The sequence below is a fragment of the Streptomyces sp. NBC_00414 genome (assembly GCF_036038375.1).
Taxonomy (GTDB): Bacteria; Actinomycetota; Actinomycetes; order Streptomycetales; family Streptomycetaceae; genus Streptomyces.
In genome coordinates, this window is record NZ_CP107935.1 from 1,661,144 (window position 1) to 1,776,486 (window position 115,343).

Consider the following 115,343-nt stretch of genomic DNA (forward strand, 5'->3'; position numbering starts at 1 on the left):
CGAGGCCTACCAGCTGCTGCGTGACGTGGCCGGTTACTCACCCGCGCAGATCGCCGACATCTTCCGCAGCTGGAACACCGGCCGGCTCGACTCGTACCTGATCGAGATCACCGCCGAGGTCCTGTCGCACGTGGACGCGGCGACGGGCAAGCCCTTCGTGGACGTGGTCCAGGACCAGGCCGAGCAGAAGGGCACGGGCCGCTGGACCGTGCAGATCGCGCTGGACCTGGGCGTGCCGGTGTCGGGCATCGCCGAGGCGGTCTTCGCCCGGTCGCTGTCGGGCCACAGCGCGCTGCGCGAGGCCTCGCGCGGGCTCGCCGGGCCTTCGGCGACGGCGCTGAGCGAGTCCGAGGCGGCGGCCTTCGCCGACCAGGTGGAGCAGGCGCTGTACGCGTCGAAGATCGTGTCCTACACGCAGGGCTTCCACGAGGTCGCGGCGGGCAGCGCGGAGTACGACTGGAACATCGACCTGGGCGCGGTCGCCTCGATCTGGCGCGGGGGCTGCATCATCCGGGCGGCGTTCCTGGACCGGATCCGGGAGGCCTACGACGCGCAGGCGGAGCTGCCGAGCCTGCTCTCCGACGACACGTTCGCGCAGGAGATCGCGGCGGCGCAGGACGACTGGCGCGCGGTGCTCGTCTCCGCCGTGCAGCAGGGGGTGCCGACGCCCGGGTTCGCGGCGGCGCTGGCGTACTACGACGCGCTGCGTGCGGAGCGGTTGCCCGCGGCGCTCACTCAGGGGCAGCGGGACTTCTTCGGTGCGCACACGTACCGGCGGACCGACCGTGAGGGGTCGTTCCACACGCTGTGGGGCGGGGACCGCTCCGAGGTCTCCGGCTGACGTCGGGGCGCGTCGCGGGGAGCGAGTGCGGGTCCGGGTGCGGGTGCGTGGGGGCCGGCCGCGCCCCGCGTCGGAGCCGGACGATGTCACGGCCCCGCGCCCGTGAGAAAGGCCGGCGGCGAGGCTGAACGCCTCGCCGCCGGCCTTTCTCACGGCTGTCCTAGCCGAGTGGGCCCGGCTGTGGCTCCGGGGGTGGGGTCGGCTCCGGGCCGGGAGCCGGGCGCGGAGGCGGGCCGGGGACCGGACGGGGCTTCGGGGTCGGTACCGGGTCCGGGTCCGGGAAGGGCTGCGGTCGATCCGGGCCCGGTGCCGGCACGGGGTCCGGATGCACGGGATCGGGGAACGGTTGCGTCATCATGTCCTCCAGCCAGAGGGAACGTCGGCTCTGGACTTCTCCCACGCCTACCCGTGCTCCGCGCACCCACTCACTCCCGCGCGGGGCGAATGGGGCCCATGTGGCCCCGTCAGGGGCGCGGGCCTGTGACATCGCGCGGCTCCCGCCGCGGGGCGCGACCGGCCACCACCGGCCCGCACCACGGGAACCGCCCCCGGCGAGCGGGTCGCTCAGAACCGGCCGGGGTGCGCCTCAAGCCACGCCTTCGCCGCGTCCAGCAAGGCGGGGTCCGCGACCGGCGCCTCCGCGGGGTGCCGCTCGGCCCACTTCACGACGTACGGGCACAGCGGCGCGACCGGCACGCCCTCGCGGGCGGAGATCGCGTACAGCTCACGGGCGAGGGAGCCCGCGATGCCCTTGCCCTCATGGGCGGGCTCCACGACGGTGTGGACCGGGACGAGGGCGCGGCCGGGGCTTTCGAGGACGAAGTACTGGATGCGACCCGCCACTTCGTCACCGGAGTACGCCTCCAGGAGGCCGCGCGCCCGGTCGTCACGGATCGTGATCTCACTCATGAACTCTCCTCGTGGGACATATGGGGCTTACAGGCCTCGTGGGGTGCAGGTCAGGCGGAGGCGGACTGCGGGCTGCGCTCCTGGTCCGAGCCCGGCACCGGCTCGGACGGGTCCGTACCGAGTGTCACGATCCGGTTGTCGCCGTCCACGTGGACGACCCTCGGCTCCAGCGCACGGGCCTCGGCGTCGGAGACCTGCGCGTAACTGATGAGGATCACCAGATCCCCGGGGTGCACGAGGTGGGCCGCCGCGCCGTTGATGCCGATGACACCCGACCCGCGCTCCCCCTCGATGACGTACGTCTCCAGGCGGGCGCCGTTCGTGATGTCGACGATGTGGACCAGCTCACCGGGCAGCAGGTCGGCGGCGTCCAGAAGGTCGGCATCGATGGTCACGGAGCCGACGTAGTGCAGGTCGGCCTGGGTGACGGTGGCTCGGTGGATCTTGGACTTGAACATGGTACGGAACACGAAAAGACTCCCGTTCTAGCGGCTCCCTGCCTGCTCATCGCAGGTCAAGGGCGGTCCTCGGAGCGTACAACGCTTCGCGCGTCCGGGCAGCTGTCCCCAGGTGTTTCAGGACTCACAGCGACCGGGTCCGGCGGTGTCCCCCGTTTTCCGCAGGTGCGCGGCGCCCGCAGGCCGTACGCACTGCTGATCGCCGGACAACGGCGTCTGAAAAGGCATAGATTCGGCGGACGCCGATCCCGCGGCCGGGGGCCCGTGGACGAGGACCTGACACCCGTGGCCCGAGACGCACGCACCTGACACGTGGACGGACCGGTCCTGTGCATCCGGACCGACAGAAGCCGCTAGGGAAAAGGACGCACATGCGCGCCCAGGAGATCACCTTCCTCAAGCTCGTCCAAGGGGACAAGCAGTTCCAAGTGCCGCTCTACCAGCGCACGTACAGCTGGGGCGGGGAACAGCTGCGACAGCTCTGGGAGGACATCGGTGAACTCGTCGACCAGCACCTGGCGGGCGATCCGACGGCGCCGCACTTCCTCGGCTCGGTGGTGCTCGCACCGGGCCAGATCCAGGCCGGCGGAGTGCAGAGATGGCTGGTGGTGGACGGACAACAGCGCCTGACCACGCTGATGCTGGCCTTCATCGCGCTGCGCGACCACCTGAAGGAGACAGGCGACGCGCGAGGCGCGGACCGGGTTCATCGCCAGACCTTGGTCAACGAGTTCCACGAGGGTCCGGACCACTACCGGCTGCTGCCCACGCAGGCCGACCGGGAGGCGTACATCTCCTGTGTCCGGTCCCGGGCCGAGGCGGGCGGGAGCGACAACGTAGGGGCTGCCTACCGCTTCTTCCTCGGCGCGCTGGCCGAGGGCCACGAGTCGGGCGACGAGCGGTGGGCCGCCACGGTCGAGACCGTGCTCAAGGACCTGCTCTCCATCGTGGAGATCACCGCGGAGCCGGGTGACAACGTGTACCGGATCTTCGAGTCGATCAACAACACGGGTGTCGGTCTCAGCCAGAGCGACCTGTTGCGCAACCACGTGTTCATGTTGCTGCCCAAGCGCGGCGAGCGGATCTACGAGGAACTGTGGCTGCCCATGCAGCAGAGCCTCGGCCCGAAGAACCTCGAACTGCTCGTCTGGCTCGACCTGGTCGTGCGCGGCCACTACAAGACCAAGCAGAGCGAGATCTACCGCGAGCAGCAGAAACGGCTCCAGCCGCTGGCAGGCGACGAGGCCGCGCTGCAACGCGAGATCGAGCAACTCGCCGAGCGCGCCCGACGATTCCGGCGGATCATCGACCCGGCACGCGAGCGGTCGTCCGCTCTCCGCGCGGCCCTGGAACGTCTGGCGGCCTGGGGCGGTCAGACGCACTACCCGCTCACACTGCATCTGCTGGACCTGCTCGACGCCGGCAGGACGACACCGGAGGACGCCGCCCAGGCGCTGGGCTACGTCGAGTCCTACCTCGTACGGCGCCTGATCTGTCAGACGCCGACCACCAATCTCAACCGCATCTTCATGGAGGCGCCGAAGGAACTGGAGACGGACCGGCCGGCCGCCGAGGCGGTGCGACGGTTCCTGTCCGGCCGGCGCCGGCGCTGGCCGAGCGACGAGGACCTGCGCGGGGCGGTCCGTGCCAAACCCTTCTACTGGTCCGGCCGCCCACCCCAGCGCAGCTACGTCCTGCGCCGTCTGGAGGAGAGCTACCGTTCCTCCGAGCCCGTGGACTTCGCCAAGGCGTCCCTCACCGTGGAGCACGTCCTGCCGCAGCGTCCCGCTCCCGCGTGGTTCGACCTGCTCGCCCAGGAGACGGAGTCGAACCAGACGCCGCAGGAACTGCACGACCTGCTGGTGCACACCCTCGGCAACCTCACGCTGACCGGTGACAACGCCAAGCTCTCCAATCACCCCTTCGAGCGCAAGCAGCAGATCCTCGACGCCAGTGCCCTTCGGATGAATCTGGAGATCGCCTCGGCGGAGCGCTGGGGCAAGGCCGAGATCCTGGAGCGTGCCGACCGGCTGGCAGACCGTGCCGTCGAGCTGTGGCCCGGCCCGATCGGCGGGGTCAAGACGGCCGGTGAGGAGTCTCCCGGCTGGGCCGAACTGCGTGCCGCGCTGGTGGCCATGCCGACCGGCACCTGGACGACGTACGGAGATGTCGCCGAGTTGATCGGCAGCCACCCGGTGCCCGTCGGGATGTATTTGGCCGCCAATCCGACGGTCATCGGCGCCTATCGCGTGCTCACCGTGGAGGGCCGGATCTCCCCGTCCTTCCGCTGGGCGGAGGGCGTCGACCGGCCACCACCGCAGGAGATGCTGCAGAGCGAGGGCGTGCGCTTCGACTCCCTGCAACGGGCTCAGCCCTCCCAGCGTCTGTCAGCGGCCGAACTGGCCACCTTGCTGGGCAGGGACATGTCGCAGCCCACCGCCCACGACCCGCTCCCCGAGGGGGAGGACGAGGCGAAGGCCGAGCGGTTCCGTGGGCAGCTGCGGGAGAACTGGCCGGACGCGTACGCCGGGGTCGTGGCGGCCCTCGACTTCTGGCGCCGCCGGGGAGGCCATGTGACCTACGGCCGGTACGAGGAGACGAGTTGCTTCCCGACACTCGATCTGGGGGCCGACCGTCGGCCGCGCCTGATGTGGCCCGTCGGGATCTACCCCGTCAGCGGGACGGTCGAGGTGGTCTTCCAGTATCTGAAGACCCGCAGTCCCTTCGACGACACGGAGCGGCGCCGGGAGCTCCTGAACCGCCTGAACAAGATCGACGGCATCGAACTCCCCGAGGCGAAGCTGGCGTTGCGTCCGTCCTTCTCTCTGAGCGTCTTCGCCCGGCACGGCGACGAGATCCGCGAGGTCCTGGACTGGTTCGTAGGGGTGGGGCTGGATCGCGCACAGCGGGATTGAAGCCCTGCCGGGCATCGCGGCCCAGCCGCCGACAACTGTGACGAGCCACTTCAGGAGCGGACGACGATGGACAACGAGATACAGCTCATCAGTGACGGTGACGGACTGGCGGTGATCGGGAACGCGGCCGATGTCGAACACTTCCTCACCTCGGAGGGACTCGCGTCGAAGGACCTCGGACCACGGCTCAGGTCCGTCCTCGGTACCGGCGCCGCGGCCGTGCAGGCCGGTTCGGACATCGCCGCCGAATCCGGTCGATGGGTGAAGCTGACACGGGAGTCGGCACAGCGCGTCAAGAAGTACGGGCTGAGGGAGAACGCGAAGACGGGCCTGAGCACAGGTGTGGTGAAGGGGCAGAAGGGCCAGATCAGGAATTTCGTCGAGTTCGTGAAGCGGCCCAGGTCGTTCCTGACCAACCCGGCTGTTCTCGCCAATGCCGCGAAGCTCATGTCGCAGGTTGCCATGCAGCAGACCATGGACGAGATCACCGACTACCTCGCCACGATCGACGCGAAGGTCGACGACGTGCTGCGCGCCCAGAAGGACGGTGTGCTGGCCCGCATGATCGGAGTGGGCTACGTCCTCGAAGAGTCCATGACCGTCCGGGAGAAGCGGGGCAGGGTCGACGAGGTCACGTGGTCCAAGGTGCAGACCGCGCCGACGACGATCGCGGAGACCCAGGCGTACGCGTTGCGGCAACTCGACGCCCTCGCGGAGGAGATGGAGCGCAAGAGCAGAATAGGGGATCTCGCCACGACAGCCAGGAAGGCCGAGTCCGCGGTTCAGGAGTGGCTCGCTGTTCTGGCTCGCTGCTTCCAACTGCAGGACGCGATCGCCGTACTCGAACTCGACCGGGTACTGGACACGTCTCCGGAAGAGCTGGACGGGCATCGGCTCGGGTTGAAGGCCGCCCGGGAGAACCGGCTGGAGCACATCTCGCGGAGCACCGAGCGTCTGGTGGCCAGGATGAACGCGGTGGCCGGCACGGCCAACACGAAGGTGCTGCTGCATCCGACCAGGTCCCCGGCTGTGGTCCGGTCGAGCAACCAGGTCGCGGCCGGCGTGCATGACTTCCACGAGCGGCTCGGGATCGAGTCCGGTCGCCGGTCGTCGGAGGCGAGGCGGTGGGTGGACGCGGCCGCGGAGGCGAGGGACAAGGCACTGGAGACGGGAGCGAGGGGCGTCGGTGCCGCGAGAAGCCTCGGCAACGAGACCCTCGACCGGGCCGGCTCGGTCAGGGACAAGCTCTCCAGCGGGATCGCCGAGCGAGCGCGTCGGCTGCGCACGGACGAGAAGGGAGCCGATGAGGAAGGCTGAGTGACCGCCGACCGTAAGTCCCGCTCGCAGCCGACTTGTTCTTCGTCGCCATTCGGAGAGGACCATGGCCGAGGTTGACCCTCGACCATGTCGAGGGACCAGGGTCCCGGGTGTGGAGAACGAGATGCGCAGTATCGGGGAGATGGCCCGGGAGGGTGGGCTGGGCGTGAGTGCGTTGCGGTTCTACGACCGTGCCGGTGTGTTGGTCCCGGCCTGGGTGGACCCCGTCAGTGGGTATCGCTGGTACGAGCCGGGGCAGTTGGAGGAGGCCCGTTTGCTGGCGCGGCTGCGGCGGGCGGGCATGCCTTTGGCGGACATCCGGCTCGTCCTGGCGGGCTGGGCCGGCGCCGACACGGGCCTGGTGCGAGGTCTCCTTGAGGCTCACCTGCGCCGCCTCGAACTGGGGTTGTCCGATGCCCGCGGTGAGTTCTCCACGCTCCGAGCTCTACTCGACCGCAGGGAGAAACCCATGACTTCGCTCCGCACCGCCACCGCTGCCACCCGGGTGTCCGTCGCCGCGCCCGACTTTGCCACGGCGCTGGACGCGGTCCGTTTCGCGGCCGGCACCGACCCGGAGCTGCCGATGCTCGGCGGCGTCCTGTTCGACATCGAAGGAGAAGAACTTCGCGTGGTGGCCACCGATCGCTATCGGATGGCTGTCGCGCGAGCCCGTGTCACCGGGCACGGCGGGCCTCGGGCCCAGGTGCTCGTGCCTCTTCCGCTCGTCGACGCGATGCGGGCGCTGTCGACCGGCGACGAACCCGTCCGGCTCACGGTGGACGGTGACCGCGTCACGCTTGAGGCCGGGGACCGGCAGACGGCCGGCCGGAGCCTCGACCATGAGTTCCCCGACTACCGTCGCCTCATGCACCTCCCGGCCGGTCGCCGGGCCCACATCGATTCGGCGGCCTTCCGCGCGGCGCTGGAGAACGGCCCTGTCCGTACGAGCGAGACCACTGAGCCGGGCAGCGAGCCCCACGATCTCAGTGTGCTCCGGGTGACGGACGGCGGCACCGTGGTCGTGTGCGACGAAGGTGACGACGATCCGGACAACGTCGGCGTCAACCGCGAGTTCCTGCTGCACGCGCTCACCGCCGGGGCCCGGGACGAGCTGGTCGTGGAGCTGGGGGCGCCCACCGCGCCGCTCGCGGTCCGTCGGCCCGATGACGAGGGCGCATTCTCGCTCCTGATGCCGGTCCGACTGGAGAACTAGCCCTCGGATCGGGCGAGTACGGATCGGGCGCGCGGCACGGGCTGTCCGCCGGCCCGCTGGGCGGGTCGGCGGACAGGTCGTGGTCGGCTCAGCCGGTGTGCGGGCAGTTGCCGCGGTACTCCTCGATGGTGGTGCTCGCCGCGGGCAGCGGGCACAGGAACTGTTCGTAGCGGGTGTCGTTGTCGATGAACCGCTTCAGCCAGGAAATGCTGTACTTCGCGACCGTGGTGTTCGACGAGGTCGGGGCGGAGTGTGAGGCGTTGTTCAGCTCCAGGTAGGCGCGGTCGAGGGCGGACGGCAGGCTGGTGTAGAAGGGTTCGGCGTGCGAGGAGACCGGGGCGACCGTGTCACCGTCCGCTCCGACGATCAGGGTGGGCGTCTGGACCTCCGGCCAGGTCTTGTCCGTGTTCCAGGGGGTGAGCGGGATCGCGGCCTGCAATGACGGCCGGTCCTTGGACGCTTCGAGCGAACCACCGCCGCCCATGGAGTGCCCCATGACACCGAGCCGGGTGCTGTCGATCCGGGTGCGGACGGTACTGGTCCGCGTCAAGTAGTCCAGCGCCGCCAGCAGTTGGTCACCGCGGGCGGCCGGCTGGTCGAGGGTGCTGAGGGTGTCGATGGTGATCACGACGAAGCCCTGGGAGGCCAGTCGGGGGCCCAGCCACGAGACCGACGACTGGGAGGCGGTGAATCCTGGCGAGATGGCCACCGCTCCGAACGTGCCGTCGCTGGTGCTGGTCGGGTAGTAGACGGTGCCGCCGCCGAAGCCGGTCGCACCGGCCCGCGACACGGTCGTCTGCGAGACGGCGTACGAGCCTCGCGCGGCCTCGATGCTGGCGATGGTCGGCGCCGGGCCGCGCTCGTAGGGGTTGTCCGCGGCGTCCGCGACACCGGTCAAGGACGTGGTCAGACCGGCGAGTACGGCGGCCGTGGTCAGCAGCGAGACGAGTCGGCCGCGCGGTCGGCGCAGGCGCGGCGAACTCTCCGGGGAGGGAGCGGGTGTGGGTCTGGAGGTGGGTGTGGGGGATGCTTGCACGATCGGTCCTTTCACCAGGTTCCGTGGGTGACACGGGAGCGGTGACTCCGGTGGTGCGTGCCCTGCTCATGGCTGGTCGGGCGTGCGCGGGGCTGGTCGAGCCCCGGCCCGCCCGTCCGTCCGTCCGTGCCCGACGTGAGTCGGAGGATGTGGTGTCACGTCACGGAAGCAACGAGGTTGTCTCGGCTGTCGCATTGGTGGTGCACGGTCCTGCGTGCGCGTTGGACCGGGTGGGACGACATGCGACCGGGCCGCGGGAGCCCGTGCCGCTTGAAGCAGCCACACCATAGGACCGCTCAGCCTCTACGGCATCGGTGACATCACCGGTGTCTTCGACGGATCCGCCGGAACTCGGCCGGTACATCACGGCAGCGGCCCAGGCTGCGTGCCCGTGCCCGTGTCTGTGTCCGGGGGCGGGGGCACGGGCAGATCCGCTGCCTGTCCCTGTCGCGGGGATCAGCAGGTCAACTCGGCGGTTTGCCGCGACCGCCTGTTGGCTAGGGTGGCAAGGGTGGCCTCAGAGACCGATACCCGCCCGGCGCCCGATGTGCTGCCCCCGTCGCTGCGCGTCCCGCTCGGGGTGATCGCGGCCCTCGCCGCCCTCGTCGTGGTCGCGCTCGGGGTGCTGTACGCCGGTCACAGCCAACCCGGCACGGTGGACCGGTGGTTCGTCGAGCCGACGGCGGACAGCGTGCGGCCTCCGTGGCGGCCCGTCGCCCTGGCCGTGGACTTCCTCGGGGAGCCCACGGGCGCGGCGGCGCTGGTCCTGGCCGCCGTGACGGTCTGCCTGCTGCTCCGACGGCCTCGCGCGGCCGTGCTTCTCGTCGCCGGGGTCGGCATCACCGTCGTGACGGCCACGCTGCTCAAGTCCCTGGTGGGGCGCACCATCCACGGCCCCGACAACCTGTCCTACCCGAGCGGGCACACCGCCTTCCTCACCGCGCTCGCCCTCATGGCGGCGATGTTCGCGGCCGACCGGCTCGGCCTCGGCAGGGCGGCCGGCACGTTGCTCGTGCTCGCCGCGGCGCTGGTCGCCGGCGCCGCCATGGGCTGGGCGCAGGTCGCTCTGGGCGCGCACTACCCGACCGACGTCCTCGGCGGCTGGTGCACCGCGCTGGTGGTGGTCCCGGCGACCGCGTGGCTGGTCGACGGGGCCGCTGACCGGCGTCGGCCGTCCGGCCGGACGGCCGACGCCGGTCAGTCCCGAGACCGCTGACCTCGCGTCACGCCGTGCGGCGGAACACCGGCTTCACCGGGCGCCCACCCAGCCACGGCGTGGGGTCACCGGCGTCCAGCGCCTTCCGGTACACCGCGCATGCCTGGGCCACCACGTCGACGGTGTGCTCGATGTCGGCGTCGTCGAGCGCGCTGCTCACCACGAACGACGGGGCGAGCACCCCGCCCGCGAGGAGCCGGGACAGGAACAGCGTGCGGTACGCCTGCGACGGCTGACCCTTCTCGTCGAGGGTGGCGAAGACCAGGTTGCTGGCCCGGCCCCGGACGACGACGTGGTCGCCGACGCCCATGCCGGCCGCGGCCTCGCGGACACCGGCGGCCAGCCGCTCGCCGAGTGCGTGCAGCCGCGCGGTGATGCCCTCCTCGGCGTAGGTGGTGAGCACGGCCATCGCGGCGGCCAGGGAGTGCGTCTCCGCACCGTGCGTGGTGGACAGCAGGAACACCCGCTCGCCGGAGTGGCGCAGCCCGCCCCGCTCCATCAGGTCGCGGCGCCCGGCCAGCGCGGAGACGGCGAACCCGTTGCCGAGCGCCTTGCCGAACGTGGAGAGGTCAGGGGTGACTCCGTACAGGCCCTGGGCGCCCGCCTCGGACCAGCGCAGGCCGGTGATCATCTCGTCGAAGATCAGTACACAGCCGTGCCGGTCGGCCAGTTCGCGCAGGCCGGCGAGGTATCCGGGCGGGGGCTCGGTGTGGCCGGCGGGTTCGAGGATCAGGCAGGCGACCTCGTCCTCGTACCGGGTCAGCAGCGCCTCCGTGGCGGCCAGGTCGCCGTAGGGGAACGACACCGTGAGCTCGGTGGTCGCCGCCGGAATGCCGGCGGACATCGGCGTCGTACCGATGAACCAGTCGTCGACGGAGAAGAACGGATGGTCGCCGCAGATGGCCACCCGCGGTCGGCCGGTGACGGCTCGGGCGAGGCGTACCGCGGCGGTGGTGGCGTCGGAGCCGTTCTTCGCGAACTTCACCATCTCGGCGGTCGGCACGGTGGCCAGGAAACGTTCCGCGGCCTCGACCTCCACGACGGAGGGCCGGACGAAGTTGCTGCCGCGGTCGAGTTCGCGCCGTACCGCCTCGATCACGCGGGGGTGGGCGTGGCCGAGGCTGACCGACCGCAGACCGGAGCCGTACTCGATGTAGCGGTTGCCGTCGAGGTCCCACACATGGGCACCGCGGCCGTGGCTGATGACCGGGGCCAGGTTCTCGGGGTACTGGTCGTCGCCCTTGGCGTAGGTGTGCGTGCCGCCGGGGATCAGGGCGTGCAGCCGCTCGTTGGCCAGCCGGGACCGGGGCAGGGTGAATTCCTCAATGGATTCGGTGGCTTCGGTGGCTTCGGTGGCTTCGGGGTCCACGGTGGCTTCAGCTCTCTCTCTGCGCCAGTGCCTCGGCGAGGCTCGGCGCCTTCCGGTCCCGGTCGGACATCGAGGTGGCCGGCAGCGGCCAGGGAATGGCGAGTTCCGGGTCGTCGAAGGCGATCGTCACGTCCTCGGCCGGATCGTGCGGGCGGTCGATCCGGTACGAGGTGTCGGCCGGCCCGGTCAGCGCCTGGAAGCCGTGCGCGCACCCCGCCGGGATGTAGAGGGTCGTCTGCGTCTCGTCGGACAGCTCGAAGAAGGCCCGGTTGCGGTAGGTCGGCGAGTCCGTCCGCAGGTCCACGACGACGTCGAAGATCTTCCCGTACGAGCACCGCACGAGCTTGGCCTCACCGGCGCCGGAGCGCAGGTGCAGGCCGCGCAGCACGCCCCGCGCCGAGCGGGACACGCTGTCCTGGATGAAGGCGTGCGGGTCGAGGCCCACCGAGCGGACCACGTCGGCGTCGAAGGTGCGGCTGAAGAAGCCGCGTTCGTCGGCGTGGGGCGTCGGCTCGAACAGGTACGCGCCCGCGATCTCCGGGACTTCGGTCGCTTTCATGGAATCTCCCGCAAGGCGTGGGCGTTGGCGTTGGCATCGGTGTGGGCTTGGACTTGGGCTCGGGTGCGGTCGGTCGCCGGGAACACGGCCGCGGTCAAGGCCGTGAACTGGTGTTCCAGGCGCCGAGTGGCGGCCAGGTTCCGCTCCGTAAGGGTGCGTCGCAGCTCCGCCGACCTCTGCTCCAGCTCCCGGAACTGCTCAAGCAGTCGGTCGGCGTCGACCTCGCGCGCCGGGTGGCAGTACGCGTCCAGTCCCATCTGGGCCATGAGCGCGTCGCTCTTCGCCGCGTAGCTGAGTGCGAGCGTCGGTGTGCCGACCTTCAGCGCGCAGATCAGGTTGTGGTAGCGGGTAGCCACCACGGTGTCGGCGGCGGCCGTCTCCTTCATCAGGTCGGCCAGGGAGGCCGTCTCGGCGGCGGTGACCAGCGGCGAGTCCACCGCGTCGAGGATCGCGGCGACCACCGTCGCGTCGCACTCGTCGCCGGTGAGCAGCCGTACGGGCCTGCCTTCCTCGGCCAGCGCGCGGACGAAACGGGTCGTCCCTTCGAGGTAGCGGCGGTGGATCTCCTCCGCGCGGGCGCGGTCGTCGTTGCCTCCGTGGAAGTCCATGACGCCGACGCATACCGGCCCCGGTGAGCCGAGAGCCGACTCCGCGGGCGCGCTCTCCCCCGGCGTCGGCAGGGCGAACGCGAGGTCCGGGTGGACCTCGTCGCGTGCGGTGTCGACGCCCATCCCCTGGAGTGCGTCGCGGGACTGGGCGTCCCGGTACGACCGGTAGGCGGCCAGCCGGGCCGACCAGCACACCAGGGCCCGGGTCGGCCGGTCACCGATCGGGGCGGCGCCGACGCCGACCAGCGCGACCCGGGTGCCGAACAGCCGGCCGCTCGCGCAGAGCAGGAACAGCGAGTACGGGAAGCCCCAGGGGCGCAGCGGCAGCGTGGCCTCCAGGACTCCCATGCCCGGCACGATCACCACGTCGTGCCGGCGCACCCAGGCGGCGGTGCGGAAGACGTCGACGAATTTGCCGAGCCCTTTCCCCACGATCGCGCCCAGGCGTGACGCGGTCCGGTACTCCCCCCGGTACCAGTGCAGTCGTGTCGCGGGGATCCGGTATCTGGTGGCGACGACCTCGGGGCCGCCGCACAGCGCGTCGACGGCCGCGTCCGGGTGGTCGGCGCGGAGGTATCCGAGCACGGCCTCCAGCGATCCGTCGTTGCCGAGGTTGCCGGAGCCGAGCAGGCCGAACACCCCTACGCGCACCGGGGTTTCGCCCCCACGCACCCTGGTTCCGCCCCCGGGCTTCATGCCTGCCTGCCCTCGCGTCCGGCGACGAGTGCGTCGACGGAGACGGTCAGCCGGGCCGGGTCGACCGGGGCGCGGTCCTCGACCCGCTCGCCGGCACCCGGCCGGACCCGGCTGGTCATCCACGAGGCGAGGTGGCGGTAGCAGGCGCGCCGGTCGGCCGGGGACAGCGGCGCCCGCCGGATCGCCGAGGCGAAGCCCCAGACGTACTCGGCGAGCAGCCGGGGCGTCGGGTGCAGGAGGCCCGCCCGGCGCGGGTCGAGGTTGACGCAGCGGGAGCGCTTGGAGGGGTTCGCCCGCTCGGCCCGGGTGGGGTGGTCGCGGCGGAAGTACAGCAGCTCCGGCACTTGGTGGAAGGGCCCGTGCAGGGTGATCTCGGCGACGAACGTGCGGTCCGCGTGGTGGTAGCTGTCGTGCGGCTTCACCCGGCGCAGCATGTCGGCGCGCATCACCCCGTAGAAGTCGTCGCCACCGGGCTCGAACAGCAGGCTGCGGAAGCGCTCGGGCGCGTGCGGCGAGTCGGTGGCGAGCCCGTACTCGTAGGGGACCTTCACCTGCCCGTCGCCGTCGATGACCGCCTGGCCGCTGTGCGCGAGGACCACGTCGGGCCGCTCGTCCAGGGTCTCGACGCAGGCCCGCAGCAGGTCGCGGGCGTACAGGTCGTCGTGTGAGGCCCACTTGAACAGTTCGCCGCGGCACTCGGTGAACACGTAGTTGTGGTTCGGCGCGGCGCCGATGTTCCGGGGCAGCCGGATGTACCGGATGCGTGAGTCCTTCGCGGCGTACCGGCGGCAGATGTCCTGGGTCCCGTCGGCCGAGGCGTTGTCGGAGATGACCAGCTCGAAGTCCTCGTACGTCTGGCCGAGCAGGGCGTCGAGCGACTCGGCGAGGTATTCCTCGCCGTTGTAGACGGGCAGGCCGATGCTCAGCCTGGGTTGGGCGGTCATGAAGTCCTCACTTCGGGAACGGAGTTGTGGTGGTGCTCGCGCAGGGCGGACCGCAGTTGCAGCCACCACACGGCCGAGGCGCAGACGGTCGCGGCGGCGACACCCCAGGCCGAGCCGACCGTGCCGGCCACGGCGGCACCGCCGAGGCCGCCGCCGACGTAGCAGGCGGAGGCGAACAGTTGGCAGCGCAGGCTGCGCCTGGCGGCGGCGAGCGCGCGCAGTCCGGCCGCCGCGCCGCTGCCGAGTCCGGCGCCCGCGACGCCGAGCGTGGCGGGCACGATGAGCTGCGAGGCGGAGTTCCAGACGTCGCCGAGTACGAACTCGCCCGCCCGGTCCGGCATCAGCAGGAGTGCCGCGCCCCAGAGCAGCGCGGCGGCGGCCTGGCCGCCGCCGAGGTAGAGGCAGAACTTGCCCAGTCGGTGCGGTGCCTGCCGCAGTACGCGGGCCGCCTCCGCGACGGTGACGAGCGAGAGGCCCATCAGCAGGGCGAGGAACGGGCCGAGGAGGAGTTCCGCGCCCCGGACCGCGCCCACCGCGCCGACGCCGACGATCACACCGAGTCCGTACGCCCGCAGTTGGCTCGCGCCGCTGAGGCTGACGTTCTCGACCAGGTAGCGGTAGCCGAGGTCGCGCTGTTCGCGCAGCCAGCCGCGCGCCTGGGTCAGCCGGGGTCGGATGCCGGACTGGAAGCAGCCGTAGACCGCGGCCACCGCGGCGGACACGCCCCAGGCGAGGACGAAGGCGGCCACGGTGTCCACACGGGCCGCCACCAGCATCGCCGGGACGAGCGCCACGCCCCACACGAGGTCGTTGAGGAACGCCTTACGTCCATCGCCCGCGGCGAAGAAGGCGAACCGCCAGGCGTCCTGGAGGAGCAGCGCCGGCAGGACGGCGCCGAGGCAGACGAACGCGGGTCCCACCCGGCCGCCGAGGCCCAGTCCGACCAGCAGGCACACCGCTCCGAGCGCGGCACCGACGCCGAGTGCGGCACCCGACGACCGGGCCGACGCCGCTCGCCAGGACGCGGTCGGTACGCCGCTGAAGCGCACCACGAGGGGGTCGGTGGCCAGCCCGCGGGAGACGTTGAGCACCACGCCGTAGGTCAGCCAGGCCAGGCTGAACACGCCGAACGCCGACAGGCCCAGCGAGCGAGCCACGTAGATGCCCACCGCGAAGTTGGTCATGCTGGAGGCCGCCTGGTCGGCCAGTCCCCAGGACAGCCGGCCGACCAGGGCCCGCTTGGCGGTCCGCCGGGCGGGGCCCGCCCCGTCCGCCGGTGTCGGCGTCCTGTCCCCCTCGGTGGTCATCGGCGTCATGCCTTGATCAGCCCGGCGCCGTGCAGGGCGTCGGCCGCGACGGCGACGGTGTCGAACGGCAGCCCCGACCGCTCGGCGACGTCCAGCAGACTGTGCTCGCCGTCGGACAGGTTGAGCACCCAGAGCATGGCCATCTGGGCCTGCTTGGCGTCGCTGCGGCCGCCGAGCGACTCGTACAACCCGCGCCGCCCCAGCTGTGGTTCGCCGTACGGGCTGAGGTTGTTGTACCGCCGGTTGCGGTCCAGCACGGCGAACGTCTCGCGGCAGACGGCGAGGGTGTCCGCCATCGCCTCCGGGGAGACGAAGTCCGGGTTGTCCGCCGAGGTGTGGTACTCGGGGTAGCCGGCGTACGGGGTCCGGGTGAGCGAGCCCACGCCGAGGTTGAACCCGGGTGAGCAGTACTGCCGCTCGTCGTAGCCGTACGGGGTGAACTCCGTCACCCGGTGCGGGCGTTCGGAGGCGGTCAGCACGTGCTGGATGACGCGGTCGATCTCCGCGTCGCCGCGCCTGCTCCGCTTGTAGTTCAGTTGGCCCCGGTCGCCCGCGCAGGCCAGCACGAGGCCGTGCTTGACCCGCTCCACCCGCTCGGCGTTGCGGGCCAGCCAGGTGATCGCCCCGATGGTGCCGGGCGCGAAGACGAACCGGTAGGTGTAGTACGGCGTTTCCTCGGCCAGCCGTTGCGCCAGGAACGTCGCCACCGCGATGCCGGCCAGGTTGTCGTTGGCCAGCGACGGGTGGCAGACGTGGCAGGAGACGATCACCTCGTCGGAGACCTGTCCGGGGACCACGTGCTCGGCGTAGGTGAGGTGCCCGTCGGCGAGCGTGGAGTCGACGCGTACCTCGTAGTCGCCGTCGGGCAGCGCGTCCAGGGTCTCCTGGGCCAGGCAGAAGCCCCACTTCGGCTCGTAGTAGCTCGTGCGGTACGGGACCCAGGTCGGCTGGTCCGGCAGCGTGTACAGGTGCTCGCGCAGCTCGGACAGCGGCATGGTCCTCGCCACCGGCACGCTGTAGCCGAGCACGTGCAGGCTGGACGCGGCGAAGTCGACGACCCGGTTGCCCTCGGCGTCGGCTATGTAGGCGTCCCGGATGTTCCACTCCTGAGGAATCGTCCAGTCGAGCACCTGCGTCCCGGTCGGTACCTCGTGCACCCGCAGCGGGAGGTACTCGCCGACGATGTCCAGGGTGGCGCGCACCCCGTCGCCGGTGATGCTCCGGCACAGCGGGTACAGCCGCTCCACCAGCGCGTGCATCCGCTCACCGGGCGTGGTCGTCGGCCGCTCGCCGGGCGTGGTCATCGGCGCCACCGCAGGGTGTCGTCCACGGCGCCGTTCTCGGACGCCGCGCGCAGCACGGCGAGGCGGGTGAAGCGCTGCTCGAAGTCCTCCCGTGTGAGCCCGTGCTCGCGGTAGGCGTCGGCGAGTTCGAGGGCGCCCCGCAGAACCGTCCACTCGCAGTCGAAGCCGGGGATCGCGGCGCGGAACCGGGAGAAGTCCACCCGGTACGACCGCGGGTCGGCGCCGTTCTCGCCGGTGATCCGCACCTTCGCGCCGGACACGGCCTCGGCGACCTGCTCGGCGATCTCGGCGACCGTGACGTTGTTGGTCTCGCTGCCGATGTTGAACGCCCGGTCGTGCACCGCTTCCCGGGGTGCGGTGAGCGCGGCCGTGAAGGCCCGGGCGATGTCGGCGGCGTGCACCAGCGGGCGCCAGGGCGTGCCGTCGGAGAGCACGAGGACCTCGCCGGACAGGAGGGCATGGCCCACCAGGTTGTTCAGCACGATGTCGGCGCGCAGCCGCGGCGAGTAGCCGAAGGCGGTGGCGTTGCGCATGAACACCGGGCTGAAGTCGCCGTCCGCGAGGGCGTGCAGGTCGTCCTCCACCCGCACCTTGGACTCCGCGTAGGGCGTCACCGGGCGCAGCGGGGCGTCCTCGGTCACCAGGTCGTCGCCGCCTGCGGCGCCGTACACCGAGCAGGTCGACGCGTACAGGAAGCGCCGTACTCCGGCGTCGTGGGCGAGCCGGGCCAGCCGTACGGAGGCGTGGTGGTTGATGTCGTAGGTGAGGTCGGGTGCCAGCGAGCCCAGCGGGTCGTTGGACAGCGCGGCCAGGTGGATCACGGCGTCCACCCCGGCCACGTGCTCGGCCGTGACGTCCCGCAGGTCCACCCGTGTCCCCGGCGGGTCCTCGGGCCGCGGCCCGAGGACGCAGTCGGCGAACAGGCCGGAGTCAAGACCGACGACCTCGTGTCCGGCGGCCGTGAGGACCGGGGCCATCACGGTGCCCAGGTAGCCCTGATGTCCGGTCAGCAGTACGCGCAAGGTTCATTCCCCCAGTGAGAAGGTGCCCAGGTCGAGCGTGAGTTTGGTGACGGCGAACGCCTCGGCGTAGCGCGCGTGGCATTCGATGCCGCGGATCCGTGCAAGACCGAGGAATGCCTCCCGGTCGTACCAGGGACGGTGCCGCTGCGAGGGGTAGTGCTCCTGCAGCAGCCGCACCTTGTGTTCGGCGGTCTCCGGCGACAGTGGCTGGTACGCCGTCGGACGGCCGAGGTCGCCGTCCCATTTGACGATCTCGTAGCCGAGCACGAGGTGGTCGCGGAACGCGGTGGGTATCAGTCGCGCCAGGCCGCGGTGGTCCTGGTGCGCGTCCTCGGTCCGCGGGGCGAGCACGAGGTCGGGTTCGGTCTGCGCGCGCAGCTCCTCGACGGCGGCCTTGGCCTCCTCCCACTGCGCCGGCAGCCTGCCGTCCGCCAGCTTGAGGACGGTCAGCCGCAGGTCGGCGCCCGGGCAGAAGGCGGCGAGCGCGGCCCGCTCCTCCTGCTCCCGGTCGCTGCCGCCGCCGGAGAGGACCAGGGCGTCGACTCGTATGCCCGGCCGTGCGAGGCACATCGTCAGCAGGGTGCCGCCGGCGCCGATGGCGATGTCGTCGCAGTGCGCGCCCACCGCGACGATCCGCTCCGGGGGTCCGGCCCCGAGCCGGATCACGCTCTGGCTCCGGCGGCGTAGTCGCTGCCTGTCGCGGGCACGCCGTCGCGTTCCCACACGGCCCACGGGCGGTCGCCCCGGGCGTAGGCCTCGTCGAGCGCGGCCTTCTCCTTGACGGTGTCGGTCGGCTTCCAGAAGCCGCGGTGCTGGTGCGCCACCAGCCTGCCCTTCTTGGCCAGTTGGCCGCAGCCGTCGGCGACGAGGTCGCCGCCCTCCGGGATGTGGTCGAAGATCTCCTGGCGGAGCACGAAGTAGCCGCCGTTCTCCCACAGCGGCATGTCACTCACCGCGGTGATGCCGCCCACCAGTCCGTCCTCGCCCAGGTCCACGCAGTGGAACGAGGACTGCGGCGGCACCACCATCATCGACGCGCCGGCGTCGCGCCGGGCGAACTGGTCGATCATCTGGGGCAGCGGGGCGTCGGTGAGTACGTCGGCGTAGTTGGCGAGGAACATCTCGTCGCCGTCCAGGTGGTGCCGCACCCGGCGCAGCCGCTCCCCGATCGGCGACTCGATGCCGGTCTGCGCGAACGTGATCGTCCAGTCGGCTATGTCGGTGGACAGCAGCTCGGTCCGCCCGCCGCGCAGGACGAAGTCGTTGGACGTCGTCTCCTCGTAGTTGAGGAAGAAGTCCTTGATGTGGTGGGCGCCGTAGCCGAGGCACAGGATGAACTCCGTGTGCCCGAAGTACGCGTAGTAGCGCATGACATGCCAGATCAGCGGCCTCGGGCCGACCATCGCCATCGGCTTGGGCGTGTCGTCGGAGGCTCCGTTGCGCATACGGAGCCCGTAACCGCCGCAGAACAGAACGACCTTCATGCTGCTATCTCCTTCACGACGTGGCCCTCGACAATGCTGAGTTCCGGGATGGGGAAGACCAGCCGGCCGCCCCAGTCGTGCACGAAGGACAGCTGCTCGACCAGTTCGGCCCGCAGGTTCCACGGGAGGACGAGGACGTAGTCCGGCTTGTCGGCGGCTATCTGCTCGGGCGGCAGGATCGGGATGCGGGTGCCGGGGGTGAACCTGCCGTGCTTGTACGGGTTGCGGTCGACCGTGTACGCGAGCAGGTCGGGGCGGATGCCGCAGTGGTTGAGCAGGGTGTTGCCCTTGCCGGGGGCGCCGTAGCCGACGACGGTCTCACCGCGTTCGGCCGCCTCGATGAGGAACTTCAGGAGGTCCCGGCGGACCTTGGCCACCCGGGCGGAGAACTCGGTGTACCCGGACAGTTCCTGCAGCCCGGCTGCCTTCTCCCGGTCCAGCACGTCGGCCACCCGCTGGGAGGGCTCGCCCGCCACCTCGGCGGGGCGGGCCAGAAGCCGGATGGAGCCGCCGTGGGTGGGCAGCAACTCGACGTCCACGAGCGTGAGTCCGCCGCTCGCGAGGGCCCGGATGGCGGACGCGACCGTGTAGTACTGGAAGTGCTCGTGGTAGATCGTGTCGTACTGGTTCTCCTCGATCAGGGTCAGCAGGTGCTGCACCTCGATGGAGACCCAGCCGTCGTCGGCGACCAGGGCGCGCAGCCCCTGGGTGAAGCCGACCACGTCGGGGATGTGCGCGTACACGTTGTTGGCCACGACCAGGTTCGCCGGGCCGTGTTCGGCGCGGACGGCGGCGCCGGTCTCCGGGGACAGGAACTCCGTGAGCGTGGGCACACCCGCCTCACGTGCGGCGGCGCCGACGTTCACCGACGGCTCGATGCCGAGGCAGCGGATCCCCCGGTCCACCACGTGCTTCAGCAGGTATCCGTCGTTGCTCGCGACCTCGACCACGAAGGAGTCGGGGCCCAGACCCACCCGCTGCACGGCGTCCGCGACAAAGGTGCGCGCGTGCTCCACCCAGGAGGTCGAGAACGAGGAGAAGTACGCGTACTCCTTGAACGTCTCCTCCGGCGTGATCAGCGGAGGGATCTGCGCGAGCCAGCATGCGGTGCAAACCCGCAGATGCAGCGGGTACGCGGGCTCCGGCCGGTCCAGTTGGTCCGCGGCGAGGAAACTCTCGCACGGCGGTGTCGCTCCGAGATCGACGACGCTGGTCATCGCCGCCGAGCCGCAGAGTCGGCATCCTGTCATCTGTTTCCCCCATTTCCGCTCGCGCGGGTGCTCCCCCGCGAGCCGGTGCTTCCGTCCTCTGCCGGCGGCGGGCCGTCCCCGCCGCCGGACCGCGCCGCGATCGCGGTGCGGTACCCGTCCACCAGGCGCTCAAGACCGACGGCCGGGCTGAAGTCCTGTTCGTAACGGCGCCGGGCCGCCTGTCCCATCTCCCGGTTGCGGTCCGGCTCCGCCGTGATCCGGCGCAGCCCGGACGCGAGCGAGGCGCTCCCGCCCGGATCGTGCAGCAGCCCGGTCACCCCGTCCTCGACGAGTTCGACGAAGGCGCCGTGACCCGCGGCGACGACCGGGACCCCCGCCGCCATCGCCTCCACGACCACCAGGCCGAACGCCTCAAGCCACGTCGAGGGAGCGACCACGGCGACCGACCGCGCGATGGCCCGCCGGCACTGCGCCGGGTCGTACAGGCCGACGTACCGCACGTCGTCCCGGCCCGCCGCCCAGGCGGTCACCTCTTCCTCCAGCGGCCCCGAGCCGGCGATGACGAGCGGTACGCCCACCCCGCCGCCCGCCGCGATCTCGTCCCAGGCGGCCATGAGCAGCCGTACGCCCTTGGTCTCCGCGAGGCGGCCGAGATAGAGCACATGCTCGCCGGCGCCCGATCGGCGGTCGTCCGGGTCGGGCACGAAGTTGTGCTTCACCATCAGCCGCCCGGCCGGCATGCCGGACCGCGCCAGGACGTCGCGCTGCGCCCCGGAGATGCAGAAGAACCGGTCCACGCCGGACCACCACCGCCGCCGGTTGGCCGACAGACTGAGCGCGAGCGGCACCGTCGCCAGCCGGGAGTTCCGGTAGCAGCCGTGCCGGACCGCGGGCAGCGGTGCCTTTCCGACGCACTCGGTGCACGGCCGGCCGTCCCGCTGCAGCGTGCCGGGCGGGCAGACCTGCGTGTAGTTGTGCAGCGTGGCGACGACGGGCACACCGGCGTCGGCGCAGGCGGCCAGTACGGCGGGCGACAGGAGCGGGAAGACGTTGTGGACGTGGACCACGTCCGGCCGCTCGGCGCGAAGGCGGGTCGCCAGCTCCGAGCGGACCGACGGGTTCCACGGCACGAGCAGCGGTACCGCGGCCTTGGCCGGCAGGGACATGGCGGCAATGTCGTCGCTGCGCCGCTCGAACATCTCGACCCGGTGGCCGGCTGCGCGCAGCAGCCCCACCTCCTGGTCCACGACCTTGTTCTCCCCGCTCGGCTGCGCCGAGGAATAGCGGTTGTGCACCACGATGACGTGCATGGGTGAGGTCACCTCCTGTCCTGGGCCCAGCGCGGGACACGTCGTCGGGGAACCGCGGGCGCCGCGAGGGGCGTGGCCGGGGCGGGCGCAGCCAACAGGGCGGCGGCCAGCGCCAGATGGAGCAGATAGGGCGAGGCGTCGCCGAGACCGGCCTCGGTGTACGAGGCGATCCCGCAGTAGCTGATCAGGAAGATCGCGCAGGCCCTCGGCAGTGACGGCGGCCGCAGCAGCGCGACACCGCCCAGCACGACGATGATCGCCGCCACGAGGGTGACGCCGGTCCAGCCCTGCTCGTGGTAGACGGCCAGCCAGCTGTTGTCGATGGGCAGCCCGCCGAACGACTTGTCGCCCAGGCCCATGCCGAACAGCTTCTCCCCGGTCGTCCGGGGCGCGGCCAGCAGGGCGTCCCAGACCTTGGCCCGGCCGGTGAGACTGGTGAGGTTCTCCTGACTCTGTCCGCGCAGGAACCATGCCCGCAGCGCGGAGGCGAAGCCCACCGCGGCCACCACGGCGACGAGCACCGTCCAGGTGAAGAAGCGGCGGGCGGCGGCGCTGGTCAGGATGAGCGAGCCGATCGCCAGCACCAGCCCGATGATCAGGCCGAGCGTGGCCGTACGGGTGTGGGTCATCGCGAGCAGGACGAGCGAGGGCACGATGACGACCGTCGCGCCGGCCCTGTCGGTCCTGCGGCCCACCAGGAGCAGCACGGTGAGCCCGATGATCACCGCGGCGTACTGGCCGATCTGCGGCGGGGTGAGCGGCCACAGCGCGCCGACGAGGCGTCCGCCGTAGGTCTCGGGCATGGCCGCGCCCGGTGAGACGATCGCGCCGGCGGCGACCGACCCGAGGACCGCGAAGTACATCCGGATGTGGTGCCGGACGAACGTCAGGCCGCCGTCCCACCAGCGGGTGAGCAGCCACAGCGTGCCGACGAAGAGCGCCAGCCGGGTGCAGCGGAAGAGCGCGCCGAGCCCGGACTCCAGTTGCAGGCTGGAGATCAGGCTCGGTACCAGCAGCAGGGTGAGCAGGAGCACGTAGGCGCTGGGCCGGATGCGCAGCCGGAGGTTGAGCGCGAGCGCCAGGGTGAACGCGGCGACCAGCGCGCCCATGGTGACCAGCTGGATGAGGGAACGGGGCAGCGGGATGATGGTCTTCGCGCCGGCGGAGCCGAGCGTGTTGAGGATCAGCAGACCCCAGACGATCCCGACGAGCTTCGGGGGGCCGGCCGGGCGCTGTTCGACGCCCGGCGGTGTGCCCGCCGTGTCCGCTCCGCCCGGCGGGCCGCCGCGCCGCAGGTCCTGGCCCATCTCAACCACCGGCCTGTTGGTCGAGGGTGCTGCCCTCGTCCTGCTGGTAGGGCGTGCCCTGCCACTGCCCGAAGTCGAGCACCCGGCTGGGGTCGTGGGCGACGAACGTCCATGACCCGAGGTAGACGTTGTCGTGCCAGCGGTTGTGCTGCTTGAGGGTGATCGCCTCGGCCACGCGCTCGCCCTTGTACGGCGACCAGTCCGGATAGGTGCCGTAGTTGGACAGCACCGCCATGCGGTCGCACTTCACCGTGCACTTGACGACGGACTTGTCCAGGACGAAGCGGTTGGCGTGGATGTCCACCCGCTGGGTCTTCCACCGGCAGTCGGCGTAGAGGGGTGCGTCGGCGATCGCCTTCTTCTTGCAGCGGTCGGTGTCCCGCACCAGCAGCGTGCAGTCGCCGGAGGAGGTGTTGGCCGGGCTGTTGCAGAACCTGTCGGCGTTCTCCCACAGGGTGATCCCGGACCAGTTGTTCTCCAGCACGTTCCGGTAGACCTCGATCTTGTCCGTACGGGCCGGGATCCGTGGTTCGCCGCCGGACTCGGACAGGTAGATCGTCGCGAACGGGAAGCTGTCGCCGCGTTCGGCGTATCTGCGGCCCTCCACCCAGTTGTTGCGCCGGATGAGGTTCTGCCGGATGACCGCGTTGTAGCTGGTCTCGTACATCAGCGCGGCGCCGTCGTTGTCCTCCAGCACGTTGTTCTCGATGCGGAAGTCGTTGTTGTTGGTGTCCGCCCACAACCCGGCTCCGCGGTTGTCGTGCACCCAGTTGCCGCGTATGTCGGCGCCGTCGACGGCCCAGAACTTGATGCCGCCGGTGCAGCCGCAGCCCGGCCGCTTCCGCTCCCAGTCGCCGGTGTTGTTGCCCGTGATCTCGTTGCCCTCGACCACCAGGTCCTTGAGGGGGTCGCCGGCCTTGTACGCGTTCATGCCGTACTGGCCGTTGCCGCGCAGGCAGCTGTCGCGGACCTTCTGGCGGGCACCGGCCATCAGTCCGGCGCCGGAGTTGCGCTGGATCGTGGCGTGCTCGATCACCCAGCCGTCGGCCGAGTCGTGGTTGACCACGCCCTCGTCGTGCGGTGCGACGAATCCCTGCACGGTCAGGTAGCGGATGGTGACGTCGCGGGCGCTGCCGCCGAACGCGTACTGGTTGGTCTTCCGGCCGTCGAACACCGCGCCCGGTGCGCCGAGATAGCGGTTCCCCTTCTTGGGGATGACCTGGGCGTAACGGTCCGATGCGAGCCGGTGCTTGCCCGGCCGGAGCCAGAACGTGGTGTTCGCGGGGCTGCTCTTGGTCTTGGCGGCCAGGTCACCGACCACCGAGGGGTCGACCGTCACCGCGCCCGCCGGCGCCTTCGTGGGACCGGCCGCGGGCTTGGCGCACACCCGGGCCACGGACCGGGCCTCGGACTTGGACGGCGCGACGGTCGTCGACGAGGCGCCGCTCGGCTTCACCGGGGCGTCCGGTGCGCTCACACAGCCGGTCGCGGCCAGCAGGATCAGCACCAGCGGTGCCGTGGGCAACGCCCAGTGCCGTCTTCTGATCACCACGCGCCCTCCCTAAGCGAACCTGAGTACGGTGGTGAACCCCTGCGCGCTGTCGGCGAAGCCGGTGCCGATCAGCGTGGTGGCGGGTTCCTTGCGTCCGAAGCCGGCGGAGTACCAGCCGAGCGGCGGGTCGCTCTCGCCGCGATGCGCCTGCCAGCTCAGCTCTCCCGGCAGTTCGAGCACCGCGGAGCGCGCCTCGCCGTCCCGCGTCCAGGTGAGCTCGGCCCGGTCGCCCACCAGGTCAGCGGTGATCGCCGGTCCGAGGTGGAAGGCCAGGTGGGCGGCCCGGCGCGGGCCGCGCACCTCGTCCACCACCCGCAACTCCTTCTTCGCGGCGGTCAGTTCCACCCGGCGGCGGTGCACGGAGCCCTGGTAGCCGTCGTGTTCGGCGCACCAGCGGGCCGTTCCCCCGTCGGCGGCGCCGGACGTGTCCGCGGCCAGGACGCGGCTGCGGGCGTGCCGGGTCCACAGGAACGGACCGCCGGAGACGGACTGGTCGGCGCCGTCCAGTTGCAGGGTGTTGTGGCCGCGGGTGGAGCGGAAGTACTGCCGCCACTCGGGCTGCCCGTGGTAGCAGAACGTCCCCGGGTCGGCGAGCACGTCGACCCCGTCGTGCCGGACCTCGACGGACAGGGCGTCCGCGTGGGCATGCGCGGCGATGGACAGGAAGCCGTGCGGGCCCCCGTCGCAGCGGCACCAGATCTGCTCCGGGCCGCGCAGGATCGTGAGCCCCGCGTCGGCGAAGTGTCCCGGCCGGCCGGTGGGCCGGGACACGGTTCCGTTCTTCGCGTACGGCCTGACGAGCGCGGCGAGGAGCGGGGTGCGCACGTCGGTACCGGTCACCGCGGGCCACCAGTCGAGCCGGCCGAACACGGCGTCCCCGGTGGCGAGGAGCGAGGCCCAGCGGTCGGTGCCGGTGCCGTCCACGACCAGCCCGTGCCCGTCGTCCGCGTCGCCCTGGCGCGGTGGCCGGAGCCGGTTGTCCACGACGGCCGCGAGCGCGTCGGTCATCCGCAGCAGCACCAGCCGGACCGTCGCGGGGACCGGCACGTCGGCGGCGTCCGCCTCGGCCACCGCGGCCAGGCCCAGCTCAAGGACGAGCCCGTGGTATTCGGTGGCCAGCTCGCGGTTGAGGCCGGAGCCGAAGGTGTTGGCGCGCAGGTGCCGTTCGAGGGACCGCAGCGCGTCGGCTCCCCACCGCTGCGAGGAGGGGAACCAGCCGAACGCGCAGGCCGCGGCGAACTGCCCGGCGGTCTCGGCGATGACGTGGTTGTTCGCCGAGGACCCCCGGCTGGGGTAGGCGGCCAGCCAGCGCTGGTGGTGCCAGATCTGGTTCAGCGCCACCGGGTTGGCCTCGAACAGGCCGGCCGCGCCCGCCCAGCCGTCGAGCAGCCGGCGGATCCACACCCAGGACAGCAGCCGGATCCCCAGCTCGATGCCGCTGATCCAGTGCACCCCGTGCAGCGGCGGGTTGGCCGCCCACCACGACCGCAGGTGCTCGGCCACCCGTTCGGCGTACCGCTCGTTCCCGGTGATCGCGTAGGCGGCGGCGAGGACGGTGAGGTACTGGTGCCGGGACGGCTCCCAGATCTGCTTGATGTCCCCGGCCGCGTCCTCGCTGCGGTATGGCACGTCGAAGGCGTAGCCGGCCGGGGCCCGGCGGCCGGTCTTCGGGTCGTACCACCAGTCCGGGTCGGTCAGGTCGTCGCGGGCCACCCCGAAGAACTCGGCGTGGCCGTCCATCAGCCGGTCCGCCTCGGCGACGAGACGTTTCGCGGCGTCCGCCGGGACCGCGGCGATCGTCCCGGCGGGCAGTACCGCGGTGAACCGGGCGCCGGTCACGCTCGGGCAGTCGGGCGGCGCCGACCGCCACCGGCGTCTGCGCACCGCGTCGCCCACCCGGCCGCCGACCTCGCGCGGTCCCATCCGGGACAGCCGCCGCAGGTACCAGGCCAGAGGTGTGCTCTCGGTCATCGTGCCCTCGCCAACGTCACCGGCGCGCCGCCGGCCAGACCGGCCGGCACGGCGAGGGTGGCCGCCGTGGTGGCCACCAGCGACTCCAGCGGCACCGGCATCGGCCCGCCGGTCCGCACGGCCCGGATGAACGCGGCCAGTTCGGCGGACTGGCCCTTGTCCCTGGCCTTGGGCAGCCGCGAGCTGACCCACTTCCTACGGCCGGCCCCGCCGTCCGCGAAGACCGAGGCGCGGACGAAGTCGTCGAGCCGCAGCACCTTGCCGTCCGCGAGGAGGTCCAGGGTCTCCTTGGGGAAGCCTGCCGCGCCGGTGGTGACGTAACTGATGGTGGCGGTGGACCCGTCCGGGTAGCCCAGCACGATCTGCAGGTCCTCGTTGCCGGGCGCGGCGACGGCGTACACCGATACCGGGTCGGCGTCGAGCAGCCAGCTCGCCGTGTCGATGAAGTGGCCGCCCTCGCCGGCGAACCGGGAGCCCTCGGTGCCGTGTCGGAGGTACCAGCTGCCGTGCTGCAGCCGGCCCGCGTTGACCAGGTAGCGCAGGCTCGCCGGACCGGTCCGGGCGCCGAACCGCTTCTTGGCCTCCTGCAGCAGCGGGGCGAAGCGGCGGTTGAAGCCCACCTGCAGCCGGTCGTTGCCGGACTCCTCCACCGTCGCGAGCACGCCGGCCAGCTCGTCCTCGGAGAGGGCGAGGGGCTTCTCCACGAACACCGCCTTGCCGGCGAGGAGCGCCCTGCGGGTCAGTTCGGCGTGCGAGCTGTGCCGGGTGACGACGAACACCGCGTCGATGGACTTGTCGTCGAGCACGGCGTCGAGATCGGTGCTCGCCTCGGCGAAGCCGAACTTCCGCTTCGCGTTGGCCGCGGACAGCGCCGTCGTGGTGACGACCGTGGACAGCTCGACGCCGTCGCGCTGTGTCAGGTGCGGCAGCAGCATCGACGTCGCGTAGTTCCCGGCGCCGACGAAGGCCAGCCGCACCGGCGCCGTGGCGGACCGCGCCGGGGTGGCCGCTTTGTCGCCGCGTCGCACCGCGGGCACGGTCACCTCGGGGGCCACCGCCGGGGCCTGTGCTTCGGCCGACGGTTCGGCCGGGCCGGGGTAGCGGAACAGCACGGCCACGGCCTTCAGGTCGCCGTCCTTCAGGCTCCGGTACGTCTCGACGGCGTCGTCGAAGTCGGCGATGTGGGAGACCAGAGGCTCCACGTCGACGCGGCGGCGGGCGACGAGATCGAGGAAGCAGGCGAGGTTGCGGCGCTCGGTCCAGCGCACATAGCCGATCGGGTAGTCCCGCCCCTCCAGCTCGTACGACGGGTCGTAGCGCCCGGGGCCGTAACTGCGGGAGAACCGGACGTCCAGTTCCTTCTCGTAGTACGCGTTCCACGGCAGGTCCAGGCGGCACTTGCCGATGTCGACGACCCGCCCGCGGTCCCGGGCCAGCTTCGCGGCCAGCTCGACGGGTTGGTTGCTGCCGCCGCCCGCGGCCAGGTACACCTGGTCCACGCCGTGGCCGTCGGTGAGTTCGGCGACGGCCGCTTCCACGGCGGTGGACGCGGGATCGCCGCAGGCCTCGGCGCCCAGGCGTTCGGCGAGTTCGCAGCGCGCCGGGTCGGGGTCGGCCCCGACGACACGGACTCCCGAGGCGGCGAGGAGCTGCACCACCAGTTGCCCGATCAGCCCGAGGCCGATGACGAGCGCCACCTCGCCGAGTTGCGGCTCGCCCTGGCGGACGCCCTGCATCGCGATCGAACCGACGGTGCCGAAGGCCGCGTGCCGCGGCGCGAGCCCGTCCGGGACCGGCGCGTAGAGGTTTCTCGGCACCCAGTTCAGCTCGGCGTGCAGCGCGTGCTCGTTGCCCGCGCAGGCCACGAGGTCGCCGACCTTCACGTCGTCGATCCCGGCGCCGACCTGCTCGACCACCCCGCACAGCGAGTAGCCCAGCGGCGTGTAGGAGTCCAGCTTGCCCATCACCTTGCGGTAGGTGGCGGGCACCCCGTTGGTGGCCACGCTCTGCATGACCTTGGCCACCTGGTCCGGCCGCGAGCGGGCCTTGCCCACCATCGACATGCCGGCCTCGGACACCTTCATCAACTCGGTCCCGGTGGAGATCAGCGAGTAGGCGCTGCGGACCAGCACGCCGCCCGGCTTGCACCCCGGTACCGGCACGTCGAGCAGCGCCAGTTCGCCGCTCTTGTAGTTCTGCACAACCTGTTTCACCCGAACTCCTCTTGATTCCTACGCCGTCAAGCCGTCGTGCAGTCGAGCCGTCGTGCTGTCTTGCCGTAGTGCTGTCGTGCCGTCACGCCGCCTGGCTCCGGCCGGAGCCGGACGTCGCGTCGCGGTACCAGTACTCAAGGGTCAGTACGTGCCACAGGTGCTTGGAGAAGTCCCGCTGCCCGGCGGCGTCCTCGGCGACCATGCGGGCCAGCGCGTCGCGGCGCAGGATCCCGGAGTTGACCAGCACGCCGTCGTTGATCACCTCGCGCACCAGCGGTGCCAGGTCCCGGCTCATCCAGGCGCGCAGCGGGGCGCTGAACAGGCCCTTGGGCCGGTACACGATCTCCCGGGGCAGGATCGAGGTGGCCGCCTCCTTGAGGACGGCCTTGCCCTGCCGTCCGACGATCTTGCGATCGCCGGGCACCGCGAAGGCCGCCTTCACCACCTCGACATCCACGTACGGCACCCGCACCTCGGTCGACGCGGCCATGCTGGAGCGGTCCGTGTAGGCGAGGTTCAGGCCCGGCAGGAACATCCGGGCGTCGCCCAGGCACATGCGGTTGACGAAGTCGTCGAGCTCGTTGTCCTGGTAGATGTCCGCGTGCTCGGTCACCACGTCCTCGACCGTGCCGGCCAGGTCCGGATCGACCAGGGCGAGCAGTTCGTCCTGGTCGTACATGGTGTAGCTGCGCCGGAACGCGGTCTCCTCCGGCAGGTCGGCGAAGGAGAGGAAGCGTTTCGCGAAGCGCACCGACCGGTAGCCGCGGCGGGCCGTGGCGACCGGCAGCCGGTCCACGGTCGCCGACAGGCCGCGGCGCAGGGGCCGCGGGATGCGCTGGTAGCGCAGCGCGAGCGTGTTGGCCAGGTGCTTGCGGTACCCGGCGAACAGTTCGTCCGCGCCCATCCCCGAGAGCATCACCTTGACGCCTGCCTCCCGGGCGGCCGAGCAGATCAGATAGGTGTTGATCGCGGCGGGGTCGCCGATCGGCTCGTCCAGGCTGTACGTCATCTGCGGCAGCAGGTCGAGGACGTTCGGGGCGATCTCGATCTCGTGCAGGTCGACGCCGAACCGCTCGGCGACCTGCCGGGCGTAGCGCAGGTCGTCGGGCATCGCCTCGAACTTGGCGTCCTCGGCGCGGAACCCGATCGTGTAGGCGGAGATCCCTGGTCGGTCGCGGGCCGCCAGCGCGGTCAGATAGCTGGAGTCGAGACCGCCGGAGAGAAAGGTCGCCACGGGGACGTCGGAGAGCAGGTGCTGCCGGGTCGACTCCTCGATGACGGCGGCCAGGTCCGGCCGTTCGCCGCCGCGGGCCCGCTCCTGTCCCTCGGCGGCGACGTCCTTGAGGTTCCAGTACCGGCCGCGCTCCACCCGGCCGTCGGGCCGGCACCGCAGCCAGCTGCCCGGCGGCAGTTTCTCCGCCTCGCTGAACGCGCAGCGCGAGTCGGGAACCCAGTAGTACAGCAGGGAGGCCACCAGTGCCGCATGGTCCACCTGCAGCGTTCCGCCGGTCACGGCGGCGAGCGCCTTGAGTTCGGAGGCGAACATCAGGCCCTCGCCGCGCCGGAGCAGGAACAGCGGCTTGATGCCGAGCTGGTCGCGGGCGAGCACCAGGTCACCGGTCCGCTCGTCGAAGACCGCGAACGCGAACATGCCGCGCAGCCGGGGCAGGCAGTCCGTGCCCCAGCGCCGCCAGGCCTCAAGGAGCACCTCGGTGTCGGAGGTGCCGCGGAAGCGCACCCCGGCGGCCGCCAGCTCGGCACGGAGCTCGGGCGCGTTGTACAGCTCGCCGTTGTACGTCAGGACGAGGCCGTCCGAGACCATCGGCTGGGCGCCGGTCTCGGACAGGTCGATGATGGCCAGCCGACGGTGTCCGAGGTGCACTTCGCCGTCACCGACGGAGTGGCTGTAGCGGCCCGCCCCGTCCGGACCGCGGTGGGCGAGGGTGTCGGTGAGCCGGTCGGTGACGGCCTTCCCGTCGGGCCATCGGTACGTGCCTGCGATGCCACACATGTTCTACCTGGCCTCCTGGTCGCTGTACGGGACCCGTGCGGCCGACATCGACGGCCGCTCCGTCGGCGGCCGGCCTGTCCCCTGCTGTCGGGCCGGCCGCTCGTACGGGCCGCGCAGCGCGGTGTGCAGTCCGTCCCACAGCGTGCCGTCGGTGCGGTCGCGCGGGTCGGGGTCGATCAGCACCACTCCGATCACCGGAATGCGCTGGTCCGCGAGCTGCCGTGCCACGGTGTGCAGCCATGCGGCGCTGCCGTGTCCGGCCCGCACCACGAGCACGGTCTGGTGGCCGAGGTACTGGAGGTCGGTCCACGCGGTGCCGGGCGCGACCGAGCCGACGCCGAGCCGGAGTGCCTGCTTCGGTACGGCCGCGGCGTCCTCGGCGCCGACCACGGTCGGGCCGCCCGGCTCCTGGCGGCTGTCGGCGAGTTCCCGGCCGGGCAGGCCGTCGATGACGACCACCGGGCCGTCCGCCGCCAGTGCCTTGGCGACGTTCAGGGCGATCACGCTCGTGCTGCGCGCACAGCCCAGTTCCAGCAGCGACACCGGTTCCGTCGAGCCGCGTACGGTGCGGGCCAGGGTCGCGGTGAGCCGTTCACGGGCCGCCCGGGTCCGTCGGCGCCGCCACAGCCCGGCCGACCGGCGGGGTATGCGGCGCACCTCGGCGACGACCGAGGCGCCCAGGTTCGCCGCGATCTCCCGGCGCAGTACGGGACGGTCCGCCACCACGGTTCCGACCGCGGCCAGTACGAGTCCGAGGACCAGTCCGAGGACGAGTCCGATCACGCCGTTGGTGACAACGGCCTTGGGCAGGGAGTGCCGCAGCGCGCGTGGTGCGTCCACGATCTGCGTGCCGGCGATGACCTTGGGCGTGCCGGTGCGTGCCTCCGCGGCACGCTGGTCGAAGTCGGCGATCCGGGAGTTGAGCATGGCCCGGCGGGCGAAGAGCGACTCGATGCTCGCCGAGGCTTCGGGGTCGCTCTCCGGCGACCGGTCCCCGATCGCGGTGTTGACCTCGGCCAGCTCGTCCTGCATGCGGTCACGCTGGTCGAGCAGGGCCTTCGCCTCGGCCCGCGCGGCTTCCCGCAGCCGCCTCACATGGTCCGCGACGAACGCTTCGGCCAGCGCCTCGGCCCGGGCGACGGCTTCCGCGTCGCTCCTGCCCGTCACCTCGATCTGCAGCAGGTTGTTGGTCAGGCCGGTGCCCCGGTAGTCCTCCATGAAGTCCTCCGGTTTTTCCGGGGACTTGAGGGACTGCAGGGCCTTGACGGCGATCCGGGTGGTGCCCAGCAGCGCGACGTCGGTGCGGATCAGTGTTCCGGTGTCGTTGGGCTGGTCGTCCGGGTGCACGACCAGCACCTTGGCCACCGCGGTCGGCGGGGGTGGCAGCAGGACCGCCAGCGCCGCACCGAGCAGCAGCCCCAACAGCGCCATGGCGGACCACAGGCGGCGGCGTCTGCGCACCGCCACCACCAGTGCCTGCAGGTCCAGCAGCGGAGTGGCCGCCGACGACTCGGCGCTCGTACTCGTCGTCACGCCGGACCTCCCGTCGCGTCACCGCGAGCCGCGAGGGCCGGGGTGGCGCTGTCCGGAGCCTGGTCGGCGGACCGCGTCGGACGGGCCCGTACCGTGGCGGCGAGGACGACGCCGACGACCTCGTGCCGGCTGTCCGCGCACGCCTCGGCGATGCCGGCGAGTTCCGGCGCGGTCCAGTTGCCCGCACTGAGCACGACCAGGGCACCGGACTCGGTGTCGCGGTCCGGCACCATCGGCTGGGACACCGGGACTTCCACCACCCGCAGCAGCGGATCGCTCTTGGCCTCGGCGGCGAGCTGGTCGGCGGCCCGGCGGGCGATCTCGTCGCCGTCCGGTACGAGGACCAGCAGCCGCCGTGGGGCGGGCAGTTGGTTGCGCAGGCGAACGCACACCCGCCGGTAGCGGATCCGTCTGCCGGCCTCGTCGCCGGACAGCTGCGGGGTGGGGGTGTCCCACCGGGTGTCGACGCCGAGGAGCCGGCGGGTCCTGGCCAGCCGGCCGCTGTCCCGCGGCCGGTCCGTGGGCCGTTCGCCGGTCACGTCGACGGTGCCGAGGAGCGTCGAGCCGAGCGCGGCGGCGATCTCCGGTTCGCTGCGCAACCGGCGATTCACCCGTGCGGCGGCGAGATGGCCGATGACGGTGAGCAGGACGAACAGCAGTGCCCCGCCGACGATGAGCTGGATCCTCGTCGGCGGCGCCTCACCGGTCGGCCGGGCCGCCGGTCCCATGACGACCATGCCTGCCTTGTTGGATGCCGGGTCGGCCTCGTCGAGTTTCTGCATGGCCTCTTCCAGCGCGGTGCGCAGATTCGCGAGCGCGGTGCGGGCCTGCACGCTCTCCACGGTCTGTCCCGGATCGGCCGCCTTGGACAGGTCGGTGATACGGCGGTTGGTCTCCTCGACCTGTTGCCGCAGCGCCTCCGGGCCCGTGACCGCCTCGGAGTCGGTGCTCTCGCCCGCGATCCGCGCGGCGAAGGTGACGAACTGCTGGGCCAGCCGGTCGGAGAGCTGCTGCGCGTGCTCCGGGGTGTCGGCCGTGCCCGAGATCTTGATGATGTTTCCGTCGGCCGCCGCGGCGCTCACCTGGTCCCGCAGCTCGCTACCACTGACGCCCTGCCAGTTCAGCGCGGAGGCCGCGCGGTCGACCACCACCGAACTGGTCGCGATCTCCGCCTGGGTCAGCAGCTCGCGTTCCTCCCACTGGCCAGGCAGCAGTACCGATGCCGACGCCGTGTAACGCGGCGGGAACAGCACCGAGGCGCCGTAGCCGACGAGCGCGCCCACCACGGCGAGGACGGCCAGCAGCCGCCGTCGCCGACGGAGAATCCGCCCGATCGTGGCCAGGCGTATCGTGTCATCGCTCAACGGTGCGGCCTCTTCCCTGTGCGGCTGGGGCCGTCCGCGGAGACCGGAGCGCGGTCTCCGCAGGCGGCGGCGTAGGCGGCGAGGAGCGACGCCTGCGAGTTCCGCCAGGACAGTTGCCCGCTGATCCGCTCCTGGCCGATCTCGCCCATCTCGGCCCGCTTCCGCGGATCGTCGAGGAGCAGCGTGATGAGCTTGGCGAACGCGGCCTCGTCGTTGGCGGGCGCGTACACGGCGGCGTCGCCGGCGGAGACGCGCGCCTCCCGGAGGTCGAACGACACGATCGGCCGGCCCATGGCCATGTACTCCAGGACCTTGTTCATGGTCGACACGTCGTTGAGCGGATTGCGCGGGTCGGGCGAGAGGCACACGTCCGCGGTGGACAGATAGCGCACCAGGTCGGCGTCCGGAATGCGCCCGGTGAACTGCACCTGGTCGGAGAGGCCGAGCTGCCGGGACAGCTCCACCATGGCGTCGAAGGCGTCGCCCGATCCGACGAACACCGCGTGCCAGTCGGTGCGTCCGAGTTCGTCGCGCAGCCTCGCGAGGGCCCGCAGGGCGTAGTCGACGCCGTCCTGAGGGCCCATGACGCCCAGGTAGCACAGCAGATGGGGCTTGCCGCGCTTCAACTCCGGTTCGGGCGGCACCGGTTGGAAGCGGTCGGTCTGCGGTGCGCTGCGCACCACGAAGACGTCCTCCGGCCGCTTGCCGCCACGGCTCACCGCGACGTCCCGGTAGCTCTCGTTCGTCGCGAGCACGATGTCCGCGGCCCGGTAGGTCCGCCGTTCCAGCGCGCACACGCCGCGGTAGAGGAGGTCCTCGCCGCGGTCGAACCGGGAGAGGTACAGCTCGGGCACCAGGTCGTGCTGGTCGAAGACGAACCGCGCGCCGCGCCGCTTCAGCCACAGTGCGGGCAGGAACAGCAGGTCGGGCGGGTTGCAGGCGTGGACCACGTCGACCGGGCCGACCTTGCGGGCCAGCCGGGCGGTGTGCCACAGCGCCGCCCCGTACTCCCGCAGGTAGCCGGCCGGCCCGCCGGTGGCCGCGCGCAACGGGTAGCGGTGGATCCGCACCCCGTCGATCACCGCCTCCGGCTCCGTGTCCCGCTTGCTTCCCCGCGGGCAGATGACGTGGACCTCCCAGCCCGCGTCGCGCAGCGTCGTGCACTCCTGCCAGACCCGCCGGTCGAACGGCACCGACAGGTTCTCCACCAGGATCAGCGCGCGCCGCTTCGGCCGCGCGCCGTCGGCTCTGTCGGCTCTGTCTTCTCTGTCGTCGAACGACGTGTCGTCGAACGATGTGTCACCAGGCAAGGCCCACGTACCCCGGTTCGGTCCGGCGCGCCTCGGCGTCGGGAAGGTGGATGAGGTCGATGAGCACCGGTCCTTCGCCGCCGGGGGGCAGCGCCGAGAGGACCTCCGGATCCCTGGTGCCGACCAGGCACACGTCGGCGTGTTCGAGCACCTCGTCGACGGAGTCCGCGAGCAGGTGCGCGAGGTGCGGCAGCCGGGTCTCGATGTACTCGCGGTTCGCGCCGAGCAGCCGGGACAGGCTCACGTTGGCGTCGTAGATCTTCAGGTCGTAGCCCTTGCCGAAGAGACGTTCCGCCAGTTCGACGAGCGGGCTCTCGCGGAGGTCGTCGGTGCCGGGTTTGAAGGACAGCCCGAACAGGCCCGCCCGGCGTTTGCCGGTGCGCTCGACCAGCTCCACCGCGCGCTGCAGGTGCGCCGAGTTGGAGGGCAGCACGTGGGACAGGATGGGGACCGAGACGTCGGCCCGCTGCGCCGCGTGGACCAGGCTGCGCAGGTCCTTGGGCAGGCAGGAGCCGCCGAAGGCGAAGCCGGGCCGCAGGTAGGCGGGGCTGATGTTGAGCTTGCGGTCGGCCAGGAACACGTCGATCACCTGGTGCGAGTCGACCCCGAGCGCCTGGCACACCGCGCCCAGTTCGTTCGCGAAGCCGATCTTGAGGCCGTGGAACGCGTTGTCCGCGTACTTGATCGCCTCGGCCGTGGGGATCGGCACCCGGAACACCTCACCGGGCAGGCCGTCGTACAGCGCGGTCACCACGTCGCCGCTCGCCGGGTCGAGCTCGCCGACGACGGTCTTGGGCGGGTCGAAGAAGTCCCGCACGCTCGTGCCTTCGCGCAGGAACTCCGGGTTGACCGCGACCCCTACTTCCACCCCGGCCGTGCCGCCGACGGCCTTCTCCAGGATGGGTACCAGCAGGTTCAGGCAGGTGCCCGGGAGCATGGTGCTGCGGAACACGACGGTGTGCCGCCCGCCCCGCTCGGCCAGCGCGGCACCGATCTCCTCGGTGACCCGCTCCAGGTACGTCGTGCACAGGCTGCCGTTGGGCTCCGACGGCGTGCCCACGCAGACCAGCGACACCTCGCTGTCCATGATCGCCTCGCGGACGTCGTCCGTGGCTCTCAGGGCTCCGGTCCGCACGACCTCGGCGATCATCTCGCCGATACGTTCCTCCACCACCGGGGCCTTGCCGTCGTTCACCAGGTCGACCTTGACCTGGTTCACGTCCACCCCGATGACCTCGTGCCCCATGCTGGCCAGGCACGCGGCTGATACGCAGCCCACGTAGCCGAGCCCGAAAACGCTGACCTTCATGATCCTTTTCTCCCCCCAGGCAGGCCCTCCCGGCCCGCGGTCCATGCGTCGGCCGGCAGGCTGCGCCGCGGCCCCCCGCGCATCAGTACGCCCCCTGTCCGTAGAACACCGCACGCAGCGTCTTCCACAAGATCACCGTGTCCAGGGCGAGCGACCAGTCCTCCACGTAGCGCAGGTCGAGGCGGACCGCCTCCTCCCACGACAGGTCGCTGCGTCCGCTGATCTGCCACAGGCCGGTCAGCCCGGGCTTGACCAGCAGCCGCCGCCGGATGTCCGGGCCGTACGCGGCGGACTCCTCCGGCAGCGGTGGCCGCGGACCGACGAGCGACATCGATCCGGCCAGTACGTTGAAGAGCTGCGGCAGTTCGTCGACCGAGTACCGGCGCAGCACCGCCCCCACCCGGGTCACCCGCGGGTCCCGGCGGAGCTTGAACAGCAGGCCGGCGCCCTCGTTGCGGTCGGCCAGCGCGGTACGTGCCCGGTCGGCCCCGGCGACCATGGTGCGGAACTTGAAGATGGTGAACTCGCGGCCGTCCTTGCCGACCCTTCGCTGGCGGTAGACCGCGCCGCCCCGGCTCTCCACCACCACGAGCAGCCCGACGAGCACCATCAGCGGCGCGAACAGCACCAGCAGGATCGCCGCGCCCATCCGGTCGACGACTCCTTTGACCGCGCGGCGGCCCCCGGTGAAGGTCGGCATGCTGACCCGCAGCAGCGGGATCCCGAGCACCGCGTCGACGTGCAGCCGCGGTCCTGCCACCTCCATCAGCACGGGGGCCACGACCATCTCGGCGTCGCTGCCTTCGAGGTTCCAGGCCAGCCGCTGCAGCCGGTCCGGTGACCAGTGCGGGTCCGGTGTGACCGCGACGACGCGGTAGCCGTCGCGTCGGACGTGGTTGGCGACGTCCGCGAGCCGTCCGACGACCGGAACTCCGTCCAACTGGTCACCGTCGGGCCCGAAACCGTCCGTCGTGCACACCGCGTCCACCTGCCAGCCGAGGTGGGGGAACTTGCGGGTCCGGGTGATCAGGTCGCGCACGGTGGCCGGGCTCCCGGCGGCGAGCACCGGTCTGAGGCACCGCCCTTCCTTCCGCTGTTTGTGCAGCCGAAGGCGCAGCAGATACCGGGCGGTCATGGTGACGAGCGCGATCGCGGGGATCGCGACGAAGATCCAGAGTTTGATGTTGCGTGAGGTGAGGGCGATCCCGCCGAGCGCCAGGACGACCGCCGCCGTGAACAGTGAGCGTCCGAGCCGGCGGAATTCCTCCGCGCCCTGCCCGAGCACGGCCGGAGCCCACGAGCGGCTCACCGCGAGCGCCCCCAGCACCAGCAGTTCGGTGCCGAAGGCGAGAATCACCCATTTCTCGTGCCAGTTGGCCGCGTCCCGGGCCCCGAAGAAGTTGCCGATCGCCGCCACCACGACGGCGGTGGCCACGGTATCGCTGATGATCACGGTACGTCGGTACCGCTGCTCCCAGTCGATCGCGTGACGGTTGATCGCCCCGTTCGCCAGACGCCCGCGCGCCGACGGAAATGGGCTGACTAGATCCCCCCGCTGCACAGAACCCCCCAGATCGCCAGTGGTTCGACGTGTACGCCTAACACCGCCCCTCCCCCCGGAAGGCCCCCGCCTCCCGTACCGGTCCTCCCCCCGGGAGGCCCCGCCCCCCGTGTCGCGCCGTTCCGTTCCTCGGGAGGGCCCCCGCCCTCCGCGCATGACAATTCCGCTGTGCGACTGCTACGTGGACAACGCGCCTCGGCTGCGGCGGACCGACGGGTCGCGCCGGACTCACAAGGTGCGCGGAACTCGTCGAGACCTCGGGTGCTCCCCGCACCCGTAGGCCCTCCCGGGCTCCAGGAATCGATCACCGCCACGTCTGGCGTCTAGGACGTGACTTCGGGCTGTTCTTGGCGCCAAACCTTTTGATCATTATTTGTCGTCATGTGTCCGAACAGCCGAAGCACGGTCAATCTAGACCATGAGGGGCTGTATGTAGAGGGGATGTGTGCAACTTGCGCTCATCTTTTGAGACTTGAGAGTGTCTTGACGAAAAACACACACCGTGTGACCTGTGAACCCTTGCGGGAGCGGCGGATGCTATGCGCGTCGACTCCAGCTTCCGTTTGAGGCGTGGGTGACGGGTGGTGGCAGGCCTCATTACTGTCGTGCACATGCCACTAACTAGTCATTGAAGACGCTGGTCATGGAACTGATCGAGCGGGTCCGCAGCACAGGAAGCGACGCCGACGAGGCCATGTCAAGGGCGACGCGCTTGATCAACTCCGGCGCACGGAAGGCGACTCCGGGATGGCATGATCACGCCACCGGCACGTCGTGGACCGTACCGATCAAGCCGTCGATACCGGCTTCAACGACCTGATCGGTGAACGTGAAAGGCCGGTATTGACTGTCCGTGTCCGGATGATGACCCCGCCCGGGCCCGAGGTCCGGAGCGGGGTCGTCCACGGTGACCTCGGCGTCCGCGCCTCCTACGCCACCGCCCCTCCCCCGACGGCGATCCCGCCCACGCCGTCCACGCTCATACCGTCCGCCTCCGCGCCCACCTGGATCCGGTCATGGTGGGCCGGCTTGGCGAACTGTGTGCGGTACAGCTGCGCGTACCGACCGGCCGCCGCCAACAGCTCGTCGTGCGTGCCGCGTTCGACGATGCGGCCCGCCTCGACCACGAGGATCAGGTCGGCGGCCCGTACCGTCGACAGCCGGTGTGCGATGACGATGGCGGTCCGTCCCTCCAGTGCCTCGGCAAGCGCCTCCTGTACGGCGGCCTCCGAGGTGTTGTCGAGGTGGGCGGTCGCCTCGTCGAGGACGACCACGCGCTGGCGGGCGAGGAGCAGCCGGGCGATGGTCATGCGCTGGCGTTCGCCGCCGGACAGCCGGTAGCCACGTTCGCCGACGACCGTGTCGAGGCCGTCGGGCAGGGAGCGCACGAGGTCTTCGAGGCGGGCCCGGCGCAGCACGTCCCACAGTTCGTCCTCGCCGGCGCCGGGCCGGGCGAGCAGCAGGTTGGCGCGGACGGACTCGTGGAAGAGGTGGCCGTCCTGGGTGACCATGCCGAGGGTGGCCCGCATCGACTCGGCGCTCAGGTCGCGGACATCGACGCCGCCGATGCGTACGGAGCCCTCGTCGGTGTCGTACAGCCGTGGCAGCAGTGCGGCGACGGTGGACTTGCCCGCGCCGGAGGAGCCGACGAGGGCAACGGTCTGGCCGGGTTCGGCGCGGAAGGAGATGCCGTGCAGGACCTCGGCGCCGCCCCGGGTGTCGAGCGCGGCGACCTCCTCCAGGGAGGCGAGGGAGACCTTGTCGGCGGACGGGTAGGCGAAGCGGACGTCGGTGAACTCGACGGAGGCCGGCCCCTCGGGCACCGCGCGGGCGTCCGGCTTCTCCTCGATGAGCGGCTTCAGGTCGAGCACCTCGAAGACGCGCTCGAAACTGACGAGGGCGCTCATGACCTCGACGCGCGCTCCGGCGAGCGAGGTGAGCGGCGCGTACAGGCGGGTCAGCAGCAGAGCCAGCGAGACGACGGCGCCCGGTTCCAGGCTGCCGAGCAGGGCGTACCAGCCGCCGAGGCCGTAGACCAGCGCGAGCGCCAGGGCGGAGACCAGGGTGAGAGCCGTGATGAACGCGGTCTGCGCCATCGCCGTGCGCACGCCGATGTCCCTTACGCGGCGCGCCCGTTCGGCGAACTCCGCGGACTCCTCGCCGGGCCGGCCGAAGAGTTTGACCAGGGTGGCGCCGGGCGCGGAGAAGCGTTCGGTCATCCGGGTGCCCATCGCCGCGTTGAGGTCGGCGGCCTCGCGCTGGAGTTTCGCCATCCGCCTGCCCACCCGGCGGGCGGGGATCACGAACACCGGGAGCAGGACGAGCGCGAGGAGGGTGATCTGCCAGGACAGGGTGAGCATCACGGCCAGCGTGAGCAGCAGGGTCACGACATTGCTCACCACTCCGGACAGGGTGTTGCTGAAGGCGCGCTGGGCGCCGATCACGTCGTTGTTGAGACGACTGACGAGCGCGCCCGTACGAGTGCGTGTGAAGAACGCGACCGGCATGCGCTGCACATGATCGAACACGGCTGTCCTCAGATCGACGATGAGTCCCTCCCCCAGCGTCGCGGAGAACCAGCGGCTCACCAGGCCGAGCGCCGCCTCGGCGAGCGCGATCACCGCGATGAGCAGGGCGAGTCGTACGACCGTCGTCTCGTCGCCGTCGGCCACGATCGCGTCCACCACACGTCCGGCGAGGACCGGCGTCGCCACGGCGAGCAGCGCCGTCGCCACGCTCAGCACCACGAACTGTCCGATCCGGCGCCGGTGCGGGCGGGCGAATCCGGCGATGCGTCGGAGGGTGGCGCGGGCGAAGGGCCGGCGCTCCCGCTGGGCGTTCATGACGCTGTACAACTGCGTCCAGGCTGTCGTCTCCATACTCATGGGACCGACCGTAGAACCTCAAGCAATCTTGAGGTCAAGGGAATGCCGATGACACTCACCGAACCGGTGACCCCCACCGAACCGAAGCCCCTTCCCGGCAGGCCCGCCCTCCTTGCGGTGCCGACTCCCGCCGGGCCGGGCGACCCGAGGCCGTGCGCAGGGTGTCAGCCACCGTCCCCGTGTCCGCAACCCCCCGTTGGCGCGGCGTGGAAAGGCTGTCCCGATGTGACGGTCGAACGGCTCCCCCACAGCCTCCCCAGACGCCTCCCGGTCCGGACCCTCCGCGACCGCCTCCCGGTCCGGAGTTTCCGCGGTCGCCTCCCGGTCCGGCAGGTCCTCTGCCTGCTCCCGCTCGCCCTGGTGGCCGTGGTGGCGGTGCAGCACCGGGCCGTGCTCGCAGCGGGCTTCGGTCATCTCGCCTCCGCGAAGTGGCCCTGGCTGCTGGCCGCGACCGCCGCGACCTGTATGACGTGGGTGGCGGCCTCCGTCACCCGGCAGGGCGCCCTCGTCCAGCGGCTCCCCAGGCGGCGGCTGCTGGCGACCCAGTTCGCGGCGGGCGCGGCCAACCATCTCCTGCCGACGGGGCTGGGCGCGAGCGCCGTCAATCTGCGGTTCATGACGGTGTGCGGGGTTCCGCTGGCCCGTTCCTCGTCGGCGCTGGCGCTGTATCTGCTGGCGGAGTCCGTCGCGCGGGTCGGGCTGCTGCTGGCCCTGCTGATCGTGTTCCCCGACGCGCTGCGGCTCGGCGAACTCCTCCCGGAGGGCGCGGTGGGCCCGCTGCTGCTCGCCGTCGGCGGTGCGGTGCTCGTCGCGGTGGCGGTCCTGCTGCTCGTACGGCGGGTGCGTGCCGCCGTGTTCGCGTTCCTGCGGACCGCGCTGGGCGAGGCCCGGTCGGTGCACACGCGGCCCGCCCGCGCGCTGGCGCTGTGGGGCGGCTCGTTCTCGTTCCCCCTCTTCCAGGCGGCGGGGCTGGCCGCGGTGGGCCAGGCGCTGGGGCTTCCGGTGCACCCGCTGCACATCGCGGTCGCCTATCTCGCGGCCACGGTCGCCGTCGCCCTGGTGCCGACGCCGGGCGGGATCGGTTCGGTGGAGGCCGCGCTGATCGTGGCGCTGGTCGCGGCGGGCGGTCCCGCCGCGCAGGCGACGGCGGTGGTGCTCGCCTACCGCATCATCACGGTGTGGCTGCCCCTGCTGCCGGGCGCGCTGACGCTGGGCGCGCTGGTACGGCTGAAGGTGATCTGAGCGGGGGCGCCGTGCGGCTTGCCGGAGTGGGGCGTCCACGGGGAGTGTGTGGTTGCCCGCGCAGTTCCCCGCGCTTCCGGAAGCGGGGCTGCGCCCCGGCTTCTGTCATTGGACAGTCGTCTGTCATTGCACAGTCGTCACCCGAAGGGGGCCGCACAATGCCGGTCAGGATCGAACGTCAGGGGTACGTCACCACGGTCGTCCTCAGCCGGCCCGAGGTCCGTAACGCGGTCGACGGTCCCACGGCGGCCGAACTCGCCGACGCCTTCCGGGCGTTCGAGGACGACGAGTCCTCCCGGGTCGCGGTGCTGTGGGGCGAGGGCGGCACCTTCTGCGCCGGGGCCGATCTGAAAGCGCTCGGCACCGAACGCGCCAACCGCGTCCGCGAGGACGGCGACGGGCCGATGGGGCCCACCCGGATGCGGCTGTCGAAACCGGTGATCGCCGCGATCGCGGGCCACGCCGTGGCGGGCGGTCTCGAACTGGCCCTCTGGTGCGATCTGCGGGTCGCCGAGGAGGACGCGGTCTTCGGGGTCTTCTGCCGCCGCTGGGGCGTACCGCTCATCGACGGCGGAACGGTACGGCTCCCCCGGATCGTCGGCACCGGCCGCGCGATGGACATGATCCTGACCGGCCGCCCGGTACCGGCTTCCGAGGCGTACGAGATGGGTCTCGCGAACCGGGTGGTCCCGCCGGGCCGGGCGCGCGCGGAGGCCGAGGCGCTGGCCGCCTCGATCGCCGGCTTCCCGCAGGCCTGTCTGCGCGGCGACCGGAGCTCGGTCCTCGAACAGGAGGGCCTGGCGGAACGTGCCGCCCTGCACGGTGAACTGCGTCACGGCATGGGGGTGTTGGCGGAAAGTCTGGAGGGAGCGGCACGGTTCTCGGCGGGAGCCGGGCGCCATGGATCCTTCAGTGACTCCTGAGGCGCGTGTTTCGACCCATACGGACCGATCCAGGCCAACTTGGCACATGGCCCGGAAAGGCCTCGTCGGCACCCCGGCGGGGCGGACGGCGAGGCCGGATCGGCTCGCACACCCGCGGAAGAGGGTGCCGACAAGCCGGGAGACGCGCCGAGTTGGCGGCGGTGTCCGTGGGAGATGGCCTGACCCGAACGGCTCCGCCACGAAGCACCCCCGCGCATGTAGCAAGATGAGCCAGTCCCGCCGGTCGACGAAGCGTCGCGGCCGACGGGACCGGCGCATCCCGGAATCGAGCAGCAGGTGGCAACAAGGTGACGACACACATGACGGGCGTACGCCCTCTTCCCGGCACGACGGGAGGCAGTTGGTGAACCGAGACCTCACCATGCACGACTGGATCCTCGCGGGCGTCTGGCTGATCGCCGGACTCGTGGCGACCGTCCTGCTCCGCTTCCTCCTGCGCTGGCTGGGGAAGCACGCGACCCGTACGCGGTGGACCGGCGACGACGTCCTCGTCGACGCGCTGCGCGCACTGGTGCCGGTCGCGGCGATCACGGCCGGGGTGGCCGCCGCGGCGGCGGCGCTGCCGCTCACCGGCAAGGTCAACCACACCGTCAACCAGATCCTGACGGTCCTGATCATGCTCGCCGCCACCATCACCATCGCCCGCGTCCTGGCCGGTCTGGTGCGGGCCGTCACCCAGTCCCGTTCCGGTGTCGCGGGATCGGCCTCGATCTTCGTCAACATCACCCGGGTCGTGGTCCTGGCCATCGGCTGCCTGGTCGTCCTGCAGACCCTGGGGATATCGATAGCCCCGCTGCTCACGGCCCTCGGTGTCGGCGGTCTCGCGGTGGCGCTGGCCCTCCAGGACACCCTCGCCAACCTCTTCGCGGGCATCCACATCCTCGCCTCGAAGACGATCCAGCCCGGCGACTACATCCGCCTCACCAGCGGGGAGGAGGGGTACGTCGTCGACATCAACTGGCGCAACACCGTGGTGCGCAACCTCTCCAACAACCTGGTCATCATCCCGAACGCCCAGCTCTCCAGCACCAACATGACCAACTACAGCCGGCCGGAGCAGGAGATGACGCTCATGGTTCAGGTCGGCGTCGGTTACGACAGCGACCTGGAGCACGTGGAGCGCGTCACCTCCGAGGTCGTCACCGAGGTCATGACGGAGATCGAGGGCGCGATGCCCGAGCACGAACCCGCCATCCGCTTCCACACGTTCGGGGACTCGCGGATCAGCTTCACCGTGATCCTGGGCGTCGGCGAGTTCAGCGACCAGTACCGGATCAAGCACGAGTTCATCAAGCGGCTGCACAAGCGGTACCGCCTCGAAGGCATCCGCATACCCTCGCCGGCGCGCACCGTCGCCCTCCAGCAGAACGGCGTGGCGATCCCGCCGCAGCGTGACGGGTCCCTGTCGCTCCCGTAGAACATCGTGGTGGGGCGGTCCGCCGGAGGCCGCCCCCGTGACCACCGCGCGCGGCGGACACGGTCGAGCGAGGCGGGGAGACAGCAGGACATGACGGTGCTCGGGGTCGACATCGGTACGTCCAGCAGCAAGGGCGTGCTGGTCGGCGAGGACGGAACGGTGCTCGCGACGGCGGTGCGACCCCACACGGTCGACCGGCCCCGGCCCGGGCACGTCGAGATGGACACACAGGTGTGGTGGGACGAGTTCGCCTCCCTCGCCCGGGAGCTGCTGAAGTCCTCGCCCGACGGCAGCGGCGGCGACCGTGTCACCGCGGTCGGCGTCAGCGGGATGGGTCCGTGCGTCCTGCTCACCGACGCGGCGGACACCCCGCTGCGTCCGGCGGTCCTGTACGGCGTCGACACCCGCGCCACCGAGCAGATCGCCCGCCTGGAGGCCGAGCTGGGCCGTGACGCCGTACTGCGGCGCTGCGGGTCCCTGCTGTCCACCCAGGCCGTGGGTCCCAAGATCGCCTGGCTGGCGGAACACGAGCCGGATACGGTCGCGCGGGCCCGGCGCCTCTACATGCCCAGCTCGTACCTGGTGCGCCGGCTCACCGGGGTCTACGCGCTCGACCACCACTCGGCGAGCCAGGCCGTCCCCCTGTACGACTCCGTGGCCCAGGAGTGGTACGAGCCGTGGACCCGGCACATCGCACCCTGGCTGGAGCTGCCCAGGCTGCTGTGGCCCGGGGACATCGCCGGGCGGCTGACGGCCGAGGCGGCGGACACCACCGGACTGCCCGCCGGGACCCCGGTGATCGCCGGAACCGTCGACGCCTGGTCGGAGGCGCTGAGCGTGGGGGCACAACACACCGGTGACCTCATGCTCATGTACGGCAGCACCATGTTCCTGATCCACACCCTGGCCGACCGTCTCCTGGTGCCCGAGCTGTGGAGCACCGTGGGGGCCCTGCCCGGCACCCGCAGCCTCGCGGGCGGCATGGCCACGTCCGGTGTGATCACGGACTGGCTGCGGGAGTTGTTCGGGGCATCCGGTCAGGCTGCGCCCGACCACGCGACCCTGCTCGCCGAGGCCGAGGCGTCCGGGCCCGGTGCGCGCGGGCTGCTGATGCTCCCGTACTTCGCGGGAGAGCGGACGCCCGTGGCCGATCCGCACGCACGGGGTGTGATCGCGGGGCTGACGGTGGAGCACAGCCGGGGCGATCTCTACCGCGCCGCCCTGGAGGCGACGGCCTTCGGTGTCCGGCACAACGTCGAGGCGATGCGCGCGGCCGGAGCGGACGTCCGCCGTGTCGTCGCCGTGGGCGGCGGCACCCGCGGCGGCCTGTGGACCGGGATCGTCTCCTCGGTGACCGGCCTGGAGCAGGAGGTCAGGGCCGTCTCGCTCGGCGCGAGTTACGGCGCGGCGTTCCTGGCCGCCGGCTCGGTGGGCGACCCCGTCATCGACGACTGGAACCCGGTGCGGGAGCGGGTCGTTCCCGACCCGCTCCCGCACGCCCGCTACGAGGAGCTGTACGCCCTCTACCGCCGGCTGTACCCGGCGACGCGGGACATCTCCCACGCGCTGGCCGGGCACCAGCGGGACGCCCACGACTGAGCGCCCCGCACGGCGCCACCCCTCCGGGCTCCTCAGGACTCCACAGACTCCCGGACCTCCGGACTCCCCGACTCCCGGGCTCCTCAAACTCCCTGGACTCCCCGGGGCTCAGTGGGCGGTGACCAGCCCCTTGGGCGTGTCACTCCCCGGCGCCTCCTGCTTCGAGCTGCGCAGCGCGGCGATGCCTATGAAGACCATCGACGACAGGCCCGCGACGGCGAACGCGGTGAAGCCCCAGTCGCCGTTCCCGGCGGCGAGCAGCTGGCCGCCGAGCCAGGGACCGAACACGGCGCCGAAGCGGCCCATGCCGGAGGTCCAGCCGACGGCGGTGGCACGGCTGTCGGGGGTGGAACGGATGGAGACCGTCGCGTAGATCATGACCTGGGCGCTGTTGAGGAACACCCCCGTGAGGAAGACGACCGCGAAGGTCACGGCCAGCGGCATGTGGACACTGAGCAGGAAGACCCCGGCGGCGGTCAGCGCGAACCAGAGCGACGAGATGCGCGGGGCGCCGAAGCGGTCCGCGGCACGTCCGGCGACCAGCATGCCCACGATGCCACCGAGGTTGAACAGGACGACGAACGTCAGGGCCGAGCCCAGCTCGTACCCCTCACCGCGCATCAGTGTGGGCAGCCAGGTGGCGACTCCGTAGACGAGCAGCAGGCCGCCGAAGGAGGCCAGCCAGTACAGCAGGGTCTGGGTCCACTCGCCGCCGCGGAACAGGTTGGCGAGGGCGTTCCAGCGGTCCCCCGCGGCCTTCTTGCCGGCCACGGCGGGCAGTTCGACCTCGAAGCGGCCGGCCAGCGCGCGGGCCTCCTCGGTACGGCCCTTGGCGACGAGGAAGCTCAGCGACTCGGGCATGAACCTGGCGAGCGCCGGTACGAAGAGCAGCGGGACCACACAGACCCAGAACGCGGCGCGCCAGCCGAGCGGCTCCACGATCCACAGGGCCACGTAGGCGGAGAGGATGCCGCCCGCGTGGTGGGCGGTCATCAGCATGCCGATGGTGAGGGCGGCGCGAGCACGCGGGGCGTAGTCGGAGACCATGCTGATCGCGGTGGGCAGCAGACCGCCGAGGCCGATGCCGGCGAGGGTCCGGCCGAGGCCGAAGACCGCCACGCCGTTCGACATGGCGCAGAGGCCGGACGCCAGCGAGAAGAGCGTGACGCAGGCGACCATCAGCTTCTTGCGGCCCACCCGGTCGGCGATCGTCCCCGCGGTCAGCGCGCCGATCAGCATGCCGAAGGTGGCATAGCTGCCGAGGTCGCCCGCCCGGTCCGGGGTGAGGCCCAGGGACTTCTCGGCCAGCATGTGCGGCAGCACGGAGCCGTAGATGAACATGTCGAGGCCGTCGAAGAGGACGGCCAGCCAGCACAGCCCCAGGACCAGCAGGGCCATTCTGCTGCCGCGTGCGGACAGCGCGAAGGAGGAAGAGGAGGGGGACATCGTTGTTCCTCTCGTCCAGGAGTCATGTCCCTGGAGGGGATTCGGGAGGTGGGTCGCGCGCGACTCGTGCGGCTGACCCCGGTGATGCGCTCGACGCTAGGAATCCGCCCCAGGATTGTCAACGTTTTTGTCAACAATCACAGGAACCGGTGATGCGACCGGTGACGTGACCGGTGACGTGACCGGTGACGTGACCGGTGACGTGACCGGTGGCGTGACCGGTGGCGTGCCGTGGGTGTGGAAGGACTCGATGGTCTTCAGCCCCCAGGCCTGCCCCTTCTTCCGCTCGTTCTCGGTCCAGGTGATCAGTGGCCAGTCGGGGGCCAGCACCAGGCGGGTGAGCGGGTTGCACAGCTCGATCCGGTTGCCGCCGGGCTCGTAGACGTACAGGAAGAACGTCTGCTGGATGGCGTGCTTGTGCGGGCCCGTCTCGATGAACACACCGGTGTCGATGGCGAGGTCGGCGGCCCGCAGGATGTCCTCGCGGGTGTCCGTGGCGAACGCGATGTGGTGCAGGCGACCGGTCGAGCCGGTCCAGTCCTCGGTGTAGACGACGTCGTACGACTTGCTGCTGAAGGTCAGCCACTGGGCGGCGATCCTGCCGTCGTCGAGCTGGATCTGCTCGGTCGGGCGGGCGCCGAGCACCTCGTGGACGAAGCCGCCGTTCGACGCGACGTCGGCGGCGAGGAAGTTGACGTGGTCCAGGCGGCGTACGCCCACTCCGTGCCCTGGCTTGGCCTGCGGCTGGTTCTTCAGTCCTGGCTTCAGCTCGTCCGGCGCCCGGTACCACTCGCTCTCCCAGTAGAGGGCGATCTCGTGGCCGTCGGGGTCGGTGGTGACGTACAGCGGGCCGAGGCCGGGCTCGTCCTCCACCCAGCGGCCGGTGCGGCCGGCGCTCTCGGCCTCCTTGACCCGGCGCTGGAGGGCCTCCTCGCTGGAGGCGCGCAGGGCGGTGCGGCGGATGCCGGAGGTGTCGTGCGCGGTCAGGACCAGGCTGTGGTGCTCGTAGTCGTCCCAGGTCCGCAGATAGACGGAGGTCCCGTCGACCGAGCGGCCGTTCTCGGTCAGGCCGAGGTATTGCGTGAAGAACCGGACGCTGGCGTCCAGGTCGGGGGTGAGCAGTTCGACGTGCCCGAGGTGGGCGATGTCGCCGAGCGGCGGGGCCATGAGGCCTCCTCAGGGGTGTTGTGCGGCTCAGGCAGGGCGGGGGAAGACCGTGCCGTCGAAGATCTTGCGTGCGGTACGGACGACGGCGGTGCGCCGGGCGACCGGAAGCCCGACGTCGCTCACGCCGGCCGAAGAGTTCGGGGTGTCGTACGCGAGGGCCGTCTCGATGTCGAGGAAGCCGGTGGGGTGCTCGACGCGTATCCGGTCCCCGTGCTCCGGCAGTCGGGCCACGGCCCCTCCGACACCGCCCTCGACACGGAGTCCGGCGGCCACGCTCGCGGCACCCAGGACGCCGATCGCGGTGTGGCAGCGCACCGGTATGAAGGTGCGCGTCATGACCGCGCCGTCGTCCGACGGGGGTGCGAGCAGGCTGAGTTTGGGCACGGTGGTGTTCTCCACGTCGCCCAGGCCCATCAGTTTCCCGGCCTCCAGCCTGATCTCCCGCAGGCGTTCGGCGAGTTCCTGGTCCGCCTCCAGAGCCTCGGGAGACTCGTAGCCGGTGACGCCGAGCGAGGAAGCGGCGATCAGCACGGTCGGCATTCCGTTGTTCACGCAGGTCACCGGGGTGTCGGCGACGAGGTCCCGCGCCCGGCCGGTCGGCAGCAGCGGACCGCTTCCCTGCGGGAACTCGATGACCACCGGTGCGGCGGACCCCGGTACACCGGAGATCTCCGCCGAGGCCTCGGCGGAACCGGAGTAGTCGACGCTCCCGTCCGGGGTGGGGAAGTCCGCGACGGCGAGGTCCCCGGTGTTCAGCATGCGGATGCGTACGGAGGTGCGGTCGCCGTCCGGGACCACAAGGCCCCGCTCGACGGCGAAGGGGCCCACGCCGGCGAGGAGGTTGCCGCAGTTCTGACGGTCACTCACCTCGGGCTTGTCGACGCCGACCTGGAGGAACAGGTAGTCGACGTCCGCCGCCGGGTCGGCGGAGGCGGAGACCACCGCGACCTTGCTGGTGAGGGGATGCGCACCGCCCAGGCCGTCGATCTGGCGAGGATCGGGACTGCCCATGATCCGCAGCAACAGCGCGTCGCGCGGGGCGGGTTCGGCGGGCAGGTCCCCGGCGAGGAAGTAGGCGCCCTTGGAGGTGCCGCCGCGCATGAGCATGCAGCGCACTTCCTCGAAGCCCGCCCTGACACCCGCCCCGGCGGAGGGGAGCCCGGCCGAGCGCGGCGTCTCGGGGCCGGTCACGACCCCGCTCCGTCCCGCTCGCGCTCGGACTCCCGCTCACGCTCGTACTCGTCGTACGACTGGTAGGAGACGCCCAGGCGTACGAGGGTCTCGCGCAGCCCGTACCGGTCGAGGCCCAGCTGGCCCTCCTGGAAGGCGGCGCGGGCACCGGCCTCCTTGGCCTCGCGGGCCTCGGAGGCCTCGGCCGTCCTGCGGGCCCGCTCGCGGGGCACGCACACCACTCCGTCGTCGTCGGCGACGATCACGTCGCCGGGCCGGATCACCTGGCCGCCGACGACCACCGGCACGTTGACGCTGCCGCCGGTCGCCTTGACCGTGCCCTGCGGGCTGACCGCGGCGGACCAGGCGGGGAAGCCCATCTCGCGCAGCTCGGCGGTGTCCCTGATACCGGCGTTGATGATGAGGCCGCGCACTCCGCGCCGGTGCAGCGCGGTGGCGAACAGTTCGCCGAACATGCCGTCGGTGGAGGGCGAGGTGGTCGTGACGACCAGGATGTCGCCCTGGCCGCACTGCTCGACGGCCGCGTGGATCATGAGGTTGTCGCCGGGCCAGGAGAGCACGGTGACCGCGGTGCCCGCGACCCGGGTGTCCTGCTGGACGGGGCGCAGGTGCGTGCCGAGCAGGCCGGTGCGGCCCATCGCCTCGTGCACGGTGGCGACCCCGTAGGCGGCGAGCGCCTCGACGTCCTTCGCGTCCGCCTTGGGCGGGTCGGTGACGATCACGCCGCTCATGCCAGCTCCCCTGTGACCTGCGGGTACGGCCGCATGTACGCCTCGGCCATGGTCTTGTGGGCCAGTCCCAGGTTGGGTCCGGCGTTGCGCTTGAGCTGGACACCGCGGCGGACGGCGAGGTCCGTGTAGTAGTCCCACAGGTGCTGCTGGGCGGCCAGGCACTCCATCGCCTTGCGCTTGGTCTCCCAGACCTCGGAGATGTCGAGGAGGACCTGCGGCTTGAAGCCGCACATCTCGGGCTGGTGGGGTTCGAAGAAGAACACGGGCGGGGCGCCGATGATCTCTCCCTCGGCGGGGTAGCCGATGGCCTGCGCGAGGACCCGGGCGTCCAGGGCCATCCGCGCGGCCGCCGGGTGGTCGCCGTTGTAGGGGTCGTCGAGCGGGTGGGTGAGCACGACGTCCGGCTGGGCCTCGCGGTAGACGCCCACCAGGCGGTCGGTCAGCTCCGGTGTGACGGTCAGGGGGTAGTCGCCCGCGTCGAAGAAGACGACCTCGGCGCCGAGCGCGGCGGCTGCCGCCTCGGCCTCGCCGCGGCGGATCCCCTTGATCTCCTCCAGGGACTTGCCCGCCCGCCAGGCCTTCGCGGACTCGCCGCGCTCGCCGTAGGTCAGGCACGCGATGGTGACCTTCTCGCCACGGGCGGCGGCGAGAGCGATGGCTCCCCCCGCCCGCCACACGAAGTCCCCGGCGTGGGCGGTGACGACGAGCGTCGACCGTGGGGTGCTGGGGGGAATGGGGGTGTTGGGCGCGTTGCCGTGGGTCATTCCTGCAAACTCCTTGCTGGACAGGCCGGTTGGCCCACCCCGCGGCGTCATGCGCTCGACGTGTCATGCGCTCGACGCGTCGAGCACGCGGCGCGCACGCGCGGTGCTCCTTCGCTCAGCACTCGTGCACGCGACGCTCGCCCACGCGACACTCATTCACGCAGCGCGTCGATCACACCCGCGAGGTGGGAGCGGACGGCGTCCTCGGCCGCCCGCGGGTCCCGGGCCCTGATCGCGTCGATCATGGCCAGATGCTCACTCAGGGATTTCTGGGGCCGCCCCGGTCGCAGCGCGAGCTGGAAACGATGGCGCACCAGCTGCGCGTTGAGCCGCTCCAGCAGTCCCACGGCCACCTGCTGGCCGCTGAACTGCCGGATGTGGGCGTGCAGTTCGTGGTTGAGGTCGGAGTAGGTCACCGGCTCACCGTCGGCGACGGCCTTGGACATCGCCTCGCCCAGCGCGACCAGCTGGTCCAGCTGTTCGTCACTGGCCTCGACGGCCGCCTTGCCCGCGCACAGTCCTTCGAGGACCATGCGGCACTCGGTGATGGCGACCGCTTCCTCCACGGTCACCACCCGCACCCGCGATCCGCGGTTGAGGATCCGTTCGACCAGCCCTTCCGACTCCAGCTCGATCAGAGCCGCCCGGACACTGGCCCGCGTCACACCGAACTGCTCGGCGAGTTCGTTCTCCACCAGCCGCTGGGCCGGTGCCATCTCGCCACGCAGGATCGCCTGCCGCAGCTGCGCGAGCGCGTGCTGCCTGGCCTGCTCTCCGGTGCTCGGACGGGCTTCCTTCGGCATGTGTGCCCTCCCTGAGTGAGTGCCTGTCGAACCTAAATCTAGTCCAACAAGATTGTCAACAATTTTGTTCGACATGCAGTCACTCCCCAGCTGCCGCATAAGAAAGGGGCCCCGTCGTTCGGGGCCCCTTTCATGGTGTGGGTTGTTCGTCGTCCGCGGGCCGGTGGGGGCTGGTCGCGCAGTTCCCCGCGCCCCCAAAAAGACTGGCGGGGCCCGGCACCGGCGCTTTTAGGGGCGCGGGGAACTGCGCGCCCAGCCACGACGCACCCGCACATGCCCACGCACGGGCACCCGCACCGGCTCCCGCACGCGCAAGCGAACGCGCACGCGAACCCGTCACCGCCCTCGACGGCAGTCGCCAGTCGCCACTCTTCAGTCCGCGACGGGAAACCCCGGACTACGCAACACCCTCCGCTCCGCGTCCACGGCGAACACCTCGCAGCCCGCGCGGGAGGCGGCCCACTCGACGCCCTCCGCGCCCATCGCGAACGCCGCGGTGGCCACCGCGTCCGCCTCGGTCAGCGAGGGGGCCACGACGGTCAGGCTGAGCAGCCCGGTCGCCGGCAGACCCGTACGCCCGTCGAAGATGTGATCCCCCCGCTCGTACCGCCCGGAGGTGGCCACCGCCCCGTCGGCGACCTCCACGACCACGCAGACACGGTCGGCCCGCTCGGGATGCCGTACGCCCACCCGCCAGGGCCGGCCGGCCGTGACCACGTCACCGCCCGCGTTGAGGCAGAACGTCATCACGCCCGACGCCCGCAGCAGCTCCGCTCCGCGCTGAACGGCCCAGCCCTTGACCACGGCGCAGGGATCGAGGCCGCGGCCCGGTACTCGTACCTGGAACGCCCCGCCGCTCTCGACCCGGTACCGCTCGCACAGGTCGAGGACCTCGACCAGGTCGGGGCTCAGCTCGTCGGCCGCCGCCTCGCCCCGGCCGAGCCGGGACACCTCGCTGTCGGCCAGGAAGGGACTGAACCGGGCGTCGACCTCACGCAGCCACGCGAAGACCCGGTCCGCGGCCTCGGCGGCCTCCGGGCCGGGGCCCTCGCCCTCGATCCGCAGGGAGATCGGCAGCCCCATGATGTGCTCGACACGATGCAGCGCGTCGGTCGAGGCAGACGCGGTCGAGGCAGGCACGGTCGAGGCAGGCACGGTCGAGGCAGGCACGGTCAAAGCGGCTCCGGTCGCAGACATACGTGTCAGCCCTTCGCGTCGATTGCGGCCTGGAGGGACTCGACGTACCCCTCGCTCGTGATGGTGGCGCCGGACACCGCGTCGATGTCGGCGCTCTGCGCCTCAAGCGTCTCCGCGATGAGCTTGGGCACGGCGGCCTCGGTCTGCGGGTGGTTCGGCTGCTGGAGCATGCGTACCGAACCGATGGTGTCGCCCTCGAAGGTCACCTCGACCTGGACGGTCCCCTTCTCGGTGTTCACGGTGGAGCCCGCCACGACCTGGGAGGCGGCGGCCGACTCGGACGGCGAGGCGGAGGAGGCCGCGGAGGACTCGGCCTGCGCGTCGATGGCGGCCTGCAGCGACTCCCGGTAGCCGTCACTGGTGATGGTGGCGCCGGACACCGTGTCGACGTCGGCGCTCTGCGCCGTGAGCGTCTCCGCGACGAGCTTCGGCACGGCCGCCTCGGTCTGCGGGTGGTTCGGCTGCTGGAGCAGCTTCACGGCGGTTATCTTGTCGCCGTCGAAGGTCACCTCCACCTGCACGGGGCCCTTCTCGGTGTCCACGGTCGAGCCCTTGACCACCTGGGACGAGCCGCCCCCGGTGGACGCGGAGGGTGTCGAGGCGGGCGCCGCGGCCTCGGTGGTCGTCGTCGAGCCGTCCGAGGGCGCGTAACACCACACCGGGATCAGGCCCGCGACGCTCAGGACCAGGACAGGTATTACTCGCTTCACGATGTCTCTCTCACCCTCGTCCCGCTCATGACGTCTCTCAACCCGCCAGGCTGAAGCGCTCGAAATGGATCTGCGGCTTGGGTACGCCCAGCTCGCGCAGGCTGCCCAGTACCGCGTTCATCATCGGCGGGGGCCCGCACAGGAAGACGTCCCGGTCGTCGATGTCCGGCACGAGCCGCGCGAGCTCGCCCGGCGCCAGCTTGTCGGGGCTGACCGGCCCGGACACCAGGTGCAGCTCGGCGCCCTTGGCGTGGGCGAGTTCCCGCAGCTCCTCGTAGAGGACCGCGTCCCGCTCCGAGCCCACCCGGTAGATGACCACGGCGTGCCCGTGCAGTTCCTCCAGCAGGGCGCGGATCGGGGTGACTCCGACGCCGCCGGCGATGAGTACGGCCTCGGGGCGGGTGCGGTGCATCGCGGTGAAGGCGCCGTAGGGGCCCTCGGCGAAGACCCGGGTGCCCACCTTGAGGTGCCGCAGGGCGGCGGTGCCGTCGCCGGCCGTCTTGGCGGTGAGCCGCAGCGTCCGGCCGTCCGGGGCCGCCGACAGGGAGAACGGGTTCGCCTGCCACCACCGGTCCTTGGTGAGGAACCGCCACAGGAAGAACTGGCCCGCGCGGGCCGGCAACCGGTCCAGGTCGCGTCCCGTGATGTAGACGGAGACGACGTTGTCGGACTCGGGCACCACGGCGGAGACCCGCAGCTGGTGGCGCAGGTTCCGCCACAGCGGGAGCACCAGCCGGCCCAGGAGCACCGCGCCGAGCGCCACGCCCCACAGCACGTACCAGTACGTCGTGGCGGCGGACGACGACGTGAACGTCGTACCCGCCGCGACCTGGTGCGTGAACGCCAGCACCACCGCGACGTACGTGTACAGGTGGATGAAGTGCCAGGTCTCGTACGCGAGTCGGCGGCGGGCGAAGCGGGCCGAGACTCCGCCGATCACGAGGATCAGGCCCAGGGCGACGATCGCGCGGAACACGCCCTCGACGGTCTGGCCGAGGTCCACCAGTTGGTTCACCGGGTCCATCGAGGACGACTGGGCGTAGCCGAAGGTGATGAACACGGCGTGGCCGAGCAGGGTGAAGAGCAGGCCGAAGCCGACCCAGCGGTGCCAGGAGGTCAGCCGGTCCATGCCGATGCGGCGGTCGAACCACGGCAGTCTGGCGACCAGCAGCAGCTGGAAGGCCATCAGGAGCGCGCCGTACAGTCCGGCGAGTCTGCCCAGCACGATGAGGGCGTTCGAGGCGAACCCGGCCTGGATGAAGAACACGGTCACCACGACCACGTTCAGGGCCAGCACGCCGTACAGGCCGGTGCGGGCCACCACCTTGGGACGCACCGCCGCGGTCGGCGGCGGAACGGTCGTCTGGACAGTCGTCACGGACGGCAACTCCTTGATCGGGTCCTCGGACCCTCGGTGCGGGCCCTCGGATCCCTGATTCGGGTCCTGGGACTCCGAGCCTGCCTCGCCAACCCTGTCGTTTTCCTGTCGATGAACTTTCAAGTGTTTATCGATCTGGGCTCGACAGGTCCTCACCCATGACGTAATCAGCCACGTGAAGCACTATGGGCACGTGGAAAAAGTACGACTTCTCGTCGTGGACGACGACCCGCCCATCGCCGACCTGGTCGCGACGGTCGCCCGCTACGAGGGCTGGGAGGCGGTCACCGCGAACTCCGGCGAGGAGGCGCTGCAGCGCGCGGCCGAGTTCCACCCGGACATCGTGGTGCTCGACCTCATGCTGCCGGGGCTCGACGGTTTCGCCGTGCTCGACCGGCTGCGGCTGTCCGGGACGATGGTGCCGGTGGTGTTCCTGACCGCGCGGGACGGGGTGGCGGACCGGGTCGCGGGTCTCACCAGGGGCGGTGACGACTACCTCGTCAAACCGTTCGCGGTGGAGGAACTCATGGCCCGGCTGCGGACCGTTCTGCGCCGCAGCGCGGGACCCGCCTTCCAGCGGTCCGTCCTCACGGTCGCGGACCTGACCATGGACGAGGACACCCGCGAGGTCCGCCGCGGCGAGCGACTGCTGACGCTCACCCCGACCGAGTACGAGGTGCTCCGCTACCTGATGCGCAAGTCGCCCACGGTGCTCACCAAGGCCCAGATCCTCGACCACGTCTGGGAGTACGGCTTCGGCGGCCGCTCGAACGTGGTGGAACTGGTCATCAGCCGCCTGCGCCGCAAGCTCGACGGCGACACGGACACGGCGGGTGACGACAAGGAAGGGCCACAGCTGATCCACACCGTGCGAGGTGTCGGGTACGTGGTCCGCCAGGTGACCGCATGACGACCGCATGACCTGAGGGTCTGCCGTCACCCTCCGGAGAAAAAAGCCGAAGCAGCACCTGTCCGCTACGCGGCGACGCAGGTAACGTGCCCGCGGTGCTCACCTCTGTCCTGTTCACGACACCACGCATCTGATCCTCCATGCGATGGGCCGCCGTCAACACGGCTGCCCCACCGCCGAGTTCGGCACGCAGCCCGCGATGAAGCCTCCTCACCCCCATAAGGAGCCCGCATGGCAACACCGATCAGCCGTCGCACCGTTCTGGCCGCCGGTACGGGCGCCGCCGCCGGCCTGTCCCTGCCGGGCGTCGCCGCGCATGCCGACGACCGGGCGACCACCGGTGCCGGCGCCAGTCCCGGTGTCGACGTGAGATTCACCCTGAACGCCCAAGTGCTCGACGGTGGCGAACAGGTCACCTCGATCACCCTCAGGACCGCCCGGCTCGGCCCGATCGACCCGGCGAGCCTGACGCCGGGCAAATTTGGCGTGCACGCGAAAGCCACCAGCCCGATCCCCATCGGCGCGGGAGACGTCATCTTCGGCGAGTACGACCTCGACCGCACAGTGACCGCCGTCCGGCTCGACCGTCACGGCGACATCGTCCTCGACCTGAGCCACGCCGAGGGCGTGACCGGCGGCGGCACCCTCGGCTACATCGCGGGCAGGGGCCGTAACGTCGTGCTCGACCTCACCTACACCCTCACTCAGCAGAGCCCGATCACCTCACGCGATCACCGCCCGATCATCATCAAGAACTTCGTGCAGGGCCGCGGAGTGTCGGACCCCGAGGTCGACGCGTTCAGCCACCACGTCTCCGGCTCGGGAATGAAGTACCGGCTGTACTCCCCCACCGGCTCGCACGCCTCCCGCCGGGGCAAGCGGCCGCTGATCGTCTGGCTGCACGGCGGGGGTGAGGGCGCCTCGCTGCCCGACGACTACTACGACAACGAGACCACGCTGCGAGCCAACCGCGGCGCGCTGGGCTTCGCCACTCCCCAGGCGCAGCGCATCTTCGACGGTGCCTACGTGCTCGCCCCGCAGAGCACCTCCGCCTGGATGCAGGACGGCCCCCGCTTCGCCCCGCTCATCCGCGAGATCATCGGCGACGTCGTGCGCGGGAACCGCATAGACCACGACCGGATCTACGTCGTCGGGTGCAGCAACGGCGGCTACATGAGCATGAAGATGACCACCGTCTACCCCACGCTGTTCGCCGCCTCCGTGCCGATCTGCGGCGTGGTCACGTCCCTCCAGCCCGGCGGCGCACCACTGATCCCGGACAGCGAACTGGCACGGATCAGCACCCCCAGCTGGCTCGTCACCTCCCGCGACGACACCACCGTGGACCCGCAGGCCAACACCGTCCACGCGCACGGCCTCATCCCCGACTCGCTGATGACGCTCTACGACGACGTCACCTGGAACGGCCACCGGTTCGCCGGCCACTGGTCGTGGATCTACGTCGCCCGCAACGACCCCAGCATCGACGGAACCCACATCTGGCAGTGGATGGCCGCCCGGCACCGGCACTGACAGAGACCCCGCGTCACCGGATCGGCCTCGCCGCCGCGAGCAGGTCGGTCCCCTCCGGCAAGCCGCTGCAGCGGTCCGCGCGCTGCCGCAAGTGTCACCAGGGATGAACCGCGGCCGTCACAACGGGGGCAGGCCCGGACCACGTGTCGTGGTCCGGGCCTGCCCCCGTGCGGTGCCGCCCCGCGGCGGCGGTGCGTCAGCTCTTCGCGGTGTCGTCGCCCGCCTGCCCGGCGCCGTCGGCTGCTCCTGTCTTCTCGCGCATCTTGCGCACCAGCTCAGCCTTCTGGTCGGCCGCACCCTGGCGGTCGAGGTTGCGGTACGGACCGTTGTTCTGCCGTTCGGCGCGGGACTGCTTCTTGCGCTGGCCGCCGCCCATGCCCACGGGGTTGTTGATGTTCTTGCTCACGGTCACGGGTTCTCCCGGTAATGATGTGAAGGGCTCTACGGATTCATCGGTGGGGGACGGGCGGCGACGTCGGAGGACGTCAGCAGGGGCCCATCACGCTCTCACTCGTAAATCGGCGTCTGGAAGAACATGACAAAGACGTTACCTGGTTCTGTCGGCCCCGCGCACCACCCTTTTCGCCGCGGGAAGGGTGTCGGAAGGTTGTCGGAAGTCCGTCGACGGTGGTCGTGATCTGTCGGCGGCATGTCGGTGGCGGTTGCGACCTTGGGCGGGTCGGTGCTCCCCGTGAGCACACTGCACCCAAGTACGAGGAGCCGGTCATCATGTCTTCCACATCCCAGGACCGCCCGTGGGACGTTCACCGGCTGCCGTCGGCCGAGGGCAGGAACTTCCTGGTCACCGGGGGCAACGCCGGGATCGGCTACTTCGTCGCGGAGCAGCTCGCCGCCACCGGAGCCGTCGTCGTACTCGGTTCTCACATGACCGACCCCACCGTCGCCGCCCACCTGTGGACCGCCTGCACCGAGCTGACCGCCGCCGATCCGCACCTCGGCTTCCGGTAGGTACGAAGCCGCACGCAGGCCGGCCGTCCGATGGCCTACCGCGGAGTTCACCGGCTACGGGCAGCTCTTTCACTGAGCGTAGGTCTGCCGTCACCGGCCGGCATGGACACAATGACGCTGTTGTCGCCGGCGAATTCCTTCCTGCCCCTCGCTCCGACCCTCCGACCCCACCGGCCCCTCCGACCCCTCATCCGGGTCCTGGGGCTTCGAGCCCGTACGGCCGGCCCTGGCCGACCTGTCGTTTGCCTGTCGGCGCACTTTCAACTGTCTATCGATTCGGGCTCGACGGGCCCTCGGCCATGGCGCCGGAAGCCGCGTGAAGCACTATGGGCACGTGGAAAAAGTACGACTTCTCGCCGTGGACTACGATCCGGGCATCGCGGTGCTCGTCCCCCTGCTGCCGCGCCGCGACAGCCGCACCGATGCCGATGTCTACGCGGCCACCGCCACCGCCGGTCACGGCACACACCGACCGCAGATCAGCCACCCCGCGCGAGCGGTCGAGCACCTGGTCCGGCGGGTCGGCGAGTGATCGGCCGTCTTCGTGACACCTACCGCAGGCTCCGGCTCGGTACTCGGCTCGCGCTCGGTATGGGCGTGCTCTCGCTGGTCGTCTTCGGTGCCGTCGGCACCGCGCTGTCCACGTACATGCGGGACTATCTGGAGCGTCAGCTCAACGACCAGATGAAGCTCGTCCAGACCACCCAGTCCAAGGACGCCCAGGCGCACGGCATCGTGGAGCGCAGGCCGTACTACGGCTGGTACACGGCCGTGTACGACGTCTCGGGCGACTCGGCCGTCCTGCGCAAGCCCAGTGACGTGCCGAAGGACACCGTCGAGCTCACCTCCTTCGCCGAGTCGCTGGCCCGGGCGGGTTCGACCGAGATGTCCCACACCACGCGCATCGAGGACGAGGGCGCGTACCGGCTGCGGGCCTGCAAGATCGGCGACGGCGTGGTCCTGGTCACCGCGGCGCCCCTGGAGGACATCGAGGACACCATGGACCAGCTGGTCACGGTCCAGGTCGTCGCGTTCGCCCTCGCGCTCCTCGGTCTCGTGGTGTTCGGTCGGGCGGTGCTCCGGCGGGGCCTGCAGCCGCTCAGCGACATGGCGCACACCGCCCGCGGCATCACCTCGCACGACTTCACCGACTCGGCCCGGCTGCCGGTCCGCGCCGACCGGGGGAACGGCGGCCCGGAGGTCGAGGAGCTGCGCACCGCGTTCAACACCATGCTGGAGCACATCGACGACTCGCTCGCCGTCCGCACGGAGGCCGAGCAGCGGCTGCGCCGCTTCGTCGCGGACGCCTCGCACGAGCTGCGTACGCCCCTGATGTCGGTACGCGGTTACGCGGACCTCTTCCAGTACGCGGCGGCCAACGAGCCTGAGGAGCGGGAGAAGCACCTGGCCCGGCTGCGTGCCGAGGCCGCCCGGATGGGGGTGCTGCTGGACGATCTGCTGCTGCTCGCCCGTCTGGACGCCGCCGAGGTGGAGGCACCGCTGCGGCTGGAGGACGCGGACCTGGCAGAGCTGGTGCGGCAGGCGGCGGACGCCTTCCGGGCCACCCACACGGACCATCCGCTGTCCGTCACGGCGGCCCCCGGCCCCGTACTGCTGCGGCTCGACGTGCTGCGTATCCGGCAGGTCCTCGACAACCTCCTCACCAACGCCGCCGTGCACACCCCGGCCGGGACCGAGGTCCGCGTGGAGGTGTCCGTCGCCGCCGGCGCGGCCGTCGTCCGGGTCACCGACTCCGGTCCCGGCATCCCGGCCGCCGACCAGGAACGCGTCTTCGACCGCTTCTTCCGCATCGACAAGGCCCGCAGCCGCGACCGCGGCGGCAGCGGCCTGGGACTGGCGGTGGCCCGTTCCCTGGTCCGGGCCCACGGTGGCACCATCGACCTGACCGGCCGGCCGGGCGCCACGACGTTCACGCTGACCGTCCCGTTGGTCCGCGACGCCCCCTGAGGGGGTGCCGTGGCGCTGTCGGCGACAGCGCGGTAGCCGACAACTGCCTTCTGCCTATGGGTTGTTGACGCAGCAGGTTCCCCGCGCCTTGGACGGAGTGCCCCGGATGACGCAGTGCCCCAGGAACGCCACGCGCGGCAAAGACTCACCCCGCCCGGTAGAGCCCCGTAAGAAGTTCGATCACCGTCGCGGCGGCGGGATGCGGGTCGTCCCGCCACCACGCGAGCCGGACCGCGATCGGCTCGGCGTCCCGCACCGGCCGGTACACGACCCCGGGCCGCGGATACTGGTGCGCGGTCGACTCGGCGGTCATCCCCACGCACCGCCCCGTGGAGATCGCGGTCAGCCAGTCGTCGATGTCGTGCGACTCCCTGGTCTCCGGACGGGCGTCCGGCGGCCACAGCTCCGTCGTGGTGGTCCCGGTCCGCCGGTCGACCAGCAGCGTCCGTCCGGCGAGGTCGGCGAGACGGACGGAGCGGCGCCGGGCCAGCGGGTCGTCGGAGGCCATGGCGCACAGCCGCCGTTCCAGGCCCACGATGACCGAGTCGAAGCGGCGCTCGTCCAACGGCCGGCGTACGACGCCCAGTTCGCAGGTGCCCTCCGCCAGCCCCGCGGTGGCGGAGTTGGTGCGCACGAGTTCCAGTTCCGTCGCGGGGTGTGCGGCGGCCCAGGCGCGCTGGAAGGCCAGTGTGTGGCGGCCGAGCGCGGACCAGGCGTAACCGACCCGCAGGGAGGACTGGCCCGAGGCGGCCTCCCGGACCAGGCCCTCCACCTCGCCGAGCACCCGCCGGGCGTGCGCGATCACGCGCCGGCCCGTCGCCGTCGGCGTCACCTGTCGGGAGGTCCGTCTCAACAGCCGTACTTCCAGGGCACGTTCGAGCGAGGCCAGGGTGCGGGAGACCGCCGCCTGGGAGACACCGAGGGCGATGGCCGCGTCGGTGAAGCCGCCCTCGTCGACGATCGCGACGAGACAGCGCAACTGCCGCAGTTCCACATCCATGACTCAAGCGTATAGATAGAACGGGCAATGCATTTTGTGTATGACCGCGATCGGCGCAGCATCGAGGACATGCACGCAGCCCCCGCGCCCTCGACGGCGCTCGCGCAGCAGGCTCCCCCGGCGCCGGCGTCGGCGACCCCGGATTCGGACGGCCGGCGGCCGGCCGCCCTGCTCACCCTGCTCGGCAGCGGTCTGTCGAATCAGACCGGCGCCGCGATCGGTTCGCTGGCCTTCCCCGTCCTCGGCCCCCTCGGCGTCGTCGCGGTACGCCAGTACGTGGCCGCGATCGCCCTGTTCGCGGTCGCCAGGCCCCCGCTGCGCTCGTTCACCAGGCATCAGTGGTGGCCGGTCCTGCTGCTCGCCCTGGTCTTCGGGACGATGAACCTGTCCCTCTACACCGCCATCGACCGCATCGGTCTCGGCCTCGCGGTGACCCTGGAGTTCCTCGGCCCGCTCGCCATCGCACTGTCCGCAGCCCGCCGGCGGGTCGACGCCTGCTGCGCGCTGGTCGCCGCGGCGGGCGTCGTCACCCTGATGCGTCCCCAGCCGTCGGCGGACTATCTCGGCATGGGTCTCGGCCTGCTCGCCGCGGCCTGCTGGGCCTCCTACATCCTGCTCAACCGCACGGTGGGCCGCCGCGTCCCCGGCGCCCAGGGCTCCGCCGCCGCGGCGGCCGTGTCCGCCCTGATGTTCCTGCCGGTCGGCCTCGTCCTCGCGCTCCGGAACCCGCCGACCCCCACGGCTCTCGGGTACGCCGTCGTAGCCGGCGTGCTCGCCTCCGCGGTGCCGTACCTCGCGGACATGTTCACCCTGCGCCGGGTGTCCGCCCCTGCCTTCGGCCTCTTCATGAGCGTCAACCCGGTGCTGGCCGGCCTGGTCGGCTGGCTCGTGCTCGGCCAGAACCTGGGGGTGGTGGAGTGGGCCGCCGTCGGCGCGGTCGTCGCCGCCAACACGCTCAGCATCCTCACGTCCGTCCCCAGGTCCCCTCGCTGAACCAACGGGCGCCGCCTACTCGGCGTAGAACGTCGCGTCCGCCTTGGCCGTCGTCGTGTCGGCGGGCTGCGTGACGAGCAGGTAGTCGTAGTGCCGTACGTAGCTGCCCGCGACGTTGTACGACTCGAAGGAGACGCCCGCGGAAGCGTCGGCCAGGCCCGCCCGCCGGTAGAAGCTCGCGTCGACCTTGAAGGCCGTACTGCCGTCGCTCTTGTCCACCCAGACCTCGCCGTTGCTCCGGTGGCGGAGGTAGTAGCCGGGGAAGTTCGCCGATTCGAGGGAGACGGTCCCGGTACCGGCGAGGCCGGTCACGATCCGGAACTGCGAGTCGGCGAGGTTGGTGACGTTCGGCTCGATCTTCGCCCGGTACTCCCAGTGCCGGATGAACCGGTCGGGGAAGTTGTACGAGGAGAGGCGGACCGGGGTGACGCCGTCGGCCACCGGGATGCCGAAGTTGGGTGTGCCGTCGGCGTTCCAGTACAGCTTCTGGTAGCGGGTGCGCCGGTTGGGGTCGTTGAGCGGATCGCCGCTGATGTCCTTGTAGTTGCGGTCGTGGTAGACGAGGACGTCGGACTTTCCGTCCTCGGACGTGGTGAAGGTGTTGTGGCCCGGCCCGTACTGGCCGGTCGCGGTGTTGCTGGTGAAGACCGGGTTGGGTGTCTTGGCCCAGGAGGCCGGGTTCATCAGGTCGGCGGAGGCGGAGGCGGTCAGCAGGCCGAGGCAGTAGTTGCTGTCGGTGGCGCTGGCCGAGAAGGTCATGAAGACCTTGCCGCCGCGCTGGATGACCGCCGGGCCCTCGTTGACGGTGTGGCCGATCTTCTCCCAGGCGTTGGTGGGCCGGGAGATCATGACCGGACTGCCGCTGATGGTCCAGGGGTTGGACAGCTTGGCCAGGTAGATGTTGGTGCCGTCGCCGACCGCCGGGTCGTTCTGCGCCCAGCTCAGATAGCGGGTGCCGCCGACGGTGAAGGTCGTCGCGTCGAGCGAGAAGGTGTCCAGCGGAAGCGCGATGCGGCCCTTCTCGGTCCAGGTCCCGGTCAGCGGGTTGGCCGCGCCGGTCTCCAGGACGTACGGCCGGATCTTCCAGATGTCGCTGGTGGAGCCGGCGGCGAAGTAGACGTACCACTTGCCGCCGATGTAGTGGATCTCCGGCGCCCAGATGTGCGCGCCCATGTCACCGCCGGCGTGCTTGGTCCAGATGGTCGTCTCGGCGGCCGTGGACAGGCCCTGGAGGGTGGTGGCCCGGCGCATCACGATCCTGTCGTACGCGGGCACGGTGGCGGTGAAGTAGTAGTAGCCGTCGGCGTGTTTGAAGATGTGCGGATCGGCGCGCTGTTCGGCGACGGGGTTGGTGTAGGTGACGGCGGGCGAGGCGGGGGCGGCGGCCTCGGCGATGCCGGAGGTCAGCGCGGCCAGGGTGACGAACAGTGCCATGACCACCCTTGCGATCGTGCGTCTCACGGTGTTCCTCTCGGGATGGGGTCGCTCACGTGGTGGGCTTGAACTGCCACTGCTGGCAGGTGTTGTCGAGCCACGTCCACTGCCGTACGTCCGCGCCGTCCGCCGTGCCGCAGTCCGCGCCGTCGGCGACCTTGCCGGTACTCTCGTTGACGATCCGCGTGTGGTCCCCGGTGGCGGTGTGCACGAGGCGGAACTTCTGGCAGTTGTTGTTCAGCCAGGACCACTGCCGCAGGTCCGCGCCGTCGGCCGTGGAGCAGTCGGCGGTGTCCATGACCTTGCCGGTGGCGACGTTGACGAGACGGCTGGTGTCGTTGCCGAGGTCCTCGATGCGCCACTTCTGGTTGGCGCCGCCGGTGCAGGTCCACTGGAAGATGTTCGTCCCGTCCGCGGTGCTCCCACCGGCCACGTCGAGGCACTTGCCGCTGTTGCGGTTCACCAGCGTGTACGCCGTCGGGGTCGCCGCGGTCTCCCCGGACGGGCCGGCGAGGGTGGTGCCCAGGGCGACGGGGGTTCCGAAGTTCGGGGTGCCGTCGGCGTTCCAGGTGAATTTCTGGGCGCGGGTGGTGCGGCCGTTTCCGCAGCCGCCGTTCGCGGTGCTGTTGCCGTGGTGGACGATCCAGTTCTCGGTGCCGTCCGGCGAGGTGAAGAACCCGTTGTGGCCGGGGCCGTAGACGCCCGCCGCGTCGTTGCGCTGGAAGACGGGGGTCTGCTTCTTCGTCCAGGAGGAGGCCGACAGCGGGGTGCCGCCGGTCAGTTCGAGCAGGCCGAGCTTGTAGTCGGCGGTCTGGCAGGAGCTGGCGGAGTAGGTGAGGAACGTCCGCCCGCCCCGATACAGCGGCTCCGGCGCCTCGTTGACCGGACTTCCCTGCGTCTCCCAGCTGAGCGTGGGGCTGGAGATGACACTGAAGGTGGAGCTGCCGAGCGTGTACGGGTTGCTCATGGGCGCGATGACCAGGCTCTGCGTGCTTCCGTTGATGAACCCGCTGCCGACGAGATACAGGCTGCTGCCCTGCTTGAGCACGCTGGCGTCGATGAGCCAGCCGCCGGGCGTGAGGTTGGATCCGGTGAGCTGGTTCTTGAAGGTGTACGGGCCCATCGGGTCGGCGCCCGCGCTCTCCAGGACGTAGGTGCGTTGGGAGTCGCAGCAGGCGACGCCGCTCTGCCCCGCCGAGTAGTACAGGTACCAGCGTCCGTCGAGGAAGTGCAGTTCCGGCGCCCAGAAGTTGGTGTTGCGGGTGGCGGTGGTGTCGCTCCACACCTGGACGCTCGGAGCCACCGAAAGTCCTGCCAGGGTCGGCGACTTGCGCATGGTGAGCACGCCGGTGAACGAGGTGGTGACCAGGTGGTAGTTGCCGTCGTAGTACTCCAGCCAGGGGTCGGCGCCCTTCTGCGCCTTCACCGGGTTCGTGTAGGGCCGCCCCGCCGCGGCCGTGGCGGGTTGCGTGGCGAGGGAGGCGAGCATCATGAGCAGCGCCGCCACGAGGGTCGGCAGGTGCCGGGTACGGAACACGTGGGGCCCTCCTCGTGGTCACGTCGTTCGAAATACCGTACGGCGTACGTAACTTCGACCAGAAGATAGGTGTGCGACCTGTACACGTCAACGGTTCGGACGGGATTGCCTCCGCCCCTACCCTTCCCGTCACTCCATGGGGCTGCGCCCCTCGCCCCCGTATCGCGCTGCGCGCTCGTCCTCAAACGCCGGACGGGCTGAAACGTATTCAGCCCGTCCGGCGTTTGAGGACCGGGGGTTCGAGGGCAGCGCCCCCGAGTACGTGACGCCCCCTACGCCTTACGACGGGACGTCATCGTCCGCTGGATCAGGATGAACGCACAGAGCAACACACCCGTCGCGATCTTCGTCCACCACGAGCTGAGCGTGCCCTCGAACTGGATCAGGCTCTTGATCAGGCCGAGCACGAGGACACCGAACAACGTGCCCACCACATAACCCGACCCGCCCGTCAGCAACGTCCCGCCGATGACAACGGCCGCGATCGCGTCGAGTTCGAGACCGGTCGCGTGCAGCGGGTCACCGGACTGGATGTAGAGGGTGAACAGAAGACCTGCCAGCGCGGAGCAGAACCCGCTCATCGTGTAGACCGCGATCTTCGTCCCGCCCTGCGGAAGCCCCATCAGCAGCGCCGACTGCTCGTTGCCACCGATCGCGTACACCCGGCGGCCGAACCGCGTGTAGTGCAGGACGTAGAAGGCCGCGGCCAGGACCACGAGCGAGACGATCGCCCCGATCGAGAGGAATCCTCCTCCCAGGGACACCTGGGCCTGGGCCATGCTGCTCACCGAGGAGTCGCCGATCGAGATCGACTCCTTGCTGATGACCAGGCACAGGCCCCGGAAGAGGAACAGACCCGCCAGGGTCACGATGAAGGGCTGGATCTCGAAGTTCTGGATCACATAGCCCATGAGGTAGCCGCCGAAGGCACCCACGGCCAGCGCCATCGGGATGACCAGCACCAGCGGCAGGCCCTGACGTTCCACCAGCCACGCCGTGAACATGGTGGTGAAGCCGATGACGGAACCGACGGAGAGGTCGATGCCGCCGGAGAGGATGACGAAGGTGGCACCGACGGCGGCGACCAGTAGGTAACTGTTGTCGATGAACAGGTTGAGGAACACCTGCGTCTCGGCGAACCCGTAGTTCTGGTACCGGCTGAGGCCGATGGCGTACATGACGAGGAAGAGACCGGCCGTCACCAGGACGGGCAGGCGGCGGTCGGCGAGGACGCGTGCGGCCCGGCTCGGTGTGCCGTTGGCCGGCGCCTTGGGCTGCTGGGTTGTCGTGGTCATCACGAGACCTCCATCTTGCGTACGGTCTCGGGCGTCGCGGCGGTGTCCGCCGGGACCTCGGCCTGCCTGACGTCCCGTTTGCCGCCGAAGCGACCGCTCCCGAAGACCTTGGCGCGGAACTTCGGGGACTGCATCAGGCAGACGATGATGACGACGGCGGCCTTGAAGACCAGGTTGGTCTGGGTGGGCACGCCGATCGTGTAGATCGTGGTGGTGAGTGTCTGGATGACCAGGGCGCCGACGACCGTGCCGCCGATGGAGAACCGGCCGCCGAGCAGCGACGTACCGCCGATGACGACGGCGAGGATCGCGTCCAGCTCGATCCACAGACCGGCGTTGTTGCCGTCCGCGGCCGAGGTGTTGGAGCTGATCATCAGGCCCGCGATACCGGCGCACAGCGCGCAGAAGACGTACACCATGATCTTGATGCGGCGGGAGCGGATGCCGACCAGGCGGCTGGCCTCGGCGTTGCCGCCGACCGACTCGACGAGCAGGCCGAGCGCCGTGCGGCGGGTCAGTGCCACGGTGACGGCGACCACGGCCGCCACCACGAAGATGGAGAAGGGCAGCGTCAGCCAGTAACCGCCGCCGATCAGTTTGTACGGCTCGCTGTTGACGGTGATGATCTGCCCGTCGGTGATCAGCTGGGCGACTCCGCGTCCGGCGACCATGATGATCAGCGTGGCGATGATCGGCTGGATGCCCATCCGGGCGACCAGGAAGCCGTTCCAGAGACCGCAGACGACGGCGGCGGCCAGGCCGATGCCCATCGCGAGCAGCACTCCGGAGAGCGCGTCCTGGTCGGCCTGGTCACTGATGTACGAGCAGGTCAGGGCCCCGGTGATGGCGACGACGGCGCCGACGGACAGGTCGATGCCGCCGGTCGCGATGACCAGGGTCATGCCGACGGCGACCAGGATGAGGGGCGAGCCGAAGAGCACGATCGAGACGAGGCTGCCGTAGAGGTGGCCGTCCGTCATCTTGATCGAGAAGAAGTCGGGCGTGAAGGGGACGTTGACGAGCAGCAGGACGACCAGCACGGCGACCGGCCAGAACAGGTGATGGTGGGTCAGCGCTCGCCATCGGGGAGTGGTGGTCACTGGTGCTCTCCGCTCGCGATGGTCTCCAGGATCCGGGTGGGGGTGATCTCGGGCCCGTTGGCCAGCTGGGCCACGAGCTTGCGGTCGCGCAGCACGCCGATGGTGTGGCTGAGCCGCAGCACCTCCTCCAGCTCGGCCGCGATGTACAGCACGGCCATGCCTTCCTCGGAGAGCGAGACCACCAGTTTCTGGATCTCGGCCTTCGCGCCGATGTCGATGCCGCGCGTCGGCTCGTCCAGGATCAGCAGCTTGGGCTGGGTGATCAGCCAGCGGGCGAGCAGGACCTTCTGCTGGTTGCCGCCGCTGAGTTGGCCGACCCGCGCCTCGGGGTTGGCCGGCCGGATGTCCAGGGCCTTGATGTACTTGGCGACGAGTTCGTCGCGCTGGGCGACCGGGATGGGCCGGGTCCAGCCGCGGGCGGCCTGCAGGGCGAGGATGATGTTCTCGCGCACGGTCAGGTCCGGTACGAGGCCCTCGGTCTTGCGGTTCTCCGAGCAGAAGGCGACACCGGCGGCGATCGCGTCGTTCGGGGCGCTCATCGAGACCTGTTTGCCGCCGATGCTGACCTTGCCGCTGTCCGGCTGGTCGGCGCCGAAGAGGAGGCGGGCCAGTTCGGTGCGGCCCGAGCCGAGCAGTCCCGCGAGTCCGATGACCTCGCCCTTCTTGATCTCCAGGTCGAAGGGGGCGATGCCGCCTGCCCTGCCGACGCCGTCGGCCTTGAGCAGCGACTCCCCCACGCCGGCGTGGAGTTGGTGGTCGTGCAGCTCCTCCAGCTGGTCCAGGGCCTTGCCGATCATCAGCTGGACGAGGCCGACCTGGTCGAGGTCGCGGACCATGTGCTCACCGACGAGGGTGCCGTTGCGCAGGACGGTCATCCGGTCGCAGACCTCGTAGATCTGGTCCAGGAAGTGCGAGACGAACAGGATCGCCACGCCCTCACCCTTCAACCGCCGCATCAGGGCGAAGAGTTCGAGCACCTCGTCACGGTCGAGGCTGGAGGTCGGCTCGTCGAGGATGAGCACCTTGGTGCCGGCCCCCTGGCCGTCGGCGTCTCCGGTGCCCACCGACCGTACGATCGCGACCAGCTGCTGCACGGCCAGCGGGTACGAGGACAGCGGGGCCTCGACGTCGATGTCGAGGCCGAGCCGGTCGACCAGCTCGGCGGCCTCGCGGCGCAGCCGCTTCCACTGGATGCGGCCGAAGCGGGTGGGTTCGCGGCCGATGAAGATGTTCTCCGCCACCGACAGGTTGGGGCAGAGGTTGACCTCCTGGTAGACCGTGCTGATCCCGGCCTGCTGGGCCTGTGACGGGCTGTGGAAGCGTACGGACGTGCCGTTGAGGGTGACGGTGCCGCCGTCCAGGGAGTAGACCCCGGTCAGCACCTTGATGAGAGTGGACTTGCCGGCGCCGTTCTCGCCGAGCAGGGCGTGGATCTCGCCGGGGAAGAGCCGGAAGTCGACACCCGACAGAGCCCGTACCCCCGGAAACTCTTTGACTATGCCCGTCAACTCCAGGACGGGCAGCGGCTCTGCCATGGCAGCGCTCCTCATGGATATTCGTTCAGGCCCGCAGGGAGCCCCCTCGGCCGGGGTGTGGCCGGCTGGACGGAGGCTCCCTGGCGGTCGGTGCGGTCGATCAGCGAATGCCGATCAGTACTTGCAGCCAGTACGTGCCGGTCAGTGCTTGTAGCCAGTACGTGCCGGTCAGTACCTGCGCGTCAGCACTTGAGGATCAGTACTCGCGGGTCAGTACTTGCGGGTGGGGAGGGCTTCCTTGGCCTGCTCCTGCAGGAAGTCGCCCTCCTTGGTCTTGATCCGGCGCTCCACCGTCTCGCCGTCGTTGACCTTCTTCACGAGGTCCATCAGCTGCGGGCCGAGCAGCGGGTTGCACTCGACGATGCCGTTGATCTTGCCCTCGGACATCGCGACGAAGCCGTCCTTCACGCCGTCGACCGAGACGATCAGGATGTCCTTGCCGGGCTTCTTGCCGGCCGCCTCGATGGACTGGATGGCGCCGAGGGCCATGTCGTCGTTGTGCGCGTAGAGCACGTTGATGTCCGGGTTGGACTGCAGGAAAGCCGCCATGACCTGCTTGCCGCCGGCCCTGGTGAAGTCACCGGTCTGGCTGACGACGACCTTCCAGTCGTCCTTGTGCTCGGCGTCCATGATCTCCTTGAAGCCCTTGGCGCGCTCGATCGCGGGGGCGGCACCGGTGGTGCCCTCCAGCTGTGCGATCTTCACCGCGCCCTTGTGGCCGGCCTTCTCAAGGACCTTCTCCAGCATCTTGGCCGCGCGGCGGCCCTCGTCGATGAAGTCCGAGCCGATGAAGGAGACGTACAGGGAGTCGTCGGACGTCTCGATGGAGCGGTCGGTGAGGATGACCGGGATCTTCGCGGTCTTGGCCTCCTTGAGCACCGCGTCCCAGCCCGTGACGACCACCGGCGAGAAGGCTATGACGTTCACCTTCTGCGCGATGTAGCTGCGGATCGCCGAGATCTGGTTCTCCTGCTTCTGCTGCGCGTCGGAGAATTTGAGGGTGTAGCCGGCGTCCTTGGCCGCTTCCTTGACCGACTTGGTGTTGGCGGTGCGCCAGCCGCTCTCGGAACCGACCTGCGCGAAGCCCAGCGTGATCTTCTTGCCGCCGCCGTTGCCGGAGTCGGAGCCGGAACCGGAGGAGCTGTCGTCCTCCTTGGCACAGGCCGCCAGGCCGCCCGTGAGCGCCACGCCGACCGCCGCGGTGAGGAAGTTCCTTCTGTTGAGCATGTTCTTCTCCTTTGAAGAGCCGGCCCACTGGGGCCTGCTGGTACGCGCTTGGTACTCGTCGGGACAAGCCCCGGCATGTCCAGCATGCCGATCATCGTTCGAAATACCGGTCAAACGGGGCGAGTGGGAATGTGTGGGAGACGGCTGTCGGGTGCTGTGTCAGACGGGCGGGGCGCCCTGGTCGGAGGTGTACGGATAGGTACTGGCGCGGACGACGAGCTGGGGTTCGATGGCGATCCGGAGTGCGCCGGACGGCTCTCTGCCCTCGATCAGGTCCAGCAGCAGGGCGATGCTCCGCTTGCCGACCGCCGCGAAGTCCTGCCGGACGGTGGTGAGCGGAGGCGCGAAGAACTCCGACTCAGGAATGTCGTCGAAGCCGACCACCGCCACGTCCTGGGGAGTTCGCACCCCCGCCTCACGCAGGGCGCGCAACACCCCCAGTGCCATCTGGTCGTTGGCGACGAAGACGGCGGTCAGCCCCCGGCCCAGCCAGCCGGCCAGTTCCTGGCCCGCCCGGTAGCCGGAGAGCGGGCTCCAGTCCCCGCGCAGCATCAACGGCGGTTCCACGCCCGCCGTTTCGAGGGTGGCCCGCCAGCCCGCGGCCCGGTCCGCGGCCTCCTGCCAGTCCTCGGGTCCGGCGAGGTGCCAGACCGTACGGTGGCCGGCGGCCAGCAGGTGGCGGGTGGCCAGGCGGGCACCCAGGTGCTGATCCACGTTGACGCTGGGGATCTCCACTCCGGGCCCGCTGCCCACGGTCACCACCGGGAACGGGTGCCTGAGTTCGGCGAGGGCCTCGACCGCCGACCGCTGCGGCGCGACGGCGACGACTCCCTCCACCCCGCCCTCGCTGAGGTGGTCCACCGCCTCGGACAGTGTCTCGACGGTCAGCTTGCGCAGACTGACCGTGGAGACGAGATAGCCCTCGGCGCGTGCCGCCTCCTCAAGTGCGAAGAGGGTGCTGGCCGGACCGTAGAGGGTGGTGTCCGAGGCGACCACACCCAGGGTCCGGGTGCGCCGGGTGACCAGGGCTCGCGCGGAGGAGTTTCGGCGGTAGCCCATCTCCTCGATCGCCCGCAGCACCCTGGCCCGTGTCTCGACCCGCACGTTGGGGTGATCCCCCAGCACACGGGAAACAGTCTGGTGGGACACGCCCGCCAGTCGCGCGACATCGGCCATGGTGGGCGGCCGAAGCTGGGATTGTGCCATGCCGCACCTCCTTGGCGGTCGTGTACCGAGAACTTCCCGTGCCGGTCCTGTGCGGGACCCGGCCATCGGCTCGCGCATCGGCTGGTGATTGCGGAGGTCATTGTGAGCGCTAACAATTCATGCGGGTCAAGGGGGCCGACAACAGGAGGGCATCACGTTTGAGTAACGCGCCGGAAGCACGCTGTTGCGGAACGGCGGCGCACGGCCCGCGGTCGCGGCGCGGGTCCGGCACAGGTGCGGCAAAGGTATTGACGGGCCTCGGGCGCGGCCCTAGATTGCGGCACCGAAACCTCGAACCACGAACGAAATACCGGACGTTGGTATGCCGGACCTCGACGGACCGAACGCCGGCAGGAACCGGCCAGGGCCTCAACTCACCTCCATGGCAACGTGGTTAAGGTGATCAGGTGACGGAATTCGGCATCCTCGACGACAGCACGGAGTGGCAGGCGGACTTCGAGCGGCGGCTGCGCGCCTCGTACACGGCGGCCGGTCTCGGCGTCGACGGCGTGGAGCGCAGACTCCAGGGTGTGCGCGACGACATCGGTGACTGGACGGTCGCCGAGATCATGGACGCCGGGACCCGGGTGGGTTACGTCGCCGTGGTCGTGGCCGACCACAACGGCACGCTCGCGGGCCGCGTCGGAGACCTCCGCGTCGACGTGCCCCACGCGGGCCAGGGTCACGAACAGGCCGCGCGGGACTGGGCCGAGGAGTGGTGTGCGGAGCGCGGCGCACGCCGGCTGGACGTACGGCTCACCGAACCCGCCGACGGGCTGTTCGGGGATTACCGGGTCCGCGGCCAGGCCAGGTTGCGGCGTATCGGCTCCCGGCCGGAACTTGCCGACGGCGTCACCGTACGGCCGATGACACCGGCCGAGTATCCCGACTGGCTCGCCTACGAGAAGGCCGCCTACGTCGACGACATCGTCCGGTCGGGGGCCCTGGCCCCCGAGGAGGCCCGGCGCAAGTCCGACCTCGACTTCGCGAAGGTGATCCCCGAGGGCCTGTCGACGCCCGGCAACACGTTCCTGGTGCTTGAGGCGGCGGGCGGGACGATCGGCACGGGCTGGCTGAAGCACCGGTATCTGCCGGGGGTCACCTACGGCTACTCGCTGAACATCGAGGAGAAGCACCGCCGCAAAGGGTACGGTCTGGTCGCGATGGCGGCCGGTGAACAGGCAACGCTCGCGGCGGGCGACTCGGCCCTGATGTTCACCGTGTGGGGCGGCAACGAGGCGGCGACGAAGCTGTACACGCGCGCCGGCTACCGGATCGTGGAGGAGAACCTCGCGATCGGCCTTCCCCGCTCGGCTGCCTGACGCGGCCCGGTCGGCATCCGGCGGGGCACGGAGGAGAACGGGGCCGCTCATCGGCACGAAACAGGGGCCACCCGAAGGTGACCCCTGCCTGCGACGTTCCCGTCGGGACGACAGGATTTGAACCTGCGACCCCTTGACCCCCAGGAGTGCGGGCTGCCGGGATTATCTGGATGAACCGGCTATTTCAAGGGCAGATACCGTGCGCCTCGCGGTATGAAGTTCGGCACCGCGCATGCCGTTTGGTCCCCAACTGGTCCCCAGAACGCAGACCAGGTCCAGCCCCACAGCCGAGCGCGGACCGATAACCGCTCGCTCGGTCGTGACGGCTCCGGGGGCTCTGATGCTCCTATCGTTGGTCAAGTGGCGGCGAGCCAGCTGCGATAGGTGTCGGCGAACGCATCGTCACGGCGAAGTCCGCGTTCGATGTTGGAGATAACGGCGGGCCAGACTCTCAAGTGGTTCGCCGCGGCGGTCAGTGTGATGTTCTTGGCCTGCCGGGCGGCCCGGAGATCCGCGATCTCCGGGACCTCGCCCATCGTGGTCAGGAGGCGGAAGATCTCACGGGCGATGGCGCGTTTGAGGAGCCGGATGATCTCTTTCTTCGTCCGGCCGGCATCGACCTGACGCGCCACGTAGTCACGGGTGCGCTGATCACGGCGCATGCGGCAGAGCGCGATGCGATAGAGGGCTCCGTTCGCAGCGCGGTCACCGCCGCGCGAGAGCCGGTGACGGTTGGTCTTGCCGCTGGAGGCTGGCACGGGTGCGGCCCCGCATAGCGCGGCGAAGGAAGCCTCGGTGCGCAGGCGCGCGGGATTGTCACCGCCGGTGATCAGCAGCTGCGCGGCGGTGTCCGGGCCGACGCCGAAGGCGGCGCGCAAGCCAGGGTTGAACCGCGTGACCAGGACATCCAACTCTGCGGTCAGAGCAGCGTGTTCGGTGGTCAGGTTCTTGACGCGTTGCGCGAGCGAGCGCAGGGCGGTCAGGATCGAGTCACGGCCACCGGGACCCGCATATCACTATGACTGTCAGTGGTCGACGCTACCGTGAGAGACGAGCTAGATCGGCTCGTGGCCTCGGAGGGTGGCAGGCGTGGGTGACGTGGAGTGGCCGAAAGATCCTGGGGCCTACGAACAGGCCGTCGCCGTCCTACTCAGCTGCATGCACCCGCAGCTTGTGCGCGTTGATGGATCAGGCGGCGATGGCGGGAGAGACGCACAGCTCACGGCCCCCAACGGACTCCACGTCTTCGAGATGAAATCCTTCACTGGCCGGATGACAAAGGGGCGCCGGGACAAGGTCGAGAAGTCCTTGGGTCGGGCCGCGCTGCTGAACCCCGTCAGCTGGGACGTCATCGTACCGATCGACCTCAACCCGACCGAGGAGAAGTGGTTCAGCGGCCTTCAGCAGAGGTTCTCGTTCCCCCTTTCGTGGCGCGGGGCCACCTGGATCAAGGCCCGACTGGCCGAGCACCCGGCTGTGCGCCGGTTCTATTTCGCCGACCATCACGCGGAGCTGGGGCACCTGCTTCAGGAGATCGCCCGGAGTCACATCTCGCCCATTGACACGGCGGCCGACGCAGCCGCGCGGCTCCGACAGCTGTGCGACCGTCTGGCCGAGCTGGACCCGCACTACACCTTCCGCATCACCGCCGGCCCGGGGCCCCACACCGACATTGAAGTTCTCCCCGCCTATCCGGGAGCCGATCGCGACCAGCCACTCCACATCGCGCTCAGCATCACCGACCCCGACAGCCCGGAGGGTGAGTCCGCCGCTTCGGAATTCGAGCGCTGCCGACGGTACGGGGACCCCATCGAGCTGCCGGCACACTACGTGCAGTTGTCCGGCCCGCCCTCGCTCCTACCGCCGCAGGGCTCCGATCGCGTCCGCCTAGAAGCGGTTCCCGAGCCCCGGGACCTGCCGGCCCAGCTGATCGTTACCGACCCAGCAGGCAAACGTCTCGCCGTGCTCGGGCTGCACATGACGTCCATCCGTTCCGGCTCCCATGGAGGAACCCTCGTGGGAGCCGATGCCACAGGAGCGATCACCTGTCGGCTTCGCCTGGACCGCACGACGCGGGAGTCCTCGATCAAGATCGATGTGAACGTCCCCGAGGCGCTACGGCCTGGGCAATGGCTGGATGTTGTCCGGTTCGCTTCCTATGCGGAACCGGCAACATACCTTCAGATGACCCTGGCGGGACACGCTGTGAACGACCCCTCGCCCTTCCGCATCACACCGCGCCATGACGGCGCGGTGCCGGTACTGCGGGTACTCGAACAGCTCGTCGCCATAGAGCAGCTGGCGGTGACCACTCTTATGGTCCCCAAAAGCCCGAGCCCCGAAGACCTTCGCGCCATACGCGAGGCCCACACACTGCTGACGGGTGGAGCGGTCGATGAAGTGGTCACTTCAGTGACCATGGAAGCCGATGACACCGAGTCCATACGAGGGCTGTTCACGGCGCCACAGCCTGTTCGGCTCAGGCAGAACCACCCCGCCTACGAGATCAGGATCTTCGGCCAGAACGTCCCCATCGGCCCGGTCCAGCGCACTCTGCCTCCGCTGTACGCCTCCGAACACCGCCGTACCGCGGATGGTTGGCACATCACGCTCACTGCCGGCACCGAGCCCGGAGCCAACGTGGCAAGTATCCGGCGCGCCGGTTAGCCAGCAGCTCAGCAGTCCGTGCCACCGTTCCGGCAGTAATGCATGTATCCACCACTGGTCCCCAGGCGTGGTCCCCAACCCAGCACGTCCGCCGATGCCATCACGCGGACGCGTCATAGACGGATGAATGCGTCCCGGGCGCGAACTGGACACGAGCTCGAACTACTTCTCCTTGCCGCGACCGGCCCGACTGCAAGCACGGGAGTGGGTTGCTACACCGCACTACGCCAGCACCAAGCCATTGCTGACCCGGGGCCAACCAGACCCCTGGTAGGCGCCGTCGGCCGGGCCGGGTACGCCATGGCGCTCACAGGTATGGATGACGCGACGAGCACAGGACGCGGCCGGGTCGTAAGTGCGTCCCGGCAGCGCAGGTGAGTTCCACACCACTGAGCCGGCCCGGTCTATGACGACCTGGACGTTCACTTTGAGGCGGCAGTACTTGGCCGACTAGTCAGCGACTGTCGCAGCCTCGGAGGCAGGTGGTGTCCCACGACGTGGTGTAGTGATGCGGAGCTCGGGACTCCGCAGGTCATGGCCGCGGTGCTCACGAAGCGTTGTTGCAGATCGGCGTCAACCGCCGAGAGCAGCATCAGGAGCGGATCCTGGCGCTCGTGCGCCAGACGGTGGCGAGCTGCATCCGGTCTCAAACGGCCCGGCTCTCTACACCACTTGGCGGGACACCACCCGGAGGCACACGCCCAGGGCCCGTGGAGCAGCGCGAGATCCGGGTCAGTCTCGCGCAGCAACCTGTGCTGACCGTCCCCTGTTTCGGCCCTGGGCCGCATTCCCTCTTTTCCCAGACCTCTACCGGGGCGACGCTGCAAGGCAGATCCATGTATCGAGCACTGGTCCCCAGAGCTGGTCCCCAAATCATCCGTGAGCAGGCCGTGTCATACCGCCACCAAAGGCCAGCCAGGCCATCTGCGGTCCAGGCTCCGTAGGTCGTGCGCCGCGCGCCAGGGCCGCCCGGCCGCGCTCTGCCATCTGCCCACAGGTCCACCAGTGTCCCGGACACTCGGCTGTTGCCGCCAAGCACCGCGCAAGCCGGATCCGCGCACGGTAGTTCGGGCATGGGGAGAGCCACCTCCCGTGCCCCGCGGTCGGTCCAGCGTTCGTCCTCGTCCGGCTCCGCGTAGGACTGCAACTGGTAACGACCGCCCGTCGGCGTGCGCCGAAGGGCTGGGTAAGGTCGCGGTACCCGAGCTGGAGAGGTAGATGCATGGCCCACGTGATTGTGATCGCGCAGACGACCAGCGACGACGAGGATCAGGCGAAGGCGCTGGCCCGAGGCGCGGTTGAGAGCAAGCTGGCAGCGGGCGTTCACATCGATGCGCCTATCACCGCCTTCTACTGGTGGAAGGGGAAGGTCGAGACGGCGCAGGAGTGGCGGATCTCGTACATGACGTCAACGGACCGTCTCCCGGCACTGGAAGCGTGGCTGCACGAGAAGCATCCGTATGACGTCCCTCAGTGGATCACGTTGCCCGTGACCGGAGGATCGGAGGCGTACCTGTCCTGGGTGGTCGAGGAGACTCACCGGCAGTAGGGCACGCGAACCGGCGCCTCACCGTCACCGAGCCTGCCCGCCGGGATGGCTCACGACGCGAACGCCAGCAAGTGGCCGGCCAAGTCGCGCTCCGTGTCGGGGAGCCAGGCAGCGATGCTCTGCGCCCGCTGGCGTCCCATGGTGTTCGGCTTTGACTCCGCTGCTGCGGCGAACTGGCGCGCGACGTAGGCCCCACGGTCTACGTCGCCGCCGCGCAGAAGCGCCGACGCCAGGTCCCCGAGGACCACCACCCCAGACTCAGGCAGTCCCTTACCGAGGCGCTCGACCGCGGAGTCGGCTGTGACGGTCAGTTCTTGGCGCTTGAGTTCGCCGTATACCGAAAGCGCCAGTGAGTCCATCCGGTACGGCGTCACGAAGCGGACCCACGCCTGCTCGCTCGTATGATTCGCGAAGTCATACGCGAATCTCGCCTGCTCCAGGGCCCGGAGAGCGCCGGCTTCGTCAGCTGATTGAGCCGCTTCCTCCGCGTACCGTCCCAATGCCCACGCCGCAGCGGTCGCGTTGCCATGCCCCCGCACGTCCTGAGCCGCCTGCGACAGCATCTCCAGCGCCTTACCCGGGGTAGCGGCACCGTAGCTCGCGTAGCCCAGCGCCAGGGCGCGCAAGGGCGGGTGCCCGGCCTTCTTCGCGCACTCCGAGGTCACCCGGTAATAGGCAGCAGCCTTATCGTGTTCCCCCAGGTCCCAGGCGACCCATCCGGCAAGGGCCGCGGTCTCCCCCGCCGCGATGGTCAGCGCTCGCTCGTGGCCGCCAGCACGGGGAAGGGCCGCCGTGATCGCGTCCAGGTGAGACTCGACCCGGTTCTGCAAGCTGCGTGCGTTTTCACTCAGCTCGTCCACATGCAACTCGGCCGCGTGATCGATGAGCACCGACGCGGACTCGGGGTCGATCTTGGCTCCCTTGCTGAGCGCGTAGGCGAGTCGGCCCCAAGGCTCGGAAGCGGCAGCTGCGCCGACGACGGCGCCTCCCAGCAGCGTTCGGCGCTTCACGTCGTCCAGGTCCTCCCCTTCAGCGTCGTCCTTCTTCCTCCGCCTGACTCGGGCGGCCTTTGCCTCCCGCAGGAGCGGCTCCAATGGGACACCGCAGGCCACAGCGATGTGCCCAAGTGTGTGGTTCGTAGGGACGTTCTCACCGTTCTCGTACCGACTGACCTCTCGGCGGGTCACCGTCGCCCGGCCCGAGGCCGCGTTGATCGCATCCGCCTGCTCATCCTGCGATCGGTCCGCGTTACGGCGCAGCTGACGGAGTAGTTCGGCGAACGGATCTGCTGCCATGAGTGTGACCTCTATCGGTGGGGAATCCAATCCTGGCCCCAACTCCCCCCTTATTTTCCCCCCTTGACAAAGTTTTCCCCCTCAGGTTTCCCCTGTTCCGGATCGCGGCACCACGGTGCGATGGGCACATGACCACGCACCGGGCAGCAACGCCTCCCCACCCTGGGATGACTGACTGCGGGCCCACCGCCGCCAGCAGCGCGCCGACCGTGTCTCCGCTGGCATCCCGCGCCTTCGAGATGGTCATGGCGCCGGCGAGTGCTCATGTCGCTCATGCACGAGGCACCACAGCGGCCGTGCTCAGGCAGTGGGCCCTGCCGGACGCCCCGACGGAAGACGCCCAGCTTGTCGTCTCAGAGTTGGTGACCAACGCAATCAGTCACGGCTCTGGGGCCGTGGGTCTGCGGGTGCAGTACGGCAACCGCCAGCTCCGGATCGAGGTCACCGACGGGAGCACCACCCCCGCCAAGCGACGACGCGCCGGCGCCAACGACCTGGGCGGGCGAGGGCTGCTCCTAGTAACACGCCTGTCACGCCGGTGGGGCGTGGCCGACAGCGGCCGGACTACATATGCGGTCATCCCCACTCTTTCGGAGGCACCCCCATGTCGCCGCACACAGCAACCAACCTTCGATCCGACGTGTTGAGCCCTGTGGCCGACCGTGATCAGGGTCGGGAGGTGCAGTCGTCCGGCGGCAGTCCCGACCCGTTGGAGCGCCACTCCCGCAATGGGCAGCTCCGTAAGCTCCGTCAGCACTTCCATCGCGAGACTGTCGGAGAGCGCGAACGCCAAAGCGGCGACCGGCAGCTTTGCCTCCTGGCGTACAGCTTGGTGCTGAGAAGTCATCTCATTTGGTGAGTCTGCGGTAGCAAATCAAGGTGCAGGCGATGCTGGTGAAGGCGAGGAAGTGGTCGGCTTTGCGTTCGTAGCGACGGTGCAGGCGTCGGCATCCGGCGAGCCAGGACATCGTGCGCTCCACGGTCCAGCGGTGGCAGCCCAGGCGGGCCGAGGACTCGATGCCCCTGCGGGCGATGCGGTGCCGGATTCCTCGGCTGGATAACCATCGTCGCAGGTGGTTGTAGTCGTAGCCCTTGTCGGCGTGGAGTTTGTGGGGTCTGCGTCGCCGGGGTCCCCGGCGGGAGCGGATCGGCGGTATGCCTTTCACCAGTGGGATCAGTGCCTGGCTGTCATGCGTGTTGGCGCCCGAGATGCCGATGGACAGGGGCAGTCCGGTCCGCTCTGTGATCAAGTGGATCTTTGACCCGTACTTGCCCCGGTCTACAGGATTCGGGCCTGTCAGTTCCCCCTTTTCAGGGCCCGCATGTTGACCGAGTCGATCGCGCACCGGGACCAGTCCAGCTCGCCACGGGATCCGAGCTCGTCGAGGACCAGGCGGTGGAGTTTGGCCCACACCCGGGCCTTCGTCCACTCGGTGAAGCGCCGATGGGCCGTCGCGCCGGACGGGCCGAACGACGCGGTCGGCACCTGCTGCCACGTGCAGCCCGAGGTCGCCACGAAGACGATCGCGGCCAGCACTTCACGGTCGCCGTGCCGACGCCGGCCACCGCCCTGGGGCCGCGACGGTGCGTCGGGCACCACCCGTTGGAACAGCTCCCACAACTCGTCCGGCACCAGCCGCTCAACGATCTTTGACACGCCACAAGTCTAGTCACCCAAATGAGATGGCGTCTTACGAGTTGGTGCGTGATAGCGGGCGAGGCGTGTTTGGCCTGCTCATGGCTTATTTTCAGATGGTGCTGGTGCGGTCGGAGACGAGGCCGGCGATGGCGCGGTAGGTGTCGGGCAGGCGGTCACGGCGGTGGGTCCAGCGCGTCAGTTGCTTCCAGCGTTTGTGATCAGCCAGGGCGTGTTCGACGGTGATGCGATCGGATGAGTGCCAGTGACGGTCCCGTTCCCACTGCTCAACCCTGCTGGGCGGTGCTCCGGGACGCGGTTTTCTGGGCGGGGTGATGGCTTGTCCGCGGTGGTCGCGGCTCAGGCCGAGGTAGCCGTCGTCCAAGAGAACCTCGACGTCGGGAAAGTGCTGGAAGCAGTCGGCGATGCCTTCGTTGCGGGCGGCCGTGGCGTCGTGCATCCGTCCAGGTCGCAGGGCATCGGTCCATAACGTGCGACCCTGCCAGTCCGCGATGACGGTGGCTTTCATGGTGTTCTGTTTCTTCTTGCCCGACACGAATGCACGCCGGCCGCTGCGGCCGGCTGGTGGCCGGCGAACCTGGATCTCGGTGGCGTCCAGCCGCAGCTCGATTCCCTCGGCCTGGGCGTAGGCGAAAACATCTGTCAGTGTCCGCAGCCGCAGACCGGGACGGTCGGGGACCGCACACCCCCGCGCGGCCAGGAGAGGTCGTATCTCTGTGATCGCGCGGGTGATGGTGGAGCGGTCGACGCCGAACAGTAGGCCGAGCACGGCGTGCGGCAGGTCGTGGCGTAGATGAATCAGCGTGGCCACCAGTCGGTCGACGAACACCAGCTGATGGCGGGCGCCAGCGCCCTCGGCCCGCTTCCTGGCCCCGCCCCGCGCAACATGACGGCGACCGTCAAGACCAGCCTGCCACGGCGCCGCCAACTCCTCGATCAGACAGGCCAGATGATCCTGCGAGATCCCCGTGAACAGCTGATGCGCCAGCACCGCCCGATTGACCATGATCGCCACAGTCGGATCATGCCACCAGCCAGGCACGACACCTCACCCGCTATCACGCACCAACTCGTTAGGATGCGGCGGCCGCGCGCCCGGCCCGGCGCTGGTCCCCCGAGCAGCGCCGGCGGGCACTCCCTTTGAGTGGCCGGAGTTGTGGGCGGTCCGGCGCTTCGATGCTCCAAGGGACGTACCGGGCCTGTACCGCATTCGCGGGAGGAATGCGGGGCCCGGTGTCTGTCTGCCACAGGCTCGCTCTGCTGCGGGCGGAAGGGCCTCTGTCTGTCAACGCCCGGCTGGCGCGGAGAGGCTGCCCTTCGAACATAGGGTAACTGGCCGATTACCGCAGCGGCCTCGGCGTACCCGGTAGGAAGAAGTGACGTATCGGCATATGCCGATGCACTGGGATGGGGAGGGTGGTTTCCGTTCGGTCGGGCCTGCTTCCAGTCTCCAATACGGCTGACGTCGCGTTCTCGCCTGTGCTGCAGGATGTGGCTGCCGGGTGGTGGCTGACGGCTGAAAGCCGGGCCGGAGCCGCACTGCTGACCGTGCGACTCCAACCCTTCCGCTCTCCTGGCGTGTCCGGCGGGGCAGCTCCCGCGCCCCGCATCGCCAGGAGGGCACCGCGAGGACCGATCGGGGGGTCTCGGTCTTCGCGCCTCCGGTCGTCGCCGTGTCAGCGCGGTGGCGGCCGGACAGCATAAATCTATTACCACGGCCGCGACTTGGTAGGCAATGCACCCTGTTGTGCCGCTGAATACGAGGGACAGGGGAGGAAAAATCCGATGGCGCGGGGGTGCGGACCATGCGCTCCGCTGGCCCACAGCACGCGACTTACTGCCGACTGCCCTGTCCGCTCCGGTGCGGTGCATACCTGGTCGAGGGGAGATCAGCGGGTGAGGCATCCGGCCGGGGACGCCCCGGCCGGATGCCGCTTCGCTCGGCCCGTGACCGCCATATCGGCAAGGGGGCCACGCGAAGGGGTGCGCCGTCCGGGGTCTGGGGACGTCGAGACCGCCGCCCACAGCAGGGGCGACTAGGTGCACAGCCACTCCGGCCGGCCCACGGTCTGTTGCGCTCCGAAAATTATGGCCATCCGCAATCCGTGCTGCAACACCGCAAAACGTAGTGCACAACAGCCACCCACCGCCCACATCGGGTACGCCATCAGCTACACCATGGGGTACGACATCCGTACCCCCACCAGTTTCCGCAGGCCTCCCGTATCGGCGCTGGTCCAACCGCATGGTCGGGGATTCCACTTGAGCCGACATCCCCTCAGAACACCTCCACACCCCACACGGCCCGAGAAACCGACATGGATCTTCTTGCGCGCGTGTCTTGACGCTGATCTGATCAACGGGCGGGCGGATCGTGGCCATTCGCGCAGTCCACCCTTAAAGCAGGTGACTTGTATGGCGTTTCCCTGGCGCTGCCTGGTCTACGCCGACGGCTCGTTCTACCGCACGAGCAATATCGGCGGCAGCCTCGACGACTACAGTGATGCCGACCTCGCCCACATGACGCCTTCCGCTACCCGGACGAAGCCGAGGAGAGGAAGCCGGCCCCGCGGCCGTGCTCCCGCTGCGGAAGGGACCTCCTGCTGGACTGGCATGGCCGGTGGGGGGGGCGGGGTGCGGACCGAACTCTGCGAGGCCTGCGACGCCGGCCGTCCCGCCGCCCGCGCGGCCCGCCCCGGACCGTCTTTCCTACGCCCCGCGGTGCTTGCCGAACAGGGCCTGACGCAGGGGCATATCGATCATCTGGCCGAAGTGATCAATGCCCAGCCTCGAGGCCATCAGCCGCCAAAAGACGCGGGCCTTCCCCCTTGGGGGAAGGCCCGCCCAATCGCAGGGATCCTACGGGGAGTCGGTCGTCCGGCTGGTTGTCAGTGGGCCCTGCCAGGATGTGCCGCATGTTGAGTCGTGAGGAATTCATGGAAGCCGCGCGCGCGAGCGGGGTCTCGCAGGGTGCCGTCGACGAGATTCTGCGGTGCCTGCGGCCATGCGTGGTGATCAACAGGGACAAGGTGGGTGAGCAGGTCGGCAGGTGGGAGCGCGAGGAAGAGATGGTGGTCTTTGTTGACTGTGCTGCTCTTCCTGACCGGCACCTGGACCTGGGGCTCGGACTTCCCGGTTCGGGTTCTTTGGTGCTGGACCCCGGAGCGTCACCGCGGTGGCTCCCGGGTTCCTACGCCGCCGAGTTGACGGAATCGGAGGACGGCGGGGAGCTGCACGCCTATGCGGCGTGGACGCTCGCGGAGTGGTACACGTACATCGAGGACAGTGAGCATCCCGCGACGATGCATCCCGCCCTTGAGCAAGCGATGGCGGAGTACCGGCGGTGTCACGGTCCCATGGAGCTGTTGGATACAGGCTATTTTGCTCCCGACAGGTCCCTGCAGCTAGGAGGTGCGATGCTCGTCTTCGCATCTGCGGGCCCGTTGGAGCTCGAAATGATCGATCTCGACGACGACTGGGACTGGAAATTCACTGACGAGATAGTGCGGAAGGCATCTTTCTGGAGGCTCTTCGCCCATCTCCACCATGACAGCGGCTTCGAGTACTTGTGGATGGTCCACCGTGAGGACACCGCTGTGGAGCGCTACGACGAGATCGTCTGGATGGAACATCTCGAATGACACCACGGCCGGTCCGTGGAGGGCCGCCGGTCGCCGGCATGCCGGGACTGCCGTGACCAAAGCGTCTAGCGGTGGTCTGTTGGCGGCGGGTCCGTGTGGGAGTAGGCCGTGAGGCGAAGGCGTCAACTACGTTCTGGGGAGCCGGAGATGACGAAGCGGCTGCCGTGTCCGCCCGCTCCGGGTCCGATGGAGGCGTACGCCGACCGATTCAATGATCTCTTCGGGACGTTGGCTCAGCGTCGGGGGTTTCGTGAGTATCTGGCCGGTCTGTTGCTGCCGCGGGACCGTAACGCGACGCTGACCTGCCTGGCGGGCACGGAGCCGGTGGTGGGTGCCCAGCATGCGGCCGTGCAGCGCTTGCAGCTTTTTCCTGTCCGAGTCGACCTGGGACGGCGAGATGCGAAAGATGCTGACAGCGGGTCAGATGGGACTCATGAGAGGACCCGTGACCATGGCTGCACCCCGGAAATACCCGCTCGAGTTTGGTGAGCGTGCGGTACGGATGTATCGCACCACCGAGCCGAAGCCCCAGATTAAGAAGCTGGCCGTCGATCTCGGTGTGCGCCCCGAGGCCCTGCGCAGCTGGATCCGCCAGGCCGAGGCCGATGCCGGCGAGCGCGACGACCGTCTCACCAGCGACGAGCGCGCCGAGCTGGTGGCCTTGCGCAAGGAGAACACCCAGCTCAAGCGGGCCAACGATGTCCTGCGGACGGCCTCGGCGTTTTTCGCGGCGCAACTCGACCCGACCCGGCCCAGGTGACGGCGCTCGTCGACGAGCATCCCCGCCTGGGAGTCGAGTGCGTACTTCGGGAGCTCCATATCCCCTCCTCCACCTACTACCGCTGGCGTCGCGCAGAGAAGGAGCCCTGCGAACGGCGGCGTCGCGACGTCGAGCTGACCGAGCGGATCAAGGCGATCCACGCCGACTCCGCTGGCATCTACGGCTCTCCGCGCGTGCACGCCGTGCTGAAACGCGAGGGCACCCCGGTGGGCCGCAAACGGGTCGAGCGCCTGACGCATGAGGCCGACCTCGCGGGTGTGAGCCCGCGACGGAAGGGCTTCACGCGCCGCGATCCGAAGGCCACCCCGGCCCCAGACCTGGTCAACAGAGACTTCACCGCACCGGCGCCGAACCGGTTGTGGGTCACCGACCTGACGATGATCTCCACCGGTGAGGGGCCGCTGTGGCTCTCCGCGATCCGCGACGCGTTCTCCCGCCGGGTGGTCGCGTGGGAGACCTCCGCCCGCGCGGACGCCGACCTGGTCCTGACTACGTTGGGGACGCGCTCGCGTCCCGCGAGGTCGAGCCGGGCAAGCTCATTCATCATGCGGATCACGGGTGGCCCAGTACACGTCCATCAAGCTCACAACGCGATTGATGCGTGCGGGAGTTGAAGCCTCCATGGGGTCCGTCGGAGATTCATACGATAACGCCCTCGCGGAGACCTCTGGATGTTCATCAAACCTGAGGGCCTCCGTGACCGTGCCTTCAACACGAGGGCCGAGGTGAACCTCGCGCTCTTCGAGTACATCGACGGCTTCTATAACAGCCGACGCATCCAGGAACGGCTCGGCTGGCTCAGCCCGATCGAGTTCGAGGAGAAGCACTACATCAAGCAGGCGACGACTGAACCGACGAACCTGGACATCCATCAACCCACTCTGACCAGCTGATCAGCACCTCCCGTACAGCGGGGGAACCTCACTTCAGCGACGGGGACATTGCCGGTTTCCACGGCGGCATCGACCGCCTGGTGCACGACAGGCGGATAGCCCACCAGGCCTGTTTCCGGGGCTGCTGTTCCCAGCCGATCAGCATCGGGTGGGCGTCCAGGCTCAGAAGGGCCAGGATGCGGGCGTAGGCCTCGATCCTGGCCCGGTGCGCTGCGCTGAGGGAGACGGCGCTGGTGTGGTAGATGTCCACGGCGCCGACCGGGACGTGGTTGCCGACCAGGAGCGGGGCGGCCACCACGCGTCGGATGCCGACTTCACCGGCCGTCCGTAAAAAGACGGGCAACCGTTCATCGGCGGACTGGACGTCCGCTTCTACACTCCGGTGGTGCCGGTAAGCCTCGGTGCACGGGCCTTCCCCCGCCACCAGCTGCGCGTCCTCCAGCTGATGGCTGCGCTCATCAGCGGCGTGGGCCACCGTCCTGATCCGGCCGGAGGTGATCAGGCTGATTCCAAGGCCGTCCGCGCCCACGTCTTCGATGCACGCCCTCACGGCGGACGGCAGCGCCACCGGCCGGCTGGCGCCGCTCGCGGTCTCGACGACGCGTTTCAACGCCGGGGTGTCGTGCCGCACGTTCATGACACAGCCCCAATGCCTGAAGCGTGGTCAGGCCGTCCGTGCGCTCATCAGTGCAAACAAGCGTAGACCCCCGCAGCGGCCGCAGATAGGAGGCCTTACCTCCGCTCGTGTCAATCGCACACCAACAACTTCCCTCGTACGGGTGGTTCGTTCGGAGGGTGGACGTTTCTGCGTCTTCTGTAGTTCCTAAGGTGGTGGCACGTTGCCCCGGCCCTCGGTGACGGTCCGACGCCTGTGCGCTTCCGCTTGTACGGGAGTTTCACGTCAGGAACCGCATTGGAGATCCAGGACGCAAACGCAGCCTCGGGGCCGCCCGGGCTTCATCGCGTACCCGTAGTCCTGCCCGCCTCGTGCCGACACGTGCGCAGCGACCGGCACGGCGACGTCACCGTGATCGAGGCGTACGGAACCCTCGACGTGAGCACGGTCCCCGACGTGCAGGCGCATATCGACGCCCCCACCGCCGCGCCCGGCGCCCGGGCGGTCGTGGACCTGCGGCCGGTGGCATTCCTCGATTGTTCGACTCTCGGCTTGCTGTGCCGGGCACGGCGCAGGACTCTGGAACGCGGCGGCCATCTGGCACTGGTGTGTGTGGGGCCCTGGCATCTGCGGATTCTCCATGCCGCCGGCCGCGGCGTGCTCTTCACGCCCCTGGCCACCGTGGAGGAGGCCCTGCTGGACGGACGGTGAACCCCAACAGCTTTCCAGGGAGGGGAATTGCCGGGTGCCGGTGATGCTTGCCCGTTCATAGTCCAGGCGTCAGTGGGGGGCCGATGGCACCGGCCATCAGGGCCCGTTTGTGATCCTCGGTTTGGGTGATTCTGGGGTATCGCCCGGTACCGCAGGAGGCCGGATAAGCAGAGGATGGAACGTGTGGGCTGTGGGGAGGGAGGCTCGTCGCGGGGCGTGCCGGGTGGCCGTTACAGCCCGTTGGACGAATGAACCGGATCTGCCTCGGTCGGAGGGCGGTGCTCCGGCGTTATTCCTGTTCGGGGAGTTCGTCTGAGGGTACTGGAATAGGGTAATTCGGATGGCTGCTCGCCTGGGGCGGCGCTTCTGTGCTGGGGTGGGGAAGCGGTGGTGTGGTGGATGTGAGCGTGGCCCTGGCCCGCATTCTGCGTGATCTTCCGGATGGGAACCGGTCCGGTCTTTTGGGTGGTGACCCGGCGCGGTGTGCGGATGTGCTGGGCGTGGACGGGATCGCGGTGTCGCTGGCAACCGATGGGGCTGCCATGGAGCTGGTGTGGTCGACCCCGGACCGCAGTGCCGCGCTGGACGAGGTGCAGTGCACGGTGGGTGAAGGGCCGGTATTCGATGCCTACCGTCACCGCACTCTGGTCGCCATTCCGGATCTGCAGCGTGCCGATACCCGCCGGTGGCCGGCCTTCCTGCCGGAAGCCCAACGGCTCGGCGTGCAGGCGCTGTTCTGTTTTCCCCTGCACCTGGGGGCTGTCTGTCTGGGCGTGTTCACCGCGCAGCGTGCCGTCCCCGGCCCGCTGGATCCTGACCAGATGAACGATGCGCTCATCGTGGCGGCTGCCGTCACCGCGGCAGTGATCCGCCACGGCGGGCAGCGGGCCTCCTTCGCCCGGGCGGAGCCGCACACCGCGCTGCATCGTGCCGCCGTGCACCAGGCCACCGGCATGATCAGCGTGCAGGCCGGTGTCCCGCTGCCCGTGGCCATGGCCATCCTGCGCGCGCACGCCTACCGCACCGAACGACCACTGCTCGCAACAGCCGAGGACGTGGTCGCCCGGCGGCTGCATTTCCGGGACAATCGTGACGGGACGTCCGCCCCGTCCGGGAACAGGGACTGATTGATGATGACGCATCAGCAACGTGTACTGGATGTCCTGGTGGAGGCGGTGGACACGCTCACCGATGACTTCGATCTCATCGAGTTCCTTCACCGCCTGTCCACCCGGTGTGTGGAGCTCCTCGATGTCGACGCGGCCGGGGTGATGGTCGTCGATCAGCACGGCGAATTCCAGCTGGTCGCCGCTTCCGACGAAAAAACCCGCCTGCTGGAGCTGTTCGCTCTCCAGCACGACCAGGGCCCGTGCGTCCGCTGCTACCAAAGTGGCCAGGCGCAGCTGAACATCAGCCTCACCCCCTCCGCCGCGACCCTCGGTTTCGACCCCTTCGCGGCCCGCGCCCGGGCGGCCGGTTTCACGGTGACCCACGCGCTGCCGATGAAACTGCGCCACCAGGTCATCGGAGCCGTCAACCTCTTCGGCTCCCGCCTGCGCCGCCTGAGCGACACGGATATCCAGGTCGGCCAGGCCGTCGCCGACGTCGCCACCATCGCCATCCTCCAGCAGCGCAGCATTGAACACAGTCACCTCGAAAAGGCACAGTTGCAGGCTGCTCTGACCAGCCGTGTCGTCATCGAGCAGGCCAAGGGCATTCTGGCCGAACGGCACAACCTCAGCATGGACGACACCTTCGACACCATGCGCGCCTACGCCCGCCCCCGTCACCTGCTCCTGACCGACCTCGCCCGGCAGATCATCGACGACACCTTCGACGGCGACATCACCCCCAACGGCAGCCCCGACAGGCCGTAAGCGCCCGCGCGTAATGCCGGCACAGCAGTATCCCCCCGAAACCGTGAGCGGGTGCGGGGCCCTCTGCCCGTTGCCCCTCGGGGGTCTACGCTGTTTTCACTGGTGAAGTGCGGGTGGCCTGGCCGCGCTCAGGGCAGGCAATTGGGGCTGTGTCATGGATGTGCGGCAGGACACTGCGGCGTGGAAGCATGTCGTTGAGGTGGCGGGGGCTGCCGGCCGGCCGGTGGCGTTGCCGTCCGCCGTGGCGGCGTGCGTGGAGGATATGGGTGCGGACGGTCTGGGCGTCAGCCTGATCGCCTCAGGTCAGATCAGGACCGTGGCCCATGCCGCTGACGAGCGCAGCTACCGGCTGGAGGACGCACAGCTGGTGGCGGGGGAAGGCCCGTGCACCGCAGCCTATCTGCAGCGCCGGATCGTCGAAGCGGACGTCCAGCCTGCCGGCGGGCCATGGCCCGTGTTCATGCGGACGGCCGCTGAACTCGGCATCCACACGGTGGTGGCCGTGCCGCTGCTGGTCGGTGACGGTGTCCCGGTCGGCGCCATGGACATCTACCACACCACCCCCTTCCCACTCGGTACGGCGGACCGGGCCAGGCTCACGGCGTACGGCCGGATCCTGGCCCTGCTGGCCCTGGACGCCCACCCCACGCTGATCGGCTGGGAACAGGCAGCCCCGGAAACGGGCCCGGCGGGCTATCCGCCCGTCGTGCACCAGGCAGCCGGCGCCGCCGCAGAAGCCGGCAACGTCCCCGTCGCTGAAGCTCTGGCCCGCATGCGCGCCCACGCCTTCAGCCACCAGCAACTCCTCGATGACGTCGCCCGCAGCATCCTCGCGGGGCGGCTCCGCCTGGAGGAAGACCGCGACACGCCCCCCGGCTAACCGTGACTTTGCGGCTCAAGCCTGTCGGACAGACCCTCTGGGTGGAACAGACGGGCCGGGGTGTGGTCAGGCGGTGAGGGCGTGTTCGAGGGTGGGGTGGCAGTCGATGAGGGTGTCGAGGCCGACCAGGTGCAGGACATGTTCGACGGGGGGCGAGGGGGCGGCGATGCGCAGCCATCCTCCGGCGGTGGTCACCGCGTGGTAGGCGGTGACGAAGGCGTTGATGCCGGTGGAGTCCATGAAGGTGACGCCGCTGAGGTCGGCGATGATGCGCGGCGGCTGGGTGCCGGGTTCGATGTGCAGGGCCGTGCTGAGCTGGGGGCAGACGTCGTCGTCGATCTCGCCTCGGACGGTGAGGACGCGGACGCCGTTCCGGGTGTGGTCTTTGATGGAGAGCCCGTTGCTGTGGCTGGCGTCGTGGATGGTGGTCACCGTCTCTCTAAACTGTTGCACTGGCTTAGCGTGCCGGGGGCTGTACGGCGATTGTGCCCGGGCTCGCGGCTGAACATTCGAATGGGTGATGGGCACCCGCTGGCGGGGTGGGCAGGCCGCACGCGGGTACTCGCGGATGTCCACCCAAAGTTTATGAGGGTATGAGGGGACGAAGAAAGTTGGAGTTTCAGTTTCAGGGCGACAGCGGCGACGACAGCGGTGGCCGTGCGCCGCCCGGATCCCGTCTTATACGGGCTGGTTATGTCCTGGACGGGGAGGACGGCTCCATTGCCCGGGCCCGCCACCATGCTCTGGCCTTCCTTGAGCGGGCGGTCACCGATCATCGTCTGGTGGTGCCGGCGCGCGCGAGGGATCTTACCCAGCTTGTTGTGAGCGAGCTGGTCACCAACGCCCTCAAGTACGCGCCGGGGCCGGTGCTGATGAAGCTGGGTATCACGGTGGAGCGGGTGGAGGTGAGCGTGTGGGACAGTGCGCCGGTGGTGCCGGTGGCCCGCACGGCTGATCCGGACCGGATCGGCCAGCACGGCCTGGAAATTGTCAAGGCCGTGAGCGAGGACCTGGCGGTGCGGCAGGAGCCGGTCGGCAAACGCGTCACCGCCCGCATCACCCTGCCCGACCCCCTCGTCCACGCCGGGGCAGGCGGCTGAACCGAAGGCACCGGCGCCGGGGATGGCTCGGCACCCCGCGTATTTTCGTGGTGCTGGCGTGTGGAAGCCATCGCCTGATGGCGGGGTTTTGCCGGATCGGGCCCGGGGTCGGGCCCGGGTGGCTACGGTGCCGTCCATGCCAGTAGAACTGACTGCAGATCAGGTCATGCGTGTGATGGCCGCGTTGGAGGCGGCTTGGGCGGGTGACGACTGCCCACCGCGAAGGCCATCGAGATCGCCGCGTTCGTGCCCGCCGCCTCGATCGACCCCCTGCAGGTGGGCGACGGCTACTACCTCCAGGCCGACGGCTCCGTCGCCGTGAAACCGTACAAGCTCCGTTCGCGGCCGGACCACGCGTATTTGGCGATGGCGATCTTGGCACTGCGTTCCAGGGCCATCCGCAGCAGCTCGGCACGCTGTGCGTACGCGACTACGCGATCGTCCTGCATGCCATGCGCTGGCCCGACGAAATCGCTCCCCCCCCCCCCCCCCCCCCCGAGGCTGCTATATCGCGTCAAGCAGTTAAGGGAAGATCTTCAAGGTGTCCGGGCGTCCTCCGGTTCGGGTGTTCGAGCAGCTTGAAGATCTGGCGGCAGATGGTCCGCTTGAGACACCGTTGCGCGTCCCGGGAGGTCTTGCCCTCGGCCGCGCGGCGAGCGACATAGGTCTTGGTCGCCGGGTCCAGCCGCATCCTGATCAGCGTGATCGTATGCAGTGCTCGATTCAGCTGCCGGTCACCGCTGCGGTTGATCCGATGTCGGTTGGTCAGTCCGGAGGACGCCGGAATCGGAGCGACGCCGGCGAAGGCCGCGAACGCGGCTTCGGAGCGGAAGCGCCCGGGATGTGACCAGCTGACCAGGACCTGAGCGGCCGTGATGGGCCCGACTCCCAGAAGAGCAAGCAGCTCGGGGGCCAATTGCTGCACGACTCCGAGGATCTCGTCCTCAAGTTCCTTGGCCTCAGTTTGGAGAGCTTTGATGCGCTGGGCAGTCGAGCGCAGAGCCCGTACCGTCATACGGCGCTCGATGCACTGCGCCGGGCGATCCCGGAGTTGAGCACAACGGCTGATCTGGGCAGGGCGCTTGAGTTTGCGCAGTTCAGCACGGAGGTCATCCGGCGCGGACACAATCAGGTTCTTGAGCTGGTTGATCGCGGCGGTGGAAGCAAGGACTGCCCCCTGGCGGGTCACCAACAGCACGCGTAAAGCTTCGCGTTCACCTCGGACGCGGGGCTGGATGAGGTGTTCGGCGGCGAGCGCGTCCTTCGCCCCGCGGATGGCATCGATCATGTCGGTCTTGCGTCCGCCGCGGTCGGGTGTCCGCTTGGGGCGCAGGACCTCGACGACCTCTTCACCGGCCTGATCCAGGAATGCGGCCAGGCCGGCGCCGAAACTACCCACTCCTTCCAGTGCCCAGCAGCGGCGGCCGGGGACGTGCCTACGTGCGAAGTCGAGCAGGCGGCGGTATCCGCGGGCGTTGGCAGGCGAATCCGTGGTGGCCAGGACAGCCCCGATGGGGCTGACGGCTGCCGCAGCGAGGGTGTCTCGGTGAGTGTCGACGCCGATGACGCCGTCGACTCGCTCTGCAAGCATGGTCATGCGGTTGTTCTCCTTGCGGCTGGACGACCGTGGTCGGCGTCGGCCTGGGTGGAGTCACCGCGTGGCATAACTGTGATGAGTCACGTCGAAATGGCGGACAAGCTGCTGATCAAGCCAACAGGGTGGGCCAGGCCGACGCCGACGTCCGGCAGACATCTCGGGGGCACGGCAAGCTCTGACGAGCCGCCAATTACCGTTTCGGGTCATGCCGGAACGCCGACGCCGAGCCTGACAGCAGCCCAACCCGGGCCGCAGTCGAACTATCACAGTTACCGTTTTCATGGCTCCGCAATGGAGCCTCCGGCCTTCGGGTCCGGCATGACTTCCCCCTCCTGTTGTTGATGATCCGGGGGGTGGTGTCACCGGGCCCGGAGGCATCGACGGACCGCTGATGAGGGGCTTGAGCACCGGCTTCACCCGAGCCGGAAGAGCTCTCCGTAACGTGGATGTGGCAGCTCGATGCCGAGGCGAGGCCGGACGAAAAGCGTGACCGGAGGGGCCTGCACGTGATCGAGACCGGCGACATCGACGTCTTCCTCGGCCTGGACGTCGGCAAGGGCGAACACCACGCCACCGCCGTCACACCGGCCGGCAAGAAGGCCTTCGACAAACGCCTGCCCAACACCGAACCCAAGCTCCGCGAGCTCTTCGCCAAACTGCAGGCCAAGCACGGAACGGTGCTGGTCGTGGTCGACCAGCCGGCCTCGATCGGGGCCCTGCCGCTGGCGGTCGCGCGGGACATGGGCTGCCCGGTGGGCTATCTGCCCGGCCTGACGATGCGGCGGATCGCCGACCTCTACCCGGGCGAGGCGAAGACGGACGCGAAGGACGCGTTCATCATCGCGGACGCGGCCCGCGCGATGCCGCACACGCTGCGGGCGATTGACGGCGAGGACGAGACGATCGCCGAGCTGGAGATGATCGTCGGGTTCGACGACGACCTGGCCGGAGAGGCCACCAGGGTCGCGAACCGCCTCCACAGCCTGTTGACCCAGATCCACCCGTCGCTGGAGCGGGTGCTGGGTCCGCGGTTGCAGCATCCGGCGGTGCTGGCCCTGCTGGAGCGGTTCGGTTCACCGGCCCAGATCCGCAAGGCCGGACGGCGCCGCCTGGTCACGCTGTTACGGCCGAAGGCCCCAAGGATGGCCGAGCGGCTGGTCGAGGACATCTTCACCGCCCTGGACGAGCAGACCGTCACCGTTCCGGGCACCGAGGCCGCCGCACTGATCGTCCCGAGCCTTGCAGGATCCCTGACCGCAGTCCTTGACCAGCGCAAACTCCTGGCCGGGCGGATCGAGGAACTCCTGGAGGCCCACCCTCTTTCGAAGGTCCTGATGTCGATGCCGGGAGTCGGTGTCAGGACCGGGGCCAGGATTCTGATCGAGGTCGGAGACGGCAGCACCTTCCCGACCGCCGGCCACCTCGCCGCCTATGCCGGACTCGCCCCGGCAACCCGCAGCTCGGGTTCATCGATCCGTGGCGAACAGCCCTCCCGACGGGGAAACAAGCAGCTCAAACGGGCCTTCTTCCTCTCCGCGTTCGCCGCCCTGGCCGACCCCGCGTCCCGGATCTACTACGACAGGAAGATCGCCCAGGGCAAGCACCACACCCAGGCCCTGCTCTGCCTCGCCCGACGCCGGGCCGACGTCCTCTTCGCCATGCTCCGCGACGGCACCTTCTACGAACCCCGGCCAGCCGCAGCCGGCTGATCCTCAGCGGCCTCGCCGCACACCGGGCAGTCCCGCTCGTCGACCGAGTCCATCACGACCGGATGACCACAGAAGTCGCACGGCCGCATGCCCTCGCCCGCCGGCTCTCGGACAGGCACGTCATCACTCATGACAGCCACACTGCCACCTTGACCAAAGACCTAGGGGCACCCCCCCCAGGAACTGGTGCCCGAAGCCGTGGACGTCTCCGACGACGAGATCGAGGGCGCACGGGCCCTCATCGACCACATGACCCGCGACACCCTGCAAGGCCCCAAACGGTGTCCGTCGACTCGTTTAGGTCGTCCACTCGGTGGCGGACCTTCCGATGCAGAAGACAGATGCACTACTCCGGCCGGGTGTTGCTTGATCCGGCTGAAGAATTGCTCGACAGCGGAGGGGCCGGTGGGCGGCGGAGGGTAGCCATGAGCACGGCGACGGCCCCAAGCAGCGCGCCCAGGCCCGCGCCTACGGCACCGAGCGTTCTGACGATCTCCCACGCTGTACCTCCGCCGGGCGACAGCCCGGGTCGCACACCCACGGACGGGAGCCGTCCGTCCGCGCAGCCGCGAGAGCGGACAGGCCCAGCAGCAACAGGGTGATGCCGGACCAAAACACTTTTCGGGCGGCTGCCTCGTACCGTCGCGAGCGAGTGTCGACCATGCCAGCCACGGTCCCACCCTGGAGAACGGGTCAGCAATGGTGCGGATCAAAGAAGACTGGCCGACGCAGGAAATGGTCACGCTCCTGAGACATGAGCATGGCCATCGGCGGGAGAAAAGCCAGAGAGGTGCAGGCCGCAGCGTCGGCATGTGACTCGGTTGTGGAGAAGCGTGTGTGTGCTGCCTTGTCATCGATGCGGGCCTCGAGTGGGCAAGGTTGGTCGGCCGACTTGACTCTGCGCTGTCCTCCGGGGGGGGCGGCTACGGTGTACTCCGGGACGCTCGGAGGGCTTTAGTCGCTGTGTTCGGGCAGGGGCATGCCCCTGCGCGCTGGCCGGTGGCACGGTAACCCCTTTCGTTGTTTATGGCATCTGACGACCCTTCACGCCCTTTAGTCACTCTTTCAGGGAAAAGACGCGAATCGTGTTGTTCGCCAGCGTTGTTGGAGAGCGGCCTTCTCTGCCTTGCGCGGCGTGACCAGCGGGAAGTGAAGGGCGCCGCGGAAGGCAGCCAACATCGTGAAGGGAACAGGGCATGGCAGACATCACGCAGATCGTGGCGAAGATCGAGACGGCCAGTGTGGGAGGCGCGGACAGCGACAGCAACGTCTATCTGGGCATTGCCGGCCGGGAGTTCAATCTGGCCTCGCCGGACGTCGACGACTTCGCCCAGGGCGCCAACCACGCGTAAGTGCTCGGTGAGGAGAGTTCCGACTACGACTCCCCGCTCACGGTCGAAGAGCCCGAGCTGAACGATCCCCGCAAGCCGCAGCTGGACACCGAAGACCTCGACCTCTATCCGGTCTACCTGCGGGTGGTGGACGCCGGCAGCGTCTCGCCGTGGTGCCTGGAGCGTGCCCGGGTCACCGTGCAGGCGGCGAACGGGAACACGTACCACTTCGACAACCCGCGCCTGGAGAAGAAGAAGGAGAACGCCCGGATCTGGCTCGGGGGGGCCTACGGCCAGCGGGTCTTCCTGCGCCGCGTCGGCGGCGAGGGCGACACGGACACCTCGTCATGAGGCGTACCCGCAGCAGCCGCGGTTTACGAGTTGGTGCGTGATAGCGGGTGAGGTGTCGTGCCTGGCTGGTGGCATGATCCGACTGTGGCGATCATGGTCAATCGGGCGGTGCTGGCGCATCAGCTGTTCACGGGGATCTCGCAGGATCATCTGGCCTGTCTGATCGAGGAGTTGGCGGCGCCGTGGCAGGCTGGTCTTGACGGTCGCCGTCATGTTGCGCGGGGCGGGGCCAGGAAGCGGGCCGAGGGCGCTGGCGCCCGCCATCAGCTGGTGTTCGTCGACCGACTGGTGGCCACGCTGATTCATCTACGCCACGACCTGCCGCACGCCGTGCTCGGCCTACTGTTCGGCGTCGACCGCTCCACCATCACCCGCGCGATCACAGAGATACGACCTCTCCTGGCCGCGCGGGGGTGTGCGGTCCCCGACCGTCCCGGTCTGCGGCTGCGGACACTGACAGATGTTTTCGCCTACGCCCAGGCCGAGGGAATCGAGCTGCGGCTGGACGCCACCGAGATCCAGGTTCGCCGGCCACCAGCCGGCCGCAGCGGCCGGCGTGCATTCGTGTCGGGCAAGAAGAAACAGAACACCATGAAAGCCACCGTCATCGCGGACTGGCAGGGTCGCACGTTATGGACCGATGCCCTGCGACCTGGACGGATGCACGACGCCACGGCCGCCCGCAACGAAGGCATCGCCGACTGCTTCCAGCACTTTCCCGACGTCGAGGTTCTCTTGGACGACGGCTACCTCGGCCTGAGCCGCGACCACCGCGGACAAGCCATCACCCCGCCCAGAAAACCGCGTCCCGGAGCACCGCCCAGCAGGGTTGAGCAGTGGGAACGGGACCGTCACTGGCACTCATCCGATCGCATCACCGTCGAACACGCCCTGGCTGATCACAAACGCTGGAAGCAACTGACGCGCTGGACCCACCGCCGTGACCGCCTGCCCGACACCTACCGCGCCATCGCCGGCCTCGTCTCCGACCGCACCAGCACCATCTGAAAATAAGCCATGAGCAGGCCAAACACGCCTCGCCCGCTATCACGCACCAACTCGTTACTCGGTTCATCGTGGAAGCTGCGGCCGGTGAGCGGATCCCGTTCCAGCACGGCGGCAACCACGGTTGGCTCCCCGCACAGCAGTGGCAGCAGTACCTCGAGGCGAACGGGCCCGCCCTGGACGACAAGGGGCGCCGGCCATCCGTACGACAGGGGGACCGGCGCGACAGGTGCACCGAGGACCGTCCGGCTTCGGAGGTACGGAGTGAACCGAAGCAGAGACGCGGCAGCCGCGCGATCGTCCTGGAGTCCCGCCCTCGGAAATCCGAGGCTGCCAGGGTTCCGGTCGACGCGTCGGGTCAAGCGATCCCACTCTGCCGCTTCGACTGCGGTCAGCCCGCAAGCCTTAAGGGACCTGAAGGGCTGCCCGAGCACTTCTCGTGCCGCAGGAAGCATGAGGCGTGATCCATCGGCCACCGCTGACCGCCCTTGCTGCGTCATCTGGGGCCCGAGCTTCCCTACCCGATTCGGGTGGGGAGTGTCGTGTTTCTGCCCGCCATGTCAGTCCCCGGTGCCACAGTGGGCGCAGCACACCCAGCAGCCCTTTTCGAGGAGCCGACCGTGGCCCAGAGCACCACCTTCCGCACCAGCATCCAGCAGGACACCCTCGCCGACCATGTTGTGGAGTTCCTCAGCCGGGTGTCCCGCGTACTCCGGAACTTGGCCGACTCGGCTGACCACGCGGCGAAGATGGTGCGGAAAGCGGACGCGGCACGGCGAAGCTGAATCGGCACACCCAGATAGGCCAGCAGACGTGCTCTCCGTGGCTAGCTGGGCCCCCGCCGAAGGTGTGGCAGGCGGCCGTCAGCTGCCCGGGGCAACGGCACCCCGACCAGAGCCCGACGCAGCGGAGCGACATCGATCCGGCCCTGGTTCAGCCCGGAGTAGAGGGCACGTGTCCGCGGTGGTGCTCGGGGGCGAGGGCCAGGTCCACGAGCGTGCAGACCGGACCGTCCGTGCACAGCAACGCGTCGCACAGCTCGAACAGGGCATCGCCGCGCGAAAGCAGTCAGGAGTACAACTCGGTGCGGAATGCCTTCACCGCTGCGAACGTGTCCCGTTGAACCCCGTGCTCAACCCGTTCCACCATCTGGCCTCCACGCGCCGCGCCGACCTCTCCTCGCAGGATCAGGCCCCTTCCTCAGGACACGCCGTGAACAAGGGAACCCTGTACAAATTCGAGCCCGTGCGACGGCGGACCAAACGTCAAACTCAGCTCCGAGCAGCGCTCCACACGGTGGTTCCTCGCGCCCTCCGATGTCAGTGCGGCGGGATACCGTCCTCGTCACGCTGAGGTGAGGGGAGAACCATGGCGAGGAACGCCCGGGCCGAGCAACTGCGGGAGTACGGCCGGTCCGTGCTGGAGGGGGCCCGGTCGGAGCAAGTCCTGCGCATGGCACGGCAGGTGAACTCCGTGTCGTACACGAGCGCGCGGGAGTACGCCGGCCGCTCGCTATTCGAGTTGCTGCAGAACGGCTACGACGCGCATCCGAGGGACCGCCGCGACGGACGGGTCCACGTACTGCTGGACGAGGCGGAGGGCGAGTGGGGGACGTTGTACGTCGCCAACGGCGGGACGCCCTTCACCTGGCGGAACGTCGAGCGGATCTGCGAGCTCGCGCAGAGCTCGAAAGAGGTCGGTGAGGGCATCGGGAACAAGGGCGTCGGGTTTCGCAGCATCTTGCTGATCAGCGAGGCACCCGAGATCTACAGCGCAGACCCCGACAGCCCGCTCGGCCCGGAATTGGACGGGTACTGCTTCCGCTTCGCGCAGAAGGTCGACGTGGAGGAGTTCCTCGCCGGTGAGAACAACGCCCACGAGGTGGCCGCCACGTATCCGCCGCTCCAGGCGCCCCTGCCGCTGGACGATGTGCCCGCGACCTGTCGGCAGCTCGCCGCCCGGGGGTACGTAACCATCGTCCGGCTGCCCTTGCTGAGCGAGGCCGCCCGGGCCGAGGTCCGGCTACGGATGGGCGAGCTCGCGGAGGCGAAGGTACCCGTGATGCTGTTCCTCGACCGGCTTGCTGGCCTGACGCTGGAACGGCGGGCCGTCGACGGCGAGGCAGGCGAGTTAGACGACCGCCACGAGACGCTCGAGCGGCATGAACTGACCCGCTCCGAGGAGCGCTTCGCGGTTGCGCAGGACGCCACCGGGCACGGATTCCCCGTCTCCTGCGCGACCGTGGACCTGGGGCCGTCCGGCACGTTTCTCGTAGTGCAGGGCACCGTGGAGAAGGAACGGCTGAACAGCACCCTCGCCGAGGCCGTGGGTGCTGGGCTCCTCGACGACACATGGCAGGAGTGGAAGCGGTCCGCCGTCGTCGAGGTCGCACTCCCTCTGCCCGCACCGCGCCGACCGCGACGCGGGCAGATCTACACTTTCCTGCCGATGGGTGAGGACCAGGCCGCGCCGTTCCCGGGACACGTGAACGCCCCGTTCTTCACCAAGTTCGACCGCACCGGGCTTCCCTCCGACAACCCCCTCAACGTGCTGCTGTTCGACGCGGTCGCCGAGATCTGTCTCGCAGCCGCCGCGGTATTGCGTACCGTGCCCGAGCCGTCCATGCGGCAGCAGGCCGTGGACCTGGTGAGCTGGGAGAGTGAGAAGGGATCGGCGGGGCGGCTCCGCGCGGCGGCTCTGCGTGTGCACGGGAGCGAACTCGCCGACGTACCGCTCGTGCCTGTCCTCGCCGCGGACGGCGCCGTGCCGGAGACGAGCTGGGCCCCGCCCCGGGGCGCGGTCCTATGGTCGGACCTCGACCTGACCGTTCTCACGGCACACCGCGCGCACGAGGCGGGGATCGTGGTGGCCGACCCCGAGATCGGCGGCGACCGGCTGAAACGGCTGGCAGCTCTGTGCAAGGCCCTTGCGTGCCCATGGGAGCCGGGCCCGGAGATGCTCGCCGAGTACGTAGAACGGATCGTCGCGGGCCTGCCCCTTCCCCGGCCCGGTGAGCCCCCCCAAGCAGTGGAGCGCGCTGTACGAGGACCTGGCCGCGCTTTTCGAGGACGACGGGCACGTCCTGCACGACAGGCAGCTGCTGCTCGCGGACGACCGCACACTGCGGCACACCAACCGTCCCCTCGGCAAGGCGGGTACGGGCACAAGCACGCGTACCCAGGGCAAGCCGAGCGGTCAGAGTGTCCGCCGTGAGGCGTTCTTCCAGCCGGTGCGTACGGAAGCGAACCAGACCGAGGCCCCGTCCGTCCCCGCCCTGCTCGGCAGGCGGTTGTTCTCCCTGCACCCGGGGCTGGTCTGGAAGGACCACGGCGAGCGTACGCGCGGGCGGGCCGCCCGCGCCTTCCTCGAGCAGGAGGGGCTCGTCCGGCCGTACGACACGAGGAGCTTGCTGGACCACGTACGGCAGGCGCTCAGCGCGAGCACCGATCTCCGGCTGCGGCTCCAGACCCTGCGGTTCGTCTTCAGGCTGTGGCAGCCGCGGCGCTCGCTGGGCGGGACGGAGATCTCCTCGCTCGGACTGTACGTACCGTCGGCGGACGGCCAGCTGATCAGGGCGAGCAGCGCCGTCTTCGGCCGGGGCTGGGGCGGCGCGTCCGTCGGTGAGGACCTGGCGGCGGTTGTCGCCGCCGGGCAGGACGTGTCGAAGAGCCTCAAGGCGATCGCTGGACGCCTCATTGCCGCGCCCGAGGAGTTTGCCAGGCGGGGCGAGACCGAGGAGTGGCGGGCGTTCCTGCTGGAGGCCGGGGTGGCCGACGGGCTGGTCCCGGTCAGGTCTGCCGACGCCTTGAGCCGGGTAGAGCAAGGCCAGGAGCTCAGCGCTCGGCAGCTGGTCCGCATGGCGAAGGTGTCTGCCGAGGTGCAGAAGCAGTGGGCGCCGTACGTCCACTGGCCCGGTGTCTGGTACCCCCGGACGCCGTACTGGGGGACCCCGGCCTGCCGGCTCCCCGGCCAGGACGTTGTCGGACGCCTCGGGCAGGAGGCCCGGCTGGCGTACGCACGGCTTGTCCTGCATGGCCTGGCCAGCTGGGAGGACGCGAAATTCGCCAGCGTCTGGACCAGTGCTGGCAGCCAGAGTCCCCCGGACAGGGAACGGGTCCCGACCCCGCTCGGCGCCTTCGTCCAGGAGCAGCCGTGGCTCCCGGTGCGGGGCCGCGACCGGGCCGTCCGGTTCGTCCGGCCGGCCGACGCCTGGCACTGCCCGCCCGGGCTGGAGCAGGAGCCCTCGTACGCGCCGACCGTCGACCATCGGCTGCGCCACCTTCTGGAACGCGGGAAGGCGGGCGACCGCCTGCGGGAGATGCGGTTGCCGACCTGGGACGACCCGCGGGACAGCGACCGCCTCATCGCCGCGCTGGGACGGCTTGTGGCGGAGGGCGCGCTGGGGGCCGAGGACCGGCCCGCCGCGCAGCGCGCCAACGAGCGCGCCTGGAGGCACCTCGTACGGCGGCCCCGTCCCGCACTGCCTGAGGGCGCCAGTCTGCTCGCTGAGTCCGAGGACCGGCTGATCAGCGTACCGCTGTCCGCCCTGGACGGCGGGGAGAGCGATATCGATGATGATGCCGGGACCGTGCTCTACGTCAGCGGTGAACGCGACAGCCTGACGGCCCTGCTGGTACGGGAGATGGCGCGCCCCCTGCTCACTCTTCCCGGTGTCTCGGCGGAGGCCGCCGAGCTGCTGGCGGCCGAACACCCCGCCACCGTCCGGCGCACCGACGACCTGATGTTCACGGTGACCGTGGACGGCGCACAGGTGGACCCCGCGGCCATGGGAGAGCCACTGGTCCAACAGCTGCCCTGGCTCATGCTGGCCGTGGGCGTCCTCTGCGACCACCTGGCGCGCGGCCCCCGGGCAAGCGAGACCGAACTGAGCGAGCTGATGTCCCTGATCCGGAGCGTACGTCTGCACCGCTACCGCTCCTGGGACATCGAGCTCGACGGCCGGCCCGTGACATTGCCGGGCCGCCTCGGCGGAGTACTGCCGCTGCCTGATCCGAAGCATCCGCTCGTCCTCGCCCCGGCAGGCGAGCCGGGCTGGCCCGAGACCCCCCGCATCATGGTGGCGCTCGCCGAGCTGCTGGGACGGCGGGAGTTCGGCGACCGACTGCGCCTCGCCGCCCACCAGCTCGCTACCCGCCACGCCGACCTGCGCGACCCCGGCCAGGACGAGCTCGCCGACGCCCTGGAAGTCACGGCCCACCAGATCGAGGAGACGAGCCGCCGGATCGACGGGGCCATCGGCGTGGTCCTGGAGCGCTGCCGGCCCTTCCTCGTCCACCTGCTTGGCACGGAGGCGGCGAACTCACTGTTCCTGCCACCTCCGGGCGACACCCGGGAGTTCCAGGCGCACCTCGAAGAGTACGCAGCCGAGCTCCCGGTCCCTGTACTCGAGTTCATCGCCAGGGCCCGTGCAGCCCGCAGTACGGACGAACTGCGGCGCGACCTGGGCATCGGATTCGCCGAGCTGAACGACACCCTGCGCGCGATGAGCCCGCCCCTGGAACCGATCAGCCACGCCGCCGAGCATGAGGAAGCGCTCCGCACCTACCTGGACCTGCGTAGGAAGGAGCTCGTCAACCGGCTGCGCTGGGCCATGCTGGAGGACTTCGACGCGCGCCGTCCGATGCCCGACTGGCCCTCGGTCCGGGCCCTGGACTGGATCACCGCGCCGGAGGCATGGGAGTACACCGTGGACACGGCCGACACGGGAAGCCTGGAGGTGCACGTGGAGGAGCAGCTGGCGCTGCGCCTGGGCCGCCCGGTGCCGTTGCCCCGGTCGGGCGAACGCCTGCCCGCTCCCGACCAGGTACGCGGCGCGAACCTCCGTACGATCACCGGCCTGGCCGTCGACCTCGCGGTCCTGGTCAGGGCGGCCGGACACCCGTTGCCCGCGGCCCTGACCCCAGCCGAGCCCGCCGAAGAGGTCACCGCGCGGCTGGAGGCCGCGGGCACGCTCGACTTCCGACCCCTGTCCCCCACCGACGTCGTCAGCTGGCTGGCGGCCCTCGGCCAGTGGCCCAACGGGATGGCGGTGACGACGGAACCCGAACGACACGGGCTATCCGAAGCCGACCTAAACCGGGTGCGCAACGCGGCAGAACACGAGCGCCGCGAACGGGAGCGCAAGCGGCGGTCGATCTCCGTCGGCGCCCGCGCCTTCGACGTGGACTCCGGCGACTTCACCGCCCTCACCCACGAACTTGACCGGGTCCTGCAGAGCGGCTCGGCGCCGGGCATCACCGCCGTCGGGCCGCTCCGTTTCACGGACCCCCGTCCCCAGACCGGTCGCACCCAGACCACCGGTCGCACGCGTGGGCGGCGGTACGGGGGCGGCACGGACAGCGGGCTGACCACGGCCCAGCGGGAGGCCATCGGGTACGTGGGTGAGTGGTACGCGTATCAGTGGCTGTGTGCGCGCTACCCGGACCGCATGGACGAGACTGGCTGGGTGTCGGGCAACCGTCGCAAAGCCTTCCCCGGCCCGTCGGGCGACGACGGACTGGGCTTCGACTTCCGGGTCGGCTCCGGCAGCCGTCCCTTCCTGTACGAGGTGAAGGCGACCGGGGGCGAAGGAGGCCGCTTCGAGCTGGGGGAGAGCGAGGTCCGCGCGGCCCGCCAGCACGCGGGCAACGACCGCTGGCGCCTCCTGGTAGTCACCTACGCCCTCACCCCGCACAAGGTGGCCATCCAGATGCTCCCCAACCCTTACGGGAAGCGCGGCCGGGGCCGCTATCGCGAGGAGGGCGGGGCACTACGCTTCTCGTACCTGCTGTGACCTTGGCATTCAACTCCAGCGCAGGTCAACGACCTGCGACGGCCAGACATCGCAGCTCACGGCGTTGGCTGGTCTCGTCCGGGACAAGTGATCATCAGGAACGAGCAGCTCCGTGCAGAACGTCGCCCGCCCTAGGCGCCCCATCGATATACGCCACCCAGCAGAGCCTGACCTGCCCAACAGTTCGCCTGACAACCCATCAGAACGAGCGTCACGAGTGTCATTTCAGCGTCAAGATAGCGCCCGTAACGCCCACACCACACATAATCTGCACGGGCAAAACCGTAGGTCAGGAGCCCTTAGCCGCCGGTTCAAGGATCGCCACACAGTCCACATGGTGCGTCATCGGGAAGGCATGAATCGGAAATGCACCTGATGCGCCAGCATGTACGCGATCGTCGACGCATCCCACCAATCGCGTCGCCCCGCGGGAGTCGCGTTCCGGCGGTCTCGTCGTGAGCGAGGGGAACATAGCCGCACATCGCCGGTTAGCCAAACCGGCGTTTCTGCAGACGATTGTTGTCCAACGTCTGCCCCGAGCACCACGGCGGAGCGATCCATCGGCGAGGACTCACCGCAGCTGCAGAGGTGGAACCCCGCTGTTCTCCGTTTGCGAGCCATGCCGTCCGTCGCCGGAGGTTCTTCTCCAGTACCCGTTTGGTGCTCCATACCCCCGGAGATTCACCGCACTTGCCCCCCGAACCGACAACAGATTCCACAAACCGTCAGCCGCGCAAGCAACAGGAGGGCGCGGCGCACTCCGTAGCCAGCCAGGCTGTCTCCGTCCAAAATCGCAGCCGTTCGTCCCTCCTGGCCAACGCCTGGTATTCGACGAGTGACCTCGCCGCCTGTCTGCACGTGGACGCCTCGACTCTGCGTCGGTGGCGCGCCGCTCGGCCACCGCAGGGCCCACCGTTCGTCTCCGTTTCCGAACGCGTCGTCATGTACAGCGCGCTCGACGTCGAGGAATGGCTGTACAGTCGCCGGACCGTCCCGCGCCGAGAAGTCTGATGGCCGAGAAGGCCATTGTTCCGGTCGGTGTGCGGCTCTCCACCGACATCGAATATCGACCCGATCGCCCCCATCCCTATCGAGCGCGTGTCCGCTGGTTCGATCCGGCTACGAAGCGGCGCCTGTCCCTGTCGGAGGGAAAGGCGGACGAGGACGAGGCGCAGGAGTGGCTCCAGGACATCATCGAGGCCGCGCAGGCCGGCCTGTCCCCGTCGCTCGCCACCATGAAGCTCGCCGAATACGGCGCCGCGAACATGGATCTCGCCCTGCGCGGGCTGGAGTTGAAGACCCTCGATCCATATCTCGCGGGATGGCGGATGCGCGTGGTCCCCGCCCTCGGCCACCTCGCCGTACGGATGATCACCAACGGCGTTGTCGACCGAACCGTGCAGAACTGGATCGTCGACGAGCACAGCCGCTCAACGGTCAAGAACACCATCGCCGTTCTGGTCCGCGTCATGGAACAGGCGGTCCGCGACGGCATCATCAAAGTCAACCCCGCCCGGGTCAGCGGCTGGCAGAAGCTCTACAAGCAGGCCGAGGACGAACTCCGCGACCCACGAGCCCTCGCCCTGCCCGACTGGGACACGCTCGTCCAGCTGGCCGAGGCACTCGTGGCCGCCTCCTCCAACCAGTACCGCGGCTGGGGCGACGTCGTTCTCTTCGCCGCGAGCACCGCCGCCCGGATCGGAGAAGTCTCCGGGTGCCGCATCGGAGACATTGACACCAGCCAGTGGATCTGGACGGTACAGCGGCAGACCACGCCCGCGCCCGGCGGACTGACCGACAAGGGCACCAAGGGCAAGCGCGCCCGCAAGGTTCCCATCATCGAGGAGATCCGACCGCTCGTGGCCCAGCGCATCCTCTCCGCCGGCCCCAACCCTGACGCGCGACTGTTCACCGGCCCACGCGGAGGACGCATCTCCACCGCGGTCCTACGCGACGCAACCCACTGGGACGAAGTAGTCACCCGGCTCGGCTACGAGCACCTACGCCGCCACGACCTCCGCCACACCGGACTGACCTGGCTCGCGGACGCCGGAGTCCCCATCCACGTACTGCGCAGGATCGCCGGCCACGGATCGCTGACGACCACTCAGCGCTACCTGCACCCGGACATCCACAAGATCACAGCCGCCGGTGCTGCACTCTCCACGCACCTCAGCGTGCTGCGCGCCCCGCGATCCCTTCCTGCAACGACTGTCCTCACCCGCTGACACCGGTCAAGGAACACTGGTCCCCAACGGGTCCCCAGAAATGATCAAAGGGCGGTTTCGGATTCCTCCGAAACCGCCCCTGACCTGCGACTCGTACGAGTCGGGACGACAGGATTTGAACCTGCGACCCCTTGACCCCCAGTCAAGTGCGCTACCAAGCTGCGCCACGTCCCGATGCGTCGTCCCGCCGCTGTGAGCCGCGTGAAGGCGCAGGTGAACCTTACCGCACCTCGGCCGGGCGGCGCCCGGCCCACCCGGGCCGCCAGACCGCTCGGACCGCACCGCGTGCACCGCGTGCACCGCGCACGAACGGCTCGGCGCCTGGTTCCGTCCGGTCAGTCGACGAACAGGCCCCGCGCCGCGGCCCTCGCGTCGAACTCCTCCAGGCGGGCCTGGGCGTCGGGCATGCCGTCGCACATCGCCTCCAGGAGGACCTGGCCCAGGAGCATGGGGGCGCTCACCGTGTCGAAGACCAGACCGGTCCCCACGGCGGCGGGGAGAAGCAGGTCGCTGTGGGCGGCCACCGGGGCGAACGTGCCGTCGGCGATCATCACCACCGTCAGCCCGGCGTCCCGGGCGTGGTCGAGCGCGTCCAGCAGCTCGGCAGGGTGGCGCGGCAGCGCGAAGCACAGAAGCGCGCCCGCGCCCGCCCGGCGGGCCGCGTCGATCCGGTCGGCGAGCAGCGAACCGCCCTCGTCGAGCAGGCGTACGTCGGGGTGCACCTTCGCGGCGAAGTAGGCGAAGCCGCGCGCCTGGGCGGCCGAGGCGCGCAGCCCGAGCACGGGCAGCGGCCGGGAGGCGGCGAGCAGCCGCCCCGCCTTCTCCACCGGCCCGGGATCGGCCAGCAGGGACGCCAGCTGGAGCAGGTTGTCGATCTCGGCCCGTACCGCCTGCTGGTAGGGGTTGGCCGGCCGTGCGTCCACGGCCGGCCCGGCGGGTACGACCTCACGCAGATGTCTGCGCAGCGCCGGATACCCGTCGAAGCCGAGGGCGACCGCGAAACGGGTCACCGACGGCTGGCTCACCCCTGCCAGCTCGGCCAGCTCCACGCTCGACAGGAACGGCGCGGCCGCCGTCCGCCGGACCAGACAGTGGGCGATGCGCCGTTGGGTGGGCGTCAGCCGACGCCCCTCGAAGAGCTGGTGCAGCCGCGTGGGAGCGACCGCCCCGCGGGACGCGCCGTCGCCGACGCCGCCACCGGCTCCCTCCATGTCGCTCACCCTGGCCCCCAGCCCGTCGTCCCAGCCCGTCGTAAGGAACCGCCCGTCCCGTACGCGTACGGTCCGCCCAGTCCCGGACGCGTACGGTCCGCCCGTCCCGAACACGCACGGTCCGGGTGGCCCGGACACGTATGGTCCGGGCGGCCGGACGACGGTCGGTCCGGGCGGCCGGACAGCCGTGTGGGTCAGCTCGCGAGACCGGCCGACGTCAGCCACTCCTTCGCGACGTCCGAGGAGTCCTCCTTGTCGTTGCTGATCTTCTTCATCATGTCCAGCAGGTCCTCGGTGGTGAGCTTGGCCGAGATGGCGTTGAGCGCCGACTTGGCCTTGGCGTTGACCGCGGACTTGTAGACGAGGGGGGTGATGTTCTGCGAGGAGAAGAGGTTCTTCGGGTCCTCCAGGACGACCAGCTTGTCCTCGACGATGGCGGGGTCGGTCGTGTAGAGGTTGGCGGCCTGGACCTTGTTGTCCTTCAGCAGCTTCAGCAGGGTGCTCTGCGCGCCCGCGTCCAGCGGCTGGAACTTCCCGAACTCGACGCCGTAGACGGTCTTCAGGCCGACGCCGCCCTGGGTGCGGGTCTTGAACTCGGAACCGGCACCGATGGTCAGGTCCTTCGCGACCGGCTTGAGGTCCGCCAGCGTCTTGAGGTTGTACTTGTCGGCGGTCTCGGCGGTGACCGTGACCGAGTCCTTGTCCTCGGCCGCGGCGGAGTCGAGTATCTCCACCGACTTCGGGAGCTTCGCCTTCAGCTCGGCGTTGATCTCCTCCGTGCTGGTCGCGGTGCTCTTCTTGTCGACCGCCACGGACAGCAGGGCGCCGTTGTACTCCGGGAAGACTCCGATGCCTCCCTTGACGACCTGGTCGTAGTAGACCTCGCGGGCGCCGATGTCGAACTTGCGGGTCACCTTCAGGCCCTTGTCCTCCAGTGCCTGGGCGTAGATCTCGGCGAGCAGCTGGTTCTCGGGGAAGTTGGCCGAGCCGACGACGATGGCCTTGCCGCCTCCGCTGCCGCCACTGTCGCCCGACAGCGGATTGTCGTCGTCACCGTCGCCGCCTCCGCAGGCGGTGAGGGTCAGGGAGAGAGCGGCGACGAGGCTGAAGGCGGTGGTGCGGTACATGGCTTTCATGGGTGTTCCTTTCTCAGGTACTCAAGTACTCAGGTATGCAGGTATTCGGGCACGCGGGTGTTCGGGTGTTCGGACGCAGTTCAGGGCTTGGCTGCCGTGGGCCGCAGCCCCGGCGAGACGACGGCGCGCCGCAGCGCGGTGAAGACGGCCTGGACGACGAGCGCCAGTGCCACGACGACGGCGGAGCCACCGATGACCAGCTGGTAGTCGTTGCGGGAGAGCCCGTCGACGATGAAACGGCCCAGACCACCGAGACCGGGGTACGCGGCGACCGTGGCCGTCGCCACCACCTGGATGGCGGCGACCCGCAGGCCGAGCAGGATCAGCGGCAGCGCCATCGGCACCTCGACCTTCAGCAGGACCTCCCAGCCGGTCATGCCCATGCCCTTCGCGGCGTCCCGGGCGTCGGGGTCGACACCGCGGACCCCCTCGAAGGTGTTGATGAGGATCGGCGGGACGGCCAGCGCCACCAGGGCGACCAGCACGGGAGTGGTGCTGAGTCCGGCCAGGGTCACCACGAGGACGACCAGGCCGAAGGTGGGGATGGCCCGCGCGAGGTTCGCGACGGTGGCGACGGCGAACGCGCCGCGGCCGGTGTGACCGACCAGCAGCCCGAACGCGAGGCCGATCAGTGTCGCGAAGAGCAGCGACAGACCGCTGTACGTCAGGTGCTCCGCGAGGCGGTGCGGGATGCCGTCGTCGCCGTGCCACTGCTGGGACGACGTCAGCCAGTCGCCGACGAGCTCTATCTGGTTCAGGAGATCGTTCACGCCTTCGCCCCCTTGCCGCGCGCCCACGGTGTGAGCAGCCGCTGCGCCAGGACGAGCAACGCGTCGGTGACGAGGGCCAGCAGCATGATCAGTACGGTCGCGGTGATGATCGGGGTCGGGAAGTCGAGCTGGAGGCCCCGGGTGATGTAGTAGCCGAGGCCGCCCTGCCCGATCAGCTGTCCCACCGCGACGAGGCTGATGGAGGAGACTGCGGCGACCCGTACACCGGCGACGACGACGGGGACGGCGATCGGCAGTTCGACCTGGACGACCCGGCGTACCGTGCTGAATCCCATCGCGGTGGCCGCCTGCCGTACCGGATCGGGCACCGAGGCCAGACCGTCCACGACGTTGGGTATGAGGACCGACAGCGTGTACAGGGTCAGCGGGATCATGACCGTGCGTTCGGTCAGTCCGGTGTAGCGGACGAAGATCATGAACAGGGCCAGCGACGGGATGGAGTACAGCACGTTGGCCGTGGTCAGGGTCGGCGGGTAGACCCACCGGTAGCGGTGGCAGAGCATGCCGAGCGGCACGGAGATGATCAGTCCGAACAGCACCGGCAGGAGGCCCAGCCGCAGATGGACGCCTGTGTAGTGGGCCAGCTCACCGACGTGGTCGCCGATCCACACCCACCGTACGAGCGGCTCTCCGTCTCTCATCGGCCCCCACCGCCCGTGGTGCCGCTCTTCCCGGCGCGGCCGTCGTCGGTGTCACCTTCGCCGGTGCCACCTTCGTCTGCGTCAGCCTTGGCAAGCTGAGGCGCAGCCGTCCCGGCGGTTCCGGACGCCTTGGTCACCTCGGGTGCCTCAACCGCATCCGCCGCCTCGGTCGCTTCGGGTGCCTTGGTCACGTCCGCCGCCTCGGCCGCATCAGCCGTCGTGCTCGCATCAGCCGTCGTGCTCGCATCCGCGATCCTGCTCGCGTCCGCCGTCCGGGCTGAGGCGTCCGCCATCGCCGCGGACAGCTCGTACGCGTCCGCGACCCCCGCGACCGCGCCCTGGGCGTCCACGCCCACCGCGAGGCGGGAGGGGGACAGGAGCGCCGCGTCGAGGGCGGCCCGCGCCGAGTCGCCGACCAGGCTGAACGTGTGGCCGAGCGGTGCGAGCGTCGCGTCCGCCAGCGTGCCGCCGGTCGGCAGATCGGCGACGGCCGCCCAGCCGAGGGGCCGCCGGGCGGCGTCGACGACGAGCACCCAGGGCACGTCCAGGGACCGGGCGTCGGAGACGGGAGCGGTCACCGGCAGCACCGGGCCCTCGCGCAGCGGCAGACCGGAGGCCTGGACGAAGGAGAGGCGGCGGATACCGCGGTCGTGCCCGACGAAGTCGGCCACGAATTCGTCGGCGGGATGTTCGAGCAGCCGCTCCGGGGTGTCGAACTGCGCGAGCTTGCCGCCCGTCCGGAACACCGCGATGTGGTCGCCCAGCTTGATCGCCTCGTCGATGTCGTGGGTGACGAACACGATCGTCTTGTGCAGTTCCTTCTGCAGCCGCAGGAACTCCGCCTGCAGCTCACCGCGCACGATGGGGTCGACCGCGCTGAACGGCTCGTCCATGAGCAGTACGGGCGGGTCCGCGCCCAGCGCCCTGGCCACCCCGACGCGCTGCTGCTGCCCGCCGGAGAGCTGGTACGGGTAGCGCTTGGCCATCGTGGCCGGCAGCCCCACCAGTTCGAGCAGCTCGGCCGCCCGCGACCGGGCCTTCTTCTTGCCCCAGCCGAGCAGCAGCGGCACGGTCGCCACGTTGTCCAGGATGGTCCGGTGCGGGAAGAGCCCGGCGTGCTGGATCACGTAGCCGATCCCCCTGCGCAGTTCGGGGGCGGCCACCTCCCGTATGTCCTGGCCGCGCAGGCTGACGGTGCCCGCCGACGGCTCCACCATGCGGTTGACCATCCGCAGGGTGGTGGTCTTGCCGCAGCCCGAGGGGCCGACCAGGACCGTGAGGCCGCCCTCGGCCAGCTCCAGGGACAGTCCGTCCACGGCTGTGGTGCCGTTGGGATAGTTTTTGCTCACCGCGTCGAATCTGATCAAAGCTGCCCCTTACCCGACTGCATATCGTCATGCAGAGTTGTTCGTGACTGAATTACAGTCAATCCCCTTTTGTAAACGGGGCGTTACGTTCGTCCGAAGAAAGCGAGAGGACGCCCGGAATGACCGCTATTGACCCTGTTCTGTTCACGTTCCTGAACGGTTCCGACATCGAACGGCTGGAACTCGACGACACCGAGGTGCTTGACGCCGTCGAACAGGGACTGCTCGCCCAGGGTCGCGGCGAGACGGTTATCGAACCACGGGTGCATCTCACACCCGACCCCGCCTTCAACGGCCACTTCAATGTGCTGCGCGGCTATGTGGCCCCGCTCGGCATGGCCGGAGTCAAGATCGTGGGCGACTACGTCGACAATTACAAATCGGGTCTGCCCTCCGAGATGGCCCTGCTGAACCTCTTCGATCCGCGTACGGGTATGCCGCTGGCCGTGCTCGACGCCACCGCGATCACGGAGATGCGCACCGGCGCGCTCACCGCGCTGGGGGCCCGGCAGCTGGCCCGTCCCGACTCCAAGGTGCTCGGTCACATCGGCGCCCGCGCCACCTCGTACTGGAACGTCCGGCTGCTCGACCGGATCTTCGATCTCGACGAGATCCGCGTCCACTCGCGCCGCCCGGAGAGCCGTGAGGCCTTCGCGAAGCGGCTGGAGCACGACCTCGGCAAGCCGGTGATCGTGACCGACGACTGGCAGTCGTGCGTCGAGGGCGCGGACATCGTCGTGGAGGCGTCCCGGCTGGAGCGGCCCGAGCCCCTGCTGAAAACGGAGTGGATCGCGCCGGGCGCCTTCGTCGTCCCGTACGGAACGATGAGCGCGGTCGAACTCTCCCTCACCGACATCATGGACAAGGTCGTCGTCGACGACTGGGGCCAGTGCCGGTCCGGGCCCTTCGGTGCTCTGCGCGCGCATGTCGAATCGGGCCGGCTCAGCGAGGAGACCCTGTACGGCGAACTGTGCGAGATCGTGGCGGGCAGCAAGCCCGGCCGGGAGCGGGCGGACGAGACGATTCTCTTCTGGCACCGTGGTCTGTCCCTGTCCGACATCGCCCTGGGCGCGGCCGTGCTCGCGAAGGCCGGGGAGCGCGGACTCGGGCAGCAGCTGCGGTTCTCATGACGGGCCCCTACCCCGCGGAATCCGAAGCAGTGGTCGAACCAGTGATCGGAACAGTGGCCGAAGCAGTGATCGTCGACGGGCGCTCCCTGTCCTTCGAGGACGTGGCCGCCGTCGCCCTGCGCGGTGCCAGGGTCGTCCTCGCGGACGAGGTGCTCCCCCGGCTGACGCGCGAGCGCGCGGTGGTCGACGACGTGGTCGACCGCCAGGTGCCGACGTACGGACTGACGACGGGACTCGGCAGCCGGTCCTCGTACGCTCTGCCGCGCGACGAACTCGCGCGGTTCAGCGTGCGTACGGTGCGCGGGCGGGCGAACGCGGTCGGGGACCCGCTGCCGGTCCCCGTCGTACGTGCCGCCCTGGTCGCCCGCGTCAACGGTCTGGCGGGCGGCGGCAGCGGAGTCGGCCCGGAGATCGTGCCGCTGCTCGTCGGCATGCTCAACTCGCGCGTCCATCCGCTGGTCCCCGAGGTGGGGTCGATCGGCGCCTCGGACCTGTGCCAGATGGCCCATGTCGGACTCGTCGTGATCGGCGAGGGCCGCGCCGAACTCCTCGGCGAGGTGCTCGACGGTGCGGCGGCCCTGCGGCGGGCCGGGCTGGCCCCCGCCGAACTGGGTCCCAAGGACGGGCACGTGCTGTGCAGCGCGAGCCCGCTGGCCGCCGGGCACGGCGGCCTGGTCCTCCATGAGGCGGGCACCGTCCTGGCCCTGGCGCAGGCGGTCACGGCGCTCACCTTGGAGGGCTTCCGGGCGAACACCAGCCCGCTGGACGCCCGGGTGCTGGGGCTGCGTGCCGCCCCCGGACAGTCCCGGGCGGCGGCGGAACTGCTCGCGCTCCTGGACGGCGGCGACCTCACGGACCCGCGGCACGCCCGGCGGGTCCAGGACCCGATCAGCCTGCGTTGCGCGGCCCAGGTGCACGGAGCGCTGCACGCCGCGCTCGACTTCGCCGGTGCGGCGCTGGCGCCCGAGCTGAACGGCAGCGGCGACAACCCGGTGGTCCTGGCCGGCTCCGGCGACGTACCCGGTGAGATCCTCTCGTCCGGCAACTTCCACACCCCGGCCCTCGCCCTGGCCTTCGACACCCTCGCGCTGGCGCTGACGCAGACCGCGGCGATCTCCGCCGAGCGCATGCGGCGGCTGCTCAACCCCGGGCTCAGCGGGCTGCCCGCCAACCTCTCCCCGCACGGCCCGGAGCGTTCGGGCTTCGCGCCGCTGGCGAAGACGGCGCAGGCGCTGGTCGCCGAGATCCGCCTGCTGTCGGCCCCGGTGAGCACCGACCCCCGGCACGGCGCGGACGGTGTGGAGGACGACTCGACCAACGCGGCGCTCGGGGCGCGGCGGCTGTCGACGATGCTCGTCCGGCTGCGGCAGCTGCTCGCCGTGGAGGCGCTGGCCGCCGCACAGGCGGTGGACCTGGCCGCGCCCGCGACCCTGGGGCGGGGCCCGGCCCTCCTGCACCGGGCGATCCGCGAGCTTGTCCCGCCCCTGGACGACGACCGGCCCTGTGGCGCGGACGTGGACCGGCTGAGCGAGGACGTCCTGGGCTCGAACGAGGTACGAAGCGCCCTGCGCGCCCTGACGGAGGAAGCCTCGTGACCAACGTCGACGTACACCAGCATCTGTGGACCGGTTCGTTCGTCGCGGCTCTGCGGGCACGCACCGAGCCGCCGTTCCTGGACGGCTGGACGCTGCACACCGCCGGTGAGCCGCCCTACGAGGTGTCCCCCGCCGACCACGACATTCCCCGGCGGGCCGAACGGGCGGTCGCCGACGGCCTGGGCAGGGCGCTGGTCTCGCTGTCGTCCCCGCTGGGCGTGGAGTGGCTCCCGTCCGCGGAGGCCCGGCCGCTGCTGGCCGCGTACCACGAGGACGCCGCCGAGTTGCCGCGGCCGTTCGGCGCCTGGGCCGCCGCCGGTGTCCGGAACATCGACGCCGAGACGACGGCCGGATACCTCGACCGGGGCTTCGCCGGCCTCCAGCTCCCGGCCGACGCCCTTGCCGACGCGGCCGGCTACGCGCACTGCGCCCCGCTGCTCGACCTGCTGGAGGAACGGGGCCTCCCGCTGTTCGTCCACCCGGGCCCGGCGGCCGACGTCTCCCCGCGGCCCGGCTGGTGGCCCGCGATGGTCCCGTACGTGCAGCAGATGCACGCGGCCTGGTTCGCGTTCCGGGCGTTCGGCCGACCGCGTCACCCTCAACTACGGGTGTGCTTCGCGCTGCTGGCCGGTCTCGCGCCGCTGCACGGCGAACGCTTCGTGGCCCGCGCCGGAGCGGAGGGCCACAAGGAGATCGACCCGAACGTCTTCGTGGAGACCTCGTCGTACGGCCCGCGCGCGGTCGACGCGATCGTCCGCGTCCTGGGCACCGAGGCAATCGTCCAGGGCTCGGACCGCCCCTACGCGGACCCCCCACGAACCCCGGGCTTCGGCCTGGGCGGAGCGGCGGCCTACGCGTTCCGCATCGCCAACCCCAGGCGACTGCTCACGGGCGAGGGCTGACGCCGCCCACCAGGTCTCCTGTTGAGGAGTCCATCGGTCGCTGGGAGTAGGTCCTGCGCCTCAGGCGCGCCTCGCGCCCGCTGGTTAGGGTCGGGCCTCATGGAGACCACGGGAATCGTCCGTCGCAGGACGGCGGAGCGTGTCCGCGACGCTCTGGAGCGGCTCGTCGCCGAGCGGGACGTCTGGGTGTCGACGGCTCACCCCGCGCACGGGCCGCACCAGGTGCCGCTGTGGTTCCTTTGGGACGGGCGAGCGGTGTGGATGTGCACCGGCGCCACTTCCGTGACCGCGCGGAACGTCCGCGAAGAACCGCGCGTGCGCCTGGCGTTGCCGGACACCTTCGACGTGCTCCTCCTCCAGGGCGAGGCGGAGTGCTTCCCGGACCAGGAGGTGCCCGAAGGCACGGCGGAGGCTTTCGCCGACAAGTTCGGGTGGGATCCGCGCGTGGAAGAGGGTTCCTTTCTGTATGTACGAGTGGTCCCGAGGACTGTGCGCGCTTGGCGCGGCGAGCCGGAACTGCGCGGCAGAGTCGTCAT

At 70.0% G+C, this 115,343-nt stretch carries 93 protein-coding genes, 1 tRNA gene and 4 pseudogenes (2 of these 98 running past the window's edge); 40 read left to right on the forward strand and 58 right to left on the reverse strand.

Annotated elements, in window-relative coordinates; translation table 11 throughout:
• A protein-coding gene (gene gndA / locus OHS59_RS07305; RefSeq protein ID WP_328492572.1) for an NADP-dependent phosphogluconate dehydrogenase crosses the window boundary here: on the forward strand, nt 1–841 show its 3' portion. The gene continues 599 nt to the left of window position 1, outside the view; the window shows 841 of its 1,440 coding nt (coding positions 600–1,440); its start codon lies beyond the left edge, outside the window; its stop codon occupies nt 839–841.
• 564 nt (nt 842–1,405) lie between these two features.
• On the opposite strand, the gene OHS59_RS07310 is transcribed toward gndA, so the two are convergent.
• Nucleotides 1,406–1,750, reverse strand: coding sequence for a GNAT family N-acetyltransferase (locus tag OHS59_RS07310; protein WP_328492573.1), 345 nt, complete (start codon nt 1,748–1,750; stop codon nt 1,406–1,408).
• 50 nt (nt 1,751–1,800) lie between these two features.
• Nucleotides 1,801–2,220 carry an aspartate 1-decarboxylase gene (gene panD, locus OHS59_RS07315; RefSeq protein ID WP_328492574.1) on the reverse strand — a complete coding sequence of 140 codons (420 nt, stop codon included), beginning with the start codon at nt 2,218–2,220 and terminating at the stop codon, nt 1,801–1,803.
• 359 nt (nt 2,221–2,579) lie between these two features.
• On the opposite strand from panD, the gene OHS59_RS07320 reads away from it, so the two are divergent.
• From OHS59_RS07320 to OHS59_RS07330, 3 genes are all read left to right on the forward strand, one after another.
• A complete protein-coding gene (locus OHS59_RS07320) occupies nt 2,580–5,123 on the forward strand; it encodes a GmrSD restriction endonuclease domain-containing protein (protein WP_328492575.1) in 2,544 nt (847 codons plus the stop codon).
• A 66-nt stretch (nt 5,124–5,189) separates the two neighbouring features.
• The gene (locus OHS59_RS07325) at nt 5,190–6,440 is read left to right on the forward strand and encodes a hypothetical protein (protein ID WP_328492576.1); all 1,251 of its coding nucleotides are present in this window, start codon (nt 5,190–5,192) and stop codon (nt 6,438–6,440) included.
• A 124-nt stretch (nt 6,441–6,564) separates the two neighbouring features.
• Entirely contained in the window at nt 6,565–7,653 is a 1,089-nt protein-coding gene (locus OHS59_RS07330; protein ID WP_328492577.1) for a DNA polymerase III subunit beta family protein, read from the forward strand.
• Nucleotides 7,654–7,741: 88 nt separating this feature from the next.
• On the opposite strand, the gene bdeA is transcribed toward OHS59_RS07330, so the two are convergent.
• The gene (gene bdeA, locus OHS59_RS07335) at nt 7,742–8,689 is read right to left on the reverse strand and encodes a bis(hydroxyethyl) terephthalate hydrolase (protein WP_443061391.1); all 948 of its coding nucleotides are present in this window, start codon (nt 8,687–8,689) and stop codon (nt 7,742–7,744) included.
• Nucleotides 8,690–9,200: 511 nt separating this feature from the next.
• Between bdeA and OHS59_RS07340 the strand changes: the two genes are divergently transcribed.
• Nucleotides 9,201–9,905, forward strand: a complete 705-nt coding sequence (locus OHS59_RS07340) for a phosphatase PAP2 family protein (protein ID WP_328492578.1) — start codon at nt 9,201–9,203, stop codon at nt 9,903–9,905.
• Nucleotides 9,906–9,912: 7 nt separating this feature from the next.
• Here OHS59_RS07340 and OHS59_RS07345 read toward each other — a convergent pair whose 3' ends face one another.
• From OHS59_RS07345 to OHS59_RS07450, 22 genes are all read right to left on the reverse strand, one after another.
• Nucleotides 9,913–11,274: a glutamate-1-semialdehyde 2,1-aminomutase gene (locus OHS59_RS07345; RefSeq protein ID WP_328492579.1), complete on the reverse strand. Its 1,362-nt coding sequence runs from the start codon at nt 11,272–11,274 to the stop codon at nt 9,913–9,915.
• A gap of 7 nt (nt 11,275–11,281) precedes the next feature.
• Entirely contained in the window at nt 11,282–11,833 is a 552-nt protein-coding gene (locus tag OHS59_RS07350; protein WP_328492580.1) for a dTDP-4-dehydrorhamnose 3,5-epimerase family protein, read from the reverse strand.
• A complete protein-coding gene (locus OHS59_RS07355; protein WP_443061392.1) occupies nt 11,830–13,137 on the reverse strand; it encodes a polysaccharide pyruvyl transferase family protein in 1,308 nt (435 codons plus the stop codon). The genes OHS59_RS07350 and OHS59_RS07355 overlap by 4 nt, the downstream gene beginning before the upstream one ends.
• The gene (locus OHS59_RS07360) at nt 13,134–14,081 is read right to left on the reverse strand and encodes a glycosyltransferase family 2 protein (protein ID WP_328492582.1); all 948 of its coding nucleotides are present in this window, start codon (nt 14,079–14,081) and stop codon (nt 13,134–13,136) included. Before OHS59_RS07360 ends, OHS59_RS07355 begins: the two co-directional genes overlap by 4 nt.
• Nucleotides 14,078–15,397, reverse strand: coding sequence for a hypothetical protein (locus OHS59_RS07365; RefSeq protein WP_328492583.1), 1,320 nt, complete (start codon nt 15,395–15,397; stop codon nt 14,078–14,080). The genes OHS59_RS07360 and OHS59_RS07365 overlap by 4 nt, the downstream gene beginning before the upstream one ends.
• Nucleotides 15,394–16,692, reverse strand: a complete 1,299-nt coding sequence (locus OHS59_RS07370) for a DUF4910 domain-containing protein (RefSeq protein WP_328492584.1) — start codon at nt 16,690–16,692, stop codon at nt 15,394–15,396. Before OHS59_RS07370 ends, OHS59_RS07365 begins: the two co-directional genes overlap by 4 nt.
• A complete protein-coding gene (locus OHS59_RS07375; RefSeq protein WP_328492585.1) occupies nt 16,689–17,714 on the reverse strand; it encodes an NAD-dependent epimerase/dehydratase family protein in 1,026 nt (341 codons plus the stop codon). Before OHS59_RS07375 ends, OHS59_RS07370 begins: the two co-directional genes overlap by 4 nt.
• Before the next feature lie 3 nt (nt 17,715–17,717).
• Nucleotides 17,718–18,380, reverse strand: a complete 663-nt coding sequence (locus OHS59_RS07380) for a PIG-L deacetylase family protein (RefSeq protein WP_328492586.1) — start codon at nt 18,378–18,380, stop codon at nt 17,718–17,720.
• On the reverse strand, nt 18,377–19,198 hold the full coding sequence (locus OHS59_RS07385; RefSeq protein ID WP_328492587.1) for a glucose-1-phosphate cytidylyltransferase: 822 nt from the start codon (nt 19,196–19,198) through the stop codon (nt 18,377–18,379). Before OHS59_RS07385 ends, OHS59_RS07380 begins: the two co-directional genes overlap by 4 nt.
• On the reverse strand, nt 19,195–20,448 hold the full coding sequence (locus OHS59_RS07390; RefSeq protein WP_328492588.1) for a class I SAM-dependent methyltransferase: 1,254 nt from the start codon (nt 20,446–20,448) through the stop codon (nt 19,195–19,197). Before OHS59_RS07390 ends, OHS59_RS07385 begins: the two co-directional genes overlap by 4 nt.
• A complete protein-coding gene (locus tag OHS59_RS07395; protein WP_328492589.1) occupies nt 20,445–21,719 on the reverse strand; it encodes a glycosyltransferase in 1,275 nt (424 codons plus the stop codon). The genes OHS59_RS07390 and OHS59_RS07395 overlap by 4 nt, the downstream gene beginning before the upstream one ends.
• Before the next feature lie 8 nt (nt 21,720–21,727).
• On the reverse strand, nt 21,728–23,026 hold the full coding sequence (locus tag OHS59_RS07400; protein WP_328499091.1) for an O-antigen ligase domain-containing protein: 1,299 nt from the start codon (nt 23,024–23,026) through the stop codon (nt 21,728–21,730).
• 1 nt (nt 23,027) lies between these two features.
• Nucleotides 23,028–24,578, reverse strand: coding sequence for a right-handed parallel beta-helix repeat-containing protein (locus OHS59_RS07405; protein ID WP_328492590.1), 1,551 nt, complete (start codon nt 24,576–24,578; stop codon nt 23,028–23,030).
• 9 nt (nt 24,579–24,587) lie between these two features.
• Nucleotides 24,588–26,549 (reverse strand): heparinase II/III family protein, encoded by a 1,962-nt coding sequence (locus OHS59_RS07410; RefSeq protein WP_328492591.1) that lies wholly within the window; start codon nt 26,547–26,549, stop codon nt 24,588–24,590.
• Nucleotides 26,546–28,762: a bi-domain-containing oxidoreductase gene (locus OHS59_RS07415; protein WP_328492592.1), complete on the reverse strand. Its 2,217-nt coding sequence runs from the start codon at nt 28,760–28,762 to the stop codon at nt 26,546–26,548. Before OHS59_RS07415 ends, OHS59_RS07410 begins: the two co-directional genes overlap by 4 nt.
• 82 nt (nt 28,763–28,844) lie before the next feature.
• Nucleotides 28,845–30,773, reverse strand: a complete 1,929-nt coding sequence (gene asnB, locus OHS59_RS07420; protein ID WP_328492593.1) for an asparagine synthase (glutamine-hydrolyzing) — start codon at nt 30,771–30,773, stop codon at nt 28,845–28,847.
• 3 nt (nt 30,774–30,776) lie between these two features.
• A complete protein-coding gene (locus OHS59_RS07425; RefSeq protein WP_328492594.1) occupies nt 30,777–32,306 on the reverse strand; it encodes a Wzz/FepE/Etk N-terminal domain-containing protein in 1,530 nt (509 codons plus the stop codon).
• Nucleotides 32,303–33,670, reverse strand: coding sequence for a Wzz/FepE/Etk N-terminal domain-containing protein (locus tag OHS59_RS07430; protein ID WP_328492595.1), 1,368 nt, complete (start codon nt 33,668–33,670; stop codon nt 32,303–32,305). The genes OHS59_RS07425 and OHS59_RS07430 overlap by 4 nt, the downstream gene beginning before the upstream one ends.
• Nucleotides 33,667–34,980 carry a glycosyltransferase family 4 protein gene (locus OHS59_RS07435; RefSeq protein ID WP_443061393.1) on the reverse strand — a complete coding sequence of 438 codons (1,314 nt, stop codon included), beginning with the start codon at nt 34,978–34,980 and terminating at the stop codon, nt 33,667–33,669. Before OHS59_RS07435 ends, OHS59_RS07430 begins: the two co-directional genes overlap by 4 nt.
• Nucleotides 34,970–36,289: a nucleotide sugar dehydrogenase gene (locus OHS59_RS07440; protein WP_328492596.1), complete on the reverse strand. Its 1,320-nt coding sequence runs from the start codon at nt 36,287–36,289 to the stop codon at nt 34,970–34,972. The genes OHS59_RS07435 and OHS59_RS07440 overlap by 11 nt, the downstream gene beginning before the upstream one ends.
• Before the next feature lie 82 nt (nt 36,290–36,371).
• Nucleotides 36,372–37,850, reverse strand: a complete 1,479-nt coding sequence (locus tag OHS59_RS07445; protein ID WP_328492597.1) for a sugar transferase — start codon at nt 37,848–37,850, stop codon at nt 36,372–36,374.
• A gap of 929 nt (nt 37,851–38,779) precedes the next feature.
• The gene (locus OHS59_RS07450) at nt 38,780–40,729 is read right to left on the reverse strand and encodes an ABC transporter ATP-binding protein (protein WP_328499093.1); all 1,950 of its coding nucleotides are present in this window, start codon (nt 40,727–40,729) and stop codon (nt 38,780–38,782) included.
• A 231-nt stretch (nt 40,730–40,960) separates the two neighbouring features.
• Here OHS59_RS07450 and OHS59_RS07455 point away from each other — a divergent pair, with 231 nt between their 5' ends.
• The 4 genes from OHS59_RS07455 to OHS59_RS07470 all read left to right on the forward strand — a co-directional run bounded on the left by OHS59_RS07455 (nt 40,961) and on the right by OHS59_RS07470 (nt 45,937).
• Nucleotides 40,961–41,977: a lysylphosphatidylglycerol synthase transmembrane domain-containing protein gene (locus OHS59_RS07455; protein WP_443061394.1), complete on the forward strand. Its 1,017-nt coding sequence runs from the start codon at nt 40,961–40,963 to the stop codon at nt 41,975–41,977.
• A 158-nt stretch (nt 41,978–42,135) separates the two neighbouring features.
• On the forward strand, nt 42,136–42,900 hold the full coding sequence (locus OHS59_RS07460; RefSeq protein WP_328492598.1) for a crotonase/enoyl-CoA hydratase family protein: 765 nt from the start codon (nt 42,136–42,138) through the stop codon (nt 42,898–42,900).
• A 364-nt stretch (nt 42,901–43,264) separates the two neighbouring features.
• A complete protein-coding gene (locus OHS59_RS07465) occupies nt 43,265–44,338 on the forward strand; it encodes a mechanosensitive ion channel family protein (protein WP_328492599.1) in 1,074 nt (357 codons plus the stop codon).
• 90 nt (nt 44,339–44,428) lie between these two features.
• Complete coding sequence (locus tag OHS59_RS07470; protein ID WP_328492600.1) at nt 44,429–45,937, forward strand: FGGY-family carbohydrate kinase; 1,509 nt, start codon at nt 44,429–44,431, stop codon at nt 45,935–45,937.
• A 108-nt stretch (nt 45,938–46,045) separates the two neighbouring features.
• On the opposite strand, the gene OHS59_RS07475 is transcribed toward OHS59_RS07470, so the two are convergent.
• The 9 genes from OHS59_RS07475 to OHS59_RS07515 all read right to left on the reverse strand — a co-directional run bounded on the left by OHS59_RS07475 (nt 46,046) and on the right by OHS59_RS07515 (nt 55,324).
• A complete protein-coding gene (locus OHS59_RS07475; protein WP_328492601.1) occupies nt 46,046–47,383 on the reverse strand; it encodes an MFS transporter in 1,338 nt (445 codons plus the stop codon).
• Between the two features lie 96 nt (nt 47,384–47,479).
• The gene (locus tag OHS59_RS07480; protein WP_328492602.1) at nt 47,480–48,550 is read right to left on the reverse strand and encodes a catechol 2,3-dioxygenase; all 1,071 of its coding nucleotides are present in this window, start codon (nt 48,548–48,550) and stop codon (nt 47,480–47,482) included.
• A 27-nt stretch (nt 48,551–48,577) separates the two neighbouring features.
• On the reverse strand, nt 48,578–49,657 hold the full coding sequence (locus OHS59_RS07485; protein WP_328499095.1) for a 4-oxalomesaconate tautomerase: 1,080 nt from the start codon (nt 49,655–49,657) through the stop codon (nt 48,578–48,580).
• Nucleotides 49,658–49,737: 80 nt separating this feature from the next.
• The gene (locus tag OHS59_RS07490; protein WP_328492603.1) at nt 49,738–50,472 is read right to left on the reverse strand and encodes a 4-carboxy-4-hydroxy-2-oxoadipate aldolase/oxaloacetate decarboxylase; all 735 of its coding nucleotides are present in this window, start codon (nt 50,470–50,472) and stop codon (nt 49,738–49,740) included.
• Nucleotides 50,469–51,236: a PIG-L deacetylase family protein gene (locus tag OHS59_RS07495; RefSeq protein WP_328492604.1), complete on the reverse strand. Its 768-nt coding sequence runs from the start codon at nt 51,234–51,236 to the stop codon at nt 50,469–50,471. Before OHS59_RS07495 ends, OHS59_RS07490 begins: the two co-directional genes overlap by 4 nt.
• Before the next feature lie 152 nt (nt 51,237–51,388).
• Nucleotides 51,389–52,039, reverse strand: coding sequence for a GntR family transcriptional regulator (locus tag OHS59_RS07500; protein WP_328492605.1), 651 nt, complete (start codon nt 52,037–52,039; stop codon nt 51,389–51,391).
• 372 nt (nt 52,040–52,411) lie between these two features.
• Nucleotides 52,412–53,143, reverse strand: a complete 732-nt coding sequence (locus tag OHS59_RS07505; protein ID WP_328499096.1) for an FAD:protein FMN transferase — start codon at nt 53,141–53,143, stop codon at nt 52,412–52,414.
• Nucleotides 53,144–53,241: 98 nt separating this feature from the next.
• Nucleotides 53,242–53,946 carry an FMN-binding protein gene (locus OHS59_RS07510; protein ID WP_328492606.1) on the reverse strand — a complete coding sequence of 235 codons (705 nt, stop codon included), beginning with the start codon at nt 53,944–53,946 and terminating at the stop codon, nt 53,242–53,244.
• A 37-nt stretch (nt 53,947–53,983) separates the two neighbouring features.
• A complete protein-coding gene (locus OHS59_RS07515) occupies nt 53,984–55,324 on the reverse strand; it encodes a ferredoxin reductase family protein (protein WP_328492607.1) in 1,341 nt (446 codons plus the stop codon).
• A 193-nt stretch (nt 55,325–55,517) separates the two neighbouring features.
• On the opposite strand from OHS59_RS07515, the gene OHS59_RS07520 reads away from it, so the two are divergent.
• Both OHS59_RS07520 and OHS59_RS07525 read left to right on the forward strand, forming a co-directional pair.
• Entirely contained in the window at nt 55,518–56,234 is a 717-nt protein-coding gene (locus OHS59_RS07520; protein ID WP_328492608.1) for a response regulator transcription factor, read from the forward strand.
• Between the two features lie 231 nt (nt 56,235–56,465).
• Complete coding sequence (locus OHS59_RS07525; RefSeq protein WP_328492609.1) at nt 56,466–57,767, forward strand: prolyl oligopeptidase family serine peptidase; 1,302 nt, start codon at nt 56,466–56,468, stop codon at nt 57,765–57,767.
• 196 nt (nt 57,768–57,963) lie between these two features.
• Here OHS59_RS07525 and OHS59_RS07530 read toward each other — a convergent pair whose 3' ends face one another.
• Entirely contained in the window at nt 57,964–58,179 is a 216-nt protein-coding gene (locus tag OHS59_RS07530) for a DUF6243 family protein (RefSeq protein WP_328492610.1), read from the reverse strand.
• A gap of 221 nt (nt 58,180–58,400) precedes the next feature.
• Here OHS59_RS07530 and OHS59_RS07535 point away from each other — a divergent pair.
• The 3 genes and pseudogenes from OHS59_RS07535 to OHS59_RS07545 all read left to right on the forward strand — a co-directional run.
• Nucleotides 58,401–58,649 (forward strand): annotated as a pseudogene (locus OHS59_RS07535) (SDR family NAD(P)-dependent oxidoreductase); the annotation flags it as partial.
• 421 nt (nt 58,650–59,070) lie between these two features.
• Entirely contained in the window at nt 59,071–59,268 is a 198-nt protein-coding gene (locus OHS59_RS07540; protein WP_328492611.1) for a hypothetical protein, read from the forward strand.
• Complete coding sequence (locus tag OHS59_RS07545) at nt 59,265–60,704, forward strand: HAMP domain-containing sensor histidine kinase (RefSeq protein WP_328492612.1); 1,440 nt, start codon at nt 59,265–59,267, stop codon at nt 60,702–60,704. The genes OHS59_RS07540 and OHS59_RS07545 overlap by 4 nt, the downstream gene beginning before the upstream one ends.
• A 145-nt stretch (nt 60,705–60,849) precedes the next feature.
• Here the strand turns inward: OHS59_RS07545 and OHS59_RS07550 are convergent, their stop codons facing one another.
• The gene (locus OHS59_RS07550; RefSeq protein WP_328492613.1) at nt 60,850–61,704 is read right to left on the reverse strand and encodes a LysR family transcriptional regulator; all 855 of its coding nucleotides are present in this window, start codon (nt 61,702–61,704) and stop codon (nt 60,850–60,852) included.
• Between the two features lie 69 nt (nt 61,705–61,773).
• On the opposite strand from OHS59_RS07550, the gene OHS59_RS07555 reads away from it, so the two are divergent.
• On the forward strand, nt 61,774–62,697 hold the full coding sequence (locus OHS59_RS07555; RefSeq protein ID WP_328492614.1) for an EamA family transporter: 924 nt from the start codon (nt 61,774–61,776) through the stop codon (nt 62,695–62,697).
• A gap of 15 nt (nt 62,698–62,712) precedes the next feature.
• On the opposite strand, the gene OHS59_RS07560 is transcribed toward OHS59_RS07555, so the two are convergent.
• The 7 genes from OHS59_RS07560 to OHS59_RS07590 all read right to left on the reverse strand — a co-directional run bounded on the left by OHS59_RS07560 (nt 62,713) and on the right by OHS59_RS07590 (nt 72,031).
• Complete coding sequence (locus OHS59_RS07560; RefSeq protein ID WP_328499097.1) at nt 62,713–64,131, reverse strand: family 43 glycosylhydrolase; 1,419 nt, start codon at nt 64,129–64,131, stop codon at nt 62,713–62,715.
• A gap of 52 nt (nt 64,132–64,183) precedes the next feature.
• On the reverse strand, nt 64,184–65,623 hold the full coding sequence (locus OHS59_RS07565) for a family 43 glycosylhydrolase (protein ID WP_328499098.1): 1,440 nt from the start codon (nt 65,621–65,623) through the stop codon (nt 64,184–64,186).
• Between the two features lie 317 nt (nt 65,624–65,940).
• Complete coding sequence (gene yjfF, locus OHS59_RS07570) at nt 65,941–66,963, reverse strand: galactofuranose ABC transporter, permease protein YjfF (RefSeq protein ID WP_328492615.1); 1,023 nt, start codon at nt 66,961–66,963, stop codon at nt 65,941–65,943.
• Nucleotides 66,963–68,063 carry an ABC transporter permease gene (locus OHS59_RS07575; protein WP_328492616.1) on the reverse strand — a complete coding sequence of 367 codons (1,101 nt, stop codon included), beginning with the start codon at nt 68,061–68,063 and terminating at the stop codon, nt 66,963–66,965. Before OHS59_RS07575 ends, yjfF begins: the two co-directional genes overlap by 1 nt.
• Nucleotides 68,060–69,598 (reverse strand): sugar ABC transporter ATP-binding protein, encoded by a 1,539-nt coding sequence (locus OHS59_RS07580; RefSeq protein WP_328492617.1) that lies wholly within the window; start codon nt 69,596–69,598, stop codon nt 68,060–68,062. The genes OHS59_RS07575 and OHS59_RS07580 overlap by 4 nt, the downstream gene beginning before the upstream one ends.
• A gap of 210 nt (nt 69,599–69,808) precedes the next feature.
• A complete protein-coding gene (locus OHS59_RS07585; protein WP_328492618.1) occupies nt 69,809–70,825 on the reverse strand; it encodes an ABC transporter substrate-binding protein in 1,017 nt (338 codons plus the stop codon).
• 159 nt (nt 70,826–70,984) lie between these two features.
• On the reverse strand, nt 70,985–72,031 hold the full coding sequence (locus OHS59_RS07590) for a LacI family DNA-binding transcriptional regulator (protein ID WP_328492619.1): 1,047 nt from the start codon (nt 72,029–72,031) through the stop codon (nt 70,985–70,987).
• Between the two features lie 407 nt (nt 72,032–72,438).
• Between OHS59_RS07590 and OHS59_RS07595 the strand changes: the two genes are divergently transcribed.
• Nucleotides 72,439–73,353, forward strand: a complete 915-nt coding sequence (locus tag OHS59_RS07595) for a GNAT family N-acetyltransferase (protein WP_328492620.1) — start codon at nt 72,439–72,441, stop codon at nt 73,351–73,353.
• A 542-nt stretch (nt 73,354–73,895) separates the two neighbouring features.
• Here the strand turns inward: OHS59_RS07595 and OHS59_RS07600 are convergent.
• Nucleotides 73,896–74,219 (reverse strand): annotated as a pseudogene (locus tag OHS59_RS07600) (transposase); the annotation flags it as partial.
• 223 nt (nt 74,220–74,442) lie between these two features.
• Between OHS59_RS07600 and OHS59_RS07605 the strand changes: the two are divergent.
• Nucleotides 74,443–76,020 carry a hypothetical protein gene (locus tag OHS59_RS07605; protein WP_328492621.1) on the forward strand — a complete coding sequence of 526 codons (1,578 nt, stop codon included), beginning with the start codon at nt 74,443–74,445 and terminating at the stop codon, nt 76,018–76,020.
• Nucleotides 76,021–77,242: 1,222 nt separating this feature from the next.
• Nucleotides 77,243–77,569 (forward strand): divalent-cation tolerance protein CutA, encoded by a 327-nt coding sequence (gene cutA, locus OHS59_RS07610; RefSeq protein ID WP_328492622.1) that lies wholly within the window; start codon nt 77,243–77,245, stop codon nt 77,567–77,569.
• A gap of 50 nt (nt 77,570–77,619) precedes the next feature.
• Here the strand turns inward: cutA and OHS59_RS07615 are convergent, their stop codons facing one another.
• Nucleotides 77,620–78,864, reverse strand: a complete 1,245-nt coding sequence (locus OHS59_RS07615; RefSeq protein WP_328492623.1) for a helix-turn-helix domain-containing protein — start codon at nt 78,862–78,864, stop codon at nt 77,620–77,622.
• A 245-nt stretch (nt 78,865–79,109) separates the two neighbouring features.
• Between OHS59_RS07615 and OHS59_RS07620 the strand changes: the two genes are divergently transcribed.
• Nucleotides 79,110–79,511 (forward strand): ATP-binding protein, encoded by a 402-nt coding sequence (locus OHS59_RS07620; RefSeq protein ID WP_328499099.1) that lies wholly within the window; start codon nt 79,110–79,112, stop codon nt 79,509–79,511.
• A 201-nt stretch (nt 79,512–79,712) separates the two neighbouring features.
• On the opposite strand, the gene OHS59_RS07625 is transcribed toward OHS59_RS07620, so the two are convergent.
• Both OHS59_RS07625 and OHS59_RS07630 read right to left on the reverse strand, forming a co-directional pair.
• Nucleotides 79,713–80,512, reverse strand: a protein-coding gene (locus OHS59_RS07625; protein WP_328499002.1) for an IS5 family transposase whose coding sequence is annotated in 2 segments (ribosomal slippage) — nt 79,713–80,174 and nt 80,177–80,512 — 798 coding nt in all. Because the reading frame shifts where the segments join, the coding sequence is not laid out codon by codon here.
• Nucleotides 80,513–80,612: 100 nt separating this feature from the next.
• Complete coding sequence (locus OHS59_RS07630; RefSeq protein ID WP_328499001.1) at nt 80,613–81,527, reverse strand: transposase family protein; 915 nt, start codon at nt 81,525–81,527, stop codon at nt 80,613–80,615.
• A 1,909-nt stretch (nt 81,528–83,436) separates the two neighbouring features.
• Here OHS59_RS07630 and OHS59_RS07635 point away from each other — a divergent pair.
• The 5 genes and pseudogenes from OHS59_RS07635 to OHS59_RS07650 all read left to right on the forward strand — a co-directional run bounded on the left by OHS59_RS07635 (nt 83,437) and on the right by OHS59_RS07650 (nt 85,836).
• Nucleotides 83,437–84,162 carry a hypothetical protein gene (locus OHS59_RS07635; RefSeq protein ID WP_328492624.1) on the forward strand — a complete coding sequence of 242 codons (726 nt, stop codon included), beginning with the start codon at nt 83,437–83,439 and terminating at the stop codon, nt 84,160–84,162.
• Between the two features lie 147 nt (nt 84,163–84,309).
• Nucleotides 84,310–84,559: pseudogene (locus tag OHS59_RS44495) on the forward strand (IS701 family transposase); the annotation flags it as partial.
• Nucleotides 84,560–84,613: 54 nt separating this feature from the next.
• A complete protein-coding gene (locus OHS59_RS07640) occupies nt 84,614–84,922 on the forward strand; it encodes a transposase (RefSeq protein ID WP_328492625.1) in 309 nt (102 codons plus the stop codon).
• Complete coding sequence (locus tag OHS59_RS07645) at nt 84,919–85,557, forward strand: IS3 family transposase (protein WP_328492626.1); 639 nt, start codon at nt 84,919–84,921, stop codon at nt 85,555–85,557. Before OHS59_RS07640 ends, OHS59_RS07645 begins: the two co-directional genes overlap by 4 nt.
• 57 nt (nt 85,558–85,614) lie before the next feature.
• The gene (locus tag OHS59_RS07650; protein WP_328492627.1) at nt 85,615–85,836 is read left to right on the forward strand and encodes an IS3 family transposase; all 222 of its coding nucleotides are present in this window, start codon (nt 85,615–85,617) and stop codon (nt 85,834–85,836) included.
• A gap of 28 nt (nt 85,837–85,864) precedes the next feature.
• Here the strand turns inward: OHS59_RS07650 and OHS59_RS07655 are convergent, their stop codons facing one another.
• The gene (locus OHS59_RS07655) at nt 85,865–86,473 is read right to left on the reverse strand and encodes a GAF domain-containing protein (protein WP_328492628.1); all 609 of its coding nucleotides are present in this window, start codon (nt 86,471–86,473) and stop codon (nt 85,865–85,867) included.
• A gap of 360 nt (nt 86,474–86,833) precedes the next feature.
• Between OHS59_RS07655 and OHS59_RS07660 the strand changes: the two genes are divergently transcribed.
• The 4 genes from OHS59_RS07660 to OHS59_RS07675 all read left to right on the forward strand — a co-directional run bounded on the left by OHS59_RS07660 (nt 86,834) and on the right by OHS59_RS07675 (nt 89,920).
• Nucleotides 86,834–87,163, forward strand: a complete 330-nt coding sequence (locus tag OHS59_RS07660) for an anti-sigma factor antagonist (RefSeq protein WP_328492629.1) — start codon at nt 86,834–86,836, stop codon at nt 87,161–87,163.
• Nucleotides 87,164–87,555: 392 nt separating this feature from the next.
• Complete coding sequence (locus OHS59_RS07665) at nt 87,556–88,290, forward strand: ANTAR domain-containing protein (protein WP_328492630.1); 735 nt, start codon at nt 87,556–87,558, stop codon at nt 88,288–88,290.
• A gap of 3 nt (nt 88,291–88,293) precedes the next feature.
• The gene (locus tag OHS59_RS07670) at nt 88,294–89,040 is read left to right on the forward strand and encodes a GAF and ANTAR domain-containing protein (RefSeq protein WP_328492631.1); all 747 of its coding nucleotides are present in this window, start codon (nt 88,294–88,296) and stop codon (nt 89,038–89,040) included.
• A 154-nt stretch (nt 89,041–89,194) separates the two neighbouring features.
• Entirely contained in the window at nt 89,195–89,920 is a 726-nt protein-coding gene (locus tag OHS59_RS07675; protein WP_328492632.1) for a GAF domain-containing protein, read from the forward strand.
• 66 nt (nt 89,921–89,986) lie between these two features.
• Here the strand turns inward: OHS59_RS07675 and OHS59_RS07680 are convergent, their stop codons facing one another.
• Nucleotides 89,987–90,373 carry an STAS domain-containing protein gene (locus OHS59_RS07680; protein WP_328492633.1) on the reverse strand — a complete coding sequence of 129 codons (387 nt, stop codon included), beginning with the start codon at nt 90,371–90,373 and terminating at the stop codon, nt 89,987–89,989.
• Nucleotides 90,374–90,531: 158 nt separating this feature from the next.
• Here OHS59_RS07680 and OHS59_RS07685 point away from each other — a divergent pair, with 158 nt between their 5' ends.
• On the forward strand, nt 90,532–91,020 hold the full coding sequence (locus OHS59_RS07685; RefSeq protein WP_443061395.1) for an ATP-binding protein: 489 nt from the start codon (nt 90,532–90,534) through the stop codon (nt 91,018–91,020).
• A gap of 290 nt (nt 91,021–91,310) precedes the next feature.
• On the opposite strand, the gene OHS59_RS07690 is transcribed toward OHS59_RS07685, so the two are convergent.
• The gene (locus OHS59_RS07690; RefSeq protein ID WP_328492634.1) at nt 91,311–91,469 is read right to left on the reverse strand and encodes a hypothetical protein; all 159 of its coding nucleotides are present in this window, start codon (nt 91,467–91,469) and stop codon (nt 91,311–91,313) included.
• Nucleotides 91,470–91,534: 65 nt separating this feature from the next.
• Entirely contained in the window at nt 91,535–92,617 is a 1,083-nt protein-coding gene (locus OHS59_RS07695; protein WP_328492635.1) for an IS110 family transposase, read from the reverse strand.
• Nucleotides 92,618–93,123: 506 nt separating this feature from the next.
• Between OHS59_RS07695 and OHS59_RS07700 the strand changes: the two genes are divergently transcribed.
• The 5 genes from OHS59_RS07700 to OHS59_RS07720 all read left to right on the forward strand — a co-directional run bounded on the left by OHS59_RS07700 (nt 93,124) and on the right by OHS59_RS07720 (nt 97,798).
• Nucleotides 93,124–94,326, forward strand: coding sequence for an IS110 family transposase (locus OHS59_RS07700; RefSeq protein WP_328492636.1), 1,203 nt, complete (start codon nt 93,124–93,126; stop codon nt 94,324–94,326).
• A gap of 1,196 nt (nt 94,327–95,522) precedes the next feature.
• Nucleotides 95,523–95,678, forward strand: a complete 156-nt coding sequence (locus OHS59_RS07705) for a hypothetical protein (RefSeq protein WP_328492637.1) — start codon at nt 95,523–95,525, stop codon at nt 95,676–95,678.
• Complete coding sequence (locus tag OHS59_RS07710; protein WP_328492638.1) at nt 95,679–96,008, forward strand: hypothetical protein; 330 nt, start codon at nt 95,679–95,681, stop codon at nt 96,006–96,008.
• Between the two features lie 93 nt (nt 96,009–96,101).
• On the forward strand, nt 96,102–97,016 hold the full coding sequence (locus tag OHS59_RS07715) for a transposase family protein (RefSeq protein ID WP_328499001.1): 915 nt from the start codon (nt 96,102–96,104) through the stop codon (nt 97,014–97,016).
• Between the two features lie 617 nt (nt 97,017–97,633).
• A complete protein-coding gene (locus tag OHS59_RS07720) occupies nt 97,634–97,798 on the forward strand; it encodes a hypothetical protein (RefSeq protein ID WP_328492639.1) in 165 nt (54 codons plus the stop codon).
• Between the two features lie 68 nt (nt 97,799–97,866).
• Here the strand turns inward: OHS59_RS07720 and OHS59_RS07725 are convergent.
• A pseudogene (locus OHS59_RS07725) lies at nt 97,867–98,081 on the reverse strand (transposase); the annotation flags it as partial.
• A gap of 300 nt (nt 98,082–98,381) precedes the next feature.
• On the opposite strand from OHS59_RS07725, the gene OHS59_RS44500 reads away from it, so the two are divergent.
• Both OHS59_RS44500 and OHS59_RS07735 read left to right on the forward strand, forming a co-directional pair.
• A complete protein-coding gene (locus OHS59_RS44500; protein ID WP_443061396.1) occupies nt 98,382–100,226 on the forward strand; it encodes a sacsin N-terminal ATP-binding-like domain-containing protein in 1,845 nt (614 codons plus the stop codon).
• A gap of 4,590 nt (nt 100,227–104,816) precedes the next feature.
• The gene (locus OHS59_RS07735) at nt 104,817–106,034 is read left to right on the forward strand and encodes a tyrosine-type recombinase/integrase (RefSeq protein ID WP_328492641.1); all 1,218 of its coding nucleotides are present in this window, start codon (nt 104,817–104,819) and stop codon (nt 106,032–106,034) included.
• Between the two features lie 100 nt (nt 106,035–106,134).
• Here OHS59_RS07735 and OHS59_RS07740 read toward each other — a convergent pair.
• The 6 genes from OHS59_RS07740 to OHS59_RS07765 all read right to left on the reverse strand — a co-directional run bounded on the left by OHS59_RS07740 (nt 106,135) and on the right by OHS59_RS07765 (nt 111,180).
• Nucleotides 106,135–106,208: transfer RNA gene (locus OHS59_RS07740), tRNA-Pro, on the reverse strand.
• A gap of 161 nt (nt 106,209–106,369) precedes the next feature.
• Nucleotides 106,370–107,245, reverse strand: coding sequence for a MurR/RpiR family transcriptional regulator (locus OHS59_RS07745; RefSeq protein ID WP_328499101.1), 876 nt, complete (start codon nt 107,243–107,245; stop codon nt 106,370–106,372).
• 194 nt (nt 107,246–107,439) lie between these two features.
• Entirely contained in the window at nt 107,440–108,372 is a 933-nt protein-coding gene (locus OHS59_RS07750; protein WP_328499102.1) for an ABC transporter substrate-binding protein, read from the reverse strand.
• An 89-nt stretch (nt 108,373–108,461) separates the two neighbouring features.
• The gene (locus OHS59_RS07755) at nt 108,462–109,151 is read right to left on the reverse strand and encodes an ABC transporter permease (protein ID WP_328492642.1); all 690 of its coding nucleotides are present in this window, start codon (nt 109,149–109,151) and stop codon (nt 108,462–108,464) included.
• Nucleotides 109,148–109,813 (reverse strand): ABC transporter permease, encoded by a 666-nt coding sequence (locus OHS59_RS07760; protein WP_328492643.1) that lies wholly within the window; start codon nt 109,811–109,813, stop codon nt 109,148–109,150. Before OHS59_RS07760 ends, OHS59_RS07755 begins: the two co-directional genes overlap by 4 nt.
• Nucleotides 109,810–111,180, reverse strand: a complete 1,371-nt coding sequence (locus OHS59_RS07765; RefSeq protein WP_328492644.1) for an ABC transporter ATP-binding protein — start codon at nt 111,178–111,180, stop codon at nt 109,810–109,812. Before OHS59_RS07765 ends, OHS59_RS07760 begins: the two co-directional genes overlap by 4 nt.
• A gap of 119 nt (nt 111,181–111,299) precedes the next feature.
• On the opposite strand from OHS59_RS07765, the gene OHS59_RS07770 reads away from it, so the two are divergent.
• The 4 genes from OHS59_RS07770 to OHS59_RS07785 all read left to right on the forward strand — a co-directional run.
• The gene (locus OHS59_RS07770; protein ID WP_328492645.1) at nt 111,300–112,310 is read left to right on the forward strand and encodes an ornithine cyclodeaminase family protein; all 1,011 of its coding nucleotides are present in this window, start codon (nt 111,300–111,302) and stop codon (nt 112,308–112,310) included.
• Between the two features lie 53 nt (nt 112,311–112,363).
• Nucleotides 112,364–113,905, forward strand: a complete 1,542-nt coding sequence (locus OHS59_RS07775; protein ID WP_328492646.1) for an aromatic amino acid lyase — start codon at nt 112,364–112,366, stop codon at nt 113,903–113,905.
• The gene (locus tag OHS59_RS07780; protein ID WP_328492647.1) at nt 113,902–114,807 is read left to right on the forward strand and encodes an amidohydrolase family protein; all 906 of its coding nucleotides are present in this window, start codon (nt 113,902–113,904) and stop codon (nt 114,805–114,807) included. Before OHS59_RS07775 ends, OHS59_RS07780 begins: the two co-directional genes overlap by 4 nt.
• A gap of 99 nt (nt 114,808–114,906) precedes the next feature.
• Nucleotides 114,907–115,343 carry the 5' portion of a pyridoxamine 5'-phosphate oxidase family protein gene (locus OHS59_RS07785; RefSeq protein ID WP_328492648.1) on the forward strand. 61 nt of this gene lie beyond the right edge of the window, so only the first 437 of its 498 coding nucleotides appear in the window; it begins with the start codon at nt 114,907–114,909; the stop codon falls past the right edge of the window.

Bases quoted from the DNA above. Each gene is read 5' to 3' on its own strand.
- OHS59_RS07500 (WP_328492605.1), bottom strand. From the start codon at position 52,039: ATGCCGAAGGAAGCCCGTCCGAGCACCGGAGAGCAGGCCAGGCAGCAC.
- OHS59_RS07715 (WP_328499001.1), top strand. From the start codon at position 96,102: ATGGTCAATCGGGCGGTGCTGGCGCATCAGCTGTTCACGGGGATCTCG.
- cutA (WP_328492622.1), top strand. From the start codon at position 77,243: ATGGCCCACGTGATTGTGATCGCGCAGACGACCAGCGACGACGAGGAT.
- OHS59_RS07590 (WP_328492619.1), bottom strand. From the start codon at position 72,031: ATGGCACAATCCCAGCTTCGGCCGCCCACCATGGCCGATGTCGCGCGA.
- OHS59_RS07555 (WP_328492614.1), top strand. From the start codon at position 61,774: ATGCACGCAGCCCCCGCGCCCTCGACGGCGCTCGCGCAGCAGGCTCCC.
- OHS59_RS07480 (WP_328492602.1), bottom strand. From the start codon at position 48,550: ATGGCCCCGCCGCTCGGCGACATCGCCCACCTCGGGCACGTCGAACTG.
- OHS59_RS07410 (WP_328492591.1), bottom strand. From the start codon at position 26,549: ATGACCGAGAGCACACCTCTGGCCTGGTACCTGCGGCGGCTGTCCCGG.
- OHS59_RS07615 (WP_328492623.1), bottom strand. From the start codon at position 78,864: ATGGCAGCAGATCCGTTCGCCGAACTACTCCGTCAGCTGCGCCGTAAC.
- OHS59_RS07705 (WP_328492637.1), top strand. From the start codon at position 95,523: ATGGCAGACATCACGCAGATCGTGGCGAAGATCGAGACGGCCAGTGTG.
- OHS59_RS07550 (WP_328492613.1), bottom strand. From the start codon at position 61,704: ATGGATGTGGAACTGCGGCAGTTGCGCTGTCTCGTCGCGATCGTCGAC.
- OHS59_RS07630 (WP_328499001.1), bottom strand. From the start codon at position 81,527: ATGGTCAATCGGGCGGTGCTGGCGCATCAGCTGTTCACGGGGATCTCG.
- OHS59_RS07450 (WP_328499093.1), bottom strand. From the start codon at position 40,729: ATGGAGACGACAGCCTGGACGCAGTTGTACAGCGTCATGAACGCCCAG.
- OHS59_RS07560 (WP_328499097.1), bottom strand. From the start codon at position 64,131: ATGGCACTGTTCGTCACCCTGGCCGCGCTGACCTCCGGCATCGCCGAG.
- OHS59_RS07370 (WP_328492584.1), bottom strand. From the start codon at position 16,692: ATGACCACGCCCGGCGAGCGGCCGACGACCACGCCCGGTGAGCGGATG.
- OHS59_RS07355 (WP_443061392.1), bottom strand. From the start codon at position 13,137: ATGAAGCCCGGGGGCGGAACCAGGGTGCGTGGGGGCGAAACCCCGGTG.
- asnB (WP_328492593.1), bottom strand. From the start codon at position 30,773: ATGTGTGGCATCGCAGGCACGTACCGATGGCCCGACGGGAAGGCCGTC.
- OHS59_RS07690 (WP_328492634.1), bottom strand. From the start codon at position 91,469: ATGCAGGACGATCGCGTAGTCGCGTACGCACAGCGTGCCGAGCTGCTG.
- OHS59_RS07635 (WP_328492624.1), top strand. From the start codon at position 83,437: ATGTTGAGTCGTGAGGAATTCATGGAAGCCGCGCGCGCGAGCGGGGTC.
- OHS59_RS07365 (WP_328492583.1), bottom strand. From the start codon at position 15,397: ATGACGCCGATGACCACCGAGGGGGACAGGACGCCGACACCGGCGGAC.
- OHS59_RS07670 (WP_328492631.1), top strand. From the start codon at position 88,294: ATGATGACGCATCAGCAACGTGTACTGGATGTCCTGGTGGAGGCGGTG.
- OHS59_RS07675 (WP_328492632.1), top strand. From the start codon at position 89,195: ATGGATGTGCGGCAGGACACTGCGGCGTGGAAGCATGTCGTTGAGGTG.
- OHS59_RS07400 (WP_328499091.1), bottom strand. From the start codon at position 23,026: ATGGGCCAGGACCTGCGGCGCGGCGGCCCGCCGGGCGGAGCGGACACG.
- OHS59_RS07735 (WP_328492641.1), top strand. From the start codon at position 104,817: ATGGCCGAGAAGGCCATTGTTCCGGTCGGTGTGCGGCTCTCCACCGAC.
- OHS59_RS07745 (WP_328499101.1), bottom strand. From the start codon at position 107,245: ATGGAGGGAGCCGGTGGCGGCGTCGGCGACGGCGCGTCCCGCGGGGCG.
- OHS59_RS07470 (WP_328492600.1), top strand. From the start codon at position 44,429: ATGACGGTGCTCGGGGTCGACATCGGTACGTCCAGCAGCAAGGGCGTG.
- OHS59_RS07485 (WP_328499095.1), bottom strand. From the start codon at position 49,657: ATGCTCATGCGCGGCGGCACCTCCAAGGGCGCCTACTTCCTCGCCGGG.
- OHS59_RS07475 (WP_328492601.1), bottom strand. From the start codon at position 47,383: ATGTCCCCCTCCTCTTCCTCCTTCGCGCTGTCCGCACGCGGCAGCAGA.
- OHS59_RS07770 (WP_328492645.1), top strand. From the start codon at position 111,300: ATGACCGCTATTGACCCTGTTCTGTTCACGTTCCTGAACGGTTCCGAC.
- OHS59_RS07390 (WP_328492588.1), bottom strand. From the start codon at position 20,448: ATGACAGGATGCCGACTCTGCGGCTCGGCGGCGATGACCAGCGTCGTC.
- OHS59_RS07750 (WP_328499102.1), bottom strand. From the start codon at position 108,372: ATGTACCGCACCACCGCCTTCAGCCTCGTCGCCGCTCTCTCCCTGACC.
- OHS59_RS07460 (WP_328492598.1), top strand. From the start codon at position 42,136: ATGCCGGTCAGGATCGAACGTCAGGGGTACGTCACCACGGTCGTCCTC.
- OHS59_RS07360 (WP_328492582.1), bottom strand. From the start codon at position 14,081: ATGACCGCCCAACCCAGGCTGAGCATCGGCCTGCCCGTCTACAACGGC.
- OHS59_RS07640 (WP_328492625.1), top strand. From the start codon at position 84,614: ATGGCTGCACCCCGGAAATACCCGCTCGAGTTTGGTGAGCGTGCGGTA.
- OHS59_RS07330 (WP_328492577.1), top strand. From the start codon at position 6,565: ATGCGCAGTATCGGGGAGATGGCCCGGGAGGGTGGGCTGGGCGTGAGT.
- OHS59_RS07525 (WP_328492609.1), top strand. From the start codon at position 56,466: ATGGCAACACCGATCAGCCGTCGCACCGTTCTGGCCGCCGGTACGGGC.
- OHS59_RS07395 (WP_328492589.1), bottom strand. From the start codon at position 21,719: ATGCACGTCATCGTGGTGCACAACCGCTATTCCTCGGCGCAGCCGAGC.
- OHS59_RS07350 (WP_328492580.1), bottom strand. From the start codon at position 11,833: ATGAAAGCGACCGAAGTCCCGGAGATCGCGGGCGCGTACCTGTTCGAG.
- OHS59_RS07760 (WP_328492643.1), bottom strand. From the start codon at position 109,813: ATGAGAGACGGAGAGCCGCTCGTACGGTGGGTGTGGATCGGCGACCAC.
- OHS59_RS07310 (WP_328492573.1), bottom strand. From the start codon at position 1,750: ATGAGTGAGATCACGATCCGTGACGACCGGGCGCGCGGCCTCCTGGAG.
- OHS59_RS07320 (WP_328492575.1), top strand. From the start codon at position 2,580: ATGCGCGCCCAGGAGATCACCTTCCTCAAGCTCGTCCAAGGGGACAAG.
- OHS59_RS07385 (WP_328492587.1), bottom strand. From the start codon at position 19,198: ATGAAGGTCGTTCTGTTCTGCGGCGGTTACGGGCTCCGTATGCGCAAC.
- OHS59_RS44500 (WP_443061396.1), top strand. From the start codon at position 98,382: ATGGCGAGGAACGCCCGGGCCGAGCAACTGCGGGAGTACGGCCGGTCC.
- OHS59_RS07565 (WP_328499098.1), bottom strand. From the start codon at position 65,623: ATGATGCTCGCCTCCCTCGCCACGCAACCCGCCACGGCCGCGGCGGGG.
- OHS59_RS07650 (WP_328492627.1), top strand. From the start codon at position 85,615: ATGTTCATCAAACCTGAGGGCCTCCGTGACCGTGCCTTCAACACGAGG.
- OHS59_RS07620 (WP_328499099.1), top strand. From the start codon at position 79,110: ATGGCGCCGGCGAGTGCTCATGTCGCTCATGCACGAGGCACCACAGCG.
- yjfF (WP_328492615.1), bottom strand. From the start codon at position 66,963: ATGACCACGACAACCCAGCAGCCCAAGGCGCCGGCCAACGGCACACCG.
- OHS59_RS07695 (WP_328492635.1), bottom strand. From the start codon at position 92,617: ATGACCATGCTTGCAGAGCGAGTCGACGGCGTCATCGGCGTCGACACT.
- OHS59_RS07440 (WP_328492596.1), bottom strand. From the start codon at position 36,289: ATGAAGGTCAGCGTTTTCGGGCTCGGCTACGTGGGCTGCGTATCAGCC.
- OHS59_RS07325 (WP_328492576.1), top strand. From the start codon at position 5,190: ATGGACAACGAGATACAGCTCATCAGTGACGGTGACGGACTGGCGGTG.
- OHS59_RS07495 (WP_328492604.1), bottom strand. From the start codon at position 51,236: ATGACCCACGGCAACGCGCCCAACACCCCCATTCCCCCCAGCACCCCA.
- OHS59_RS07490 (WP_328492603.1), bottom strand. From the start codon at position 50,472: ATGAGCGGCGTGATCGTCACCGACCCGCCCAAGGCGGACGCGAAGGAC.
- OHS59_RS07585 (WP_328492618.1), bottom strand. From the start codon at position 70,825: ATGCTCAACAGAAGGAACTTCCTCACCGCGGCGGTCGGCGTGGCGCTC.
- OHS59_RS07655 (WP_328492628.1), bottom strand. From the start codon at position 86,473: ATGAACGTGCGGCACGACACCCCGGCGTTGAAACGCGTCGTCGAGACC.
- OHS59_RS07580 (WP_328492617.1), bottom strand. From the start codon at position 69,598: ATGGCAGAGCCGCTGCCCGTCCTGGAGTTGACGGGCATAGTCAAAGAG.